We start from the raw sequence: 102,500 nt of genomic DNA, 5'->3' as shown, positions 1-102,500 counted from the left end.
ATCTTAAGATGAGTGGTAGGGGAGCGTTCTGTAAGCGGTTGAAGGTGTACCGGGAGGTATGCTGGACGTATCAGAAGTGCGAATGCTGACATGAGTAACGATAATGCGGGTGAAAAACCCGCACGCCGGAAGACCAAGGGTTCCTATCCCATGTTAATCAGGGTAGGGTAAGTCGACCCCTAAGGCGAGGCCGAAAGGCGTAGTCGATGGGAAACGGATTAATATTTCCGTACTTGGTATAATTGCGATGGGGGGACGGAGAAGGCTAAGCAAGCATGGCGATGGTTGTCCATGTGAAAGTGAGTAGGCTAGCGACTTAGGTAAATCCGGGTTGCTGTTAGGCTGAGACACGAGACGAGCACCCAAGGGTGTGAAGTTGCTGATGCCATACTTCCAGGAAAAGCCTCTAAGCTTCAGATTATACCGAATCGTACCCCAAACCGACACAGGTGGTCAGGTAGAGAATACTAAGGCGCTTGAGAGAACTCGGGTGAAGGAACTAGGCAAAATCGTACCGTAACTTCGGGAGAAGGTACGCTCCTATCTGTGATGAGACTTGCTCTCTAAGCGGACGGGAGCCGCAGTGACCAGGTGGCTGGGACTGTTTATTAAAAACACAGCACTGTGCAAAATCGCAAGATGACGTATACGGTGTGACACCTGCCCGGTGCCGGAAGGTTAATTGATGGGGTTAGTTTTCGGACGAAGCTCTTGATCGAAGCCCCGGTAAACGGCGGCCGTAACTATAACGGTCCTAAGGTAGCGAAATTCCTTGTCGGGTAAGTTCCGACCTGCACGAATGGTGTAACCATGGCCACGCTGTCTCCACCCGAGACTCAGTGAAATTGAAATCGCAGTGAAGATGCTGTGTACCCGCGGCTAGACGGAAAGACCCCGTGAACCTTTACTACAGCTTGGCACTGAACATTGAACCTACATGTGTAGGATAGGTGGGAGACTTTGAAGCAGCGACGCTAGTTGTTGTGGAGTCGTCCTTGAAATACCACCCTTGTAGTTTTGATGTTCTAACGTTGGCCCCTGAATCGGGGTTACGGACAGTGCCTGGTGGGTAGTTTGACTGGGGCGGTCTCCTCCCAAAGAGTAACGGAGGAGCACGAAGGTTGGCTAAGTACGGTCGGACATCGTACGGTTAGTGTAATGGTAGAAGCCAGCTTAACTGCGAGACAGACACGTCGAGCAGGTACGAAAGTAGGTCATAGTGATCCGGTGGTTCTGAATGGAAGGGCCATCGCTCAACGGATAAAAGGTACTCCGGGGATAACAGGCTGATACCGCCCAAGAGTTCATATCGACGGCGGTGTTTGGCACCTCGATGTCGGCTCATCACATCCTGGGGCTGAAGTCGGTCCCAAGGGTATGGCTGTTCGCCATTTAAAGTGGTACGCGAGCTGGGTTTAGAACGTCGTGAGACAGTTCGGTCCCTATCTGCCGTGGGCGTTTGAGAATTGAGAGGGGTTGCTCCTAGTACGAGAGGACCGGAGTGAACGAACCGCTGGTGTTCGGGTTGTCATGCCAATGGCATTGCCCGGTAGCTACGTTCGGAACTGATAAGCGCTGAAAGCATCTAAGCGCGAAGCAGGCCTCGAGATGATTTCTCACTAGACTTTTAAAGTCTCTGAAGGGCCGTTGAAGACTACAACGTTGATAGGCAAGATGTGGAAGTGGTGTGAGCCATTAAGCTAACTTGTACTAATTACCCGTGAGGCTTAACCATACAACGCCAAACGCGTTTTGTGACAGAAACAAGCGACAGAAGTTAATAGCTAAAGTAGATAGATACTTAGACTTAAAAAATATTATCAGAATTTTCCAAATTTAGTTGGTACGTGAAAACGGACTGACACCCTAATTTGCTTGGTAACCATAGCGTTTTGGACCCACCTGACCCCATGCCGAACTCAGTAGTGAAACGAAACAGCGCCGATGATAGTGTAGCATTTGCTATGTGAAAGTAGGACATTGCCAGGCTCCAAATACAAGAAAGCCCGACTCGAAAGAGCCGGGCTTTTTTACGTCTACAGAAAAGTGAAAAATACATTGCAGATATTATTCGCACAGTCTCCACCACCTCCGTAGCGTGGGTTGAGTATCACGAAACCCGCGGATAAAACACAACACAGAGCTCAAACTCTTTGTAGTAATACCAATACGCAATAATACTTAATCATTTAGCCTAGCTATCAACACGTTTTTCCACTCTCAAAATAGATCATTTAATTAAGCGAATTGGTATTACAGTACAAGTAAGTCTCTTTACTTAACTAATCTATTAAGATGTATAAAAATAATAGCTTTTAGTTCAGACTATTTTGATCCACACTCTTTAACTTTGACTATAGTTATACCTCATAATAATTATTCTGCAGAATTATAAAATGTCGTTACTTTTTAATATTCAGCGCTTTTTTATCTAAGTTGCTGAGTGTCTATGCGAAATAAAATATTTCAGATAATCGTTTTAATCGTGAGCCTACACCATTTACCGGCTAAATCGGATGAGTTTGATTTTTCAGGCTACGCACGTGTTATTGGTGGTTATTTAGATGAAAAAGATGTCGAATATAGAGGCTACGATGACAGTCTTAACTTTTCACCATCAAGTTTAATAGGTCTTCAAGCTGAGTATCAGTTTAATACAAACTGGTCAGTGACAGCACAAGGGTTATTTAGATCCGATAGCACAACGGTATCTGGTGAGAGTGGACTTGAATGGCTGTATTTAACTTATACGCCCACAACAAACCTACAGATAAAAATCGGTAAGCTGCGAACCCCATTTTTTACAATGAGCGACTTCTCTGATGTAGGGTTTGCATACCCATGGATCAATCCGCCACAACAAGTATACGACACGTACTTATTTAAAACATTTAATGGTATTGATGCTATTTACAAATTTGGCTCAGATGACTTTGATATCAGTATTGAAGGGTACTATGGAGAAGAGTCGGGAAGTATTGGCATAGGCCCTTTTAAAACAGGTTTTGAGGTGGATAATTTAGTGGGTGTGATAGGGAAGTTGAATATTGAAAATATAGAATTTAGGGCTTCAAGGTATAACGGTAACATAGCGTTAGATCTTAAATCGATTAACCAACTACAAGATGTTTTAGAGAATTTTAATTTTAGCCAAAGTGCGGCGTCGCTGACAACGCAGGGCAGTGCGCATGCAGATCAATTTGGTGTTATTTATGATAATTTAGATTATTTTTTTAGAGGTGAATGGGTAAAGATTAAAACACAGTTAGATATAATTCCGACTATACGAAGCTATTACTTAACCGTAGGCTATAACAATGCACCTTTTACTTATCATTTAACCTTTGCAGACAGCGATGTAGAAATTAATGCCAATCAGAATGAAATCCCTATTGGTGCTAATGTAGAGCTTGATCAGCTGGCACAGGCTTATAACAGCGTGTTTGCAGAGTCGGCACCCGACTCACTAAAAACATGGACACTTGGTATACGATGGGATGTGCTACCTAATCTGGCATTAAAGGCGGAAGTATCTGCTTTAGAGGGCGATGAGGTTAGTAATTCTTTTTTTGTGATCCCTGAGGATGTTAGCTTTAATAGAAAAACGAATCTTTACCTTATTGGCTTAGATTGGGTATTTTGATGATGTACTCTAAGTTAACTTACGTGATTAGACATATAATACTGCTGTGTATTTTTACTTGGTCATTATTGTTTATTAGCGTACAAGCCTACGCGGATAATAGCCACACAAGTAAAGTGATCATTGTTGTTAATACAGCCAATAAAAACTTAGCTTTGAGTAAGCAGCAAATTCGCCATATTTATATGGGCGGCGCGATGAGTCGTCAATTTAAAGCAGTAAATTTACCCGCCGGAAATCCGTTACGAATCGACTTTAATACGAAATTGGTTGGCTTAACCGAATCGAGAATTCAGGCTTATTGGGCTCAGATGAGATTTACAGGGCGTAGCAAGCCACCCGTAGAATTTAGCTCGACTAAAGAAATTATTGCGTATTTATTGAAAGAAGAAAATGCAGTTGCTTATTTACCTGCTGATACAAAAATTCCGGACGAGCTAACTGTTGTAACGCTAACGCCTTAATTTATGGTTAACTAGTAGCGCTGACTTATTTTAAAGTTAGCGCTTTAAATGCCTCTTTTGCTTGGTCTTTAGCTGCTGGAATGTGTGCTATGGCTACAGGCTTTGCAAAATAATACCCTTGCATTTCATCACTGCCATTTTTAATTAGGTAGTTAGCCTGGCTGGCTGTTTCTATACCCTCACTACATACTTTTAAACCTAGGCGCTTACTTAAATCGAGTATGGCCTTTAATACAGCCGCATCCTTTTCTGAGCTGTCAAATTGATTAACGAACATACGGTCAATTTTGATGGTATCGATATCTATTTTTGTAAGGTAGCTTAGCGATGAATAACCCGTTCCAAAATCATCAAGGGCTATAGACCCACCCATTTTTTTTATTTGGTTAAAGAATTCATTGGAGTTTTCAAAATTATCGAGATAGCTTGATTCGGTTATTTCAAACTGGATATTTGCAATGTCGACGTTGTATTTAACCAATTTATTTTTTACAACATCAATAAAGTGATTATCTTTAAGGTCATGGCTCGATAGGTTTAAAGAAACGAGTACATGGTTACCTATAGTTTGCTTTAGTGTGGGTAAATCTTGAAATACCCTGGAGACAACCCACTGCGTGATTGCTTTTATTTTACCTGCTTGCTCTGCAATGGGTATAAATTCGCCTGGTGAAATAAAGCCAAGCTCTTCACTTTGCCACCTAATAAGGGCTTCAAGGCCATTAGCCTCACCATTGGCAGCTATTTTTAACTGATACACAACTTCAAACTCATTTTGCGTAATCGCATGACTAATTAAATTAGCCACTTGAGCCATTCGCTTGCTGTTTTCTAACATTTTTCTATGGAAAACGGTGTACGACCCTTTACCTTTTTCTTTTGAGGCATACATTGCGATGTCTGCATTACTAATTAACGTATTAATATCAAACTCGGCCTCTTTAGCGTGGGCAATACCAATACTTACCCCGGTGGGTATATCCCACTGGTTAATAGTAAAAGGCGTTTGCATTGAGCTGATAATTTGCTCCGCAATATTAATAACGTCGGTGTAATTATTTATATTACGCAGCATTATTAAAAACTCATCACCCCCTAAGCGTGCAATAACATCGTTTTCGCGTAAGTGCTTTTTGATATTACTGGCTACCGCCTTTAAAAGTAGGTCGCCCGTTTCATGGCCAAGTGTATCGTTAACACCTTTAAAGCTATCTACGTCAAAAAACATAATTGCTATATCTTGATGATTATTTTTACAGCGCGTTAATTCTTCTTTTAGTAAGCCCATAATAAACATGCGATTAGGTAAGCCAGTTAATATATCGAAGTTAGCTAAGTGCTCCATTGATTGCTTTTGCTTTAATAGTTGTGCGGTGTTTTTTTGATTAGTGAGCACTTGGGCATTAATAGTGTTAAGTAAGTTATTAATATCTTTGCCAAGTTGCGATACTTCGTCGTTGCCTGAGCCCTGGTATTGGAGTTGATAGTTAGTTGTTTTTTCTACTTTTTGTGTGAATTTAGAAAGTTTTAATAGCGGGCTTAATAAATGTTGGTATATCCAAAAAGAGATGAGGATGGTGATCACGATGCTAAAAATAACGATAGGGGCTGCACTATAAAATAAGCTCGCTTTGCTTTCATTGAGGGGCTTATTAAAATCCTGAACAATTAATAGGTAGCCTATAGGGAACTGCTCCTCACCAATTGTTTTTAAGGCAACTAAGCCTTGGTTAGTAACACTGACGGTACGGGGCAAACTTTGTGGTTTGATCCCTTGTAACTGTGGAGAAAAATCCTCGAACTTTAAGTAATGAGGGTGCACGTAGGACTGTATTAGCTGCCAATTACTATCAAATACATTTACAAACTTTATGTGCTCGTACCTATCTAACCCCAAAAGCTCAGTTGTAATAGAAAATAAATCTATCTCTTGCGACATAACACGTAACAAATTATCTGAAATATTTGATGACATAGCATCGAGGTTTTCTTCAACTGATTGGCGGTATAAATCCTCGTGCTCATTAATAGCTAAATAAAAAACAAAACTAGCGCTTAGTACGATTAGACAAGTCGTAATAATAATAAATTTGTTACGAATACTATGAAACATTTAGCCAAATCCCTTCTTACTGTCATGCTCTTTCACTAAAAGAGTTATTACTTATTGTTGTTATTTATTAATAGAAGGCTTACGCGTAGCGCTGATGTTACTTACTAAATTTGTAAGTAAAAGAATGTGTTTAAATTCATAGAGTAACTATAGCTGGTTATTTTATTTTAGGCAGACTTACTTTGTTGCAATTTCATTCTTGGCTTAATAAGTGACCTGTGTAAGACTAATGCGGTTATTTATTAAATCAGGTGACATGAATGTCGAATATAAAAGCTTGGAAACTTATGAGCCTGTTTTGTTTGTTTGCAGTGCTTATGGGTTGTCAATCTAAAGAAGAGCAACTACAACAAACAATTCAAGAGTCTATTAAAAAGGCAGATGTTGAGCTTGCACAGCTTGGTACCGCGCTTGATAATGGAACTATACGTAATGCTGTATTGCTTAAAGAATATGGCAAACTCCTTAAACAGCAACAGCCAGAACTTAGTCAGGTTGTTGATGTAATTACCCTTGATGCTACAAGGCAGGGTGCCCTTTACAGTGGTTTAACACAACGACTTAAAGATATTAAAGGCACTTATTTAATCCCTCCTTACGAAGATACGCTACACAGTATTGATTTACTACGTGAGGCGGCTAAGCCTACGCTGTTTTCTGATGCGTTAACGGACCCGATTAATATGCTAGCGGATATGTCTAAGGGCAGCCTTGCGCGCGTTGGTGCTATTAGTAAAGAAGCGGAGGGCGCAGGCGAGGGTAATCAATTGGTTGGCAACCCTAATTACGGTAACTGGCAAACTAATAGTAATGGTATTAGCTTTTGGCAGTGGTATGGCATGTACCGTATTTTAGGCGATGTATTTGACCGTGTTGAATACGGACGTTGGAGCAGCCGCCGTAAATATAGCTATTACAACGATTACGGCCGCTATCGTTACTCAAGCCCTAAACAAATTAAAACGCAAAGTGCTTTAGAAACGCGTACGCGTCAATCGTACCAACGCCAAGGCAAACAGTTTACTAGCCCTTATGCGAGCAAAAAAACGGGTGCCTCGGGTTTAAGCCGCAGTAGTTATACACCGCCTAAAAGCCGCAGTAGTTACTCGCGTTCGAGTAGTTATAGCAACAGCTCTGGATCGGTACGCAATAGCGGTAGCAGAACCTCTCGTGGCGTGAGCCGTGGTAAGTAAAGAATAAGTTGGAGTTAGAAATATGTACGAATTTAATGGAATAACTACGTGGTCGCTACAAGCTTTGGCGATTGATTTTGCAATTATCGTGTTGTTATTTGTAAGCCTGAAATACATTAAGGGCTGGGTTTCAAACCTTCATGCAAATGACGAAATAACAGAACGCGATAACTTTGCTTTTGGTATTAGCTTTGCGGCAGGCTTAGTTGCACTTGCCATTGTATTAACGGGTGTGAGTAGTGGCGCCTTTGCTGCGTCGTTACAACAAGAAGCCCTGCAAATGCTAGGCTATGGTGTATTAGCCATTGTACTGATTAAATTAGGCCACTTTTTTCAAGACAAGGTCGCGCTTCGTAAAGTCAGCCTGCACGACGAAATTGTAAAAGGTAATGTAACAGCCTCTATTATCGACTTTGGTCATGTAGTGAGTGTGGCTATTGTGATTCGCTCTGCACTTTTATGGGTAGCAACAGAGGGTTGGCACGGGCTGCCTATCGTTATTGCTGCCTTTATTATTGGCAGTGTTGCACTACTGCTTGTAAGCCAATACCGCGTACAATTATTTAAGCGTACCAATAAAAGCGGTGATTGTTTACAACAAGCCATTATTGATGGCAATTTAGCTGTAGGTATACGCTACGCAGGCTTTTTAGTAGGAAGTGCCTTAGCTATTACTGCGGCATCAGGTATTGCACCGTATGCGGCCGACAACATTAATGCTAGCCTGCTTTATTGGGCTATTAGCGCGATTGTAAGTTTAGTGGCATTCATCATTTTGCATTTAATCACCATCAAAATAATTTTATCAGGTTGTGATATTTCAGATGAAGTTAACCGTCAGAAAAATGTAGGTGTAGGTGCTATTTCTGCTGCAGTGTCGTTTGCTGTCGGTATTACTATGGCAACCTTACTAGGCGCATAATCAGTGTCATCAACTACAACTAGCCCAAGTAAATCACGTTTACTTGGGCACGATATTTTACTAATAACTGTTATGGCCGTACTCGCTGGGTGCGGCCTTATTTATGAATACTTACTTTCGCATTACGCAGGGCGGGTACTGGGCTCTGTCGAGAGTGCTATCTATGCCATGATTGGCACAATGATAGTTGCCATGGGCTTAGGCGCATTTTTAGCCCGTTGGTTTAAAGATGCCTTTACCGCCTTTGCTTGGCTTGAAAGTATTATTGCCCTGGTTGGCATGGGCTGTATTTTGGCAATAGCCGGTGTAATTGCTGTAAGTTATTCACTTCCTCATTTGTTTTCTAGTATTTTTAATTTACCTCCAGATGTTGTGCTCAATGGCTATGTATTTCAAAAGCTGCAAGAGTGGTCACGCTTTTTACCTTATGTGTTTGGTTTAGTACTGGGTTTATTTATTGGTATGGAAATACCGCTTATTGCACGTATTCGCCAACATGTGTACGGGCGTTTTTTAGAAAACAATGCAGGCACTATTTATGGTGCCGATTATATTGGCGCGGGTATTGGTGCGGCTATTTGGGTAAGCATTATGCTGGCGATGCCTATAATGCAAGCTGCAGCGTGGACTGCTCTTTTTAATATACTGGCAGGGCTCGCCTTTTTATGGCGCTACCATGCTCATGTGCGCTTTGCTAAGGCACTTCTAGTTTGCCATATAGTGTTATTGGCACTGTTTGGGTTTATTTTAGTGATGGGAAGTAGCTGGATGAACAGCTTAAGTAATGTACTTTATAAAGATAAAGTTATTTACTCACAAGCAACTAAATACCAGCATGTAGTATTAACCGAGCGCTTAAGTAAAAACCAGCCAGCGCCTATTACCGACTTGTATTTAAATGGGCGTTTACAGTTCTCGAGTATTGATGAGCAAATATACCACTCAATGCTGGTGTATCCGGCAATGCTCGCATCAAACCGGCACGATAGCGTATTAATTATTGGTGGTGGCGACGGGCTTGCCCTTAGAGATGTTTTAAAGTGGCCAGTGAGCGACGTAACGTTAATTGACTTAGATGCACAGCTGCTTAATTTATTTGGCCATAAAGACGGTGATTTTACAGCGCCTGAGTCTATAAGTAAGCGGTTATTAGCGCTAAATAAACAATCGATGTTAGACCCACGCGCCAATATTATTGTGGGAGATGCGTTTTTAGAGGTTGAAAGGCTCCTTGATCAAGGTAAGCAATTTGACACTATTTTAATTGACTTGCCGGACCCTAATCATCCCGATTTAAACAAAATGTACAGCGACTATTTTTATAACCATGTACGTCAATTGTTAGCTTCCGATGGCGCAATGGCTGTGCAGTCTACCTCGCCTTATCATGCCAAAAAAGCATTTTTAAGTATTGCTAAAACGGTAAAAGCGGCGGGTTTTGATTATGTTGAGCAGTACCAGCAAAATATTCCTTCGTTTGGGCAATGGGGGTGGACAATAGCCACTAAAATGGGTCAACCAGCCAGTGGGCGAATTAAAAATATAAGCGCTATGCCGGTGCCATCAAGGTGGGTAAGTAAAGAATATTTATTAGCCAGCTTTGTATTTCCTAACCAGTATTTTGAACAAGTTAAAAGTATTGAGGTCAATAGGTTAGGTTCGGGCCAGCTATATGATTACTACCGTAATGCGTGGCAGATAGAAAGCGAATTGTATAAAAATTAATAAAACATAGTTGACATAATATGTCGGCCATGCGAATCTTAACTCAGACATAATATGTCAAACAGCAAAAAGGCAGAGACATGGAATTAAATGAACTTTCAATAAAATTAGCTTCTTTTGAAACAGAAGGCGCTAACTTTGAGTCTTTCTTGATTGCCAACCCTGGTGAGCAAGATGTTTTACAAGTCATAGTTGATGGAAACGATGAACTTCCAATTTTTGTTACGCAAACACAAGAGCAGTTGTTATGTATTAGCTACTTGTTTGGCGAAGATGAAGTAAAAAGTGAATTACGCAACGAGTTAAACGAGACACTACTACGTTTAAACGTGCCAATTCCACTGAGTGCATTTGCTAAAATCGATAACAAATACGCGATTTTTGGTGCACTGTCGGTAAATTCATCATTAGATGATATTACCCACGAACTAGTGACACTAGCTGACAACGCTATTGACGCACTAGAAGCCGTGACCTTGTATTTAAACGATTAGTAACTAGTTAGTGGAGTTAAGATTATGAGTATATTAAAAAAATTATTTACAGCAGTACGTGGCGGCGCGCGTGAAGCGGGCGAAGCAATTGTAGATGCAAACGGCATTCGTATTTTTGAACAAGAAATAGCAGATGCGCAAAATGCACTTAATCGTGCTAAAAAGAGCCTTACAGAAGTAATGGCTAAAGAAATGCAAACTAAGCGTAAAATTAGCGCAGTTGATGCATCAATTGCTGAGCACGAAGCATATGCAGGCCAAGCACTTGAAAAAGGCAACGAAGCCTTAGCATTAGAAATTGCCGAAAAAATTGGCGACTTTGAAGCTGAAAAAGCGGAAAACGAGCAAGTATTAGCAGGTTTTAGCAATCATATTGTAGCGCTTAAACAACAAGTTAAAGACGCTGAAAAGTCGATTAAAGAAAACCAGCGTCAGCTTACTATGGTTAAAACCACAGAAAGCGTACAGCAAGCAACAATGGCGGTTAACAGCACGCTTAATACCAATAGCTCGTCTATGACATCGGCCCGTCAGTCGCTTGAGCGTATTAAACAGCGCCAGCAAGATCGTAGCGACCAGTTAGGCGCTGCAAAAGAGCTTGAGTCAGATACAAATGGCGACGATTTAAAAGCAAAAATGGCTGAAGCCGGTATTGGCGATACAAGCCCAAAAAGTGCCGATATTTTAGCGCGCATTAAAGCCAAGCAAAACGGCTAACAGTTCGTACATTTATAATAAAAGGTAATTAAGCGTGGCTTAGTTACCTTTTTTGCTCAAGGGATGCCTCATTATGTTTAATTTTTTCAAATCAAAAAAAGAGCCAGAACGTCAGCTTAACCATGCAAGTGAGCTTAAAAAAGGTGACATGTTTAGCGTTATCGATTCATTTGCGTATCCGTCGTGGTTAAAAGGGCAAACGCTGCGTGTTATTGATATTCAAACCTATCAATATCAGCACAGTAGTGATACTGAGTTTGTGCTAGAGACGAACAGCGGACAGGTGGTATTTTTACAAATTGAGCAAGATGATGGCGAGCAGTGGGCTAATTTTTCAATCAAAATTCAGCGTGACGACGTAGAGCAAATATTTGGGCTAGACGAATTTGCACGTATTTTTGATGAAGAGTCGTTAACTCATATACAGGTACAAAATACGCCAGAGCAGTTTATGCAGTTTTTAGCTAAAAGCTATCAGCAAAGTGAATCGCCTTATGTGTGCTATTTCCATAACAAAGATTTTCGTGGCCAGTCATTACCGCGCTATGAGCAAGAGGGTGGCGAACCTTGTGAAATGATTTGCTTAGCATCGCCAGACGAAGGGCATGGCTTAAATATTGAAATATGGGATGGCGGTGAGACCGAAGTGTCACTAACGCTAACACGCCCAATTACCGATATAGTCGACTTGTTTCCAGGAGATGCGAAGTGAGTGATGCTAAAGATAAGTGGTTACGTCAAGAGCAAGCCGTGCGTGCCACACAAATGGCATTTGATTTAAGCAGCGAAGTACAAAAGTCGATAAAAAAGCAGGCCATTGACCAAGAGCTTACGCCCTCAGATATGATCCGTAAAATTTTAGGCTTAGATGTAAAGTCTAAAAAAACACGTCAGCGCCTATCGTTTAATTTAAACGATGATGAAATAGCCCAACTTGCAACGCGGTTTAATGTCCAAAGTGATGATAAGCGAGCCGTAAAGCAACAAGTAGCAGAGTTATTAATTGCTCATACTAAAAAAACACTAAGTAGTTAATTTAGATTTATATGAATATTATTTTAATTGCTTACTTAATTATTTTTGCTTTATTTGGCACAGCTGCAAGTTACTTTGTGCGATTTATTTATGCGTACTGGGTAAAAAAAGAAATGCCAATGAAATATATTGTTAAAGCAGGAATTTGTGTGGTGTTGGTGGTGGTTATTTCAGCGTTAATACCTTTTATAGGTTAACGCTGAAATTGGCGTTTGCGCTATTTTATATCAAATGCCTGGCATTGCTGATTAATACACAGGGTTTGTACCTCAAGTACCGGTGAGCAATCGGTTAAACCTTGCGCTTTGTTTTGCGCTTTTTGTTGTTGTGTAATTTTTTGGGCAACTTCTTCGGCGTGCTCTTGAGAGGTATTAAGCGTTGAATACACAACATACTTACTTGGCCCACCACATGCTCGTGCACCTACTTCGAGTACCTTACATTGAAAGCTTGCGGTGCAACTATTATCACTAACAATGTTATTAAGATCGTAGTTCAAGTCAGACAAATTCTGATTTTGCTCAGTACTTGATGATGTGCTTGCACAGCCGCTAAGTAATAGCATAGCGCTGGTGGCAACACTCACAATTGATAATTTAATTGCTGATGGTAAACAACTCATAACCTTGTCCTTAAAATACACTTACCGCTGAACCTTCAAGTTTAACACATTTATTTTCAACACACTGCGTGCTTGGCGAAGTTAAATGCTGGCACGTGCTCATCATTTCATTTTGTATGTTGTAGGCTTTTTCAAGCGTTGTTATTTGCTTTGCAAGCGAACTGACTTGCCCCTCTTTAGCTGATTTTGTTGAGTAAACAACATAATCACTTGGTCCGCCGCAAGCTTTGCTTCCTACAGGCATAACCTTACATTGTGCAGAGGTATCGCACTGTGTATTGGCAATTAACGTATTAAGCTCGCTTTTTGCGGTTTTAATGTCGTTAAGTGATACTGCTTTTAAAGCGGTTTTTATGGGTTGCGATGCATCAGTAGGGTTTTTGTGCTTGTTTTCACTGCTGGTTTGTTGAGGTACTTCTTTATGCGGTACTTCTTTAAGCTCGTTCACCGAGTTAGTTGGTGCATCTTGCGATGTTGTTTCGAGGCATGCAGTTAAACAAAGTGGTAAAAGTAGGGCTAACAGTGGAGTACGCATAACAAACCTTGATAGTGATGAATTATTCATCACTATCATACACGGTGCATTTTTAACGGCAATAAAAACTATATTATCAAGTAATTAAAGCCGTTTTAGATTTATCTTTATAAACCGCCTTGGGTAAGTTTAGTGGGGTTAAGCAGTTTTTCTAATTCACTGCGTGGAAGGTCGGTTTCTTGCTCTGCGACATCAATAATTGGGCGGGCTTCTTTGTAGGCTTGCTTAGCTATTTTGGCTGCTTTTTCGTAACCGATCACCGGATTAAGCGCTGTCACTAAAATTGGATTTTTGGCCAGTGCTTTATCAATATTGGGCTGGTTTACTTTAAAACTCGCAATGGCTTTATCTGCCAATGCTTGGGCGCTATTAGCAAGTAACTCAATGCTTTGTAAAATATTGTGCGCAATAACAGGTAGCATTACGTTTAGCTCAAAATTACCGGCTTGGCCTGCCACAGTGATGGTTGCATCGTTACCTATAACTTGAGCGCTTACCATGGCTGCCGCTTCTGGGATCACCGGGTTTACTTTACCCGGCATAATCGATGAGCCTGGTTGCAGTGCTTCAAGCTCTATTTCGCCAAGCCCGGCAAGTGGACCTGAGTTCATCCAGCGTAAGTCATTGGCTATTTTCATTTGCGCTACAGCGAGTACTTTTAGCTGACCTGAGAGCGCTACAATGGCATCTTGCGAGCCAATATTGTAAAAAAAGTTACTGCTTGGCTTAAAGCTTATACCCACATTTGCGCTTAAGTTTTTAGCAAACTTTGAGGCAAATTCGCCATCAGCATTAATGCCCGTGCCAACAGCTGTCCCGCCTTGGGCAAGCTCACATACTCGCTCTAAGCTATGGCGAATGCCTGAGGCTGCATTATTTACTTGTGATTGCCACGCGCTTAGCGTTTGCTCAAACGTAACGGGCATGGCATCCATTAAATGCGTACGGCCTGTTTTAACTATTTTGCCAACGTCTGCCTTTTTTTGCTCTAAACTCTGCGATAGTTTTTCAAGAGATGGCAGTAATTCATAAACCACGTTAATAGCACTACTTAGTGCAATGGCTGTAGGCACCACATCGTTAGAGCTTTGCCCCATATTTACATCATCGTTGGGGTGAATTGGCTCATTACCAATGCGGGTTGCAAGCGTTGCGATAACTTCATTAGCGTTCATGTTCGAGCTGGTGCCTGAGCCAGTTTGGAAAATATCAACCGGGAAGTGCTCGTAATGCTCGCCATCAATAATTTGTTGGCATGCTTGCTCAATAGCGTTGGCTTTACTTTTACTTAAGTGATTTAGCTCAAAGTTACTTTGTGCTGCAGCTTGCTTAATGTATGCAAGCGCTGTTACAAACTGTTTTGGCATAGTTAAGCCGCTAATAGCAAAGTTGTTAACTGCACGCTGGGTTTGCGCTTGGTATAGCGCATCACTAGGGACCTGTAATTCACCCATGCTGTCGGATTCGGTTCTAAAATTGCTCATAAGTCGCTCCTTAAAAAGGGTTAAATTCGTGACTGAGTACGCGAGCTTCGCGCTCAAGTTTTAAAAATTTTTCAGTATCGTTATGTGCATAGTAAAAGCGTTTTAATGCCAATAAGGGTTTATATAATTGCTCAAGGCACTGCTTACGAATGGCATTGTGTATTAGAGGGTCGCACATTTTATTGATAATTTCATGGTGAGTGCGTAATAAATATAATTCTTGTAGTAACGGGTTACGCTGTTTTTCAAAGCTTTTAGCAACGTTTAAAGCGGTTTCTATGTAGTGAGCTACCACCATAGGCGCATGTAAGCCTGGGCGTAAGCAGTTACAAGCAAGTTCATGATGATAAGGCTGTAATGCCTGAAAGGGAGACATAAAAAAACCGATTTAAGTTAACGATAATAGTTATCATTACATTTAATCGGTTTCAGTGTAAACAGTTATTATAAAAATTATTTGCAGCGTTTAATTGAGTATCAATTATAGCCAAGAATGAATATTTGGTCTGTTTCATGTTTTTTTAGCGCCTGTTGATTTTGGTTACAGTGAGAAAGTAAGTCGATTACAGTGGCTCTACTATCACAGGTGCTGCTTGGTTTTTCGGTGCTTTTTTCTGTCACTGAGACCACAGCGTCTACAGCGGTGTAAGGGGGAGTATGCATAATTTTATCCTCGTATTTAATATTGGTAATACACCCTACTTAGGGTTGATTTAATTAAAGCATAATACATACCATCGTCTTATTTTTATTTTAGTGCCATGAATTAACTCACTTTTATAAATTATCTATAAAACTTTAATTGTTCAGTGCCATTTTTTTGCGTTAATGTTGTGCAATAAGTTTCAATATTGGTGCAGGTCATGATCAAACCTTTCTCACAAGCGTGTGAAAACAATAAGGGTCCTATTTTAGAGGTGCTTAAAACGGCTTTTAATAAGACAAAATCGGTACTCGAAGTAGGCTCGGGTACGGGGCAGCATAGTGTGTTTTTTGCTGAGCAATTACCGCATTTACAGTGGTATACAAGTGATCGCCGTATAAACCATGAGGGCATAAGTTTATGGCATAAGGAGGCAAATTTAACTAATTTACACGGCCCTCTTGAGCTTGATTTGAATTATGCATGGCCGGTAAATAACGTAGATGCCATTTACACAGCAAATACGTTTCATATTGTAAGTTGGCAGTTGGTTGAGCAATTTTTTAAAGGGGTTACAACACACTTAGTAAGCCAAGGTGTAGTGTGTATTTATGGCCCTTTCAAATACCAAGGGCAGTTTACAAGTGCAAGTAATGAAGAGTTCGATCGCTTTTTAACACAGCGTGACCCATTTAGCGGTATTCGTGATTTTGAGGCCATAGAGCAATTAGCAAGGCATGCTGGCCTTACACTCATAAGTGATACAGCTATGCCAGCGAACAATCAGTTATTGGTTTTTAAACGGCAGTAAATCAGCGCACTGCGTTTTATAAATTGTCATATGCTGGCGTTCTCGCTTTAGGTAGTCGTTTATTGCTGCTCTAAAGTCGGGTTCAACAATATAGTGGCTAGAGTAGGTAAAAACAGGCTCAAACCCACGAGGTATTTTATGCTCACCTTGAGCGCCGGAGTGAAAGCAATGTAAGTTATGCTTAATCGCAAACTCAATCCCTTGGTAGTAACACAGCTCAAAATGAAGGGAGTCTATTTCTTCGCTGGCGCCCCAATAGCGGCCATACAAGGTGTTTTCACCTTGTAAGCTTAGCGTTGCTGCCACTATTTTGTTGTCTTTTTTGGCAAGCATAATAATTAGCTGATCGCCCATTAGTGCCTGTAATAAAGTAAAAAACTCAATATTTAAATACCCTAAATGCCCAGAACGTTTTAAATAAGTACGCTGATAAAACTCACAAAATAGCTGCATTGTTTCAGGGCTTAGGTGCGAGCCTTGCAGCCATTCAATGGAAATATTTTGCTGCGCTATTTTAGCTCGCTCTTTTTTTAGCGTTTTTCGTTTGCGTGCGGTGAGTGTATTTAAAAAATCGTCAAAGGTTTTAAAGCCTTTATTAAACCATTGAAACTGCACGCCTACGCGCTGCATTATATCCTCAGTACACAGGGCTTGAGCTTGAAACTTTGGGCAAAAGTTAACATGCCAGCCAGACCAACCTTGCTCCACACTGGTTAAATTTAATTGCTTTTTTATGTACTCGTATACGCTTTGTGTATTCGTATGTGCAATGGCAATACGCTGGCCTTCAATAGGGCTAAAAGGTACACCGCTTAGCCATTTAGGGTAATAGGCTAATCCGTGTTGCTCGTAGGCTTCTGCCCATGCCCAATCAAAAACATACTCTCCGTAAGAGTGGCTTTTTAAATACCCAGGTGCGAGTGCGACTAATTTGTCAGCTTCATAAACCGCTAAGTGCTGAGGCTGCCAGCCTGTCTCTTTGTTTACACAGTGGCTTTGCTCTAATGCATATAAAAATGCATGGCGGGTAAAAGGTTCATTACCGAATAATCGAGTCCATTCGTGTACGTCTATCTGTTTAATATCACTAAACCATTGGTGGGTAAAAGTTGCCATTACTGCTTACCTTGGGCTGCTTTATAGTGGGTGGTGGCGTTTTAAACTAAGTTAACACAAGCGCATTTATTTAGCGCATTATTGTATTAGTGCTCTTCAATTTCGGCGTATTGGGCTAAGCACGCGGTTAGCTTAACCAGTTCTAGCGGTTTTGCAAGATGCTGATTAAAACCAACGGCTTGAGCATGGGCTTTATCCTCAGGCATAACATCGGCGGTCAGCGCAATAATAGGCAGCTCTACCTCACTTTTAAATTGTCTAATTAGGGCGGTGGCTCTGTAACCATCCATTATTGGCATTTGGCAGTCCATTAAAATTAAGTCAAAGTGTTGCTCTTTTGCTATATCTACTGCCGCTTCACCATTTTCGACAATATGGGCAACAATACCTAATGAGCCTAGCATGGCTTTAATTACCATTTGGTTTACCGGGTTATCTTCTGCTACTAGCACTTTTAAAGCCGCCAATTTAGTACCCGAGTATACAAGCTCGGCTTGCTCTTGTACTGGGCTGGTGCGAAGCTCAACGTCAAATTTAAACGTAGAGCCAACGTTTGGTTCGCTCTGTAATGTGATGTTACCGCCCATTAATTTACTGAGTTCTTTTACGACAGTTAAGCCCAGACCTGTGCCACCGTATCGCCTTGATGTTGAGTCGTCGGCTTGGGTAAAGGCACTAAATAGCTTGGACTGCTGGGTGGGCTCTATGCCAATACCCGTATCTGTAACGGTTACGGTTATTTTAACTTTGTCAGTACTGATAAACTCTCCGCCAAAATCTACATTTACTTTGCCTTGCTCTGTAAATTTTATCGCGTTGCTGCAAAGGTTTAGCACTACTTGCTCAAAGCGTAAAGGGTCGCCTACATACCAAGTATCTACCGGAAGATGACTGCTAACCTGCCAGCCAATGCCTTTATTGGCTGCACTGGCTTCAAACATTGTGTTAATACGCTTTATAATTGCATGAAGGTCAAACGCTGTGCTTTCTAGCTTAAGCTTATGTGATTCAATTTTTGAAATATCAAGTATGTCGTTAATCAGGTTTAGTAAGCTTTTAGATGAAGAGTTTATTTTGTCTAAGTAACCAATAAGAGTGTGTGCGTTGTCTTCTTTGCGCGCTAATGATGAAAAGCCAATAACAGCATTTAATGGTGTGCGTATTTCATGGCTCATATTAGCTAAAAATCGGCTTTTAGCCTGATTAGCTAAGTCAGATTGCTTTTTAGCTTGCGCAAGCGAATGGGTGCGCTCTGCGACTTTTCGGGTAAGGGCAATTTGTTGCTGATTAAAAAGCAGTAAAACAATTAAAATTAAGGCACATACCACCAATTGTAAGGCCATTAAAAACAGTGTTAATTGGTTATTATGGGGGGCAAGGTATTTCTCTTTTAAGGCTAAATGTGCATTCCATGTTTGCCCACCAAAGCTGAGCTTTAGTTTCATAACACGGCTGCCCTGAGCGATATTTAAACTTTTGCCGTAGTTACTATAAAATGCGGGCTTATTTACATCTTCATAGAGCGCAATAGAAAACATCTCTGATTGTTGCTCGTTAATCGCTTGCTCAATAATATTACGCACTAAAAACACACCTGTTGCGTACCCCTTTATAATAGCTTTTTGCTGTTGTTGTTCGTACACGGGGGCAAATAGCAGATAGGCAGGCTCAGGCTCAGCTGTTTGCACTAACTGAATAATTTTAGTGCTGACTGGCTGATACCTAATTGCAGGGTTTACTAGCGATGCTTTTCTGTCTGGGTTTGAGTACACATTAAAACCAACCGCTTTTTGGTTGCCATTAAAAGGGGCAATGTATTTAACGATGACCATAGGATCGTCTGGCTCAAGGGGCTCCCCGACAATTTCAAAGTCTAGGTGGTATATATCGGCAACTTCTTGGGTAAACGAAGCTCGCTCACTTTGCGCTATTTTTTGATTCCACGAAAGCGCTTTAATAAACGAATGCTGCGTCAGTAACTCGCTGGCGTAGGCGTAAAAGTCTTGTTGGTTTAAATCTGGGTTAGATTGTACTTGGCTGGCTAAGCTTTGCACCGCTATTAAACTTTGGTTGATGTAGCGATATAAGCTATTTTCAATAATGTGAGCTTCTCGCTCGGCGACTTTAACGGTATTTTGTCTGTTTTCTTGGTTATAAAGCTGAGTAGTTACTGCAACAGATACAAATAAAATACTACATACCGCTAACGTAGGCAGCGGCGATATAGGCCTATTTTGCCCCTTAAACTGAGTAAGCACCAACAGCAGAGGAGTGGCAATAATTACGCCTAATGAGTCTCCTAGCCACCAAAATAACACATTTTGCCAATGATCTTTAATATCGTACGCAGAGTTAAATTGGCTTAGCGCAAAAACCCCAAAATTTGCTGAAATTAAACTAACCGCAATGCCCACAACAAAAATAAAATAAATGATACTTGCGCGTTTTTTAAAATACAGCGGGTGTCCAAGCCAATATTTAAGTAAACCAGCCCCCACCATTGCCTGCAATACAATGCCAATAGCAATATACATGGCTTGGCTGAAGGTATTGCCAACCAACACCATATCGTGAGCTGTGCTGTCAAAAATATTAAAGTTAAAAGCAAAGGCTGCTATAAAAAGCGCTGGAATGAAGCGCCACCACCACATATAGCATCCAACTAAGGCAATGCCTGCAGGTAACCATACCGGGATAATTTGAGTATTAAAGGCGAGTTTAGTGAGTGAAATACCAATTAAAAAGTACGCTAATGAAAAAATTATGTAAAAGATAACTGAATGATATTTTGAGTTAAAATTTTTCACATAGCTCCCTGACTTTTTAAAAGTACTTAATTTTAAATATCAGTATAGCGAACAGTATGTTATTTGCGGTATTTTTTAATATATGTTGTAAAAAGTGTACCTTGCGCAACGTGTAAACTGCTTTTTTAGCAGTTAAGGTTGTTTGCTCAGCTGCTGTTTTTGCTGCTGTAAAATAGAGATTTGTTGCTCTACTGCGCTAATTAAGGCGTTATAGCGGTTTTGAATCGCCGTAGTTTTAGTGGCTATCGCATCGGCTATTGATTCGGCGCCCATTCTATTAGCTTGATCTTGAGTAACATAGCTGGCTTGTTGTTTGGCGTCGGCTAAGTCTTCTTTATAGTTTTTGATAGTAAGCTGGTGGCGTTTAATTTCACGATCAATTTTTTTAATCTCAATGTAGTTATCTACAGAGGCACCAGGCATTGCGGGTGAGTTTGCATTATTGCTGTACTTATCGGCAACTAGTGGCTGTTTTAGCTTAATAACTTCTGCATTGTCAGCACAGGGTGTTTGGCTAAATGTAGCGACTCCTTTAATTGTGCATTTATAAACCGTAATGTCTTGGGCTGCGTGTGTACTTAAAGCCACAAGGCCTATTAAAGGTGCAATTAAACGAAACATAATTAAACTTACGTTAGTGGAGTTATTATTAATAATGCCGTAACTACCCAGTCTATTCAATGTGTTTCGATTCACCTCTTTTAATAAGAAATGGTGGAGAAGGAGGGATTAGCTTAATTACATCCATGTAATTAATTGGTTTGCAACGCCTGCGGCGGCTTAAAGTGTTCCAGACATTTTATCGAACCCTAGCGAGGATTTTCACCCTCTTTGGATACATGGGTTGTTAAATTTTAAGCACAAAAAAACCGCAACTAAGCGGTTTTTAATAAGAAATGGTGGAGAAGGAGGGATTAGCTTAATTACATCCATGTAATTAATTGCTTCGCAACGCCTGCGGCGGCTTAAAGTGTTCCAGACATTTTATCGAACCCTAGCGAGGGCTCTCACCCTCCTTGGATACATTGGTTGTTAAATTTTAGGCACAAAAAAACCGCAACTAAGCGGTTTTTAAAAAGAAATGGTGGAGAAGGAGGGATTCGAACCCTCGATAGAGCTACAAACTCTATACTCCCTTAGCAGGGGAGCTCCTTCGGCCACTCGGACACCTCTCCAACGCATAACAGATTGTATTAACGGTAGTTTATTCATACCATTAATTAAATAGTGGTGGAGAGATAGGGATTTGAACCCTAGATAGGCTACAAACCTATGCCGGTTTTCAAGACCGGTGCATTCGACCACTCTGCCATCTCTCCGTGACGCAGAATAATACTTAGGTGATACCGTCGTGTAAATAGCAAATAAACTGTTTGCTTAAAAAGTAGGCGTAATTGCGGTTTTTTTTGTAAATAGAGGGAAATTAGAAGGATTTAAACTAAAAATTAAAGGGTGGCAGCAAACTAAGGGAGCTAAAGAAGCGCTTTCAATAGTGGTTAGTTGTTTACTGCCCCTGCTTAATAAGCATAACAAGATTGATTATTTGTATTGCGCGGCGCTGTTTAATGCTAACTTTTTGCCCATACGGTTTAATTTAGCAAGCATTTTAGCTTTACGGTTAGTTGGTTTTACGCCAACGTGGGCTGCTGCATTTTGGTTTAGGGTGTTTATTGGGTTCATGTCTTTGCTCCAAGGTGTATGTGTTTAAATCGCGAGCATTTTGACTCTTTTTTGTTTAAAAATACAACAATATAAACTAAGGCTTGGCTATTAGTTATTTTTATCTGAATTTGCATTGTTTTGTTTTTGTTTAAAACTACTAAGTGCCCATTTTGCATAGTTATTTAACCAGGGGAACTAAGTTTTAATTTGTTTTATAAGTGTTTTTTGTATTTGTTGATTTTTTTAGTAAATTTTTACGCACTTTTGTGATTAATTATTCAGATAAATTAATTTTAACTTAATTCTTATTTATGCTGGCGTACTGGCTAATAGGAGGTAAATTACTTGCAGTTGTTAATAATAGTTAAACCGAGCGTAAAAAATGTGGTGTTAGATCACCTCGATTGGCTTAAAAAAACATGCCAGAAGAAAAATATTCTCTATATTACGGTTAAAACGACAGGCAATTTTGAGTACGACTTAGCAAATGTTAAATTGAATGCACAAAAAAGCCAAATAGCAGTGGCTATTGGAGGCGATGGCACGCTTAATTTGGCACTTAATGGCGTGATTAACAGTGCATGTAGTTTGGCAATATTACCTTGTGGTACGGGCAACGATTTTGCGCGTCGCTTTCATTGCACAGCTAAACAGTGGCAAAACGCTATTTTTAATGCCCCCACACACTTAATTGATGTAGGTAAAATTAATACTCGTTACTTTATTAATGTGGCAGGTGTTGGTTTTGATGCTCATGTAATTAAGCAGTTGGGTCATTTACAAAGCATGTCAGCTTGGCGCTATAAGTGGACGAGTTTTAAATCGCTCTTTACTTACAAAGCAAGCACACTAAATGGAGCATTTTTAAATAAGCAATGTAGCTATCAAAATTTAATAACTGTATTTGCGAACTCTCAGTATTTTGGTGGCGGCATTAAAATAGCACCTAGGGCTAAAATTGATGATGGACTGCTTGATTGCTACCAAATGCAAGCGGGTAGTCTTGTTGAACACTTATATAGCTTTATTAAATTAATTTTTAAGCGCCACCATACTTTAAAAAAGCTTACTTATAGCCAACTCAAACAGGCGCGTATTAATACTAAAAATTTATTAATTGAGGCCGATGGCGAGCTAGTAGGTGTTACGCCCGCGGTTATTGCTATTCATGAGCAGGCTATTAATTTTCATATACCAATAAAAAAGCGCCTACAGTAGGGTAGGCGCTTTTGTGTTAGTGCGTTAAAAACGCCTCTAACTGGGGACGGAGCCATTTTTAGCAACGCAGCGGCTTGCTAAAAAGGCGTTAATTCTTTTTGTGGGGGTAAGTACAATTGCATTACCCAGTAGTACTAAACTAAAGCCGGCAAAGGTGTTTGCATGCCACTCAAAGCCTTCAAAAAAGCTGCTTAATGCAACGGCCACTAGCGGAAACAGCACTATGGCGTAGCTTGCTTTTTCGGGGCCAATGTTTTTTAACAAGGCAAAATAGCAGCCAAACGCAATCACAGTGCCAAAAACCGATAAATACAATAGCGACAGCCAATAGCTGGTAGGGGCACTAAAACTGACCGTTATACCATTTATTAATACATAAACGGCTAAACCTACTGCGCTATATAACATGCCCCATGCGTTACCCTGCAGCACACCTATTTGACGATTAGAATTACGTACACTAATCATATTGCCCAATGAAGCCACAAAGGTACCCCCAAGGGCAAGTAGTAACCCGACCAACGCCCCATTACTCAAGTCGAATTGCTGTAAATGCGGCCAAAACAGACAAATAATACCCACCACGCCGATTAACGCGCCGCAGTAAATACGTTTGGCAATGGGCTTTGCAAAAAATAAACGGGTGTTGACTATGTTCATTATTAGCAACATTGAAAATGCAATAGAGGCCATTGCCGATGAGAGGTAGTTTTGTGCCCAATACAAAAGCAAATAATTTAAGCCAAAGTTAGAAATGGCCAATAAAGCAAAAAAGCCATGATCGACTAACGAAAATCGCATATTAGGCTTTTTGTAGGCCACAAATAGCCACATACATGCAGCTGCTATGGCAAAGCGATAAAACAAAGAAAGCTCCACAGCAATATCGCCTAGCTGAAACGAAATCGCGAGCCACGTAGAGCCCCAAATTAACACTGTTGTGAGATATAGCGCTGCGCTTTTCATGGCAAACCTCTAAAAAACCGATTGAGTGGTTATTTTAGAGTCTATCTGTATACTTACCATATACAGAAAAGTATAAATGTAACCTATACAGATTTGAGGCGAGATATGCAGCCAGCTGCCAATAAGCAAAAAGCCGAGTTTTTATACCAACAAGTTATTGAACTAATTAAAGACATGCAAGCGCAAAAGGTGTTACTACCTGGGGAAAAGCTTCCTTCGCTTCGTAAAATGGCCAGTAACTTAAATATTAGCATTCCGACGGTTAAGCAAGCGTATCAAGCGTTAGAAGATCAAGGGTTAGTAGAGGCACGTGAAAAATCGGGCTACTTTTTAACGGTGCTTAACACGGTTTACAGTTTGCCAAAGCGTGTAAAACTAAGCCGCGAGCCTGTCACTGTAAATAAACAAGCGTTAATAGAGCAGGTATACAGCGCTATTCATCAACCTAATGTAATTGCCTTTGGTATTGCCAATCCCGTTGCTGCCGCGCCTACCGATAAAGCTTTAGCCCGTACCATGCGTCGGGTTATGACAATTGCTGGGGCGAGTGTTATTAATTATGGCCCTATTGATGGTTTTGCTGCACTTAAAAAGCAATTAGTGCATAGATACTTAGGCTTTGGTATTGGTGTAAATATAGATGAACTGGTGATCACCAATGGCGCGCAAGAGGCGCTGGCTATCGCACTTAAGTGTGTTACTAAGCCCGGCGATGTGGTTGCAATTGAAACCCCGTGTTATCACGGCATTATTGAACTAATAGAGAGCTTAGGATTAAAGGCGCTTGAAATCCCGCTATGCCCCGACAATGGTATTTGGCTTAACGACCTAGCTCAAGCGCTTGAACAACATGATATAAAAGCATGCTTGTTTTCGACCGCCATAAATAACCCGGTTGGCAGCTTTATGAGCGATGAAAGCCGCATGCAAATGGTGGACTTAATAGAGTCACATAATGTTGTTCTTATAGAAGATGATGTGTACGGTGATCTGCACTTTACTGCCAAGCGTGGCACGCCCGCTTTAGCGTATTCCAAAAAAGGGCTTGTGATCAGCTGCGCCTCGTTTTCAAAAACGGCTGCACCAAGTTATCGAGTAGGTTGGTTAATAGCAGGCAAGTTTGCTGGACAAGCGCGCCGGCATAAGCGTGCATTAAGTTGCTCTGCCTCACTTATAAATCAGTGGACGCTTTCTGAGTTTATAGCCAGTGGTGAGTATGACCGTAATTTAAAAGTACTTAGGCAGCGCTTACGTAATAACAAAGAGCGCATGCGGTGGTGCTTATTAAACGCGATGCCTAAAAATACACGTATTAGTGACCCTAAAGGTGGGTGTGTTATTTGGCTTGATTTAGGCCAAGGGGTAGACAGTCAAAAGTTATTTTTACTGGCGCTAGAAGCTGGTATTAGCATAACCCCCGGACTTATTTTTTCAGCAAGTAATAAGTATAAAAGCTGTATTAGGCTAAGTTACGGGGTGCAGTGGAGCGAAAAAATAGAGCAGGCTATTACCACGTTAGGAGCGTTGGCTCACACGCTAAAAGAATAAAAAAGCAGCACCTAATATACAAGTGCTGCTAAAGGGATGTTAAATACGGTGCGGTGTATTAATTTTGTTTAATGGTAAATAACTCGTAGCCTTTTAGCTGGGGTAACTGCGCTACTAATTGCTCTTCTTGCTGTGCTATGTTGGCAAAGCTGTCGCATAAAGAGTTGGCACGCTTTTCAAGCGCACTGGCATGCAGCTCTACTTTTTCTTCTATTTGCGCGCCCATATTTTCCATGCGCTGCTCAAATGCATCCATATCTCCACCCGAACCAAGCAGCTCAGAGCCTAAAGCAACTAAAATACTGCCCATTGATTGCATAACGGCAGACTCAACCACGGTTTCTATTTGCTCCTCAAATTGGTGTTCAAAGTTTTCACCAAATTGATTAAAGCTTTGTTGGCCCATTACAAACGTACCTTGTTGATAAAAGGTGTTTTCTACTTCAAGTCTTATATCGTCCATCAGGCCAGATAAGTCATCAAGGCCATCAATATTAAATGCGTTAGCTACTTCCTCTAATGCTACACCGGCTATTTTTACTCCGTCTAAGGCAATATTAGCGACCTCAGGTAGCTGCGTACGTAAGTTGTCAGAATACTGAGTAAGCGCTTGGCGTTGCTCGCTGTTAATGGATACTTGTTCGCCATTTATAGTTAAGTTGCCATTGCTGTTAAAACGCATGAATTGATTAGATGCGGTAAAAATTTCTAATTCGCTAGGTTTAATGCGTACATCGTTTTTAAACTCTACATTGCACTGTTCATTGCTAAACGAAATGCCCGCATTGTTATCGTTATGTGCCATTGCAGCGGGTGTACAAATTAAAGCGCTTACTAATAGTAAATTTTTCATGTTTATTCTCTAATAATTGTTGATGACAGCTAAGTATTAACAAGTTTGGTGCCATTATTTATTTTTATTTTAAAACAGTAGGTTATGCAAATTTGTGTGTTTTTAAGGATTTTTAATTTTGATAAATAAACTACTTTTTAGTCAAAAACACTAAAAATAAATAAATGATAAATTTTATTTGTCGAAACGATAAAAAACTCTCACTTTCCACTTTCTTAATTTAGCGCTATTTATTCACAATATTGACATGAAGGCTATTTACGATAGTCACGTGGCTTTATTTTGGTGCTAATTTGTTCGTATTTTAGCGCTAAACATTTTTAATTTACCAAGTGCAGGAATAAACCTGAGTTGGTCTCAAACACTTTATGGAGTGGGTTGTGGGTAAGACATTTAGTTACGATGCGCTAGATGATGATTTTGTTGAAGACGAGTACGAAATGGTCGGGCGTAATCAGCATGACAAAAAAAAGCAAAAGGTGAAAAAGAAGTTGGAAGATTACCTTGAGCAAAAACGTTTGCGTAAAAACCTAGGTGAAGACGACTTAAACGATTACATAGACTAAATTGTGCTAGTTAAAATAATGCGCCTTTTTATTAGGGTTTGAATGTGCGTTTACGCATGTTTAAAGGCTAAACATTGGCAATAAAGAGGCTTTATGCCTCTTTATTACTTATTGTGTACTTAATTTACCGAGTGCTTGTTGAATAGTGGTTTCTAGCTTTTCTGGTTTTGTAAAAGGCGCATAGCGCTTGATAGGTGTGCCATCGGGCGCTATCAAAAACTTAGTGAAGTTCCACTTTATTTTTCGTGTTAAAAAGCCGGGTAAGGCCGATTTTAAATACCTAAATACAGGGTGGGCGTGACGACCGTTTACATCCACCTTAGCGGCCATTAAAAAGCTTACCCCGTAATTGATTAAACAACCTTGTTGTATTTGCGTCGCGTCGCCTGGCTCTTGCTGACCAAATTGATTACATGGAAAACCAATAATAACCAATCCGCTTTTAGCGTACTTACTATGAAGAGTTTGTAGCGACTCGTACTGCTTAGTAAAACCACACTCACTTGCGGTATTAACAATAAGCACAACCTTGCCTTCAAAGTCGCTAAAATTAATTGTTTTACCGTCTAACGCAGTAGCCGTTAATTGATGAAATTCATGCATGATGGGTGCTTTTTTATTGTTGTTAGCTACATTCTACCCGCTGAAGCGCGTTACTAAAAGTATAAAATTTAGGCTTGTTAATACCGCGCTTAACTATGCGCTAATGAGTTGGCTGTTATTTAGGGCGTGTTGAATTTTGCGGATTGAAATTTGTTCAACCTAGGGGCGATCAAATCGCGGCGCGAGGTTTGTAACCTAGTGGGCTAAGTAAAAACCGAGCAACAAAGAGTTTATCGCCCCTAGGCAGAACCCAAAGGGCAGCGCATGTTTGGCATTTATGCTACGTTATCGCCTATTTATGGGGAATAACCACACTTCACAGGCTCTGCCTTGCCTAAAAACCAAACATACTGCTGCAAATTCAAACGCCAAAGGTCAACACGCCCTAGTTTAAAATTAAAAATAACCCCATACTGGCAAGCGTTGTGTAATAAATATTATGTGTTTTATAGGCAACAATAATGGCAACGATAGCTGCACTTAAATAAGGGTTGTGCCAGTTAAGGTTGAGCCCGTCTTCATTTATAAAAATAATAGGTACCCAAATAGCGGTTAGTACAGCGGGTGCGCTAAAGCTTAAAAACTGCTGCATTTTAGGGCCCACTTTAAAACCAAGGCGTTGATGTAAAAATAAGTAACGAGTAAAAAAGGTAATACACGCCATTAATAATATAGTGAGCATCATAATGGGCTGTCCTTTTTTTGTGTAAGCCTTGCAGTAAAGTAGCCTGCGCTCATTGCAAGTAGAGCAGCACAAACCAACCACAACTCAAACCCCGTGCTTTTTAAAACTGTGGCGCTAATACCCGCAACAATCACTGTAACCAGCGAGGCTAAATTTTTTATGCCCGGTACCACAAGCGCAATAAATGTAGCTGCAATAGCAAAGTCGAGCCCTAAATTTGTTAAATCAGGGAGCACACTTCCTGCAACTATGCCTATGAGTGTCCAAAGGTTCCATGCAATATAAAAACTAAAACCCGCGCTTAAAGCATATATTAGGCGCGCTTTTGTTTTATAGGCTTTGCGGTGATGCGAAAAGGCAAACAGCTCGTCGGTTAGTACAAAACTTATTGGTAAGCGCCACCGAAATGGCTGTGAAATAACTTTATGGCGTACGGCTAAACCGTATAAAAAATGCCGAGAGCTAATAATAAATGTGGTAAATAAAATAGTCAGTAAAGGGGTGTTACCGGCCATTAGTTCAATTGCAACTAATTGTGCAGAACCCGCGAATACAAGTAATGACATTGCTTGTGTTTCAAAGGCACTAAAGCCATTTTGAATCGCTAAAGAGCCACATAATATTCCCCAAGGAACGACCGCCAGGCAAAGCGGGAGCATATCAAAAAAACCTTTTAATACTGCGCGTTTAGTTATATTCATTAATGCAAGTAAGTAATAAGTTGGTGCGTTTAGTGTGCCATAAATAGCGCTTTATGTAATATCATTAATGCAGCGGTAGTAAAACTTTGGAATAATGGCTTTAGTCTCAAAATAATGTGCCAGAGCCTGGCAACAAGTTAAGGATTTATATGCAAAGTATAAAAGTATGGGATGGCTTTATAAGAAGCTTTCATTGGTTATTAGTGATTAATATTGCTGTGCTTTACTTTAGCATTGACGAGGGCATGATTGAGCTTCATTTTGTGGCTGGCTTTTTCGCAATCGCATTAATAGTGACCCGTTTAGTTTGGGGGCTGGTGGGCAGTAAAACGGCAAAGTTAAGCGCGTTACTGCACTCGCCAATAGCAGTATTTAAAGAGTTTAAAAACCCCATTAAAGGGGTGGGTCATTCGGCGCCAGGTAGCTACATGGTTTTGTTGTTTTTTGTACTTATTATAGTGCAGTTAGTGACCGGGCTAATGAGCAGTGATGGTATTTTGTCTGATGGGCCTTTGGTTGAGTATGTGTCGAGCTCAACGGTTGATTTTGCAAATTGGCTGCACCGCCTTAATTTCGATATTTTATTTTATGCCATTTGCCTGCATGTTACTGCCATTGTTGTGTATAAAATAAAAGGAAAACCACTTGTCAAAGCAATGATCACCGGTAAACAGGCTAACAGCGAGCAAGCCACTCAAATTAATATAGAAAACACGAAAGCTCCTTGGTTGGCGTGGGCTATTTTTGTTGGGTTGTTAGTGCTACTGGCTGTTACGTGGGGTAAAGAACCACTTAGTTATTTGCTAAGTTAATAGCTAACAAAAAACAAAACGGCGCATAAAGCGCCGTTTTAGTGTGCAATATTTTAATTGTAATTAGTCTTTAAATTGCTTGTGGCAATCTTTACAGCCTTTGGCCCATGCGCCAAATGCTTTACCAATTACCGCCTTATCGCCAGATTGAGCTGCTAAAGCCAGCTTATCTGCATTGGCAGCAAAGGCATTGGCTTTTTTAACAAAGGTTGCATTATCAGACCATACATCAGCTAATGCTGCTGTATCACCTTTATCAGTGCCTTCGTAAAACGCTTCCCATGGCATTTTAGAAAGGGCTGCTGCGTTATTAGCGCGCATTTTAAATTGCTCTGCATCAAAAGGAATTTTACCTTTTAGCATCGCGCCCATATCGCTAATTTGCACTGAAATCATAGAAAACGCAGCTTGACGGTATTCAATAGCATCACTTGGCTCTTTAAATGCAGTATTTGCAGATACGCTAAGTGTACATGTTGCTAAAGCAACCCCTGCTAAAAATTGTTTTAATTTCATGTTTTGCCCCTGTAAGAAATTATATCTACTAATTAGACATCTTGAATCGATTGCTTATTTTATTCAAGTGAAACTTTAATGTCCCATAGCTTGGTTTCTGAATATATCATTACAGCTTGTCAGTTTATTGTTAACGACTGTAAACAGCGCGTTGTTATTAAGTGCCCTGTTGTGTACCTTGAGTCATCATAAAAATAATTAACGAAGGAAGTTTATGAAGCATAATATTTTTAAAATGTCGGCACTTTCTGCCGCAGTAGTTATGACCCTTGCAGGGTGTGGTGGCAGCGACAATGACAATAATAGCCAAGTTGCTGTAGTAACTGATGTTGCACCAAAAGCAAGCGATGTAGCCGTTGCCGGTTTAAAGCAATGGGTACCTGTAACTGCTGAGTTTAATGCAAGTGATAACGATGGCGATACACTTAGTTATACATTTACTGAAAATGGTGAAGCGGTTGAAGCGCAAGATGGCGTATATACTTTTAGCCATGGCTTGTTAACAGTTGAAGGCGATACCTTTACTTACGTTCCTGTTTCAGGCGAAGACGCGGTAATTGATTACACCGCTAATGCAAATGGTAAATCGGCGTCTGCGCAATTAACAATTAGTGATATTGCAACTGACCCGTTAGCTAATCAGCAATGGCACCTACGTAACACAGGTCAAAAGTCGTATGCTTTAAGCGATGATATGAAACAAGGCCTAATTGATTTATATGTCAACCAATTAGGTTACAGCGAAGAAGAAGCGCAAACTATTTTTGACGAGGATTTTGCTGAATCAGAAGCAGAAGAATTGGTTGCTGGCGAAGATATGAACGTAGCAGCTGCGTACGCTCAAGGTGTTACAGGTGCTGGCGTAACGGCGGTTGTTGTTGACTCTGGTATGGAAATTCGTCACGAAGACTTAGTTGATAACGTTTTACCAAACCGTTCTTTAAATTTAGATGTTGATGTGTTGGATCGCACCGACCCTACAAGTCTGTCAAACAGTGGCGACCACGGTACCAGTGTTGCAGGCTTAATTGCAGCGAAAGGTTGGAATGGTAAGGGTGGGCGCGGTGTTGCACCAGATGCTGGTCTAATTGGCATGAACTACCTAGGTGGCGATAAAATTGAGCAAACTGATTTACTCGCGCATGGTTTCCCAGGTAGCGGTATTAGCACGTCAGAAAATATTTCTGCTTTTAACCGCAGCTACGGTATTACCTTCCCAACGTTTATTGGCTACTCAGAGCTAGATGAAGCTATCGAGTCTTACCCTAACCTTAACCTTCGTGATGGTAAAGGTGCCCTAAACATGAAATCGAGCGGTAACTCGTTTGTAGATGGTAGCGGTGAAGGGTCATTATGTGCCGATAACGGCGCAAATGAGCTAGGCCTTACTTGTTATAACGGCGCGTTTGAGCCAAGCCAAGGTCATCCATATTACTTAAGCGTTGCAGCTGTAAATGCTGATGGTACGCATACAAGCTACTCAAGCGGTGGTGCTAACTTAATGGTTTCAGCCCCTGCGGGTGAATATGGGCGCTGGGCGCCTGCCATGGTAACAACTGATCAAATGACCTGTATTAATGGGTACTCAGGCTTTAATGGTAGCTCGATTACGGCATGGGCTGCAGCATATGGCGAAGACTTTGCTGCATCGCAATACCCATTCAACTACCCAGGACATGAAGATAACGCTAGCTGTAACTATACCTCTACGTTTAATGGTACTTCTTCGGCAGCACCTAATGCGTCAGGTGTAGTATCATTGATTTTATCAGCTAATTCAGAGCTAACATGGCGCGATGTTCGTCATATCTTAGCTACTACAAGCACAGTTAACGATGCAGAAGATGAAGTTGTAACGCTTAGCGTTGGTGAAGGTGAATTTGTAGCGCATGACGGCTGGGTTGAAAATGCAGCAGGTTATAACTTTAATAACTTATACGGTTTTGGACGTGTAGATGCTGGTGCTGCAGTTGCGATGGCGAAAGAGTACGACGTAGCATTAGGTGAGCAAGTTATTACAGATTGGAGTGGTGTTGGCTCTGTTGTTGAAGAAGAGGCCCTTACGCTAGAAATCCCAGATAACAGTGCCGCGGGTGTTACACAGCAAATCACTGTTGAAGAAGAGCTAAACATTGAAGCAATGCAGTTTAAGTTTGATGTGAGCAATACTGAAATGGGCTTTGGTTTAGCGGATGGTACGCAAACATCTGCTGGTACCGATTTAGCAATTGAAGTGACGTCTCCATCAGGCACACGCAGTGTATTACTAGCGTCTAAGCAAGCTCTATTTTACCCAGCTTATAGCTTTACTAACGGTTGGAACACAGGCTATGTTTTAAAAGATGCGGTACTACTGTCTAATGCTTTCTATGGCGAGACAACAAAAGGTACTTGGACTATTCGTGTTCTTGATGCTGCAGCAGATAGCTTTGCATTCAGCGATGGCGGGGATAACGGACTTGGTGCCGTAGGTATTTCAAATAACCGTGCCGCAAGCGTTTTAGAAGGCGTTTCGTTGAGAGCATTTGGTCACGCAGGTCAAGAGTAAGGAATATAGATATGAAAATGAATAAATTAGTTATTTTAGGTGCTGCTGCGTGTATTTCTCTAAGTGCAACAGCGAGTTCAGTAGCAGATAAAGAGCTGCAACTTCCAAAAAAGCCGGTAAATAGTGTGAAATACAGCAAAACCGACTTTGGCTCTTACGTTGTAGAAAAAAACTTACGTTTAGTACCAACAAGTGTTGCTGCTGATGAGTATGTTGTTTCTACTAAAGGTGAGATGGCGGTTGTTGAGTCTTCTGAGGCTTCATCGTTAGTAACAAAAGGTACACTGGTACGTAATGTCCTAACAAACAACTTAACGTCGCTTTCTGGCAATATTACTGTTTTGCTTAAAGATGGCATGAACGCAACAGAGGTAGCTCAGCTGTCTGGCTTAAAGGTAGTGTCTGTTTTCCCAGGTACTAAAATAGCGGTTTTAGCTGTTAATGATGGCCAAGATATTTTAGCTGCTGCAGAGCAGTTAAAGTCATCTGATTATACTAAAGAAGCGCGAATTGAAGTGCTAGAGACTATTTATACTGCACAATAAAATTAAAATGTTGTGATAAAAGCCCGAGAAAATCTCGGGCTTTTTTATTGCTAATCGTTAATATCAGCAAATATCATCCCTCGGCGCATACTACGTGTGGCCAAAAATACCTCGCCAAGTAGCGACATAAACCCACATATTAATAAGGCCATTGCAGCCACAAAACAGCTGGCAATTGTTACCCCTAAATTAATAGACTGAATGTGTGATAAAAACAACAGCATAACCACAGCACATACTAGCAAGGCGCTTAGCACGCTCATACTAAAAGCAATGTGAATACATCGAGAGCGCTTTAACAGGGCTCGCAGCTCTGTGGCTAGGGTTTTATTAAAGTCTTCATCGGTGCTTACCTTGAGTTTTCGCTCAAGTTGTCGCGCACGGTCAGTAATGCGGGCTAAGCGATTAGATAAAACCCCGAGCGTGGCAGCAATACCCGTAATTAAAAAGACAGGGGCGACGGCAGTCTGAATTACTTTAGCCATGGTTAAAATATTTATAACGTCGTTACTCATTCATTTTCCATAGAGAAGTTAGGTTTTGTTTACAGTGATTTACAAATCACAGAAATGGAAAAACTTATTTAAAATTAGTTTGTTGTGATGTTTTTGCGATGCTATTCCTGCAGTTTTGTAATCCACTTGTAATTGAGTTGTTGCTAGCCTGAGGGCTGTAGTTCTATATTAAAATCACAATTCTAATCACATTGAATTGAGTAAATACAATAATATAAAACTCACTCCAGGGGAAATAATGTCTAATATAACACTGAAAAGAACCGCTATTTCATCAGCTATAGGTTTAGCTATGATGCCATACGGTGCAGCCGCCGCACCTGATTTATCTAAAGGATATGTCCCAGAAACATCAAGTGTAAAAACATACTCTCAAGATAAAACCATTTCTACTAAAGCACGCTATATTATCCAGCTTGAAGACGAGCCGCTAGCAACCTACAAAGGCGGCATTGCAGGGCTTGAAGCAACCTCTGCAGCAGTAACTGGGGATAGTAAAGTTAATCTATCTTCAGCACCTGCGTTAAAGTACAGCAGCTACTTAAAAGCAAAACAAAAAAGTGTAGCGCAAGTAGCCGCATCTGTTAGCGGTGGCTCGGTTTCACATTCATTTAGTACGTTATTCAACGGTATCGTGGTAGAAGGTGAGCAAGGTCAACGTGAAAAGCTCGCTAAACTTGCGGGTGTAAAAAAAGTATTTTTAGATACTGAGTACCACACATTAATGGATGCTTCTATTGATGTGATTAGAGGCGTTGAGGCATGGCAGGCGCTTGGTGGTCAATCTGAAGCTGGTAAAGGCGTTAAAGTTGCTATTATTGACTCGGGTATTCGCCCAGAAAACCCTATGTTTTCAGATGTGGGCTTTGCAGCTGCAGAGTTTAGTGAAGAAGAAGCGGCTTACATCGCAGAAAACCCTGATTACTGTCGTATAGAGGGTGGTGAAGCCGATTTTTGTAATAATAAATTAATTGTGGCGCGTGCATTTGGTCCAACACCAAGTGATGTTCACCCTGACGAATATATAGGTTCTCCACTCGGTTACGACGGTCACGGAACGCATGTTGCTGGTACTGCTGTAGGTAACCCAATTGAAATTACTTACCAAGACAATAACGTGTCAATTTCAGGTGTTGCACCAGCGGCACAGTTAATGGCTTATAAAGCGCTTTGGCACACAGCCGATGGACGAGGCAGTGGTACTACCGTTGCACTAATGGGGGCATTAGAAGCGGCCATTAAAGATGGCGCAGACGTAATTAATAACTCGTGGGGCGGTGGTGCTGGTGGTAATCCATCAAGCAGTGCATACAGTGATTTATTCACAGCTGCAGAAGAAGCGGGTGTAGTGGTTGTAACCGCAGCTGGTAACGATGGTAACGGCGCACAAACTATTGGTTGTCCTAGCTGTATTGAGTCTGGTTTAACAGTTGCTAATACACAAACAGGGCGTTTCTTCTCTCAGCAAATTGAAGTGGCAGGCGAAACCTATTTAAGTATTGAAGGAAGCAATGGTTTATTAACAGACCCTATTTCACTTCCTATTATTTCGGCGCAAGTGATTGCTCCTGATAATTTTGAAGGGTGTGAAGAGTTTGCTGAAGATATCTCATTTGCAGACTCTGTAGCATTAATCTCTCGTGGTAGCTGTGCGTTTTCAGCTAAAGCTGAAAATGCGGCAAAAGCAGGTGCAACAGCGGTAATTATCCACAACAATGTTGCTGGCGGTGCTATGGGCATGTCTATGGATGACGCCACAATTCCAGCCTCAGCGATTAGTCAAGAAGATGGTTTAAGCTTGGTTGAGCTGTTAACTGCAGCTGAAGAGCCGGTTATTGCTTCACTCGACCCTAGTGTTAAAAGAACAATTCAAGAGAAATTTACTGATGCAGTAAACTCTTCAAGTTCGCGTGGTCCTAATGGTGAGCCTAGCTTCTTAAAACCTGATATTGCAGCGCCAGGTACAGATATTTTATCTGCGTACTCGCCAGATGAAGGTAATGGTATTACCTTTAATGCGATTACAGGCACAAGTATGGCAAGCCCTCATGTTGCTGGTGCAGCAGCATTGATGAAGCAAGCTCACCCAGAGTGGAATGCGGTACAAATCAAAACGGCACTTATGAGCTCATCTAAAATGGATGGCCTACATAAAGAAGACTTAGTTACCAAAGCTGATGCATTTGATGTAGGTGCCGGTCGATTAGATATGCCTAATGCGCTAGAGGCAGCACTTACATTTGATCATGGCTCTTACGCTGACCCTAGTTGTTTAAGTGTTTGTAGTTTCTCAAATACCGTGCAAAACATGACTGATACTGCCGGTGAGTGGACTGCAAAAGTAGTAACCGATATGCAAGGCGCTGAAATTACAGTTTCGCCTAGCACCGTTATGCTTGGCGCGCACGGTTCTACCTCAACAGACTCTGAAGGTGCAGAAACAAGCACTGACATGGCTGAATTTAACTTAGATATTGATTCAACATTTAACGATGTAAAAGGGTGGAACTTTGGCCACGTAGTATGGACTCATACTGAGACAGGTCAAATCGCTCACTTACCATTTGCTATTTACGATAACGAAGCAACAAATAGCAGTGTGTTTAGTGCAACAGTCGATGCAGATTCTTTAAATTCTTCTACTCCAGCAAAAGTAGGTGTGCAATTTAATAATACTCTGTTCACTGACGAGCTATCAGTAAATGTAAAACTTGATGAAAATGCAGAACTTCTTAAAGGTGCTGCCCCTGTTGTTGAAGTGACTAATGGTGCAGGTGAAGTAACATTAAGTGAAGACAATAAAGAGCTAACTTGGACAGGTACATTGGGACCAAAAGAATTTGCTATTAACAGCAGTGATTTCTTAGGTACCTTCTCATTGGCTGATGAAGGCATTGAGCCACAAGCGTGTCCTGACGGGTGTGATGAGATAACTATTACGGTTGAAGCTGACTTTATTTTTGATGGGAAAGAGTACTCAGCATTTACTATCTCAGATAACGGCTTTATTGCTGTTGGTGCAGATGTAAATACAACTAACTCTTGGAGCCCTCAAGCAATGCCTAATGCACGTACACCTAATGGTGTTATTGCGCCGCTTTGGGCTGACTTTGATTTAGCTGGTGGCACGAGCGGTGGCGGTGATCTTTATGTGGCTAAATTTGATAGCGGCTATGTAGTTGTAGAATGGCATGACGTTGAGCTTTGGGGTAGTTCTTTAGGTGATAAGTACACGTTCCAAGTGATCTTAAAAGAAGGGACTGATGAAGTTCGTATGAACTACATTGATGTGCCTGCTTTACCTGCACCTTACTCAGCGGGTGTAGAGTCTGCTGATGGCAACGTAGGTGCAATGCTGGACACAGTTCCAACGGGTAATGCTATTGGTAGTGGCTACTTAGTCGATCAAATCAAAGGCGGTGTTGTTGATATTCAATATCAAGCCTTTGCAAAAGATCGTAGCCATTACACAGCTGCAGATGCAGTAGAAGTTGATGAAGAGCAAACAGTGACTATTGATGTATTAGCCAATGACATGGCTGAGTCGCGTTTTGTATTTGACGCAGTAGCCTCTTCAGAAACAGAGAACGCAGAATTCTCTGCCCATAAAGGTGTAAGAATTAAAGGCAGCTTAGTGGCATCAACTGTTGAGGTGGTTTCTGCACCTGCAAATGGCTCTACAACCGTGAATGAAGATGGCACGATTGATTATACGCCAAATGCACAGTTCTCTGGTGAAGATAGCTTCACATACACAGTGCGTGAAGCATCAGGCACTAGCGCCGAAGAAACTATGGTATCAATCGTTGTTAACGATACCATTGCAGACCCTCAGCCAGTGACGCCAACACCAGAGCCTGAAAGCAATGGTTCATCGGGCTCACTAGCTTGGTTAACGTTACTTGCTGCGCCGTTTGCATTTATGCGTCGTCGTAAACAAAAGTAATTTTATAACTAACACGTTATTTTAAAGGGAGCCTCGGCTCCCTTTTTACATAGCTTCACAAACTAAATTACACCACGCTTTATTATTAGGTATATTTAATAGCACCAATAATAAAAACCATAGAGATTTCATAATGATTCGTTCTTCATTCACGCTAGCCGCGTTATCACTCGCTGTGCTAGCCGGGTGTGATAATGCGCCTAAAAGTACACCTTCAGATACAGCAACTACTATGCAAACACAACAAACAGAAAAACCAGTGAGCGCCATGGCGCCAGTTGCTAAAAAAGTACCTCATGAAATGACGATTCATGGCGATACGCGTATTGATGATTACTACTGGTTGCGTGATGACGAGCGTAAAGCGCCAGACGTTATAAGTTATTTAAATGCTGAAAACGTTTATACCGAGGCAATGCTTGCGCATACTCAAACATTGCAAGATAAGCTATTTGAAGAGTTAAAAGGGCGTATTAAAAAAGACGATGACTCGGTGCCTGTTAAAAAAGGCGACTATTTCTATTCATCACAAACGCGTGGCGAAAACGAATACCCTACCTATGTTCGCAGTAGCGATTTTAAAGGCACTGATCAGCAAGTTATTTTAGATGTAAATGCGTTGGCCAAAGATCACGACTACTTTGCTGTAAGTGGCTTATCTGTAAGTACTAACGGAAATTTAATGGCGTACGGGGAAGACACCGTTAGCCGTAGAATTTACACCATAAAGGTAAAAGATTTAACCACAGGTCAATTACTCGAAGACACGCTTGAGGGAACAAACGGCGGCGTTATTTGGGCAAACGATAATAAAACCTTTTACTACATTAAAAAAGATGCACAAACCTTACTTGGCTATCAAGTTTTTCGCCATACGTTAGGTACACCGCAAAGCGATGATGAACTTATTTACGAAGAAGCTGATACAAGTTATTACACGGGTATTAGTAAGAGCAAAGATGGCTCAGAAATATATATTTGGCACAGCAGCACCAATGCCTCTGGTATGTCGGTACTCAGCGCAGATAATAATAAAGCAAAACCTAAGCGCTTAATTGAGCGTGAGGACGACCTAGAATACAGTATTTCAAAGCTTGGCAATACGTATTACATCGTCACTAACTTAAATGCGGTTAACTTTCAGCTTATGAAGGTGGATGTAGATAAAGCGCATGATAAAGCAAATTGGCAAACGGTAATTGCGCCGCGCGATGATATTAAGCTAGAAGGCGTTGATTTATTTAAAGACTACCTTGTATATCAAGAGCGAGAACTCGGTCAGTCGCGCCTTATTGTACGCCATTTATCGACTGGAGATGAGCACACGCTAAGCTTTAACGACAGTGCCTATACCATTGCAAGCTATGGCAACAACGATATAAACAGCGACAAATTACGTGTTTATTATACCAGTATGACGACACCGGTTTCGTCGTACGATATTGACCTTAAATCGGGTGATAAAACCCTACTTAAACAGCAAGCCGTGTTAGGTGATTTTAACGCAGATAACTATGCCTCGGAGCGTATTTTTGTAGGTGCGCGCGATGGTATAAAAGTCCCCGTAAGCTTAGTGTACCGTAAAGATGCATTTAAAAAGGATGGCACAAACCCATTACTGCAATATGGTTATGGCTCGTACGGCGCCACCATGGACCCTACTTTTTCAAGCTCACGTTTAAGCTTATTAGACCGTGGCTTTGTGTTTGCTATAGCGCATGTGCGTGGTTCGCAAATGCTAGGACGCCCATGGTATGAAGACGGAAAGTTATTAACTAAAAAGAACACTTTTAACGACTTTGTTGATGTAACCAAATCATTAGTGGCACAAGGTTATGGCGCAAAAGACGAAATATTTGCCTACGGTGGTAGTGCTGGTGGTTTATTAATGGGCGCGGTGGTTAACCAAGCACCAGAGCTATATAAAGGGGTGGTTGCAGCAGTGCCTTTTGTTGATGTAGTTACCACCATGCTTGATGCAAGCATACCTCTTACCACCAATGAGTATGGTGAGTGGGGTAACCCAAATGAAAAAGAATATTACGATTACATGCTGTCGTACTCGCCGTATGATCAAGTCTCAAAGCAAGCGTATCCTAATATGTTAGTGACTACCGGTTTACATGACTCACAAGTTCAATATTTTGAGCCAGCTAAGTGGGTTGCAAAGCTGCGTGACTATAAAACAGATGATAATAAACTGCTGTTTAAAATAGATATGGAAGCCGGCCATGGCGGGGCGTCTGGTCGCTTTAAACGCCTAGAAGATACTGCGCTAAACTATGCATTTATGCTTGATTTAGCCGGTATTAAAAACTAACAAAATAAAAATTAAGTAATGTTCTAAAGGTATAGCCGTTGGCTATACCTTTATTTTTTGCGGCAAGTTAAAGCTAAACATAGTGCCTTTGCCCAGCTCACTTTGTACATTTATTTCACTGTCCATAAGTTTTAGTAACCCCTTACAAATAGCCAACCCTAAGCCACCTTGTTGGCGCCCTTCGTTATTTGAATTTGAAGCCTGATAATGCGGATTAAAAATTGCGTTTAGCTCATCATGCTTAATACCCACGCCGGTATCAGAAACCTGCACAAATAATTGCTTTTCATCAATACGCTTAACGTTTACAGCTATGCTGCCGCCTTTAGGTGTGTGCCTTATTGCGTTATCAATTAAATTACTTAAAACACGCTCAAGTTTTGCAATATCGGCTACAACAGGAAAATCGCAAATTGCAGGTTCTACCGTTAAGTTAAGGCCTTTTTTCTCAGCGGTTAGAGAAAACTTAGCAATGCAATCGTAAATAAGCTCACCTAAATTAAAGGTTTCTTTGTGAATGCTTATTTCGCCGTTTTCTAAATGGGCTAATTCAAAAATTTGTTCAATAAGCTGTTTAAGCTGCGCGCAGTTATTAAGGGATACATGTAAGTATTCTTGTTGTTCTTTAGCACTTAATTGCGACCCCGACTGATTAAGCACCTCTAAAAACCCCTGCAAAGAGGCAAGGGGGGTTCTTAAATCGTGAGATAAGTGGGTAAGCAACTCCTTGCGCTGTTTATCGCTTTGCTCAAGTGCTTTAAATTGCTCGTCAATCCGGGTAACCATAGCTTGAATGTTACGGCCTAAACTGTGCACTTCGTTACTTTTTTGGGTCGAATAGTTGCTGAGTTTGGTATCAGTAAGGCTGTAATTAGCTGCTTCAATATTGCTTACATCACGGGCTAATCGCTGAATAGGGTTGGTAAAAAAGCGTAGTAAAATAAGCATCGCAATCAGTAAAAATGCAAGTGCAGCTCCAAGCCATAATGCGGCAAGCCATAGTTTGTCATTATTTTTAATTGTGTTTAAAGAGGTATCGTAAGCTTCACCGCCAATAATTACGTACAAGTACCCTTGCAGCTTATCGTTATTAAAAACAGGCGCTACAGAGAATATTTTTTGCTGCGCTTTATTTCTTGGATCATCACCATAAATTGGCGCTGCAGCTGGGGTGTTAATCAGCTTTTTTAAGGGGGCTAAATTAATATGAGTGCGTTTAACTTTACCAGGCTCTGCTGAGTAAGTGAGGATTTTTCCGTTTTCATCTACAAAATAAAACTCAAATGCGGGGCCTAATAACATTAAGGTATGAAATAGGTTTTCTAGGGCTGCGTAGTCGTATACACCCTCTTTTATTAATGGGTTATCTTGTACTAAATGCTCAGCTAGGGCTAAGTGCAGGTTTTGCTCGCCATGATGTTTTGAGGTGAGCTCTAGTTGTTTACTCCAGCTGTAAACGAGTGCACAAATAAAGCAAAATATAACCACCAACGACACCGCTAATTTTTGATACAAAGATAGGTTCATAATAAGGCTCTTAAGTAAGTTGGCTTGGATTTAGTTTGTAGCCAACGCCCCAAACGGTTTCGATAATAGGCGCTTGATGATGTAGCTCAAGTTTGGCGCGTAACCTATTTATATGTGAGTTAACGGTATGCTCGTACCCGCTGTGCTGATACCCCCATACTTTGTCGAGCAATTGCTGACGGCTAAAAACATGGTTTGGGTGGCGAGCAAAATATACCAGTAAATCAAATTCAGTGGCGGTGAGGTTAAGTGCTTGTTCGTCTAAATAAACTTGATGTGAGCTAAATTCAATATTGAGTGAGCCTATATTTAGCGTTTGTTCGTTGCACGGGCTGTCGTTTTCGTTATTTTGAATCGCTAGAAGCTGTGAGCGGTGGCGAAGTTGTGTTTTAACGCGGGCTTGTAATTCGCGAGCAAAAAAGGGTTTACAAATATAGTCATCAGCACCCATTTCAAGGCCAATTACACGGTCCATATCGCTACTGAGCGCGGTAAGTAAAATAACGGAAATGGTAGGGTAGTGCTCTTTAATTTTACGGCATAAACTCAAGCCATCCATTTGTGGCAGGTTTATATCCAGTAAAATAAGCCCGTAAGGTTGTTTTGCTATTTTTTTTAGTGCGAGCTCAGCGCTTACAACATGGTCAACATGCAAATTTAACGCAGCAAGTTGAGTTGTTATTAATTGCCCTATTTCTCTGTCGTCTTCTACTACCAGTATTTTTTCGTGCCGCATGGTTAACCTCGTAAAAAAGGGACATCCGTGTCGCCTCACATCCCCATTACAAGCTGTTTTACTGTGTACGAGTGATCACGATTTTTGATACTGGGTTATCAAACTTATGTTCAGTACCTAGTGCAGAGTTTGATAAGCCATCTTGATTAGACACAACACCTGGGTGCATTGTGATTATATCGGCAATATCGTCGCGTATTTCGTTAAACCCTTCGCCGCCAGCAGCGGGACCAGGCACAGTGTCAGCTGTTTCTGTATTCGCTTCCGTACCTGCATCGTAAACGGACGTCGTTCGTGATATTGAACTGCCTACTTCCAATGTTGATACATCTACAGAACTAAGACCGGTAAAAGCGTCATTTGTATTCCCAAGCATGGCAGCAAAAGATAAATTAAGAACATCTTGTGCATCAACTAAAAGGGTTACAGAGGTTGTTTCGCCAGGGCCAATGCCGCCTTCAGCCGAGGCTGAAGCAAGTGCATTTTCATCGCTAAGGTACTCTTCATTAGCGCCGCTTTCAGCAATCATTTCTAAACCAGCAGAAGCCGTCTCACCAAATTTCCATGGTGGGGTTTCATCAAATGCAATGACCGAGAGTGGTGATAGTGGTTGTCCAGCCGTTAAGTTACTAAAAGTGATAGTAAACTCATAAACAACAGGTTCGGGCTCTACAATAACCACAGGTTCTTGCTCTTCAATAGAGTCGTTATTATCGTTATCGCCACATGCGGCTATTGAGCTGGCTAACAGTAAAATAAGCGCACTTTTTTTAAAATTAGAAAGAGATGACATAATTAACTCTCCTATTTAACCGTCACAGTTAATTTTGCAATGGGGTTTAACCATCTGTGTACAGTGTTATTCAAATCACTGTTTCCACCTTCTAGGTCATCATCGCCAAGGGCTCCCGGGTGAATGTGCACCATCGTATTTGTATCGCCAGTTGTAATACCTTTACCGTTAGTGCCTGCTTGGCCGCCCGGTGCAGCAGGGATACCTAATACACCAGGTGCACCCGAGCCTTCTACTACAAGTTCGTTATTTGCTTCTGTACCTGCATCATAACCATTGAGGTAAACAGTATAGGTGCCTGCTTCTGTTGGAACTTTCCAGCTATCAAGGCCTACAAAGCCATCATTGGTTGGCAGTAACATAGCCGCTACAGATAGGTATTCGTTGCCATCGGTAGTTGTGAGCTCTGCTGTTGCAGATGCCGCGGGTGCTAAAAGGCCTGCCGCTGGGTTTTCTGCAATATCGCTGCTCGATGCTGACGCTTGAGTAACAAGTGCTGATATATCGCCGCCTTCAGCCATTGCTTGCAGTGCAGCAGAGGCTTCGGTTGCAACTTCAAAAAGTTGATCTTCGCTATCGTGTGCTGTTATTAGTACCGGTGTAAAATAAAGGCCTTTAGTAAGGTTAGTAATTTCTACTTCTAGCTCTGCTGCCAATGTTGATTGGCTAGCTACTGCTAAAAGGGTTGCAACTGTAAATGCTGAAGCTTTCATTATTATTTCCTGTAAGTGATGATTCAGGCTAAGTATTGAATAACCACCTCAAGAAACTCTCACAAAGTTATCACTTTTTTATCACAGCAGGTTAGGGCGTGTTATTTAACAATATAGCTGCCTCTATATAGACACCTGCTCAATAAAAAGGCAGTATATATTAACTAATAAGGAGAGCGTAATGGAAGAAAATCAACAGCTTGAGCCGTTATCAAAAGACGAAAAAACATGGGCTATGCTTTGCCATTTAAGCGCTGTAGCCGGCTTTGTTATTCCGTTTGGCTCTATACTTGGGCCATTAGTGGTATGGCTTATTAAAAAAGATGAAATGCCAATTGTCGATTTACACGGTAAAAAATCGCTTAATTTTCAAATTACTATGGCTATAGCTTACTTTATATGTTTTTTACTGGTATTTGCCGTAATCGGCCTCGTTTTGCTGCCTTTAGTGGCTATTTTTTCTTTTATCATGGTGGTGTTAGCCAGTATTAAAGCCAACGAAGGGAAAGAGTTTAATTACCCACTGAGTCTAAATTTGATAAAATAAATGACGACCCTTTAATAAACCCAGCTGTATGCTGGGTTTTTACTTTAAGTACTTAATGATTTATATCACCTTATTTTTTAGTGCGTTTGTGTCCGCTACTTTATTACCAAGTTCTTCAGAAGTGGTACTTGTTACCATGATAAGCCAAGCAAAAGCTAATCTGTGGCTGCTGTGGTTAGCCGCTACTTCAGGTAATGTGCTAGGAAGTTGTGTTAATTATTGGTTGGGAACTCATGTGCTACGTTTTAAGCACAAAAAATGGTTTCCGGTATCGGCCAAGGGGCTTGAAAAAGCGCAATCTCAATTTAAAAAATATGGGGTATATAGCTTACTGTTTGCTTGGCTGCCGATTGTTGGCGACCCACTAACGGTAATTGGCGGCATATTTAAAGTGCGTTTTAGCCTGTTTTTATTATTAGTGAGCATTGGCAAAGGCGCGCGGTATTTAGCCGTTATTGCCCTTGCCAGTGGTGCACAAGCGGTTTTGTAAAGTTACTTTGACCAATCAAGCGTGAGCGAAACTGAGTCGGCAAAGCGCAGTGCATGCGGTTTATCTACTCTGGCTTTTGCGTAATGCACGCTTGGATGTGTATGGCATACTGCAAGTATTTCGGCAACCAGCTTTTCAAGCAACAAAAAGTGCCCTTGCTCTACTAGGTTTATCACCTCTTTGGTGATCACTTTATAGTTAAGCGCTTGGTCCACTTCGTCTGTTTTACAGGCGTCATCAGCAGGGTAGTGAATTTCTAAATTAATCACTACATCTTGCTTTTTTTCCCGTTCTTCTGGGTTAAAACCAATAAATGTACGTAAGCGTAAGTTGGTTACGTTAATAATTGCGTTGGCCATAATTAACCCTTAATAAGCTGTAAAAACTCGTTACGCGTTTTAGAGTCACTTCTAAAGTTACCTAGCATTACAGAGGTACGCATACTTGAGTTTTGCTTTTCTACACCGCGCATCATCATACACATGTGTTTAGCTTCAACAATAACACCTACGCCTTTAGCACCGGTTACTTCCTCAACGGCTTTAGCAATTTGATGAGTAAGCTGCTCTTGAATTTGAAAGCGGCGTGCAAACATATCAACAATACGCGCAAATTTAGATAAGCCTAGTACTTTGCCATCGGGAATATAAGCAATATGGCAACGACCAATAAAAGGTAATAGGTGGTGCTCACACATAGAGTAAAGCTCTATATCTTGGACAAGTACCATATCGTCAGCGTCTGAGCTAAATACCGCATTATTGGTAATTTCATCAAGCGTTTGACGATACCCTTTGGTTAAATACTCCATGGCTTTTGCTGCACGTTTTGGTGTATCGAGAAGACCTTCTCGGCCTGCATCTTCACCCACAGCGGTAATAATGTTTTGGTAGCTTTGCTTTAAATCGTCATGCATAAATTTCTCAGTTTAATGTGTGTTCTACTTTAAATGGCGGCCGCCATCCACAGGCAAAGCGCGGCCTGTGATGTAGTGGCTGCGCAGTAATAAATCAATACTATTAATAATTTCTTGGCAACCTGGTTCTATACCCATAAGAGATTTTTTAAGGGTTTTAGCACGGTAAGCCTCGTCATCGTGCTGATTAAAAATAATCAACGATGGCGCAACCGAATTCACCTTTATATTTGGTGCGTACTTAGCGCTAAACGACTTGGTTAAGTTATCAAGTGCAGCCTTACTTGCGGCATAGGCAATGTGCTTTGGGCTACCTGTTTCAACAACGTAATCGGTAAGATGAATAATGTCAGCCGGTGTGTAAGCATCAGCTTGATATGCCATTAATAGCTGAGCACAGGCATTATTAATTAAATACGGTGTTTTGGCATGAATGCGCATCATGTTATCAAACAAACTCGAAAAATCAGGGTTACTGGCTTCGCAGTCCCAGCTAGAGGCATTGTGCACAATGGCACGTAAAGAGTGAGTTTGCTGTTTTAGTGTTTCAATAAAGCTAGCTATACCGGCATCGCTGCTAAAGTCGGCGTGTATGCATACGGCGCCTTGTTGTTCTAAGTCGTCGACGGCATCGTGGCGCGTACGATAGGTAATAATAATAGCTTGGCCTTGCGATAAAAAGTGCTTAGCAAGCGCAAGGCCAATACGTTGACCAGCGCCTGTTATTAAAATAGGAGATGTCATGTAATGCAGTTTTCTCTTTGGCAGGCGTTAAAATTAACTATAAATCAGTTTTTTGTTTTACGTAACATTACGGCGAATAGATCAGCTAGTGCATACGCAGCACTAGCTGCTTAGCCATTATAAATCATCGTAAATAGTCGGAATGGGTTGGCGCTTATGCTGAGTGCGAACATAAATATCAGTTAGCTTTTGCTCAACCTCTGCAGCCACTGGCTTGCCTTCTAAAAAGTCGTCAATTTGATCATAGCTCAGTCCTAATGCTTCTTCATCGGTGAGGCCTGGGCGGTCACTTTCTAAATCAGCTGTTGGGGCTTTTGTTACTAATAGCTCTGGCGCACCTAAGGCAGTTGCAAGTGCGCGAACTTGACGCTTTGATAAGCCAAATAACGGGGCTAAATCGCATGCGCCATCACCAAATTTGGTGTAAAAACCAGTAATGTTTTCAGCGCTGTGATCGGTACCCACTACGAGGCCTTGGCAAAAACCAGCTATTTCGTATTGCGCTACCATGCGTTGGCGTGCTTTTACATTACCTTTTACAAAGTCAACTTTAGCTTGCTCTGGTAGCTCTTCACCACTGCCTACTACTGCCGCCATAGCTTGCTCGTGTAATGCATCGGCAGCGGGTTTTACGTTAACGGTCATGCGTTTACTTGGCTTGATAAAATCAACGGCCATTTGCGCTTCGTCTTCATCTGCTTGTACACCGTATGGCAAACGAACCGCAATAAATTGGTACTTATTAGTGTTTTGCTCTGCGTTTAGTTCATCTACGGCTAATTGGCACAAGCGCCCGCAGGTCGATGAGTCAACACCGCCGCTAATTCCAAGCACTAGCGATACACTATGGGCTGCCACTAAACGTGCTTTTATAAAGTTAACTCGACGGGTAATTTCGGCGTTTACATCAATAGTTGGCTGAACTTTCATTTCAGCCATAATTTCGGCGCGCATGGCCAGCTCCTCGTTATTTAATAAGTTGTTTTTAAATAGGCTTACATTATCTGGTTTAGTGGTTATTAATTAAAGTCCTAAATGTGCTTTTATACGGCTAAGCTCGGCTTTTAGTTCCTCAATTTCTGCAAGTAACTCGTTAATTTCATCGTTTTTAACTTCTGCGACTTCTGTAGCTGGCACTGGGCTTGGCGCTACTGCTGGGTCAGCAAAAAGGTGCATGTAGCGACTTTCTCGTTTGCCGGGCTCGCGCTCAAGCTTTGTTACGTAGTCATCTTTTGCTAACGCGTTCAGGGCGGTTTCTACTTCGCTAACGTTTGTAAATTCAGCTAGGCGAGCGCTGCGCGTTCTTAGCTCACCGGGTGTTTGTGCGCCGCGTAACAGCAGTAAACATATAATGGCCCGTTGCTGCGTGCTCAACTGTAAGCTACTAAATTCTGTATTACAAAAACGGTGATCGTATTTATTAACTCGTCCCGAAAGCCCTTCGTCTAGCGTTACAAGGCGCTGACTTATAAGCTCATCAAGTGTTTGTTGCACCTCACTTTCGCTCAAGTTTACAACCGGGTCTCGATTTGATTTTTGGTTACACGCATTCGTCAGTGCGTTCAACGACAGTGGATAATGCTCGGGTGTAGTGCTTTGTTTTTCTAAAAGGCAGCCAATAACGCGCTGCTGATTTGCTGATAAATGCATGGCTTTTCTTTATTAGTAAACAGTATTTTTAGCTTACACCTTTATTGTGTACCAAGCCATTGTTGTAATTTAGGCTCTAGTGCTGCGGAATCTAAAGGTTTGGTTAAATAATCGTTCATTCCTGCATCGAGGCACTTCTCTCTATCGCCCTGCATTGCGTTTGCCGTTAACGCAATGATTGTAATATGTTTATTATGCTTGCCCGCTTTTCCTTCGCGTATAGCTTGCGTGGCTTGGTAGCCATCCATCACGGGCATTTGGCAGTCCATTAAAACTAACTGGTATTTTTTGTCTTGGCTGCTGTTTAGCTTATCTAGTGCATCTTGGCCGTTTTGTGCAATATCAAAGGTAAGCCCAACTTGTTTTAACAACGCTGAGGCCACCACCTGATTTACTTTGTTATCTTCTACTAAAAGCACTTGCGCCTGCGCTGATATTTCTTTGGGCTTTTCGGTTAACTCATTTTGCAGTTGTGCTTGGCGCTGTTGTTGCTCAATGTATTTATCGTTAGTGAGTGAATCAAATAAATCTGACGGAGTAAGCGGTTTAAATATCAGGCAGTCTATATTTATGCCAATGTTGTTATGCTCTTGCGAATAACTCATCGGTGCCATAACAACTAGTTTGCTTTGCTTGGTGGTTACTCGGTTTTTTAATGTATTTATTTGTGGGTGCGCAGCTTGCTCAAAAAAATGATAATCGACTAGCAATGCGTCTGGCTGGGTATCGCAGTTATCAAAATAATTAATGATGCCGCTATAGTCATTTAAAATATTAACGTGTGCGCCCCAAACGCGTAATTGTTTGGCGGCAATATTGGCGTTAAGTGTGCAGGCATCAATAATTAAAATATGTTTGTTATTAATTAAGTGGCTGGGTAAATCTTGCGCTTTAGTTAAACGTGGCTGTATTTTTATAGAAAACGAAAAAGTACTGCCTTCATTTAGCATGCTGGTTACGCTTACTTCGCCTTCCATGAGTTCACAAAGCTGCTTAACAATAGCTAGGCCAAGGCCTGTGCCGCCAAACTGGCGGGTAGTTGAGGCATCGGCCTGAGTGAATGAGTCGAATAAAGTTTTTTGTTTTTCTGCGTCTATTCCTATGCCGGTATCAATAATAGAGCAATGTAAAAAACTGCCATCGGTGGTTTCATCTATCTGCGCGGTCACCAGAATTTGCCCATCAATAGTAAACTTAACGGCATTGCCAATCAGGTTATTTAAAATTTGACGCAACCTATTCGGATCGCTAATTATTTCGCTGATAGTAATTTGGGTGGCATCTAAAATGAGATTGGTATTATTTTGCTCCACTTTAAGCGCAAACGACTCAACAACTTCACCAAGTAATTTAGGTAAGTTAAATTGCACATTTTCTATATCAAGTTTACCTGCTTCAATTTTAGAAAAGTCTAAAATGTCGTTAATTATATTTAACAGCGACTGAGCTGAAGATTGTGCAAGCTCAATATGGTGCTCCTGCTGTTGGTTGAGCTGAGTGCGCTTGATAATATTTAGCATGCCCAGTACGCCGTTCATGGGGGTTCTTATTTCGTGGCTCATACTGGCTAAAAATTCACTTTTAGCCATTACAGCTTGCTCTGCAGCCTCTTTGGCGGTGACTAGCTGTTGCTCTGTTTCAATACGTTGCTGACTTGAATGTAAGCTGCCCACGAGGGCGGCTACAGCAATTAAAAAGCTTTCTTCGTTACGTGACCACGGGCGCATTGAAGCACATTGCTCAGCGCATACTATGCCAATGGAGCCACTTCCCGCCGGTATGATTGCGCACAGCATGGCATTAATATTGAGCGGCGCAAAGTAATGCGCTTTAAGGGGTTTTAGTAGAGGGTGATTTTGGGCATCACTGGTGCTAAACACAGCGTGTTTTTCTATGGCTTCAAAAAAATCAGGCGCCTCTTTTTTAAGCCATACCGCATTATTATTACCCATTCTGTTTTCAATATTATGAGATGCTATAGGACTCAATGAGGTTTTTGAGCTATTAAAAAACCAAATACTGGCTTGCTCAATGTTTAATGCATGGCAAATAGATTCAGTAATAACTTGTTTAGATTGGCTTAATTGGCCACTTAAAATAAGGTCGTTGGCTGTAAGCGACGCTAAAATTTCGTTATGTAGGGCAATTTTGCTGTTTTCAAGTTCAATGCGCTTACGGGTATCAATATTTTGCAATGAGCCAAATATTCTTACACAGCGCTCGTTTTTGCGCTCAGCTTCACCATGAATAAGCACCCACATTTCGCGCCCTTCAGAGTCAATTACTTCAAGTTCGGCCTCGTAACTTTTGCCTTCTTTAATTGCAGATTCAACCAGTTGAGTGATACGTTCTCTGCTTTCACCGGCTTTAAAGTAATTTAAGTTTGTAGGCCAAGTAGGCTCTTTGTTTAGTGGGTACTTAAAGATTTTTTTGGTCATATCTGACCAATACACTTGTTTGGTTTCTAAATTAAATGACCACGCCCCAATTTGGGCAAGATCACTCATTGCCTCCAGCATTTTTTCGTTTTGTTGCTGGCGGTTTAGCATTTTTAAAAAGAATAAGAACGCCCATATTAGTAATCCGCAAATAATTATAATGGCGATTCTAAGCGGCCATATAGTTGAAGGTGCAGGGCTCCAACCTTCTTTAGGGGCTACGTATAATTGCCAGCTTCCCCCTTGAAAATTGAGCGTAAAATCAAGCGGCTCTTGTGAGGTTATATTGTTATTGCCATAAAAAAACTCGCCTTTTTTTCCTAAACCATGACGCCCTTGAATAGCAATGTTGTAGTTTTTTTCAAGCTCTTTTATGCCTGAGTTTTTGTATACTTTTTCAATGTCGAGCACTACCGATAATAACCCCCAAAAGCGGTTTTCGGGCGGAATATAAACAGGCACTCTGGCAATAAGGGCAATGTCGCCTTGCACCAGTTTAAGTGGCCCTGCCATAACAATAGTATTGGTATCACGGGCTCTAATGGCATCTAGGCGTTGGTTTTTGTTTTCTAAAAAGTTTAAGCCAATGGCTTTTTCGTTACCTTTTAGTGGGTAAGACATACGAATTATCATGTCGGGTGCACCACCAATATGGCGCAGCTCACTGGAGGTTTTAAACAAAGGCGCGGCAATTTGTTCAAACCGTGCTTGTTGTAACTCAGGTTCAGCTGATACAGCAACCGCTAATCCACGAACAAGCTGAATGTTTGATACCAAGGTGGCCTCTAGTTGTGCACGGTATGTACTTACCTGAGATAAAATTTGTAGGCGGTGGGCGTCTTTTGCGCGATTGTAGTTAATTCTATCTAATACAATGCTCACTAGTATTATTAGCGTAAGCGATAACCAAAAGGTCAGCTTATAGTTGCTGGTAGTGTTTTTTTTGTTGTTATTTTTTGGCGGCATTGGCTAAGTCATGCTGTTATTTTAGGCAATTTAACTATAGCTAATTTATTGTATAAATAAAAACGGCGCTGATAAATTAGCGCCGTTTTATTTTTATAATTAGTAGTTTAACTATTAAGCATCGGTTACTTCACGTGCCCAATGGTTTTGCTTTGCGACATGTAACTTACGGTAACCATCAAGTAGTGCTGCATGCTTTTTAAAGCCTTCAAGCGATAAACCTGGGAAGGTTAAACCATTAAATAATTTACGGCCTTCTGCTATTTCAATAGCCAGCGCTACGTTATCGCTGCCAAACATTAAACCCAGTGCATCTTGGTAGTCGGCGTAGTCGCGCTCGTCATCGTATTTAATTTCAAGAATGGCTTTTAAACAGCGGAAGTGACGCATTGCATCTTCGTTTACTTGGCCTGTGTGTAGTATCCAGTCTACCCAATCAATGGCTTCTTCGTTGCCTGCGGCTAAACATAAGTGCGCTTTAAGCTCACCAATACGCAATGTATGCCAAGGTGTGTCGGCATCGGTGGCAAGGCCAATAAATTCAGCAGCACGAATAATATCGCTGTGGCCTGCTTCTTCTAGGCTGTCGTAAATGTCCATCCACTGCTGCGCATCGTACTGATCAAGTGATAGGAATGCTTCACGGAATTTAGCGCCTTCGTTGTTGTTACGCCAAATTAGTTCATCTACTGGGTAAATGTCTGACATACCTGGTACTAAAATACGACATGCATACACGTTTAAGTGTGTGTAATCCATAATGTAAATGTCGTGGCCCATGCTGTGAATTAAGTCAGTACAGAAGTTGTATTCTTGCTCTGTTGTACCGCTAAAGTCCCAATGAACAAAGTCAAAGTCAGCGTCAGCACGGAAAAAGTCATGCGAGATTAAACCGCTTGAGTCGATAAAGTGCAGCTCAATGTTTTCAGGCGTTGCAACTTCATCGTTATCAAAAGTAGCTGGTTGGAACACATCAAGTTGATCAAGGCGACGACCTTGTAGTAGCTCGGTAACCGTACGCTCAAGGGCAACTTCAAATGATGGGTGAGCACCAAATGAGGCAAACACAGAGCCATCAACAGGGTTAATAAGCGTTACGCTCATTACAGGGTATTTACCGCCAAGTGATGCATCGGCAATACGTAAATGAAAACCATGGCTGCGTAGCTCTTCACACGCCTCGTGAATTTTAGGGTATTGCTTTACAACCTCTTCAGGGACGATAGGTAAACAAATACCTTCTGCGATAATACGGTTTTTAATGGCGCGCTCAAATACTTCTGATAGCCCTTGTACACGTGCTTCAAACTTAGTGTTACCTGCGCTCATGCCGTTAGAAACAAAAATATTACCAATTACGTTTACCGGAATGTATACGTCTTGGTTATCGCGTTGGCGTGTGTATGGCAATGTACAAATGCCGCGCTCGTTATTACCTGAGTTAAAGTCAAAAAGGTGTGAGGCATTAAGCTCACGCTCTGGGTCAAAGTAATCCCAAAGGCTTTCGTCCATTATGCCTTCTGGCACTTCATTGCCTTCAACTTTAAACCATTTCTCATTTGGATAATGAGTAAAGTCGCTGTTTGCAAATTCTTCACCTAAGTAAAAGTCGGCAAAAAAGTAATTACAGCTTAATCGTTCAAAGTATTCACCTAACGCAGAGGCGATAGATGCTTTATCGGTTGCGCCTTTACCATTGGTAAACATTACACCGCAGTCGCTGTCTTTTATATGAACTGAATAACAGTTAGCTACAGGGTTAAGCCAAAGTGCTTCTTCAACATTGATGTTTAGCGCTTTTAACTTGTTTTGCATGGTAGAGATAGACGATTCTAGGTCGCGGTCTTTACCTTTGATAAATGTTTTTTCAGTCATATGAGTCTCAACTAGATCTGCACAAAATGTGGAATGGCTATTATCGTGGATTTTGATGTTTATTTCACCCTTTGCGAGTAAGAACATTATTATTTAATAAAACTATGGTTATTATATGTGCAACAAATGGTGCAAAGGACAAATTAATGTTTAAAGTAATCAAATGGCTAGTGTTACTCGTTGTGGTTTTAGGGTTAGCTGGTACAGCGCTTGTGTATGGCGTATTAAGTTTAAGTATGCCCACACTTGATGGTAAAGGCCAAAGTACAGCAATTAATAAGCCGGTTACTATTTCGCGTGATGCACTAGGGCAGGCGGTTATAAAGGCCGAAAACCGCAATAGCGCCGCATACGGGTTAGGCTATGCGCATGGGCAAGACCGTTTTTTTCAAATGGACTTATTAAGACGTAACGCCGCAGGTGAGCTTAGTGAGTTATTTGGTAAAGCGGCCCTTGGGCTTGATAAAAAAATGCGCTTTCATCAATTGCGAAAACGCAGCCGCGCTATATTAAACACCTTACCCGAAAGCGATAAACAGCTATTAAACAGCTACGCCCAAGGTGTAAACGAAGGGCTGGCACAAGTTGGCTTTGCAAGCTTTGAGTATTTACTTACAGGCGGAGCGCAAAAACCATGGCAAAGTGAAGATAGCCTATTAGTTATATTTAGCATGTACCTTGATTTGCAAAGTGCCACCTTTGAGCGAGATGAAGCTCTCATACATATTGAGCAAGCATACGGGCAACACATGGTTGATTTTTTAACACAACCTAGCCAATACCAAGCGGCGCTTGATGGCAGTAAACTTGCCCCGTTTACAGGCACCATTCCTCAACTTCCAGAGCAAGCACAGCACACGGTTAAAAATATTCAGGCAAACCAAGAGCGCGGCAGCAATAACTGGGCAGTAACCGGTGCGCATACCCAAACGGGAGCAGCCATGCTCTCTGATGATATGCATTTATCTATGGCGGTGCCGGTTATTTGGTACAGGGCGCAGCTTAATTACACACAAAATGGCGAGCAAGCTCAGGTAACTGGCGTATCGCTACCCGGCGCCCCTGCTATTGTGGTGGGTACCAATAATAAAATTGCCTGGGGCTTTACTAACGGCTACATAGATACCGCTGATTGGATAGCGCTAAATGATGACAGTAAAACATGGCAAGTAAATGAGCCAATAGCGCTGCCAAATGATGAGGTAGAAAACTACCCATTAACGTTAAGCGAATATGGCCCAGTAAAATATATAAATAAACAGCCTTATGCACTTAGCTGGGCTGCACACCAACTTTATGCTGTAAACATGGACCTGCTCAAACTAGAGCAAGCCACTAGCGTAGATGATGCGCTAGATGTGGCAAGCGATGTGGGTATTCCGGTACAAAATTTAATGGTGGTAGATAGCCAAGGCAGTGCTGCATGGCAACATATTGGGGCTATACCGGCGCGTAAAACACCGAGTGAGCTAAGTGTTAATGCAAACGAATACTCACCCGACTGGCAGCAAAATGAGCATCAGCGCCCTTATGTTAAAAACCCGCAAAATGGGCGATTATGGACAGGTAATTCGCGCGTTGTGTCGGCCACTGATAATGCACGCTTTGGCAATGGCGGGTACGCGCTAGGCGCTCGCTCGAGCCAAATTCGTGATAGGTTATTTGAAAAACAAAGCTTTGCTGAGAGCGACTTTTACGCGCTACAGCTTGATAACCAAGCCCGCTTTTTAACGCCATGGCACACATTGCTACTTAATCAGCTTAAAAAAGACAAAGCCAAAAACGCACAGTACATAAGTGCACTTGAAAACTGGCAGCAATGCGCATGTGCAAGCTCGGTAGGTTATACCTTAGTTAAACACTACCGCAGCACATTAATTAATACTGTATTTGCAAGCATGGAGAACAAACTTAATGAGCAAGACGCCACGCTTAAATATGTAAAACGCGATCTAGAACCAGCTATATGGCAGCTTATTAAGGATAGACCGGGCTCATGGGTAAACCCTGAGTATAAAAATTGGGACGAGCAGTTATTAGGTGCATTTAGCCAAACAGTGACAGCACTTGGGGCTGAGTATGGGGATAACTTGCAAAATTGGCAGTGGGGTAAAGTAAATGCGCTTAATATTGAGCACCCGTTTGCTAAACAAATGCCCATACTGGCTAAGCTTTTAAATATGCCTGTAGCGCCAGCTTTTGGCGATAGCTACATGCCGGCTGTACAGGGCAAAAGCTTTGGTGCATCACAGCGCTTTATTGCCCAACCAGGGCATTTAGAAAACGCCATTATGGCAGTGCCCGGTGGGCAGTCGGGGCATCCGCTATCCGCGTTTTATCGTGCAGGCTTTAGTGACTACATTGAAGGTAAGCACACGCCTTTACTACCACAAACGCTAATACATCAAATAGTGATAGAGCCAGCACGATGAACTAAATTACAGTTAATCACGTTCTATATAATCATTAATAAATCAACAGAGAACTAAAATGAAAAAAATACTACCCGCATTAATAACAGGCTTATTACTTAGCAGTGCAACACATGCAGATGAAAATCCGGTAACGGCAGAAAAACTAAGCGACAGTGTGTATGTACTGTTTGGCCAAGGCGGTAACATTGCCGCAAGTGTAGGGGAAGATGGCATTTACATTATTGATGACCAATTTGCTAAGCTTTCAAACGACATTAAAAAAACCATTAGCGATTTAAAACCCGGTAGTGCAGAGTTTGTAATTAATACGCATCATCATGGCGACCACACTGGCGGCAACGAAAACTTTGCCAAAGCCGGTGCGCATGTCATTGCGCACGACAACGTACATAAGCGATTAGAAGAAAAACACGGTGCAAACTCAGATTACCTGCCACGCATTAGCTTTGGCCACGATTTAAAACTGCATTTTAATAACGAACACGCCCATGTAGTGCACTACGCCTATGCACATACCGACGGTGATTCGGTGATATTTTTTAATAACGATAACATAGTGCACATGGGCGATATTTACTTTAACTTTGGCAGCTTGCCGTTTGTTGATGTAGATAGCGGCGGCAGTGTTGACGGAATATTAGCAGCCGTAAATGACGTTATTAAGCAAATAGACGAGCGCACCATAGTGATACCCGGGCATGGGCCGGTAAGTGACCGTTCAGGGCTGGAAACGTATGCTAAACTTGTTAAAAAAGCCAAAGATTTAATGCTAAAAGCAATGCAAAATGACGCAAGCTTAGAGCAAGTACTAAAAGCCGATCCATTGGCAGAGCTTGGCCTTGAATACGCAGGCTGGTTGCCAAAAGAGAAAGTGACTACACTTTTTTATCGCAGCTTAAAGTAGTACGCGTAACGTAAAAAACATGATACAAAGCTGAGTGTACTTTAGCGTACATTCGGCTTTTATTTTATTATGCCCAAAGGAGTTGTGTATGTCGGCAGAAAAAACCCACCTAGAAATTTGTAACTTAACAAAAGAGCAGTATCCGCAAATTAAAACCTTGATGGATCAGGCTTATCCTGATTTAGGTGGCGCGTGGCCAAGCCATACTATTTTTAGATTGATAGATCAGTTCCCTGAAGGGCAAATAGGCATTGTAGATGATGGCGTGCTGGTGGGCTTAGCACTAAGCGTGCAAGTAGACTACGCGCGTTTTTCAAATCCTCACACATACGAAGACATAGCCGATGGGCACGACCGGGTATTTAGTGACTCCGATGGCGATGCACTATACGGTTTAGATGTAGCAATTAGCGAAACCCACCGAGGCATGCGCTTAGGGCGCAGATTATACGATGCCCGTAAAGAGCTGTGCCGCCAATATAACTTACGTGCTATTTTAGCCGGTGGCCGTATTCCGCGTTATTACAATCACAGTAGTGAAATGACGCCAATGGAATACATTGAAAAGGTTGACCAAAAAGAGCTTTACGACCCAATTTTAAGTTTTCAGCTCTCTAACGACTTTCAGGTAAAACGGTTACTTAAAAAGTACCTGCCGGAGGATCAAGAGTCTGTAGGTTACGCCACCTTGCTTGAGTGGAATAACATAATGTACGAGCCAACCGACACCGTGCTCGAATCAACTAAATCGATAGTGCGTATTGGTGCGGTGCAATGGCAAATGCGCTGTGTAGAGTCGGTTGACGAAATGCTCAAGCAGGTAGAATACTTTGTAGATACGGTATCTGACTACAAAAGCGATTTTATATTATTTCCGGAATTTTTTAACGCGCCACTTATGGGCTTAGGCGATCAGAATAATCAAACCGAAGCTATCCGCTATTTAGCCGAATATACCGAAACATTTAAAAACGCGATGTCGCGTATGGCAATAGAATATAACGCCAATATTATTACCGGCTCTATGCCGCTTGCCGAAGACGATAAAATTTATAACGTAAGTTACTTATGCCACCGTAGCGGTAAAATAGACGAGCAGCGAAAAATACATATAACCCCGCATGAGCAAAATGATTGGGTGATTCAAGGCGGTGACAAAATTGCCGTGTTTGACACCGATGCTGGGCGTGTAGGTATTCAAATTTGTTACGATGTAGAGTTTCCAGAGCTTTCGCGCATATTAGCCAAGCAGGGGCTTGATATACTCTTTGTGCCGTTTTGGACCGATACTAAAAATAGTTATTTACGGGTTCGTCACTGTGCGCAAGCGCGCGCAATCGAAAACGAATGTTATGTGGTTATTGCAGGCTCAGTGGGTAACTTACCTGAGGTAGAAAGCCTAGACGTACAGTACTCGCAATCGGCAGTTTTGACCCCGTCTGACTTTTCTTTTCCGCACGATGCAACATTAAATGAAGCCACACCTAATACTGAAATGTTACTATTCAGCGACCTTGATATGGATAAGCTAAAAATTCTTCATAGCGAAGGTACGGTGCGCAATTTAAAAGATCGCCGCGAAGATTTATACGACGTAATTTTGAAAAAGAGAGATGTTTAATGGCATGGGTTTATTTAGTCATTGCCGGCTTGCTTGAAATAGGCTGGCCAATTGGTTTAAAAATTTCACAAAATCCCGACACACGCTGGCAGGGTATAGTAATGGCCATTGCATTTTTAACAGCCAGTGGTTTTATGTTGTGGCTTGCACAAAAGCAAATATCAATGGGGACTTCCTACGCCGTATGGACCGGAATAGGTGCTGCGGGTACGTTTTTAGTGGGTATATTACTTTACGGTGATGCAGCCACGTTTGGCCGTATTGCTGGTGTACTCATGATTATTTGCGGTGTGATAACGCTAAAAATTAGCTCTTAAAAAGAGCGCTTAATACTCGCTTTAAACGTTATTAGCAGCCTATAGTAGCGCAGGTTTAAAAGCCTGCGCTTTTTTATGTTCTCAATTTGGCAGCATTACTAAAATAGCGGCAATGGCTATAAGTATTAAGCCCGCAGTATCTTGCTTTTTAAGTGGCTGTTTGAGCCAAAGTACAGCAATTAGTATGGTAAAAAATACCTCCACCTGACCAAGCGTTTTAACATACGCTACGTGCTGTAAACTCATCGCGCTAAACCAGCCAATAGAGCCTATACAGCTAAAAGTACTAATTGCGGCAGTGGTGCCTTTATATTGCCAAAGTTTGCCAACAGTGTGTGGCTCTTTTAGTAATAAATAGCCAAGTAATATAAGCGTTTGTAGGCTTATTACAAACAGTAAAACCCATGCAGCTGAGTGTGGAAACAATAACCCTGAATTTAAGCTCGCTTCACGCACCCACAGCGATGTAAGGGCAAAGCTGGTACCACAGGCAAGGCCAAGTAACGCTGTTTTAGCATCAAAGTGTTTTACGCTGGTTATGCCGCTAAGTAAAAGCACCGCAATAGCGCCTAAAAATACACCCAGCCAACCAAGAAGGCTGAGCGCAGAACCAAAAAACAATACCCCTAAAATAGCCGCTACTAATGCCTCACTTTTAGCAAGCCCTGCACCTATGGCGTAATTATTCATTTTAAACAGTTTTACCATTAAGCCGGTGGCGAGTATTTGCATAACACTTGCGCCAATAACAAACCCCCAAAAGGCATTATTAAACGTAGGCATGGCTGTGTCTTTATATTGATAAAGACCATACAAATACACTGCAGCAATAGGGCCGGCTAAAATAAAGCGCGAAAGGGTTACGCCAGCCACACTTGCATGTGCGCTTAATTTACTTTGTAGGGCATTTCGCCATGCTTGCATAAAGGCGGCTAAAAAAGTGAAAAAGATCCAGGTCATAGGGGTCGTCGGTAAAAAATAAGGTCTATAAGTTAACAATCTTTAGTTATTAATGCGATGCATTAAGGGTGATAGTGAATATTCATCACCTGCGACATTATGCCGCACTGCTTTATAGGTAAACTTAGCTATAGTAAGTATGATGTTATTGTTTAGCCGCCTGCGTATGTCATAAAACGTGTTGGCGGCTTTTTTGTGTATGTGTGTTATATGTATTGGTTAAATAACTAGGTTTTAAAATAAGAGAATAAATTATGACAACATTAGTAGTATGCGCATTACTTGCTGTATTAATGCCTTATTTTGCAAAAATACCAGTGGCCATTGCAATGGCAAAGCTTGGTCGATACGATAATAAACACCCGCGCTCTCAACAAGCAAAATTAACGGGCTTTGGTGCGCGAACGCTCGCTGCTCATCAAAATTGTTTTGAATCACTCGCTGTTTTTGCTGTTGCTATTGCGGTGGTACTGGGAACTAACTCGGTAAATGCAGTAACCGAAACCTTGGCGGTTACTCATATAGTTTCGCGTACTTTGTATTGCATTTTTTATTGGTTGAACTTAGATATTATACGTACGCTTGTATGGTTTATTGGCTTAGGCACTGCCATTGCCATGATTGTAGTGAGTATTTAATTTTATTGTTAAAACCACAAAGTAAGCGGCCTAAAAGGGTGCTTGCTTTGTGCTCTTGCATCACTCATTAGCCTTAATGCGATACTTTAATTCGCTCTATTAAATCGGTATTAGCAACCTCGCTGTTTATAGCAAAATCGAGCTGTACAAGTACATCATTAAAGCCTGACTCAGAGATTTTATACTCCCACTTTGCCAGCGCTTCTTTAGCTGATTTATCAAAAACGTCTGACGGCTTAGATTGAATGACACTAATGTTTTTTGTTCTGCCATTGGCGGCTATATCGTACTTTAATACAACCGAGCCGCTAATGCCTTGCTTAGCGGCTTGGGCTGGGTAGGCAGGTTCAATGCGTATTGTTGGTGAAATATGATCCTTTTTCGTTATTTCAGTTTGGGGCTGTTTTGCAATGGCTAAACCGCTAAGCATGCTTGTTGCTATTAGCAGTAAGCCACCTTTGGCTAGGCGAGAGTGATTGCCACTGTGCTTTATATTGGTAAGTCGTTGTAACATGGTTTTTTTATCTCCGTAGTGTGAATAAGCCATTAGGCCTGCGGGCGTTGCTGCCGCGCAGTTAACTAAGGCTTTGCTGTATAAAATGTGTTGGTGTGTGGTTTTATTGGCAAGTACCCGCTGATCACAAGTTAGCTCCTGCAAGCGTCTAAAGCTTGCGTAAGCCATCCAGGCGAGCGGGTTAAACCACATTAAAATAGTAGTCAGTAACAGCAGGGCATTTATTAGGTTATCTTTGCGTTTTATGTGCACAGCCTCATGCTCTAAAATAAGTGCCAAAATGGCTTTATCAAACTGGGTTTTGTAATTACTAGGCAGTATGAGCTTACTTTGCAAAATACCTACCACCATTGGCGATGCAATATGGTTACTGGTATAGGTTTTAATGTGTGAGGTTAGAGTGTGTTCGCTATTAATTAAATAATTGAGCTGCAGGTTTTTTATAAAGCGAATATGCACAACAAACGCTATGCTAAACAGCACTAGGCTAACCACTACATAAAGCACGGCCCAATTTAGGCCTAAGTTATTAATAAGGGGCTGGTTAGGCGTTATTAAATAATGGCTAATGGCGCTATTTTGTAGTGGCTTAATGTTACTTGGTAAGTTTGCAACCAGTAACGATACCGGGATTAGGCATACTAATTTATACACAAAGCCTGGGCCAAGCAGCCTTAAACTAAAACGCTCACATATAATAAACCCGCCAAGCATTATGCTGAGTAATAATTGCTGCTCTAGTAACCAGTTAAACAGGGTTTGAATATCCATAGCCACTCCTTACTTTTGGTTTTTTTCCCAGTCATCAATGACCTTTTTTAGCTCGTTTATATCTTGCTGCGAAAGCTGCTCTGATTTAGCAAACCCGCTTACCAGCGGCGCTATGCGGCCACTAAAAAAGCGCTCAATAAAGTTTTTGCTTTCTTTTAATGTGTAGTCGGCGCGCTCCATACAAGGAGTATAAATATATTGGCGGCCGTCTTTTTCAAAGGTCAGTGCGCCTTTTTTAACTAATCGACCCAGTAGGGTTTTAATGGTTTTTTCGTGCCATTGTTTGTCATCGCTTAAGCGCTCAATAATTTGGCTGGCGGTTGCTGGGTAATTAATCCAAAGCGCATCAAGCACGTCGAATTCTGCTTTTGATAACTCAATCATTTTATTGCCTACAAATGTAATCTTTAAGTTAAGACTACACCTGTAATCTATTTTTGCAAGGTTATTTTTTAACTTTTTATGATGTAATTAAGCGACTTGGTATTAGATTTTTGAAATATCTGTTTTATTAATTTGTATATAGTGGTTTTCAGGTAGGTTTAGGTTTGAGAGAGCGAGTTCGCTAAATTGCACTCTAAATAAATCAATTACTTTAAAGCCGCAGTAATGCGCCATTTTACGTATTTGTCTGTTAAGCCCTTGCTTTAAAATAATACTAAACTGGTTGTCAGCTATTTTTGTTACTTCACACGGTAAGGTTACTTGTTTATCGACGGGGATTCCTGCGGCCATTTTTTCGCAAAACGCGTTATTAATAGGTTTATCTACCGTGACTAAATAACGTTTGGGCTGGTGGAAGTCAGGGTGAATAAGTTGATTACAAAAATCTCCGTCGTTGGTCAAAATAAGCAAGCCACGAGAGTCTTTATCTAATCGGCCAATGGGGTAAACCCGAGTGAGGGTAGGTAAATGGTGAATAAGGCTGGCAGGGTCATTTTCATTTAATTTGCAGTCAATACCTACAGGCTTGTGGTACGCAAAATAAACCAAATCGGCAGCCCCTTTTACTGCTTGGCCATTAACTATTACGTCGTCTTGCTCATTAACGTGATCAATATGATTCGCTGGGCGATTATTTACCGTTACTCTCCCATCATCTATTAAGCGCGATGCTTGTTTTCGTGAGCACACACCAGCGTGAGCAATGTATTTAGCGAGTCGAATTTTATTGCTCATAAGCTTAAAAGGCAGTGATGTAATAATTTGATCGCGATTATAGCAAAGGTGCGTATCTGTAAAGTTACTTTTTATTAAAAGGCGATTGTTATGGGTATGAAATTTTCTGAGTTAAAAAGGCACGAACCATTACAAAAAGTGGTCGCGCACTCCCTTGAAATGGCGCTCTATCAGGTGTCTGTCATTATAAATAACGTAGAGTATTACGTTACTGAAGAAAATGGCGAGTTTGTTAAAGCGCTCAGCCCGCTGCATATTCAAAAACGTTTTGAAAAAATAGCCTATGCCGAAATGGTACTGCGACACACTAGCGCTTACGATGAAATGTGCGGCCAACCCGAAAAAACAAGCAGCAATTTGCTAGAAGTACCTTATGGAAAAAATAACCTTTTTTAATTAAGTTTGTTTGCTAGTATTTGCTTCTTTAAGGGCGGTACATGTATCAATTAAAAGCAGATAATACCGATGCGTTAAACTCAGCGCTTCGCACTAAAATAGTTGAATTTAACGCACAGCACTTTGATGCGCAAAGAGTGCCATTAGGCTATAAATTTGTTGATGAGCAAGGTGAGCTTGTTGCAGGTATTAGTGGGTGTGTGTTTGGAAATTGGCTGATGATTAGTTGGCTTTGGTGTAGCGATGTAGCGCGAGGTCAAGGGCTTGCAGATAAGTTACTAACGGCACTTGAACAATCAGCTGCTGAACTAGGTGCAACGACCGCTCAGCTCGATACGCTTGATTTTCAGGCCAAGCCTTTTTATGAAAAGCGCGGATACGTGGTTAAGTATCAGCTTAACAACTATCCGCGATCTGGTACGCGTTACTTTATGGAAAAAACGCTTTAATTTAGCAGCTTAGTGTTATTTCTCTTTTAGTGGCTCACCATCAAAGCTCAGGCCTAAAAATGGAGTCGCTTCTGGCGCTAACATAAACGTGCGAATGTTCATGTGATCATCGCCTTTAGGGTTTTGTAGTACGTCTTCGCGGTAAAACTTACCAAAGCAATCCAATGTATTTTGCTTGCTTAAATCGTTTAATTTAGCAAATGCAAAAATTTTACATGAGCCGTTGTTCTCGCTTGCAGAGCTAAGTAAGCCGTGGTTATTAAATCCACACGCGGTAAAATCGTAATTAGCTTCTATTACCGCCATGGTATCGCTAAATTGTATGCTTTTAGGGTTGTCTGCAAGTTGCTGTAAAAAATCGTTTAATAACATGTTTGTCCTTTTCTAACAGAAGATTCAAAGAGAAAAATTAATAGTCGTTGCTTGTAAGCTCTGCACTTAAAAGCTTTCCGTCATAAATATAAAAATAACCATCCCAGTGTTGAGAAGTAAATTCTGCTGAGTCAAAGAACTCGTCGTAATCGCCTAACTTAGCAAGGCTTGCAACAGGGTCGTTGTATTTTACGCCTGATAAGTTCCACTGTGTACTTTGGTTAATATAGCCAGCTAATGCAGCGAGCTTAATTTTAGCGGTTGAAAAGGGCTCCACAAGCTTTAATTTAGAAATGTAGCCGTTGCCTTCATATATAAACTCATAACAAGGAGTAATGATTATATTGTCATGATTTTCATTAACTACTTTAAGCGTTTTACTATTTTTGTGTTTTTTTAAGTATTCATCGGCCAATATTGTGCCGTTATAGCATTGAGTGTTGCTCTTTATATGTTCAACTAATTCACCGTGCGATATACCAACAACTCTTTGCTCTGACTTGTTAATAGATACTTTATAAGATGCGGTTTCCACTTCATCAAAACTGTTTTTTAATTTATTAATTGCTGGTTGGGTTAAATCTGTATCTAAGAAAATAGCCTGATCTGTACCGGTGCTTATTTGTAATTTTTCATTTGCCAAAGAAAGCTCATTATTTATCACCATAGGTAGTAGCGTTTCATGGAACTGATAACCTATAAATACATTGTTTTTAAAGTGAAAAGCATGATTTCTTCCATATACAAGTATTGCGTTATTGTTATCGCTTAGCGATAAACTAGCAAGTCCGAGAGACGCTAATACCTGCTCATAGCTACTGCCAAATTGGAGTCCAAAAAAGTTAGTGGGGGTGATGAGGGGGTTGTTAAATTGAGTAAACTTAGGGGAACTGTTTATGTCTAAAGTGACATCAATTGCATTCCCCTCAATGGTATTTGAGAGGCTGTGCTTGTGCACTCCAGAAATAAATAGCTCGCTAGTCATAGCGACTTGTTGATTGCAGTTTTTTGAGGGGGTGAGCTTAATAAGGTAATGTAATTTTTTTTGGGCTCTGCTTATTGTAGGAGTTTCAGCAGAGTGGCTGCTATTTGTAGTAAAGCGTTCCTCTACATATAGTTGCTCATGCTGTTGATTGTACTGTTCGCTATACTTATTCAGCGCTTTTTGTCTAAGGTTTTGTCTTTTTCTTTGATGGTTATCTAAATCTCTCAGTGTAGCGCTAAGGCTTATTTCTATTTCGGGTGAAATAGCCTCACAACTTTTGTCTTTTACAAAATAATTTGTTGCCTGAGCAGTACATTGCCAAAAACAAAGTAGTGTAAATAGTAGAGTACGCATAAACTTCCTTTTATTATTTTTTGTTTATTTAGCACTCAACTCTAACTCATCTGTTTGTTGATTTATATTAAATTTATATCTAGATAAAAAGTTCATTCCTAACAAACCTTGGCCGCGGGTGTTTTCAATACTGAGCACTTCAAAACCGTAAATAGTTTGCACCCCTACTTTAAACGACTCAATTTGGTAGCGTTTTACTCTAATTTGCCCATTCGCCGTGTTTACGGTTACATCGCCTAAATACAGTGGTCGGGGTGAAAGTTGGTTAAGCACGTCACTCGAAAGAGAAGTAATACTTGCGCCGGTATCTATCATTAGCTCTGTTTTAATTGAGCTATTTAGCTCGGTGCTAATTAAGTAATGTGCGCCGTAGGGGGTAAGTGCAATAAAGTCATCTTGCGATTGAGCTTTCTCTATCATTGCGTGTAAGGCTGTTACTTCGGCTTGTAGTGGGTGATTTGGTGGCATGCGCTCAATAGTTGTTAAGGCGCTAATAAAGTCCTCTAGTTGATAATAAGCATGAGCGAGTGCGTATAAAAAATGGCTATTGTCGTTTTGATAGTCCAGCCAAATTTGAGTTTGTTCACTAATTGTTTGCCAATTTTGCTGCTCACTCAAACTATGCAGTTCGTTAGTCGTTAAATGCACAAGGCGCCTATCTACAGGACCTTGTTGGTGCTTATTTAATAATGGGTAGAGCTCAAATAGCGCAATAATTGCGTTTTGCCGCTGCCCGCTTTTTACTAGGTAATCTACGTGTAAAGTGAGTAACTCGGTATTGTAAGGGTCTTTATTTAAAAGTGCATTTAACAATGACTGGCTAAGCGGTAGGTTTGTGTTTAGCCATTGCTTTAGTTGTGCTACCCACGAAGCGTATAAAGTATGTGCTTTTTTTGGAGCGCTTAGATTTAGTTGCTGATACGTATTTACAGCATCATCAAATTTGTGTTGTGTAAATTGCTGTTGAGCTTGGCTGAGCAGGTTACTTTTTGGCGCTTTGATGCTCTTGCCGCTGTGGATTTTGTGTGTGCCAACTACAGGCTGTTTTTGTGGCCACAATAAGTAAGCGTTTAGGCCAAGTGAGCCTATTAATAGCAAGGTAATTAGCTTGGTATAATGGCTCATTGCAACCTCTTCGTTCTATTTAGGCTATTTGATAAAGTGCGCTAAGGCATGAATATTCGCAATTTCAACATCGGCAAGGCCTTTGTAGTGATAAGCCGCGCCTTGGTCGTTTAACCAAACCGATTGGCAGCCTGCATTATTAGCGCCTTGTACGTCGGTATCTAGGCTATCGCCAATATGTAAAATTTCACTTTTAGCCACGTTTAAGTGCGCGGCGGCTTTATCAAACAGTGTACCGTGGGGTTTGGCTTTACCGTGCATACCAGCTTGCAATACTAGCGCAAATTTATCGCGTAAGTTAAAGCGCTCAATTTCAACATTGCCATTGGTTATTGCAACCAGCGTAAAGTGCTGGGCTAAGTTATCTAGCAGCTTTAGTACGTCGTCAGTTACCACTATTTTACTGCGCGCATCGGCAAAAGCGTTATAGGCAGCATCGGCATGATGCTCTACCTCTTGCTCATTTAAATCTAGCTTTGAAAGAGCTAAGCGAAGCGTATGTTGGCGCCATTTAGTTACATTATCAGCAAGCTCTGGTAACTGTAATACAGCCTCGTTGCGGCATTGTTGCCAGTATTTTGGGCCTTGTTGTAAGTAGCTGGGTAGCGCGTTTAAATAATCTTGCTGGGCTTTAACCGCGGCTTTTATTATGGGGTGGTTGTTATACAGGGTGTCGTCTAAGTCAAAGCTCATAACTGAAAAAGGGCGAGGAGCACGATTAAATCGGATCATAATTACATTCCTAATCGGTTTGTTTTTTAGCGCGCGGATGCGTGTTGTCGTACACTTTTGCTAAATGCTGAAAATCTAAATGCGTATATACTTGCGTAGCCGATAAACTACTGTGCCCTAATAATTCTTGCACAGCGCGTAAATCGCCAGATGATTCTAAAATATGAGAGGCAAACGAGTGGCGAAGTTTATGCGGGTGCACTTGTGAGCTAATGCCTTGTTTTATTCCCCACTCTTGCATGCGTAAGCGAACTTGGCGAACCGAAATACGATTTTTTTTACTGCTTAAAAACACCGCCATTTCGTCAGGCTTTGCAAATTGCCCTCGTATGTTGAGCCAATTTTTTAACGCTGTGAGCGCTTTGCGACCCACGGGAATGAGGCGCTCTTTGTTACCTTTACCTTTGACTAATATTTCGCCGCTTGCGGCGTTTATATCGCGTAAGTTGGTGCCAACTAACTCGCTAATGCGCAGTCCTGATGAGTACATAAGCTCCATCATAGCTTTGTCTCGTATGGCTAATGGGTCGTCATCGTTAATCTCTAGTAGGCTTGCCATCTGATCTACATCGAGATTTTTAGGTAAAGGCTTAGAAAATTTAGGCCCTTTAATGCCTTGTGCCGGGTTATGATAATGCGCGTGCTGAGCGATGTTTTTGGCTTTTAAAAATTTATACAAACTACGAATGCAGCTTAATTTTAAACTAATAGTGCGCCCACTTAATTGCTTTGAACGAAGCGCCATGCTGTAGCGGCGAATATGCTCGCCTTGTACGCCAAACCAGTCATCACATAATTTACTAAAATACAGGGCAGCAAAGTTTAGTTGGCTAACATACTGATTTACAGTGTGCTCTGAGTACTGTCTTTCGTACTTTAAATAGTCACTAAATAAATGAATGGGTGTACGCCAATGCTCACTTAATTGCTCAGTGTTAGGCGTCTCGTCGCTCATGCCAATTCCAACAGCCTAAGTTGCAATGCATGAACAAAATCAAGCACGAATAGGTTATCTTGTGCGGGTTCAAAATGGTTTTCATCATGGCTGCCAAAGGCCAATATAGCGACGGGTTTTTCAGCGCAACCAATAAGATAAATAGCAGATGATTGCGTGTTTTCGCAAAATAATAGCTCACGCTCTTGCTGATTAACGCGTCCTAAGTAGTGCCCAAATTGGCTAAGGCGGTGCTCAATAAGCCCATCTAAAGTGTTGTTGTATTTAACCAACCTACACTCGCTAATGTGTGGGCTGGTACAAATAATATTGCGCAAATTTGCGGCAAGCGTATTAAAGTCGTAGTTTGTCCACAGTTGGCGGTGGCATTGGCTAAACAAGCGATACACTAGCTCATTTTGCGTAGCGTGTTCGCTCATACTGTGTATTTGATTTTTTAACTGAGTATTGTGCTCGCGCAATTGGCGCTGTTGTATGTGCACAAGCGAGGTGGCGCCTTGCGTTTTGTGATGTAACTCAAGTTGTGCAAGCAGCTCTGGCTGCTCTATTAAAAAATCAGGGTGGCGCGCTAAATACTCAGCGACTTGCTCTTTTGTTAGCTCGCTCATAAGGCAACTTGCCCATCAAATACATGCTCGGCTGGGCCGGTCATGCGGACAGGGTGGCCTTCGCCGCTCCAACGTACTTGTAATGTGCCGCCGGGTAAATCAACTTGTACCGTGGTGTTAAGTTTGCTTTGAATGTGGCCAATTACCATTGCTGCGCAGGCACCCGTGCCACACGCTAGGGTTTCACTAACGCCGCGTTCCCACACTCTAAGTTTAATATGATCTTGCGATACCACTTGCATAAAGCCAATATTGGCACGATTTGGAAAACGTTCGTGGTTTTCAAGCAGCGGACCAAGCACCTCAACTTGTGCGGTAGCTATATCGTCAACTTCTAACACGCAATGCGGGTTACCCATAGACACAGCGCCACTAAATACAGTGTGCTCTTGAGCTCTTATTATATAAGTTAGTTCTCGCTTGCTGGCTTTAAGCGGGATTTTAGCAGGCTCAAAATTAGGATGGCCCATGTTTACCGTCACTTGCCCGTCTTTTTCTATGTATAGCGTGAGGTTGCCCGACTTAGTCGAGACACTAATTTTGTGCTTGTTAGTTAAGCCTTTCATGCGGACAAAGCGGGCAAAACAGCGTGCGCCATTTCCGCATTGTTCTACTTCATTGCCATCGGCATTAAATATACGGTAATGGAAGTCGAGATCAGGGGAGTAAGGGGCTTCAACCATAAGTAATTGGTCAAAGCCAATACCAAAGTGGCGATCAGCCAGTTTTTTGATTTGATCGCGAGACAAAAATACATTTTGTGTAATGTTATCAATTACAACAAAGTCGTTGCCTAAGCCGTGCATTTTGGAAAAATTAACTAACATAGCGCTCTAATTCGGGTTTGCTCTGCGCTAATCATGCCACAGAGCAGCGCCTTAACAAAAACGTTTATGGTAAAATTTTCTCACCTTGATAAAGGCTCTCGATGGTTTCGCGTTGGCGAATAAGGTGGTGTTGCTCACCATCTACCATTATTTCGGCCACGCGTGGGCGAGAGTTGTAGTTTGAACTCATTGTAAAACCATAGGCACCAGCACTTCGCTGCGCCAATAAGTCGCCTTGTTTAAGGGCTAGTTCGCGGTCTTTTCCTAAAAAGTCGCCGGTTTCGCACACTGGGCCCACAATATCAAAGTTATGTGTTGGGGTGTCGTCATCGCGCACCGATACAGGAATGATTTTTTGCCATGCCTGATAAAGCGAAGGGCGAAGCATGTCGTTCATACCCGCATCGACAATGGCAAAAAATTTATCTTGGTTTTGCTTAATAAATTCAACCTGTGTAACTAAAATTCCAGCATTAGCGGCTATAGCGCGCCCTGGCTCAAAAATAAGTTCAAGGTGTTTGTAATTGGCTAAGCGTTCGGTAACTTGCGCAGCATATTCACTTGGGTGGGGTGGCTGTTCATCATTGTAAGGAACGCCTAATCCGCCGCCAATATCTAAATGAGTAAGCTCAATACCATTTGCTTTAAGCTCATCTATTAATGCCATTAGCTTATCAAGCGCTTCTAAAAAAGGTTTAACCTCTGTTAATTGCGAGCCTATGTGGCAATCTACGCCGGTTACTTTTAGACCTGGTAAAGATGCCGCATGCTGATAAACGCTCACAGCCGTTTGAATATCGATACCAAACTTGTTTTCTTTTAAACCGGTAGAAATATACGGGTGTGTTTTAGCATCTATATCAGGGTTTACACGAATAGAAATAGGGGCTTCTAAATTTAACTCGCACGCTACCTCAGAAATACGCTCAAGCTCTGAGGCCGATTCAACGTTAAAACATTTAATGCCTAACTTTAGTGCATAAGCAATTTCGTCGGCGGTTTTAGCCACTCCTGAAAACACCACTTTACTGGCATCACCGCCAGCTTTTATCACACGCGCCAGCTCACCTTTAGACACTATGTCAAACCCTGAGCCTAAACGCGCTAATATATTTAATACTGCAATATTAGAATTGGCTTTAACTGCGTAGCACACCAAGCTTTTATGATTGTTAGTGGCATTTGCAAAGGCTAAATAATGGCGCTCAAAAGTAGCACGCGAGTACACATAACACGGCGTACCATAGTGCTGAGCAATTGTGGCAATGCTGACATCTTCGGCAAATAATTGATTGTTTTGATAGTTAAAATAATCCATTTATTGCTCCTGCACTTGCTCTGTGTTGGTTTTTTTTACGGGCGTTGGCTGTGCTGTATTAGGGGGTGTGTTTTGCTCAGCCTGTTGCTCTGGTAAATACAAAGGCCCGCTTTGGCCGCAGCCAGCTAATGCACTTAGCAGTAAAGTACTTATATATAGTCGTTTTAATTGTAAGGTATGTGTCGCTTTCATTAGATTAATACGGTTGCTGGCTTTATAATCGCAGAGTAACAGAATATCTAAAAAATGCAGCTATTCGCGGATGATTTTATTCCTGTTACACTAGCTGTATATAAACCGTACCCAATATTAGGCAGCTCGCCTGCAAAGGAAAATTACAATGACTGAACACGAATATCACCAATTAGCCGAAGCTCTTATGTTCACAATTGAAGAGCAAGTTGATGATTGCGAAGCAGATTTAGATTACGAATCGGCAGAGGGTATTTTAGAAATAATTTTCCCTGATAAAAGTAAAATTGTAATTAACAAACAAGCGCCTTTGCATCAAGTGTGGGTTGCGACTAAATTTAATGGCCACCATTTTGAAATGCGTGACGGCCAGTGGATTGATAACCGCTCTGGCGCAGAGTTTTGGGAGTTTATGAACCAAGCGTCTACTCGCCAAGCTGGCCAAGAAATTAAGTGGCAATCAAGCTTATGAGTTTAGAGTTTGCACAATATCCAGCGCAAGGTGAGCACAAAGCCACTGTTATTTGGTTACATGGTTTAGGCGACTCGGGCGATGGCTTTGCACCGGTTGCACCGCAACTTAACTTACCCAGTGAGCTTGGTATACGATTTATTTTTCCGCATGCGCCTATTCAACCGGTCACCATAAATGGTGGCATGGAAATGCGCTCGTGGTACGACATTAAATCTATAGAATTAGACAAACGTGCCGATGAACAAGGCGTGAGAGATTCAGCCGAAAAAGTGCAAGCCCTGATCAATCAAGAAATTGAAAATGGTATACCTGCCGATAAAATTATTTTGGCGGGCTTTTCGCAAGGGGGCGTGGTGTCTTTACATTTAGCGCCGCGATTTGAGCACAAACTTGCAGGTGTTATGGCGCTGTCTACTTATATGTGCGTGCCTGAAAAGCTAGCGCAAGAAGCAAAGCATACTGATTTAAATGTATTTATGGCTCATGGTAGCCAAGATAATGTAGTGCCGCATAGCGCGGGTAGAAGTGCGTTTGAAGTATTAACAGCACAGAACATGGATGTAAGCTGGCAAGAATACCCTATGGCTCATCAGGTTTGCGCAGAAGAACTGCAAGCTATTCGCCAATGGTTAATTGCCCGTTTAAGCTAATTTGGAGCCGCTGAGGTCAATATGAGTCAAAAAATAGTTATTAAAGCAAATGTAAAACGCGAACCACAAAATAGTGTACCTAATGTAAGCTACGAGTGGCATTGGCGTCGTATTGCGAGTGTTTCTATGTTGGTAGCAATGACCTCGGCAGCGGTTGTGTATGGCTTAACTAGCTCAGTAAATGCCGAGCAGGGCGAGCAACCTAATGAGCAATCGCCGTATTCACCTTTAAGCGACAACACAGCAGATAATGTTGAGCCCACGGTGAGTGTAAATGACGAGCAAGCGCGCCCAAATGAGCTTACAAATGATATAGCAGATGTTGCGCCAGCTGTGCTTGAAGGTGAAAGCGTTAATAATACTTCGTTAGCGCAAAGCAATAATGAGCAAACGAATAGAGAGCCAATTGCTAACGTTCAAAGCAATCAAGTTTCTGTTATTGAGCAATCAGATACTGAACTCGCTGAGCCTATCGCTAATCAGCCGCTTAATAGTACGCAGTTAAGCGCATCACCCAGTGAACTGCTTCCAGATATTGAAAACGACGACGGCTCGCTAACTAGCAGTGAAGGTTTTTCATCTAATGCGCACATTGCCAGTGTTGCGTTAGGCGCACAAATTGATACAGGTAAAATTAGCCGTGCAGTGCTTACTCGCAAAGTAAGTAAGCGCGAGCCCACTAATGTATTTGCTGCAGATATTCGCTTAAATCAGTTTGAAGAGGCGCTTTCGTTTTTTAGTGAGCTTAAAAACCTACAAGGCCAACAAGTAAAGCATGTATGGTCTTATGAGGGTGAAACCATGGCTGAGATTTCACTTAATGTTACCTCGCCGCGCTACAGAACGTACTCAACCAAAAATATTATGAATACACAAACAGGCCATTGGCGTGTAGATGTTGTTGATGAGCAAGGTAATTTAATTGCTCAAAAAGAATTTAGAATTTTAGCTAATTAAGCTTGGCTATTAGCTGTAACTATTTGGATACCCCTATGACAGAAAAAACAAAGTTAGTACGCATTGCAACCCGTAAAAGTGCTTTAGCGCTTTGGCAGGCTGAATTTGTAAAAGCACAGCTTGAGCATTTTCATACTGATGTGCGCGTAGAATTAGTCCCTATGTCTACTCAAGGGGATATTATTTTAGATACACCGCTTGCTAAAATTGGTGGTAAAGGCTTGTTTGTTAAAGAGCTTGAGCAAGCAATGTTAGATGGCCGCGCGGATATAGCAGTGCATTCAATGAAAGATGTACCCGTAGAATTTCCAGAAGGCTTAGCACTGCACACAATTTGTGAGCGTGAAGACCCGCGCGACGCGTTTGTATCAAATAATTTTGCCAATTTAAGCGAATTACCACAAGGCGCTGTAGTCGGTACTTCTAGCCTTCGTCGTCAGTGCCAAATTAGAGCTTTGCGCCCTGATTTAGTCATTAAAGACTTACGTGGTAATGTTAATACTCGTTTAGCTAAGCTAGATGATGGCCAGTACGATGCGATTATTTTAGCTGCAGCCGGACTGCTACGTTTAAAAATGGACGAGCGTATTGCTGATTATATTGAGCCTGAGGTATCTCTACCTGCTAACGGCCAAGGTGCTGTCGGCATTGAATGTCGTATTGACGATGAAGTAACAAAAGCCTTACTGGCCCCACTTGAGCATACCCAAACACGTATTCGTGTAAATGCAGAGCGTGCTATGAATCGTCATTTAGAAGGTGGCTGCCAAGTACCAATTGGTGCCTACGCATTAGTTGATGGCGAGCAAGTGCATTTACGCGGCCTCGTGGGCGCAGTAGATGGTAGTGAAATTTTACATGACGAAGTAACCGGTCATATAAATGATGCAGAAGCTATCGGTGTGCAGCTTGCTAAAAAGTTATTAGCGCAAGGCGCCGACAAAATATTAGCAGAAGTATATAGAGACGCATAAATGACACATATCCTGATAACTCGGCCCGAAGGAAAAGGCGCAGCCCTTGCTCAGCAACTTGAGCAAGCGGGTTATCAGGCGTCATTATTTCCTGTTTTAAAAATATCCTACCTTACGCCTTCTACTACCGAGCTAAGCCCGTTAATTAATGCCGATAAAATTATTTTTATCTCTCAAGATGCCGTTACTGCCCTTGCGCAATTAAAGCCAACAATAAATACCAAAGCACAATTTTACGCAGTAGGGCAGCAAACTGCAGATACTATTTACGCGTTATTTGGCGTGCGAGCAGCAGTGCCTAAACTACATGATTCTGAAGGGTTATTGGCGCTAAACTCGTTAGCTGAGGTTGATGGTAGCAATATTGTATTAGTAAAAGGCCAAGCGGGGCGCCCAGATATTGCCAAAACCTTAAAGGCGCGTGGGGCATTTTTAAATAACTGTGTGGTATACAAGCGCGAGCCAATAAGCGCTGTAAAAACCAACTGGACAGACCACTGGCAAAGCCTGAAAGTACAAGGTATAGTCATAACCAGTAATGCAGCAGTTGATGCAATATTTAATAACCTGACTGAACAACAGTTACAGTGGTTACAACAGTGCCGATTTTATGTTGCTAGCGAGCGTATAGCCGCTTATTTACAACAGCAACAGGTAAGCTCGGCTAATATACACATTGCCGCAGGGGCAAGCGATACCGCTATGTTTTCCTGCATAAAACAGCAAGGTAGCAAGATGAGCGAACAGTCAAAGCCAGTAACGGCAGATAACACACCAACCACTAAGGCAGCGGCCTCTGCACAAAAAAAAGAGGCAGCTAAAGCACACAGTAAACCACATAACGATAAGCAAAAAATAAGTAAATTAGCGGTATTAGCGCTGATCATTTCGCTTATTGTTGCCTGTGGTGTGGGGTATGAGTTTTACCAAAAACTCAATGCAGGTAAAGCCCAAAATGTAGCTGTTAATGAACTAAAAGAAGAAAACGCGTTATTGTCACAAGAGTTACAGGCGCTCAAGTCTGCGCAATCTAATCTTCAGCAAGCATTGTTCAATAGTGAGCAAAAAGTGGCAGCTGCGCTTAATGAAAGTGCAGAGAGTAACCAGCAACAATTAAAAGCAGCATTGCAACAAGCTCAGCAGCAAGGCGCTTCACTAAACCCGCAAGAAGTAACCAGCTTACAACGTATGGCTGAGTTTAAACTGTGGGCTGAAAAAGATTACCAAGGTGCCAGCGCTGTACTTAAACGCTTAGATGCCTTATTGAGTGAACACCCAGGTACTGTTGCAGTTCGCCAAGCAATAACACAAGACATTCAAACACTAGATAGCTTAAAACCTATCCCAACAGAAGCCATTTACTTAAAGCTTAATAGCGTGTTATCAAACATAGATAACCTTGCATTTAATGCCGTTAACATACCGCAAGAAGCAACAGAAATTGAAAAAAATGCCTTGAGTGAAGATGTAAGCGATTGGCAGCAAAACCTAAGTAATAGCTGGAATAAGCTAGTTGATAGCTTTATTACTATTCGCCAGCACGAAGGGGTTGCTATAGAGCCACTGCTAACCGATCAGGAGCGCCACTTAATTAATCAACGTATTAAATTAAATGTGACGCAAGCTCAAGATGCATTAATGAGCAAACAAGCGAGCATTTATTTTAGTGCCATAAGTGAGGCAAAGCGTCTTGTTAATGAGTACTTTAAACAAGATGACGAGACGACAAAAGTGGTTATAAATGCACTAACTAGCCTAGAAAAAGAGCCATTAAACTTTAACCCTGAAGTAAACCTACAAAGTACGCAGCAGGTTAAGGAGTGGGCGCAATGATAGGGCTTATAGTATTAATTGTTGCGATTGTTTTAGTTTTAGCGATTACGCCATTTGTACTGGATGAAAAAGGCTATGTGCTGATCTCGTTTAACAACACCACGATTGAAGGCACGATTGTATCGTTTTGTATTATGGCGGTAATTAGTGCAACAATTTTGTTTTTAACTTACAAATTAGTGCGCTATTTATTGTCGATTTATCATAATACTAAACATGGATTTTTTGCGCGTAGCGAAGAGCGAAAGCAAGCAGCTATAGAGCAAGCCTTATGGAGTGCGATAAACGATGATTACGAGCTTGTTGAGCAAACGTTATCAGGTAATAGTGTACCCAGTAAGTTTGAAGATATACGCTTAGCGCTATTAGCAAAAGCAGCGCTTGCTAATAACCAAACCGACAAAGCTCTAGAGCGTTTATTTGAAATTAGCCCAGAGCAGCAACTTAACGTTGCTAAACTTTGGATAGCCAGTGGCGATAGCAGCGCAATAGAATCACAAATGCGTGCTAACAGCGATTCAAAAAAAGCGACACCACTTGAGCTTAAGCTATACGCCGAAATACTTGTACAGCAACAGCACTTTAGTGCACTTGAAGACTTTTTACCGCGTTTACTTCGTAAAAAAGTCCTTAACGATGCGCAGTGGACACAGCTGTTTAATGCCTATTTTAATGCACAAGCTAGCGATAAAATCACTGAAAAATATAAACAACTTCCTAAAAAGCTACAAGCTCATGCTAATACAGCTTACTTAATGCAAATGGCTAAAGTGGGTCAGTTAAGTGCGATTGAAAGTGACTTAATTAAAATGGTGAAGCACGACGAGCAACATGCTCAGCTGGCTAATATATTAAGTAACGCCACCTCGGCAGAGGCTGTAAAGCTTCAAAGTAGTATTCAAGAGCGCCTGAAAAAAGATGATGCAAACAACGCATTATTACTCTCGCTTGCGTGTTTAGCTAATGCCCAAGGCGATTATGAGTTAGCCGCAAAGGTTTTTGATAAAGCCTTGAATATCGAAAACAAAAAGCAATTTGCTCAGCAAGCAGCGCTTAGCTATAAAAATACCGCACAAGCCGATAAAGCACTCGTTTTGTATCAATAAAGGCTACACTTATACTTTTGCAGCTTTGATATTCGGGAGCATTGGGTTGAAACACTTTTTCATTGTCACTGTAAGTTTAGCGTGCGCTTACTTTTTTACCGGATATTTCAGTAATTTACTATTAGCGATAGATGGCTACGCAGTGGCTGTGTGGCCGCCTTCGGGGATTGCGCTTGCTGGCTTTTTAATTTGGGGCAGAAAGAGCTTACTAGGTATTGTTTTAGGGGCTTTTTTTACTAACCTCATTCATTTAGAAAGCGCCTCAGCGATATTTCAGTTAAGTGTATTTATGCATGCTGCGGCTGTTACCTTTGCTGCTACTTTACAAGCATGGGTAGGTAGCCAATTGGTCACGAAAGTGATTAAAGCACCACTCGACTTATCTTCTTTAAAACACTGTATTCAAAGCCTCGTTGTTGCCGGCCCATTGTGCTGTGTTATAGCTGCAGGTGTAGGCACCAGCTTATTAATTTTTAATGGCGTTATTGTGTCTCAAGCCGGTTGGGATACGTTTATAGCGTGGTGGATAGGCGACAGTATTGGGGTGCTTGTTTTTACTCCGCTTATGCTGGCGGCATTTAATTATTCACAGGTAAATTATCGCCTACAAGTTATACTGCCCTCACTGTTAATTTATATGGTTATAAGTATTAGCTTTTATGGCGCGGCCAGTGTAAAAAAAGAAAAAAACATTCAAAAAGAAGAGCTGAAAATATTAGCCACTCAAGATGCTATCAACAATAAAATTAACGAAATAACCGCACACCTCGCCTTACTGGCGACCTTTTTTTCTAGTAGTGACGATGTGAGCTTTACTGAATTTAAGCAATTTACTTCTAAGCAGCTTAGTTACAGCGAAGAAATTTTAGCATTTGAGTGGGTGCCCTACTTACCAAGTGAAAACCTAGCTCAGTATATAGAGGCTAATAACAACACAGAGCTGGCTAAATATAGCTTAAAAGAAAGAGCAAAAGATGGCAGTTGGCAGGCCGTACCCCCACGAGATTTTTACTACCCCGTACAATACGCACATCCTTTGTCGGGAAATGAAGACGTAATTGGCTTTGATCTTGCCTCAAATGAGGTAAGGCGATCTGCATTAATAAAAGCAAAAGTGTTAAATGAGTTGGTGATCAGTGAGCCAATAAATTTAGTGCAAAACGAAGCTGAGCGCGGCGTGTTGTTTTTTCATCCGGTGTTTGGCAACAATATTACCGAAGACGATTTTAAAGGTTTTGTGGTAGCCGTTGTTAGTTTAGAAAGACTATCTAACGCGGTGTTATTTGATCAAAACAACGGCGTTGCAGTGAGCTTTACAGACACCACGACAGAGAATAATGCACAGCCTATTTTTATTGCCGATCATCAACAGCTATTGCCGTTAAAAGACTATAAGTTATTGGTAGGTAAGCGGGTGTGGCAGGTGGAGCTGCATCAGCCAATGCAGCGAGAGTCGTGGTTAGTTTACTGGCTTGCGCAAATAGCCGGCATGTTATTTGTTTGGCTGCTTATTACCTTTTTAATATCGGTAACGGGTACCAATATTCGTATACGTGAGCAGGTAGCAAAACAAACTAAAATTTTACGCTTAGAAAAGCAAAAGGCCGATGAAGCCAATGAAATAAAAAGCCAGTTTTTAGCAAATATGAGCCACGAAGTTCGCACGCCTATTAATGGTATTAAAGGGCTGCATTATTTAGCCCTACAGCAAAACGATTGGCAGCAAGCTCGCAGTTATATTGAACAAGCGGATGGGGCACTGGGCGTATTGCTAAGAGTATTAAATGATGTGCTCGATTTTTCTAAAATGGAAGCAGGCAAACTTGATTTAATTCAAGAGCCAATTGATGTAGGCACACTCAGTGAAGAAGTGGCCAATTTACTGCAGTTTGATATAGAAGCAAAGTCGCTAGAATTTATGCTTGATTACGATAAATCAAGTAACTTGGTTATTAACACCGACCCAATACGCTTAAAACAAGTTTTGCTAAACCTAATCAATAATGCCATTAAGTTTACAGCCAAAGGCAGCATCACGCTTAAAGTGTGGCAATCTAAAAAAATGACTTACTTTAGCGTTAACGATACCGGTATTGGTATTAGTAAAGAGGCACAAAAACAGCTCTTTAAACCGTTTGCACAAGCAGATAGCTCTACCTCGCGTCAATATGGCGGCACGGGCTTGGGTTTAAGTATATGCAAAAAGCTTGTAGAGTTGATGGGTGGAGAAATTGATTTAATAAGCCACGAAGGGCACGGTTCTACGTTTACCTTTAGCTTACCAATTTATTCGCCGCTACCAAAGGCTGAGCAAATAAAGCAACAATATGATGAGATAGATGTTAGTACGCTTTCTTTTGCAGATTATAAATTATTACTTGTTGAAGATAACCCATTAAATCAGCACGTCGCGAGCGCTATTTTAAAAACCAAAGGGTGCGTTGCTGATATTGCTAATGATGGTTTTGAGGCGATTGAAAAGCTGACAGAGCATACCTACGACATTGTGCTTATGGATATACAAATGCCAAAAATGGATGGCCTTGAAGCCACGCGAGTTATTCGTAATGAACTTGGTTTGTTTGACCTACCTATTATTGGCTTATCTGCTAATGCCCACGATGACGATGTTAAAAAAGCAGTTGCCAGCGGTATGGATAATTATATTACTAAACCCATTGAAGCAAATACCTTATTTAAAACACTCTGGCATCACTTAGCTCATCAAAATAAGTGAATAAAAACCTAATTTTGTTCACTTTTTGAGTAAAAAGCAGACATATGACCGCTAATATTTACTTTAACTGCTCTACACTTGAAAAATAACTGTACCTGCGTATCATGCGCGCAATTTTAACCTAACCGAGTCGCTATTATGATAAATAAAAAATTACCTCTGCTAGATATTCATCGTCATTTAGATGGCAATGTACGTGCGCAAACCATACTAGAGCTTGGTCGACAGTTTAATATTACGCTACCTGCTGATAACGTAGAGGCGCTTATCCCTCACGTGCAAGTTATTGATCCTGAGCCTGATTTAATGGCATTTTTGCAAAAGCTCGACTGGGGGGTAACGGTACTGGGCGACTACGACGCCTGTAGACGCATTGCAGTTGAAAACATAGAAGATGCTCAAGCGCAGGGACTTGATTATGTAGAGCTTCGCTTTAGCCCGTATTATATGGCACAAAGCCAAGGTTTACACCCGCAAGGGGTGGTTGAGGCCGTGGTTGATGGTATTAAATCGGCTACTCAAGGCGCAAATATTAAAGCAAACTTAATTGGTATTATGTCGCGTACTTACGGTGTTAAAACTTGCCAGCAGGAGCTTGACGCATTACTTGCCTTTAAAAATGATTTAGTGGCGATTGATTTAGCCGGAGATGAAATTGGTTTTCCGGGAGAGCTTTTTGTCGAACAATTTAAGCAAGTAAGAGACGCTTACCTAGCCGCTACCATTCATGCCGGTGAAGCGCTGGGCGCAGCGAGTATTTGGCAAGCCATTAATGAATTAGGTGCAAGCCGTATAGGCCATGGGGTAAAAGCAATTGAAGACCCTAAACTAATGGACTACCTGCGCGATAACCGCATTGGTATTGAGTCGTGCTTAACCAGTAATATTCAAACCAGTACCGTAAACGATTTAGCTAAACACCCCCTTAAACAGTTTTTAGATCACGGTATTTTAGCGTGTATAAATACCGACGATCCGGCTGTAGAGGGCATTGAAATTGAGCATGAATATTTAGTGGCTGCGCCAAAGGCGGGTTTAACACAAGCCGATATGCATAAGGCACAAGCTAATGCCTTAGAGATTGCATTTTTAAGCGACAGCGATAAAAACGCATTAACTGCGCTTGCTGCAGCACGTTAAATACGCTTAATACAAAAAATGCCGCTTATTAGCGGCATTTTTATGTTAGCTTACTTTTGTTTGGCAGCTCACGTAATTATCAAACAGTGCTTTTAATACATCGCTTCGGCCAATTAGCCCTATCACGGTATCACCCTCAACAACGGGGTAGTTTTTTGGCTTTCCTGTTTTCATTTGCTCTGCAAGCTCGATAATGTTGGTATCGGCATTAACGGTTACAACCTCGGTTTGCATAAGCTGCGAAACTTTTACAACGCCATCGCAAAAATAGCTGCTTCGCATTAATGGTTTTAACAGCTCTTGCTCAGATATAAAGCCAACCAGCGATTTATTGTCATCAAATACTGGTGCACCTAATAAGTTAAACTTTTGCAGCTCACTAATGGCGGTGGTCATTTCGGTATTTGGGGTAATGTGTGGCAACTTACGTTGCATAAAATCTTTTACTTTTGTATTTAACATTTGGGTCTCTCCCGCTGATGTTCTATACAAAGTATGGTTTATAGATAGGAATTTAGGAAATTGTTTATACTGATTAAAGTAATAGGTTATACCAATTAATAGCTTAAATTTGATAGAAATAACAAAGGCGCCATGGGGCGCCTTTGTATTATAAATAAAAATTTATTTTATAAACGCGAATGCATCGGCGTACATGTTTTCGCGAACAGCGCCGTGAGCAATAAAGTCATCCCGGACAATGCCAATCATGTCAAAGCGACCAGCCATATAAATGTCGTAAGGTTCTAACGACACAATATCTTGCATGACTGCTTTGTGTACAAACCCGGTGTGGCCTTGCCAATTAGCAGATGGGTTTTCTACAACAGGAATAAATTCAAAGTGCTCGTTACTCTCTGCCCATGCTTGCATTTCGCTGTGAGCATACAATGCAGACTCTTCTTTAACACCCCAGTAAAATAATACCGGGCGGTCGCAGTTAATTTCAGCTAAGTGATCAGCCATTGATTTTGCATAAGAAAAACCAGTGCCGCCAGCCAATAAAATAATAGGGCGCTCGCATTGAAGGCGTAGTTGCGATACACCAAGGCCGGCTTCTATATCTACCGGTGTATTATTTTGATGCGCATTACGCAAATGCTCAAGCGATTGCATTGCGTATGAATCGGCTTTAGATGCGCCAATATGAAGCTCTATTTCATCACATTGCGATGGACGACTTGCAATCGAAAATGCGCGCTTGTCTTTTTCGCCAAGTACAAGTTGCATGTATTGGCCAGCTTCAAACGTAACAGGTTGTTGAGGCTTTAAAATTACTTTATGAACAAATTCTGTAAGTGGGCTGATGGCAACAACTTCAGCTTTTAATGTTTGCATTTTTTACCTTTTAGCAGCGTTTACGCAGATATGCAGTTAAGTGGAGCAATATTAACATATCTGCGGGGTTATTTTATAGCCTGTTTATATTCACTAAGCGTGCTTAAAGTATATCGAGGCTTTGCCAAATTTCGTCAACACGATCTTTTGTCGCTTTATCCATGACAATTGGCTCGCCCCATTCGCGGTCGGTTTCACCTGGCCACTTATTTGTTGCATCCATGCCCATTTTTGAGCCAAGCCCAGATACTGGCGATGCAAAATCGAGGTAATCTATTGGCGTGTTTTCAATTAATGTGGTGTCGCGCGCAGGGTCCATACGGGTAGTGATGGCCCAAATAACATCGTTCCAGTCACGGGCATTTACATCATCATCGCAAACAATAACAAACTTAGTGTACATAAACTGACGTAAAAACGACCATACGCCCATCATGACGCGCTTAGCATGGCCTGGGTATTGTTTTTTCATGGTTACCACGGCCATACGGTAAGAGCAGCCTTCGGGTGGCAAATAAAAGTCGACGATTTCTGGAAATTGCTTTTGCAATATAGGCACAAACACTTCGTTTAATGCCACACCTAAAATAGCTGGCTCATCAGGTGGACGGCCGGTAAATGTACTGTGGTAAATTGGGTTTTTACGGTGTGTTAAATGGGTCACTGTCATCACAGGAAAGTCATCAACTTCATTGTAATAACCAGTGTGATCGCCATATGGCCCCTCGGGAGCCATTTCGCCAGGCATAATGTAGCCTTCAAGTACTATTTCGGCACTGGCAGGGACCTGTAAGTCATTTGAAATTGACTTAACCACTTCTGTTTTACTACCACGCAGTAACCCAGCAAAGGCATATTCGCTTAACGTGTCTGGCACAGGTGTCACCGCACCTAAAATAGTGGCAGGATCAGCCCCTAATGCAACCGAAACCGGGTAAGGCTCGCCAGGGTTTTCTTTACACCATTCTTGAAAATCGAGTGCGCCACCGCGATGCGATAACCAACGCATAATTATTTTATTTTTACCTAATAGCTGCTGGCGGTAAATACCCAAATTTTGGCGCTTTTTATAAGGCCCTTTGGTAACGGTTAAACCCCAAGTAATAAGGGGAGCGGCATCTCCAGGCCAACAATGCTGTATTGGTAACTTAGTTAAATCTACCTCGTCACCTTCTAGAACAACTTGTTGGCACGGTGCTTTTTTAACTTCTTTAGCCGGCATATTGAGTACTTGTTTAAATACCGGAATTTGCCCTAGTGCTTCTTTAATCCCTTTTGGTGGCTCGGGCTCTTTTAAAAAAGCGAGTAGCGTGCCAACTTCACGCAGCTCGCTTACATCTTCTTGGCCCATGCCCATAGCAACGCGTTTAGGTGTACCAAATAAGTTTGCAAGCACAGGCATACTGTGACCTTTTGGGTTTTCGAACAATAATGCGGGGCCTTTAGCACGTAATGTACGGTCGGCTATTTCGGTCATTTCAAGATACGGGTCGATTTCTTGAGTAATTCGTTTAAGTTCGCCTTTTTTTTCAAGCAAATCGATAAAATCACGTAAATCTTTATATTTCATGGTAGGCCGCTACTAAGCAAAAAGTGAAAGTATTATACCCAACTAAACAACAAATGCATGTGCAGTTGTTTAGCGTAAAAACAGGCTATTTATTACGATGAGAAAAAAGAAAAAGTTTAAATCGCGAACGACAAAATTATAAGGCGTCGGCTTGTTGAAGTTGGCAATGGTATTTATTACCTGAAACAATCAGCATGGCTTCATCGGCTTTAGACCAAAATAGCACTCGCTCATTAATATACTTTACCCCTGATGCGCTCGGCTCTTTATTAAGCGTATATGTTTGCTCATTTAAAGTAAGTGTTGCCCCCGCTCCTTGGTGGGCTAATTCTACTACGCGCTCGTTGCATAAGTAGTGGGTACTTTTAGACTCATTACTACAGGCTGATAAAACCAGCATGCTTGTAAAAATAACCACCAATGCTTTCATTAATATCCCCTAAGTAAGTTTGCCATTGATAAAAATCAGTGCGTTTAATCAGCATAACAAAGCAAAATTAACCGTTGGTGAAAATTACGGATTACGCTATGTTGATAGCATTATTTTTTAGCTAGGAAGCAACATGGCAGGCATTAACCTTTTAACATTACTTGATGATATAACCACCTTACTTGATGACATTGCCACAATGAGTAAAGTCGCCACTAAAAAAACAGCCGGTGTACTTGGTGACGACTTAGCACTTAATGCTCAGCAAGTTACAGGGGTTACAGCCGACCGCGAATTACCTGTAGTTTGGGCTGTGGCAAAGGGCTCATTTTTAAATAAAGCCATTTTGGTGCCTGGTGCATTGCTCATAAGTGTATGGCTGCCTTGGTTAATAACCCCGCTGCTAATAATCGGTGGCTTATTTTTATGTTTTGAAGGCGCTGAGAAAGTATTTACTCGGTTTTTACCTCACCCCGAAAAAGAGGCTGATGAGTCGCAACAATTAGACCCAGCTGAGTATGAAAAGCAAAAAGTAAAAGGAGCCATACGCACCGACTTTATTCTCTCTGCCGAAATTATAGTGATCACCTTAGGAACGGTTGCAGGTGCCACACTTGTAAATCAGGCGCTTGTATTATGTGTTATAGCCGTATTAATGACCATAGGTGTATACGGCCTTGTAGCCGGTATTGTAAAGCTTGATGACGCGGGGTTGTACTTGCTTAATCAATCAAAGGTGTCGGCTAATAAATTTAAAGAGATGCTTGGTAAGGGGTTATTAGCTGCAGCACCAAGGCTTATGCAATTTTTAGCCTTTGCCGGCACGGTGGCCATGTTTTTAGTCGGTGGCGGCATTTTATCCCACGGTATTGAGCTACTACATCATTGGCAATTAGAAGTAATAGCCATAGGCAAGTCGTTATTAAATGGCACCGGCGAAACATTAGCCCCCCTTATATTTGACGGATTACTAGGAGTAGTAGCAGGGCTATGCATTGTTATTCTGCATTTAGTTTGGAGTAAGCTTACTAACCCTAAGCATTAGATTTATAACCCTATTAATTTACGCCTGTTTACATAAAGGGAAGAAGTATGGTGTATATTTTTGTTAAAAGTATGTAACATAAAAGCTCAATCAAAAATAAATAAAAGGAACTTTAATGAATAAGTTTTTGGCTTGTCTGTCTTTATTGCTGGCTAGTATTTTTAGCTCTCATACTACAGCAAGTAACGACTTGGTACCGATAGAAAGCTTTAGTAAAGATATAGAGTTTGCAGGTGTGAAAATTTCACCTGATGGAAAATACTTAGCTGTAATAACTCGCCCTGAAGGAAAAAATGTATTAATGGTGCTAAGCACTGATACATTTAAAGTAAGTCATGCAATTAGGTTTCCTAATGATGCCCAGGTTGGTAATTATTATTGGGTTAACAATGAAAGAATTGTACTGGCTAAAGAGTACATTAAAGGCTGGAAAGATCATCCCGAATTTCATGGTGAGCTTTTTGGTGTAAATGCTGATGGTAGCCAAGGCAAATACCTAGTGGGTTACCAAGGTGAAATGCAAACAGGAACCCGTATAAAAAAAGCGACACCCATACTAGGTACTTCTTATGTACTAGACCCGCTTATTCATGATAGGCGTAAAATGCTGATCCTGACCTACCCATGGAGCGCTTCAAATGAGCCGCATACAATAGTTTATGAAGTTGATATTTACAGTGGAAAGCGAAAAAGAGTCGCTCGCTCACCATCAAGAATGGCAGGCTTTTTAACAGATCATGATGGTAATGTGCGTGTTGCTGTTTCAAACGATGATTACATTAACCAAAAAATTTATACCCGTGAGAAGTCAGGTAGTGAATGGCAACAGCTTGATTTAGGAGAGTTAAAATACACTGATATTAGCCTCCATGCGTTTGATAGTACGGGGGCTTCTGTTTATGTTACAGCGTCAGAAAATGGCGAAGCAAAGGGGCTTTATAAACTAAATTTAGAGAGCAAAAAGTTTGAGCTTTTACATAAAGAACCACAGGTCTCTCCAAAAAAAGTGTGGGTAGATGAAGTTTCTAAAGAATTATTCGCAATTGAAAATGAGCTTGGCTATCCTGCCTATTCCTTTATAAATAATTCACATAAAAGTGAGCGCTTAAAGGCATTAATACAATCGCTTCAAGGGCAGCAAGTTCAGCTTGTTAGTAGTACTAAAGATGGTGAGAAGAGTATTATCTTTGCGTCAAGCGATACTAATCCTGGCAGTTACTACTTGTTCGATGCCAAAAAGAATAGCTTACGCTTTTTGTTTGCGACTAAAAGCTGGATCAAGCCAAGTGAAATGGCTATAACCAAACCTGTAAATTATAAAGCGCGAGATGGCTTAACAATATACGGATATTTAACCATCCCTAATAATACTGATGAGAAAAACTTACCTTTAGTTGTTATGCCTCACGGTGGGCCTCATGGACCGAGAGATTGGTGGGGCTATGAGAGCGAAGCTCAGCTATTAGCCAGTAGAGGCATTGCAGTACTCAAAGTTAACTTTAGAGGTTCTGGTGGCTTTGGCCGCAACTTTGAACATGCCGGACATAAAAAATGGGGTGCTGAAATACAATACGACATTATTGACGGTGTAAAATACTTAATAGAGCAAGGCACTGTAAATGAAGATAATATTTGTATAATGGGCGCAAGTTTTGGTGGCTATTCGGCACTACAAAGTGCAATTTTAGAACCTGATATGTTTCAGTGTGCTATTGGTGTCGTTGGGGTGTACGATTTACCGCTAATGTTTGAAGAAGGCGATATCTCTGAACGTGACAGTGGACAGCGCTATCTTAAAAGCGCGCTTGGTACTGATGAGGCACTGTTAAAGCGTTTTTCACCTAGCTACAACATAGACAAGCTTAAAGCGCCAGTTTTAATTGTACATGGTGGGCAGGATGAAAGAGCACCAATTGAGCAAGCTGAGTCTTTAGTTGCAGCGCTAAAAAAAGAAAACCATCCTTACATATACGAGTTACTTGAAGATGAAGGGCATGGCTTTTATAAAGCAGAGCACAGAACGCGCTACTACAAGCAGGTACTTAACTTTTTAGATGAGCATATGACTTTCTAATTATAAGTATGAACGAAGATTGAAAATGGCCAGTTAAACTGGCCATTTTTTATTTGCAGTTTGCTTTATCGCACATTTCCTCTAATTCTATTTTAGCTTTGCTATTACCTTGCGCTATTGCCTGCTCATACCAATGTTTTGCTGTTTGTACATTTTGAGTCACGCCTTGTCCATCTCGGTACATTTGCGCAAGATTGAGCTGCCCCCATTGCGAGCCGGCATTTGCGGCTAGAGTAAAACTCTCAAGCGCATCGCTATACTGTTCGTTTTTAAAATACGTAATGCCCTGTTGGTTATTTTTGTCGAGCTTTAAGCCTTTATATAGCGGTTTTGGTTTTGGCGGAAACATTACAAAACCACCATATAAACTGTTTGCTGAGGGGCGCAGTACATCGTAAATCACCCCGTCGCTGTAAAGTCTTTTTACTTCGCTACGAGGCAAAGTAATTTTGTCATCTGAGAAGTAACCTCTTTGTACTAATAAGCTGGTACGCATTGCAGTAGTAATGCCTTTGTTGCGCTTATAGCTGTAGTTACTTACTTGAAACGTAATAAACTGCTCGTCAAAACTTAAAACTTGCGCAACTTTTAAGTTGGTGAGTGTCCATGGCTCATGAGTAAATTTATCAGCGTGTACTAAATACGTATCGTAGGCTTTAGGGTTAGTTAAGTAGCTTTGCTTTTGCGCTTGCGCTGCAGCGTGTTGTTGGTAAAAAAATAGCCCCACCCATAACGCTAAAAATACCCCTATAAAGTATTTAGGTAGAGTGAAAATTTCAAACATCGGTAACTGCTTTAACTTTACAGGCGCATTATGGCCGCATTGATAGCATTCGTATTTATAGTTTAGTGCTAAAGGTAGAACCGGAATAACCGTAAAGCGTAAAAAACGACTTTGGTTTATTAGATGATAGGCGCGGCTATGGCAGTTAGGGCAGCACTGTGTTTGTGCAAAATGAGGAAACGACTGACTCGTATTGAAAAGCAACATGCCCGCACACTCCTTGTTTTATCTAATTTATATAAAGGTAAAACAAGGAGTGCGTTTATCAAAGCGACAAACTGTAAGTAAGTATGTCAGTTATTAGTTAGCCTGCGCTTTCGGTTGAATTGTTGTTTTGGCATCTGCTGCCATTAACGCAAATACAGCATAGGCAGCGGTATTTTGGCGCAGTTTAGCAGGCGTTACTTTATCGAGAGTGTCATCAGCTGTGTGATGGTAATCAAAGTAATCAGTGCCATCTTGGGCCAACTCAAATATAGGTGCCGACACCGCTTTTTTAAATGGGATTAAATCCGGCCCGCCGTTAGCCTGGTTTTTACCAATGTACTCAATGTTTAACGCAGCCAGCTCTTTTGCTATGGCACGCACTACTGGCAGAGAAGCCGCATTAACATTTGACTCAAAACCATATACTACATCGGCGCCAAAGTCCGACTCAGCAGCTGCAACTATATTGTGTAAGTCACTTTTGTGTTGTGCAAAGTAAGCTTTTGCACCCCAAAGTCCAAGCTCTTCTGCTGCAAACAGTACAACACGAATACTGCGCTTAGGGCGTTTAACATCGCTAATGTGTTTAGCCGCAGCCATTGTTAGCGCAACACCTGCACCATCATCTAATGCGCCAGTGCCTAAATCCCACGAGTCTAGGTGGCCGCCAATTAACACATATTGTTCTGGGTTTTCGGTGCCATTAAATTGGCCTATAACGTTATAGCTTGTGCCTTCTCCTAGGCTTTGTGTTTGTACATTTATATTAACCGTTACCTTTTTGTTTAAGGCCACTAAGCGCGCTATTTGATCCGCATCCGGGTTGGCAATAGTTACGTTAGGTATTTTTTTAACCCCTTCTTTATAGTAACTACCACCAGTGTGAGCAAAGCGATGGTGAGCTGTGCTCACTGAGCGCATCATGTAAGCAACCGCGCCTTTTTTTGCAGCTTCAATTGCGCCTGTGGCACGTGCTTTTACTGCGGGGCCGTATCCGTTGCCGTCTATGTCGCGGTTCATGCGGTAATTAATATAGGCAATTTTACCTTCTAAGCTATTTGCTGGTGCTGCAATTAGCTCATCCAATGTTTCAAACAACACAACCGGTGCACTAATGCCATCATCAGGTGTGCTTACACTGTTACCCAGCGCAGTTAAATGCAGAGGTTGCTCACTTGGGGTGAGTATTTTTCCGCTTTCGCTATAACGGCGCCATTTTGGAAATGTTGCTTCTTCAAGCCATACTTTATCAAAACCAAGTTCGTTAAATTTTGCTTTAGCCCATGCTACTGCTTTTTTATCGTTTTCAGTGCCGGGTAAGCGAGGGCCAACTTCTGTTGTGAGTGACTCGAGTAGCTCGTAGCTTAAATGGCTTTTAAGTGCAGCAGTGCGCACCTCATCAACCTGTTGTAATTGCGTTGTGGTGAATTCTGCATTGTTTGCGCTAACGCTGAGGCTGCTAGTCATTAGTAGCGCTGTAATAATTTTTTTCATATAGAGTAAGCCTTTTTATAATTAAGTGTATTAGAGCACTTTTTAAAGGCTTTAAAAAATAGATGAGATGAATGCAGTGGTGTTTTTAATAGGCAGTAAAAAGCCCGCACAATTATTATTGTGCGGGCTTTATAAGTATAAGTTTTATAACTTAAAAGCTAAATTGAGCTGCTAGGCGTACATTGGTGCCTTCGCCAATAGTTACATTACCATTACCGCCGCCACCTAAGTAATCAGTATCAAATAGATTTTCAACGTTAAGGCGAAGATTTATATCGGTGTTACTCATGTTAAACTTATAAGTTGCACCAACATCTATACGTGTATAGGCATCTTTGGTAATAGAATTATCGCTATCTGCAAAGCGTTCACCTTCATAAAAAGCACCGGCATTAAACGCAATGGTGTCGTTTAACTCATAGCGTGTCCAAAGTGATGCAGACCATTTAGGGGCATCGGTAGGTCGTTTACCTTGTAGATTTTCGTTCGCTCTTTCATAGTTAGCATCTAAATACATTGCAGATGCCATAACAAATAAACGGTCAGTTGCTGCACCTTGTGCTGCCATTTCAAAACCTTTATGACGCTGTTCACCAACTTGGTTTGTTTCAGTGGTAATTGAGCCGATAGGTGTTTCAAGTTGTTCTGTAACTAAGGTTCCATTTTTACTTATATCGAAAATAGCACCGCTAAGCATTAAACGCTCATCAAATAGCTGCCATTTAATACCAAGCTCTCTTTGTTCAGAGGTGACAGCATCTATTTTCATACCAAAGTTGATATCTTCTTCGTTAGTAATGGTTTCGTTTTGTGGCTCAAAACCTTCTGTATAACTGGCATAAATAGTTGCAGATGCATTCGGGTGATAAAGTACGCCGAATTTAGGCAAAAACGACTCGTTATTTTGTCCTTCACGTGTTTGCTTATCAAAGCGACCGCCAACAGACACTTGCCATTGTGGTGAAAAAGTAATTAAATCTTGGGCGTATACACCGTAGTAGTCATATTCAGTTTCGCTTTTAGTGAGATCAGTTTTATAGCTGACATCTGGGCGGGCAGGTTCATTTTGGCCTGCTGTAAAACTAAATGAATCAGCAGATGTGCGTAGTTGACCATAATAGTAGTCAAGCGAGTTCGCACCGATTAGAAATTGGTGTTGTATGCCAGCCGTTTCAAATTCACCAATAAAATCAATAAATGCAGTGGTGAATTGCCAATCATCAAAACGATCGTATGGGTTCGAAGTGTATGTATTCGTTTGTGAGATGTAAGAATTTCGACTAGGAGATGACTCAAAACGCTGGCGCTCAAATGTTTGCTCGTTGTAACCAAGCTTAACTTGCCAGTGATCGTTTAAGTACACTTCAAAATCTACGCCTAAGTTTTCTACCGTTATGTCGGTAAATGCCCAAGACATATCGCGAATGGTTTTGTCATCGCCAATCACATTAGCGTTGTCATCTATCCATGCACCTGTATCAAGGCCTGCTTCATCGTCTGTGCGGTCGTAATGCACGCGTACTAATGCGTTATCGCTTAAATCGTAATCAACAATTACAGCGCCTAAAAAGCGGTCGCGTTCACGGTTTTCGCCGTTTTGGTATTCGCGCCAGTAATCAACATCTTGTTTTACTAAAATACCGCGTGCACGTAAATCTTCAGCGTCGGTAAGTGCACCAGCCGCGTCTAGCATGAAGCGGGTAGAGCCATGTTGGTCTACATCTGCACTGGCGTTAAATAATGTGGTTGCTGTAGGCTTTTTTGTCACCATGTTTATCAAGCCACCTGGACCTGATTGTCCGTATAAAATACTTGATGGGCCTTTAATAACTTCTACTTGTTGTAGAATTTCAATCGGTTGCTGGTAGTGAGACCAATGTTGGTGCCCATCACGTAAGTAGCCTGTTGAAGAGCTAAGCTCAAAGCCACGTAAGTTAAATACTTCACGGTTACGTTGTTGAGAGCCGGCAGTTAAACTTGCATCGTTAGTAAGCACTTCGCCAAGAGTGGTTGCTAATTGCTCGCTAATTATTGTATCGCTAATAACAGTGACTGATTGCGCTGTTTCTAACAATGACGCTGATGTTCTCATTGCTCCGTTGGCGTTGTCGACTTTGTAGTCGTTGAAATAGCTGCCTTTAACTTCAATTCGCTCTAGGTCAGTAGGGGCGGCAAAGGCGCTTGTGCTAATGGCACCAACAAGTGCTACGTACAGTGAGTTTAGTTTCATCAATTACATCCAGTGTTAGGGTGTTAAAATTTTTGGAGATCTTAATGAAAACTAGTATCATTTGCAACTTTTTTATTAACAAGGATTAACGCATCGTAAAATAATGGTCATCGGGTATTAATGGTTGCCTTATCTGAATTCTGCTATTATACAGCTCATATTTTGGGGCTAAGCCCTGTGTTGTTTTTATTATTTTGGAATTAATTGTGACTTCTACTGCATTTTCATCTTTGGCTTTACCTGCTGGTTTAGTTGATAATTTATCAACACTTGGCTACTCGCAAATGACGCCTGTACAAGCGCAAAGCTTACCGCCAGTTTTGGCAGGTAAAGATATAATTGCGCAAGCAAAAACCGGTTCAGGTAAAACAGCTGCTTTTAGTTTAGGTGTGTTAGCTAAATTAAATGTAAAACGTTTTCGTATTCAATCGCTTGTACTTTGTCCAACGCGCGAACTGGCCGAGCAAGTGGCGGTAGAAATGCGCAAACTTGCCCGCGGTATTCACAATATTAAAATTTTAACCTTGTGTGGCGGGGTTTCTATTGGCCCACAAATAGGCTCGCTTGAGCATGGCGCGCACATTATTGTGGGTACTCCTGGGCGAGTGGACGATCATATTCGTAAAGGCACACTACGTTTAGACGATGTTGAAACGCTGGTACTTGATGAGGCAGATCAAATGCTCGATATGGGTTTTCAAGATACCCTTGATGCCATTATTGAGCGCATACCGCAAAATCGTCAAACGTTGTTATTTAGTGCAACCTTTCCGCGTGCAATTGAAGCTATTGCAAAGCGCGTATTAAAAAATCCAGAGATGATAAAAGTAGAAGAAGAGCAAGAAAAAAGCACAATAAAGCAATACTTTTACAAAATGGATAACAACAAACAGCGTTACTCAACGCTTAAATTATTACTGCTTAAATTTACACCACAAAGCTGTGTTGTTTTTTGTAATACCAAGGTAGAAACACAACAAGTTTGTGATGATTTAGCAAGTGAAGGCTTTAGCGCAGTGGCGTTGCACGGTGATTTAGAGCAGCGTGATCGCGAGCGTACGTTAATTCATTTTGCTAATAAGAGCGCCTCAATATTAGTTGCTACCGATGTTGCCGCGCGTGGCTTAGATATTGACGACATGGATATGGTAATAAATTACCACTTAGCACACGACCCACAAACCCATGTACACCGTGTAGGGCGCACAGGCCGAGCGGGTAAAAAAGGCATTGCATGCTCTATTTACGGTGAGGCTGAGCAGTTTAAAGTGGCGCAAATAGGCGACCATTACGAACGAGACTTTTTGCCAGAGCCAATGCCTGCTTTTAGTTTATTAGAAAAGCCGCCTTACAAGCCTGAAATGGTTACCCTAATGATCGACTCGGGCAAAAAGCAAAAAGTGCGCGCTGGTGATATTTTAGGTGCACTTACTGGCAAAGATGGTGTTGCAGGACGCCAAGTAGGTAAAATAAATGTACTCGATAACGTTGCCTTTGTAGCCGTTGAGCGCAATGCATCAAAACCTGCGCTACGTAAATTAACCGAGGGCAATATTAAAGGACGTAAAATTCGTGCCCGTCGCCTTACCCGTTAATTACCTGTTTTGAGCAGCTAGCTTTAGCTGCTCATACTCGGCTCTTATTTGTCTAAATTTACATGCACTCCCAGTTTGCTTATCGGGATGATGTTTTAATGCCAATTGCCGCCAGCGCTTTTGTAGCATAGCCAGGCTAAAGTTTGGCGGTAGTTGCCAAGCCTTAAGTAATGGCTCAATTTGCCCAACTGGTTGCTTTATTAGTGGGTTAAATTGCTGCCAAAAACTATCTAATAATGCCTCTATGTCTTTGGCACTGGTGTCGTAGTTTTCCCAGTTTAAATAGTAACCTTTTAAATGGGATTGTGTTGCTACATTGCTACTTGGCTCTGTAAGTTCAATATGTAATGACGATATAATTAAGTGCTTGGGTAATAGCTGTGTTTGCAGCTCAAATAAAGCATTCATAATTAAAAAATTCTTTTTAAATAAATTTTGCTCAGGGTTTGCATCTAAAGGTGGTAACACCCCTTGTTGAGCGAGCGTTGCAGCTAAGGTATGAACTTTCCAAACACGCTGAGTTAAAAGTAGCTCAAAAATCTCATCAATCAGGGGGTTAAGCATTGTTTGCACTCGTTTTGTTGTGTATCTTCAATAAAGATTACACTGACTAAAGCTAAAGTTTGAAGGAATAATATTATGCAAGGCAAATTGAAGTGCCTTTTATTTGTTTTATGTTGTGTGTTCATACTGCCAAGCTTTGCTCAAAATAGTGTATCTTTATTTGATGAATTTAAAAAAGAGCAGCAGTGGGACGTAAAACTCACGCTCGGTAATGCACTGCTTGAAGCAAAAAATATTACAGAATCCCAAAAGGTCAGTGTGTATTCTGAACTTGCCGATTTAGCCTTCTCCTCAGATGATTTTGAAAATGCCCTGCTGTATTTTAAAAAATTAGAACAGCACACTTCCTTAAACTACCTACCAGATATGCACTTTAGAGCCATTAAAATGCAAGGCGTTGTGTTTTATTTTCAGGGATATTTTCAGCAAGCTATTGTTGAATATAGCCGCGCCATGGTGATTGTTGAAAAAAACAATAAGCAAGTAGAGCTTGCAAACCTGCTAAGTAATATTGGTTTAGCGTACTTTGAAATGAATAATATGGAGCTAACGCTCGAATATTATTTAAAAGCAAAAGAGATTTATGAGAAAAAGGGCAGTGCTCAAGACCAAGCTGATATTTTGCTAAATATCGCAGGGGTGTACATAAGGTTATCGCGTTACGAAAGCGCCATTTTATTTTATAAAGAAGTACTTAAAGTTTATCAAAAATTAGCTGATACCAGCGGCATAGCGCAAGTTAACAATAATTTAGGGGTTGCTTACTACGAAAGTTCGCAATTTGATTTAGCGCTGCATTATTACCAAATGGCACTGCGCTATTATATTTCTACCAATGATTATAATAAGTTATCTACCCAATATACTAATTTAGCAAACATCAATTTAATTCTTAATAACGTGGATGTTGCCTACGAGCAAGCTAAATTGGGGGTGCAAAATGCCCTTAAAATTGCCAATCACAGTTTAGAGCTTAACGCCTTACATGCACTGGCTAAAATACAATTTGTGAGAGGCGAGCTTGCTGATTCGCAAAAAAGCTTAGATAAAGCAACCGATTTGGCCACACAATATAATAGTGTGCGTATAAAGCGCGATGCTTTTGGTACACGCTCGCTCCTAGAGGCAAGCAAAGGCAACTACGCTGAGGCATTAACTCTGCACGAAAAGTTTGTAGCAGAGCAGCGCGGTATAAATAGCGAAACAATTACCAGCGCCTTAGCTGTATTACAAAATCAATTTAAAGCTACTCAGTTAAATCAAGAAATTCAAAAGCTGAAGCAAGAACGAAAAGTACAAAAGTTAAAAATGAGCCAACGTTCGCAGCTTACGGTTTTTATTTTTGTTTTATTATTTTTAGTAATTGTAACGGGCACCGCGCTTTATCGTCGGGGCGCCGAAAAGCGTGCTAAGCAGTTATTAAAAGAACAAGTCGCGCAGCGTACAGCAGAGCTACAAGCTATTGCCCAAGAGCTACGAGAAGCAAATGATGTTAAAAGCCAGTTTTTGGCAAATATTAGCCATGAAATTAGAACCCCGCTCACCGCTATTTTAGGCCAAACAGATGATTTAATTAATGGTTTGTACGAGCCTGAAAACCTACAAGACGAATTAAAAATAATTCAACGACATAGCGATCACTTAAAAAGTTTAATTAATGACGTACTTGATTTAAGTAAAATAGAAGCAAACAGATTAGAGCTTAATATTTCGTGCTTTGACATAGTGCAGCTAGTTAGCGATGTGCATGCCATGTTTATTACGCAGGCTAAGGCGAAGCATTTACAAATTCGTTTTGATAACCATGTAGGCAATGCGTTTTATACCAAGCTTGATTTAATGCGGGTGAAGCAAATACTCATTAATTTATGTGCTAATGCTGTTAAGTTTACTCAGGCGGGGCAGGTTGTTGTGTCTTTAAACAAAACCGAGCAAGGGCTTGTTTTTATAGTTAAAGACACCGGTATTGGCATGAATTCATCACAGCTAAAACAAATATTTGAATGCTTTAGCCAAGCCGATAACAGTATTAGCCGCCGCTTTGGTGGCACCGGATTAGGGCTTAGTTTGTCTCAACAGCTAGCCTCTATGATGGGCGGCTATATTAGCGTACAAAGTGAGTTTAAGCGCGGAAGTCAGTTTTCGCTGTTTTTACCCTGTGTAGAGGTCGAAAAAGAGCTAGATGAGTACGAACATGTAAGCGCCGCTGAACAGGTTAAGCAGTTAACCGGGCGCGTAGTACTGGCTGAGGATCATCCCGACAATCGCAGACTCATAAGTCGTTATTTACGTTCTATGGGGCTTGAAGTTATTGCGGTAGAAAATGGCGAGCAAGCGGTTGAGAAGTGCCTACAAATATACCCAGACCTCGTGCTGCTTGATATACAAATGCCTATTATGGACGGGCGCGCTGCGTTTTCGTTGTTGCAACAGTGCGGCTTTCAAGCGCCTATTTTTGCTTTAACGGCCAATGCAATGAGCCATGAAGTTGATGATTATCTTGCCCTAGGGTTTACAGGGTATTTAGGTAAGCCATTAGATAAAAACGCGTTTTATAACACCCTTTCCCAGCATTTAGGTGAAGCAAAACAAGAGGCAGCCTATACAGCTAAGATAGACATGAGCGACTTAGTAACAAGTTTTAAGCAAAGCTTCACGTTTGAAAGCGAAACCATAAGTCAGCACCATAATAGTAATGACCTAGAGGCACTACAAAAAGACAGCCATCGTATTTTAGGTGCTGCGCAAATGTTTGCGTTAGACGATATTGCCAAAGCCGCTAAAAATCTCGATATGGCTTTACTCAATAAACAAAGCCAAAGTAAAGAACACATTCAAAAGCTTGTAGATGAATTACAGCGTGTACTTAAAAAATATAACGAGAGTTAATGATACCAATCGTGTTAGGTTATTAGGCATTTATAGCGACAGATAAATAAAGTGGTAATAAGGCATGAATTTTGACACGTAGTTGCTCTACATAATAAATTTATAACGCCATTAACGCTTTATTTAGTATGCTAGAAAGGCTAAATATCTAAGCCGATTGGTATTTCGTTTAAACATAAAAAAAGCGCCCTAGGCGCTTTTTTTATGTAACGAAAACGCGCTTATTGGCGTTTCATCGAATCGAAGAATTCATCGTTCGTTTTGCTCATAGAAAGCTTATCAATTAAGAATTCCATTGCATCAATCTCTGACATTTCATGAACAATCTTACGTAAAATCCACAGCTTTTGTAGCTCATCTGGCTTAGTAAGTAGTTCTTCACGACGCGTACCAGAGCGGTTAAAGTCGATGGCAGGGAATACACGCTTTTCAGCAATCTTACGATTTAAGTGTAGTTCCATGTTACCGGTACCTTTAAACTCTTCGTAGATAACTTCATCCATTTTAGAGCCAGTGTCGATAAGAGCTGTAGCTATAATCGTTAAGCTACCGCCTTCTTCAACATTACGTGCAGCACCAAAGAAGCGCTTAGGCTTGTGCAGTGCGTTAGCATCAACACCACCGGTAAGTACTTTACCTGATGAAGGAATAACGGTGTTGTAAGCACGCGCTAAACGGGTGATTGAATCAAGCAAGATAACCACATCTTTTTTGTGCTCAACTAAACGTTTTGCTTTTTCAATAACCATTTCTGCAACTTGTACGTGGCGAGAAGCTGGCTCATCAAACGTTGATGCAATAACTTCACCTTTAACGAGGCGTTGCATCTCGGTTACTTCCTCCGGACGCTCATCAATAAGTAAAACCATTAATGTAACATCTGGGTGATTGTGAGTAATTGATTGTGCAATGTTTTGCAGTAGCATTGTTTTACCCGCTTTAGGCGGTGCTACTAACAAACCACGTTGGCCACGGCCAATTGGAGATGCTAAATCAAGTACACGAGCGGTAATGTCTTCTTTACTGCCGTTACCGCGTTCCATACGAAAACGTTCGTTTGCATGTAGTGGGGTAAGGTTTTCAAAAAGAATTTTAGTGCGAGAGTTTTCAGGTTTATCGAAGTTAACTTCATTTACTTTTAATAAAGCAAAGTAGCGTTCGCCATCTTTAGGTGGACGAATAAGCCCTGAAATAGAATCGCCAGTACGCATGCTGAAACGGCGAATTTGGCTTGGAGATACATAAATATCATCTGGGCCAGCTAAGTAAGATGCTTCTGATGATCTTAAAAAACCAAAACCATCTTGTAAAATCTCTAGTACACCGCCACCGAAGATGTTCTCTCCGCCTTTGGCGTGTGCTTTAAGAATGGCAAAAATGATATCTTGCTTTCTTAAGCGGGCTACGTTTTCGAGCCCCATGGACTCAGCTAAGTTTACAAGTTCTTTTATAGACTTGTCTTTTAATTCGCGTAAATGCATATTGGTGGGTTCTTTATTACAATTGTCATACTCAAAATCGCTTTGATAGTTGAGTGAGGTTTGTTGAATATAACTAAGGATTAGTTGGCTTTATAAACTAGCAGTTCACTGGCATAGCGTCCAGTCTTTATACAAAATAAACACAAAAAAAGGGCAAAAACGCCCTTTTTTTTAATTTTTACTTAGATATTGTTTTCTAAGAACTCAATAAGTTGAGTTTTAGAAAGCGCACCAACTTTCGTTGCAGCTACTTGGCCGTCTTTAAAAAGAAGCAGAGTAGGAATACCACGAATACCAAATTTAGGCGGTGTACCCGCGTTTTGGTCAATGTTTAATTTAGCAACTGTTACACGGCTTTCGTATTCATCAGCTACTTCATTAAGGATAGGGGCGATCATTTTACAAGGTCCGCACCACTCAGCCCAAAAATCTACTAGTACAGGCTTGTCTGATTGTAATACGTCAGCTTCAAAGCTATCGTCAGTAATTTGGATTATTTTCTCGCTCATTGCGCTCTCCGATTTAGTTAGGCGAAATATTTAGTGCGTATTTAAACACTCTTGTTTCTTATTGCAAGTTTAAACGTTATGCTTAAACGCTATGACTAAGACACATTTGACCGATAAAAAGTTTTCAGACTTTGCTATCGCACCGGAAGTGGTTGCCGGTTTAACCGAAAGTGGGTTTGAATATTGCACACCCATTCAAGCAAAATGCCTACCTTTTATTTGTGACGGACGCGATATCGCGGGCCAAGCACAAACAGGTACGGGCAAAACGTTGGCGTTTTTAACAGCCACGTGCCATCGGTTATTACAATCTAGCAAAGCACCTAGTAAACATCCAAGAGCCCTGATCATGGCCCCGACTCGGGAGCTTGCGATTCAGATACACAAAGATGCTAAAATTTTAGCGCCGCACTGTAATCTTAACTTAGGTTTAGTATATGGTGGCGAAGATTACGAAAAACAACGTGCGCAATTAGAAAAAGGCGTTGATATTTTAATTGGTACTACAGGTCGCCTAATCGATTTGTACAAGCAAGGCTGTTACACCCTTAATGAAATTGAGGTAGTTGTGCTTGATGAAGCCGATCGTATGTTCGATTTAGGCTTTATAAAAGACATTCGTTACATGTTCCGCCGTATGCCAGATACAGCAGATAGATTAAACCTATTATTTTCTGCCACGCTTTCTTATCGCGTGCAAGAACTTGCCTTTGAACATATGACCAACCCTGAGCACGTTCAAATCGAGCCAGACGTTAAAACAGGTAAGCGAATTAAAGAAGAGCTATTTCATCCTTCTCAAGAAGATAAAATTAAGCTGCTATTAACTTTAATTGAGGAAGAATGGCCAGAGAAAGCCATTGTGTTTGCCAATACAAAGCACAGCTGTGAAACAGTGTATGCCTGGTTAAAAGCCGATGGCCACCGAGTAGGTATGCTCACTGGCGATGTAAACCAGAAAAAACGCCAATCTATATTAGCGCAATTCACCAAAGGCGAATTAGACTTTTTAGTGGCAACCGATGTGGCAGCACGTGGGCTACATATCCCTGAGGTAAGTCATGTATTTAACTTTGACCTCCCAGATGATTGTGAAGATTACGTTCACCGTATAGGCCGTACAGGTCGTGCGGGCGCATCAGGTCATGCAATTAGCTTTGCATGTGAGCAGTACGCTTATAACCTGCATGAAATAGAAGAGTATATAGAGCACAGCATTCCTTTATCACATTATGATAAAACCGCATTGCTAGATGATTTAACAAAGCCTACTATTCAAAGAAAGCGCAACTATTCTACAGGCCCACGTAATCGTAGTAATAATAACGGACGTCGCCCAAATAATAGTTACCAAAAAGGACGGTCGTAACTCGGCCGTTACTGTACGTAGTAGTAACTAGAGGTTTTTGAACGGTGGGGCAATTTAAACCGCAAAAAAATGTGTATGCAGTCATTGATTTAGGCTCAAATAGCTTTCATATGCTAATTGCTAAATCAATTGCTGGCGGCCTACAAACTATAGGCCGCGTTAAACGCAAAGTAAGATTAGCCGCAGGGCTTGATAAAGATAACGTATTAAGCACTGAGGCAATGCAGCGAGGCTGGGAGTGCCTTGCACTTTTTGCTGAGCGCCTACAAGACATTCCAAAACAAAATATAACCATAGTAGCAACGGCCACATTACGTCTTGCGACGAATGCCGATGTTTTCAAAGCACAAGCCGAAAAAATCTTAGGCCATACTATTAATGTAATAAGTGGTGAGCTAGAAGCACGCACTATTTATAAAGGCGTAGCACACACTTCATCATGCACTGGCAAGCAGCTAGTTATTGATATTGGTGGTGCAAGTACCGAAGTCGTTATAGGTAAGGGCTTTGAGGCACTGCACTATAAAAGCTTAAATATGGGGTGCGTTACTTATTTAGAGCGCTATTTTAAAGATTGCCAATTAAGTGAAGCAAACTTTAACGCTGCCATCAAAGCTGCCCACGAAGTCATTGATGAAATTGCCCCTGAGTATAAACAAGCAGGTTGGCAAATTGCATCGGGTGCTTCTGGCACGGTGCAAGCCATTCAAGAAATAATGGTTGCGCAACACTTAGATGAACTACTCACCCTAGAAAAGCTAAATAAAATAAAAGAGCAATCAATAACGTTTAGCACTATCGCTGCACTAGACTTACCTGGTCTAAGCGAAGAGCGCAGATTAGTTTTTGTATCTGGTCTAGCTATCTTAATTGCGCTATTTGAATCGCTTGAAATTGAAAAAATGGGATTAGCTGGCGGTGCACTACGCGAAGGTGTGCTTTACAGTATGGTGCCCGAGCTTCATAACAACGACATTCGTAAACGCACTGTTGATGGGTTTATGGACCGTTACCATGTTGATCAAAAGCAAGCTAATCGGGTATCGAGCTTAGTTATTCAACTGGCAGAACAAGTAGGTGAAAGCTGGCCGCTTGTTAGTGAAAATGCGTTGCCGCTTTTAAAAGCGGCAGCACAACTACACGAAATTGGTTTATTAATAGAGTACAAGCAATATCACAAGCACACAGCCTACATTATAGAAAACACCGATATGCCAGGTTTTTCACAATCTGAACATAAAGTGATTGCAGCTGTTGCCAATGCACATCGCTCCGATATTCAAAAAGGCAGCTTCGACGTTCTAGGTGCACATAGTACACTTACCCAATACTTAGTTAGGTTATTAAGAATTGCCGTAATATTATCGATGCGCCGACAAGACGACGTACTTCCTAAAATTGAGTTATCTGTAGAAAAAGACACCTTAGACTTAAAGTTTGCCAATAACTGGTTAAAAGAACACCCTCTTATGGCTAGTGAGCTACAACAAGAGTCTAAATTGCAAAGTAAACTCGGTTGGAAACTCATCGTAAACTAATATAAAAGGCCCGTAAGGGCCTTTTTAGTGTTTAAAGTAACCACTTTGCTTCAATTTCACGCGAACAGTCATTTATTTCAAGTTTTCTTCAAAAAAGGGTTGATCTGTTTTCGGATCTCCCTATAATGCGACCCCA

At 41.3% G+C, this 102,500-nt stretch carries 93 protein-coding genes, 2 tRNA genes and 2 rRNA genes (1 of these 97 cut by a window edge); 44 read left to right on the top strand and 53 right to left on the bottom strand.

Annotated features, from left to right (window positions below):
• From SJY38_RS14645 to SJY38_RS14630, 4 genes are all read left to right on the top strand, one after another.
• A 23S ribosomal RNA gene (locus tag SJY38_RS14645) occupies nucleotides 1-1,735 on the top strand; it begins 1,152 nt to the left of the window's first position.
• Between the two features lie 139 nt (nucleotides 1,736-1,874).
• Nucleotides 1,875-1,989, top strand: a 5S ribosomal RNA gene (rrf, locus tag SJY38_RS14640).
• Nucleotides 1,990-2,449: 460 nt separating this feature from the next.
• A complete protein-coding gene (locus SJY38_RS14635; protein WP_286741054.1) occupies nucleotides 2,450-3,643 on the top strand; it encodes a hypothetical protein in 1,194 nt (397 codons plus the stop codon).
• 23 nt (nucleotides 3,644-3,666) lie between these two features.
• Nucleotides 3,667-4,107, top strand: coding sequence for a hypothetical protein (locus SJY38_RS14630; protein WP_338128464.1), 441 nt, complete (start codon nucleotides 3,667-3,669; stop codon nucleotides 4,105-4,107).
• A 25-nt stretch (nucleotides 4,108-4,132) separates the two neighbouring features.
• Here the strand turns inward: SJY38_RS14630 and SJY38_RS14625 are convergent, their stop codons facing one another.
• Nucleotides 4,133-6,220 (bottom strand): bifunctional diguanylate cyclase/phosphodiesterase, encoded by a 2,088-nt coding sequence (locus SJY38_RS14625; protein WP_286741058.1) that lies wholly within the window; start codon nucleotides 6,218-6,220, stop codon nucleotides 4,133-4,135.
• Between the two features lie 260 nt (nucleotides 6,221-6,480).
• Between SJY38_RS14625 and SJY38_RS14620 the strand changes: the two genes are divergently transcribed.
• The 8 genes from SJY38_RS14620 (at nucleotide 6,481) to SJY38_RS14585 (ending at nucleotide 12,503) form a co-directional block, all read left to right on the top strand.
• Complete coding sequence (locus tag SJY38_RS14620; RefSeq protein WP_004589136.1) at nucleotides 6,481-7,413, top strand: hypothetical protein; 933 nt, start codon at nucleotides 6,481-6,483, stop codon at nucleotides 7,411-7,413.
• A 22-nt stretch (nucleotides 7,414-7,435) separates the two neighbouring features.
• Complete coding sequence (locus tag SJY38_RS14615) at nucleotides 7,436-8,335, top strand: DUF350 domain-containing protein (RefSeq protein ID WP_004589137.1); 900 nt, start codon at nucleotides 7,436-7,438, stop codon at nucleotides 8,333-8,335.
• 3 nt (nucleotides 8,336-8,338) lie between these two features.
• Nucleotides 8,339-10,060, top strand: coding sequence for a polyamine aminopropyltransferase (locus SJY38_RS14610; protein WP_286741062.1), 1,722 nt, complete (start codon nucleotides 8,339-8,341; stop codon nucleotides 10,058-10,060).
• Between the two features lie 80 nt (nucleotides 10,061-10,140).
• The gene (locus SJY38_RS14605; RefSeq protein ID WP_004589139.1) at nucleotides 10,141-10,554 is read left to right on the top strand and encodes a YjfI family protein; all 414 of its coding nucleotides are present in this window, start codon (nucleotides 10,141-10,143) and stop codon (nucleotides 10,552-10,554) included.
• 24 nt (nucleotides 10,555-10,578) lie between these two features.
• Nucleotides 10,579-11,271 (top strand): PspA/IM30 family protein, encoded by a 693-nt coding sequence (locus SJY38_RS14600; RefSeq protein WP_004589140.1) that lies wholly within the window; start codon nucleotides 10,579-10,581, stop codon nucleotides 11,269-11,271.
• Between the two features lie 73 nt (nucleotides 11,272-11,344).
• Nucleotides 11,345-11,983, top strand: coding sequence for a DUF4178 domain-containing protein (locus SJY38_RS14595; protein WP_024032119.1), 639 nt, complete (start codon nucleotides 11,345-11,347; stop codon nucleotides 11,981-11,983).
• Nucleotides 11,980-12,306, top strand: a complete 327-nt coding sequence (locus SJY38_RS14590) for a hypothetical protein (protein WP_286741066.1) — start codon at nucleotides 11,980-11,982, stop codon at nucleotides 12,304-12,306. Before SJY38_RS14595 ends, SJY38_RS14590 begins: the two co-directional genes overlap by 4 nt.
• An 11-nt stretch (nucleotides 12,307-12,317) precedes the next feature.
• Complete coding sequence (locus tag SJY38_RS14585) at nucleotides 12,318-12,503, top strand: hypothetical protein (protein ID WP_004589143.1); 186 nt, start codon at nucleotides 12,318-12,320, stop codon at nucleotides 12,501-12,503.
• Nucleotides 12,504-12,523: 20 nt separating this feature from the next.
• On the opposite strand, the gene SJY38_RS14580 is transcribed toward SJY38_RS14585, so the two are convergent.
• The 5 genes from SJY38_RS14580 to SJY38_RS14560 form a co-directional block, all read right to left on the bottom strand.
• Nucleotides 12,524-12,928, bottom strand: a complete 405-nt coding sequence (locus SJY38_RS14580) for a hypothetical protein (RefSeq protein WP_029772226.1) — start codon at nucleotides 12,926-12,928, stop codon at nucleotides 12,524-12,526.
• A 10-nt stretch (nucleotides 12,929-12,938) separates the two neighbouring features.
• Nucleotides 12,939-13,502 (bottom strand): hypothetical protein, encoded by a 564-nt coding sequence (locus tag SJY38_RS14575; RefSeq protein WP_377110043.1) that lies wholly within the window; start codon nucleotides 13,500-13,502, stop codon nucleotides 12,939-12,941.
• A 68-nt stretch (nucleotides 13,503-13,570) separates the two neighbouring features.
• Nucleotides 13,571-14,947: a lyase family protein gene (locus tag SJY38_RS14570; protein WP_248533383.1), complete on the bottom strand. Its 1,377-nt coding sequence runs from the start codon at nucleotides 14,945-14,947 to the stop codon at nucleotides 13,571-13,573.
• 10 nt (nucleotides 14,948-14,957) lie between these two features.
• Entirely contained in the window at nucleotides 14,958-15,323 is a 366-nt protein-coding gene (locus SJY38_RS14565; protein WP_004589147.1) for a hypothetical protein, read from the bottom strand.
• A 101-nt stretch (nucleotides 15,324-15,424) separates the two neighbouring features.
• Nucleotides 15,425-15,610 carry a hypothetical protein gene (locus SJY38_RS14560; protein ID WP_004589148.1) on the bottom strand — a complete coding sequence of 62 codons (186 nt, stop codon included), beginning with the start codon at nucleotides 15,608-15,610 and terminating at the stop codon, nucleotides 15,425-15,427.
• 200 nt (nucleotides 15,611-15,810) lie between these two features.
• Here SJY38_RS14560 and SJY38_RS14555 point away from each other — a divergent pair, with 200 nt between their 5' ends.
• On the top strand, nucleotides 15,811-16,401 hold the full coding sequence (locus SJY38_RS14555; RefSeq protein ID WP_286741069.1) for a DUF938 domain-containing protein: 591 nt from the start codon (nucleotides 15,811-15,813) through the stop codon (nucleotides 16,399-16,401).
• Here SJY38_RS14555 and SJY38_RS14550 read toward each other — a convergent pair.
• The 6 genes from SJY38_RS14550 to SJY38_RS14525 form a co-directional block, all read right to left on the bottom strand.
• The gene (locus SJY38_RS14550; protein ID WP_286741071.1) at nucleotides 16,378-17,517 is read right to left on the bottom strand and encodes a GNAT family N-acetyltransferase; all 1,140 of its coding nucleotides are present in this window, start codon (nucleotides 17,515-17,517) and stop codon (nucleotides 16,378-16,380) included. The genes SJY38_RS14555 and SJY38_RS14550 overlap by 24 nt on opposite strands.
• An 86-nt stretch (nucleotides 17,518-17,603) precedes the next feature.
• Nucleotides 17,604-20,324 (bottom strand): ATP-binding protein, encoded by a 2,721-nt coding sequence (locus SJY38_RS14545; protein WP_377110039.1) that lies wholly within the window; start codon nucleotides 20,322-20,324, stop codon nucleotides 17,604-17,606.
• 132 nt (nucleotides 20,325-20,456) lie between these two features.
• Nucleotides 20,457-20,945, bottom strand: coding sequence for an RNA-binding protein (locus SJY38_RS14540; protein ID WP_377110037.1), 489 nt, complete (start codon nucleotides 20,943-20,945; stop codon nucleotides 20,457-20,459).
• Between the two features lie 461 nt (nucleotides 20,946-21,406).
• Nucleotides 21,407-21,499 (bottom strand) — tRNA-Ser (locus SJY38_RS14535).
• A 53-nt stretch (nucleotides 21,500-21,552) separates the two neighbouring features.
• Nucleotides 21,553-21,643: transfer RNA gene (locus tag SJY38_RS14530), tRNA-Ser, on the bottom strand.
• Nucleotides 21,644-21,863: 220 nt separating this feature from the next.
• Entirely contained in the window at nucleotides 21,864-22,004 is a 141-nt protein-coding gene (locus tag SJY38_RS14525; RefSeq protein ID WP_004589025.1) for a hypothetical protein, read from the bottom strand.
• Nucleotides 22,005-22,331: 327 nt separating this feature from the next.
• Between SJY38_RS14525 and SJY38_RS14520 the strand changes: the two genes are divergently transcribed.
• Nucleotides 22,332-23,204 carry a diacylglycerol/lipid kinase family protein gene (locus SJY38_RS14520; protein ID WP_377110035.1) on the top strand — a complete coding sequence of 291 codons (873 nt, stop codon included), beginning with the start codon at nucleotides 22,332-22,334 and terminating at the stop codon, nucleotides 23,202-23,204.
• Between the two features lie 36 nt (nucleotides 23,205-23,240).
• Here SJY38_RS14520 and SJY38_RS14515 read toward each other — a convergent pair whose 3' ends face one another.
• Complete coding sequence (locus tag SJY38_RS14515; protein WP_055255371.1) at nucleotides 23,241-24,170, bottom strand: DMT family transporter; 930 nt, start codon at nucleotides 24,168-24,170, stop codon at nucleotides 23,241-23,243.
• A gap of 105 nt (nucleotides 24,171-24,275) precedes the next feature.
• Between SJY38_RS14515 and SJY38_RS14510 the strand changes: the two genes are divergently transcribed.
• Nucleotides 24,276-25,718 carry a PLP-dependent aminotransferase family protein gene (locus SJY38_RS14510; RefSeq protein ID WP_054983689.1) on the top strand — a complete coding sequence of 481 codons (1,443 nt, stop codon included), beginning with the start codon at nucleotides 24,276-24,278 and terminating at the stop codon, nucleotides 25,716-25,718.
• A gap of 58 nt (nucleotides 25,719-25,776) precedes the next feature.
• Here the strand turns inward: SJY38_RS14510 and SJY38_RS14505 are convergent, their stop codons facing one another.
• On the bottom strand, nucleotides 25,777-26,571 hold the full coding sequence (locus tag SJY38_RS14505) for a YggN family protein (protein ID WP_004589021.1): 795 nt from the start codon (nucleotides 26,569-26,571) through the stop codon (nucleotides 25,777-25,779).
• Between the two features lie 380 nt (nucleotides 26,572-26,951).
• On the opposite strand from SJY38_RS14505, the gene SJY38_RS14500 reads away from it, so the two are divergent.
• Nucleotides 26,952-27,137: a PA3496 family putative envelope integrity protein gene (locus SJY38_RS14500; RefSeq protein ID WP_004589020.1), complete on the top strand. Its 186-nt coding sequence runs from the start codon at nucleotides 26,952-26,954 to the stop codon at nucleotides 27,135-27,137.
• A 108-nt stretch (nucleotides 27,138-27,245) separates the two neighbouring features.
• Here SJY38_RS14500 and SJY38_RS14495 read toward each other — a convergent pair whose 3' ends face one another.
• The 3 genes from SJY38_RS14495 to SJY38_RS14485 form a co-directional block, all read right to left on the bottom strand.
• Nucleotides 27,246-27,740 (bottom strand): glutathione peroxidase, encoded by a 495-nt coding sequence (locus SJY38_RS14495; RefSeq protein WP_377110032.1) that lies wholly within the window; start codon nucleotides 27,738-27,740, stop codon nucleotides 27,246-27,248.
• 385 nt (nucleotides 27,741-28,125) lie between these two features.
• Complete coding sequence (locus SJY38_RS14490; protein WP_004589018.1) at nucleotides 28,126-28,425, bottom strand: AzlD domain-containing protein; 300 nt, start codon at nucleotides 28,423-28,425, stop codon at nucleotides 28,126-28,128.
• Nucleotides 28,422-29,126: an AzlC family ABC transporter permease gene (locus SJY38_RS14485; protein ID WP_029772236.1), complete on the bottom strand. Its 705-nt coding sequence runs from the start codon at nucleotides 29,124-29,126 to the stop codon at nucleotides 28,422-28,424. The genes SJY38_RS14490 and SJY38_RS14485 overlap by 4 nt, the downstream gene beginning before the upstream one ends.
• A 149-nt stretch (nucleotides 29,127-29,275) precedes the next feature.
• Here SJY38_RS14485 and SJY38_RS14480 point away from each other — a divergent pair, with 149 nt between their 5' ends.
• Nucleotides 29,276-29,938 (top strand): cytochrome b/b6 domain-containing protein, encoded by a 663-nt coding sequence (locus SJY38_RS14480; RefSeq protein ID WP_377110029.1) that lies wholly within the window; start codon nucleotides 29,276-29,278, stop codon nucleotides 29,936-29,938.
• A gap of 63 nt (nucleotides 29,939-30,001) precedes the next feature.
• Here the strand turns inward: SJY38_RS14480 and SJY38_RS14475 are convergent, their stop codons facing one another.
• Entirely contained in the window at nucleotides 30,002-30,454 is a 453-nt protein-coding gene (locus SJY38_RS14475) for a cytochrome c (protein ID WP_024032101.1), read from the bottom strand.
• 214 nt (nucleotides 30,455-30,668) lie between these two features.
• Here SJY38_RS14475 and SJY38_RS14470 point away from each other — a divergent pair, with 214 nt between their 5' ends.
• Both SJY38_RS14470 and SJY38_RS14465 read left to right on the top strand, forming a co-directional pair.
• Nucleotides 30,669-33,002 (top strand): S8 family serine peptidase, encoded by a 2,334-nt coding sequence (locus tag SJY38_RS14470; RefSeq protein ID WP_377110027.1) that lies wholly within the window; start codon nucleotides 30,669-30,671, stop codon nucleotides 33,000-33,002.
• 11 nt (nucleotides 33,003-33,013) lie between these two features.
• Complete coding sequence (locus SJY38_RS14465; RefSeq protein ID WP_024032099.1) at nucleotides 33,014-33,547, top strand: hypothetical protein; 534 nt, start codon at nucleotides 33,014-33,016, stop codon at nucleotides 33,545-33,547.
• A gap of 50 nt (nucleotides 33,548-33,597) precedes the next feature.
• On the opposite strand, the gene SJY38_RS14460 is transcribed toward SJY38_RS14465, so the two are convergent.
• On the bottom strand, nucleotides 33,598-34,062 hold the full coding sequence (locus SJY38_RS14460) for a DUF2721 domain-containing protein (RefSeq protein ID WP_004589012.1): 465 nt from the start codon (nucleotides 34,060-34,062) through the stop codon (nucleotides 33,598-33,600).
• Nucleotides 34,063-34,300: 238 nt separating this feature from the next.
• On the opposite strand from SJY38_RS14460, the gene SJY38_RS14455 reads away from it, so the two are divergent.
• Nucleotides 34,301-38,008, top strand: coding sequence for a S8 family serine peptidase (locus SJY38_RS14455; protein ID WP_377110024.1), 3,708 nt, complete (start codon nucleotides 34,301-34,303; stop codon nucleotides 38,006-38,008).
• A 133-nt stretch (nucleotides 38,009-38,141) separates the two neighbouring features.
• Entirely contained in the window at nucleotides 38,142-40,328 is a 2,187-nt protein-coding gene (locus SJY38_RS14450) for a S9 family peptidase (RefSeq protein ID WP_377110022.1), read from the top strand.
• Nucleotides 40,329-40,370: 42 nt separating this feature from the next.
• Here the strand turns inward: SJY38_RS14450 and SJY38_RS14445 are convergent, their stop codons facing one another.
• From SJY38_RS14445 to SJY38_RS14430, 4 genes are read right to left on the bottom strand one after another with little or no spacing between them, the layout of a single operon-like run.
• Nucleotides 40,371-41,855, bottom strand: coding sequence for a sensor histidine kinase (locus SJY38_RS14445; RefSeq protein ID WP_377110020.1), 1,485 nt, complete (start codon nucleotides 41,853-41,855; stop codon nucleotides 40,371-40,373).
• 10 nt (nucleotides 41,856-41,865) lie between these two features.
• Nucleotides 41,866-42,591, bottom strand: a complete 726-nt coding sequence (locus SJY38_RS14440) for a response regulator transcription factor (RefSeq protein ID WP_004589008.1) — start codon at nucleotides 42,589-42,591, stop codon at nucleotides 41,866-41,868.
• Nucleotides 42,592-42,649: 58 nt separating this feature from the next.
• Nucleotides 42,650-43,384, bottom strand: a complete 735-nt coding sequence (locus SJY38_RS14435; RefSeq protein ID WP_377110018.1) for a spondin domain-containing protein — start codon at nucleotides 43,382-43,384, stop codon at nucleotides 42,650-42,652.
• An 11-nt stretch (nucleotides 43,385-43,395) separates the two neighbouring features.
• On the bottom strand, nucleotides 43,396-44,097 hold the full coding sequence (locus SJY38_RS14430; RefSeq protein ID WP_377110016.1) for a spondin domain-containing protein: 702 nt from the start codon (nucleotides 44,095-44,097) through the stop codon (nucleotides 43,396-43,398).
• Between the two features lie 181 nt (nucleotides 44,098-44,278).
• Here SJY38_RS14430 and SJY38_RS14425 point away from each other — a divergent pair, with 181 nt between their 5' ends.
• Both SJY38_RS14425 and SJY38_RS14420 read left to right on the top strand, forming a co-directional pair.
• On the top strand, nucleotides 44,279-44,644 hold the full coding sequence (locus tag SJY38_RS14425) for a DUF4870 domain-containing protein (protein ID WP_377110014.1): 366 nt from the start codon (nucleotides 44,279-44,281) through the stop codon (nucleotides 44,642-44,644).
• Nucleotides 44,645-44,699: 55 nt separating this feature from the next.
• Nucleotides 44,700-45,134, top strand: a complete 435-nt coding sequence (locus SJY38_RS14420) for a YqaA family protein (protein WP_377110012.1) — start codon at nucleotides 44,700-44,702, stop codon at nucleotides 45,132-45,134.
• Nucleotides 45,135-45,136: 2 nt separating this feature from the next.
• Here the strand turns inward: SJY38_RS14420 and folX are convergent, their stop codons facing one another.
• From folX to ycaO, 7 genes are all read right to left on the bottom strand, one after another.
• Nucleotides 45,137-45,493 (bottom strand): dihydroneopterin triphosphate 2'-epimerase, encoded by a 357-nt coding sequence (gene folX, locus SJY38_RS14415; protein WP_024032091.1) that lies wholly within the window; start codon nucleotides 45,491-45,493, stop codon nucleotides 45,137-45,139.
• A gap of 2 nt (nucleotides 45,494-45,495) precedes the next feature.
• Entirely contained in the window at nucleotides 45,496-46,050 is a 555-nt protein-coding gene (folE, locus tag SJY38_RS14410; RefSeq protein WP_004589001.1) for a GTP cyclohydrolase I FolE, read from the bottom strand.
• 24 nt (nucleotides 46,051-46,074) lie between these two features.
• Complete coding sequence (gene folM / locus SJY38_RS14405) at nucleotides 46,075-46,794, bottom strand: dihydromonapterin reductase (RefSeq protein ID WP_126005445.1); 720 nt, start codon at nucleotides 46,792-46,794, stop codon at nucleotides 46,075-46,077.
• A gap of 117 nt (nucleotides 46,795-46,911) precedes the next feature.
• Nucleotides 46,912-47,748: an ammonia-dependent NAD(+) synthetase gene (gene nadE, locus SJY38_RS14400; RefSeq protein ID WP_024032089.1), complete on the bottom strand. Its 837-nt coding sequence runs from the start codon at nucleotides 47,746-47,748 to the stop codon at nucleotides 46,912-46,914.
• A 69-nt stretch (nucleotides 47,749-47,817) separates the two neighbouring features.
• A complete protein-coding gene (locus SJY38_RS14395) occupies nucleotides 47,818-48,444 on the bottom strand; it encodes a YceH family protein (RefSeq protein WP_377110010.1) in 627 nt (208 codons plus the stop codon).
• 41 nt (nucleotides 48,445-48,485) lie between these two features.
• Nucleotides 48,486-51,848, bottom strand: coding sequence for an ATP-binding protein (locus SJY38_RS14390; RefSeq protein WP_377110008.1), 3,363 nt, complete (start codon nucleotides 51,846-51,848; stop codon nucleotides 48,486-48,488).
• Nucleotides 51,849-51,962: 114 nt separating this feature from the next.
• Entirely contained in the window at nucleotides 51,963-53,723 is a 1,761-nt protein-coding gene (ycaO, locus tag SJY38_RS14385) for a 30S ribosomal protein S12 methylthiotransferase accessory factor YcaO (RefSeq protein WP_377110006.1), read from the bottom strand.
• A gap of 146 nt (nucleotides 53,724-53,869) precedes the next feature.
• Between ycaO and SJY38_RS14380 the strand changes: the two genes are divergently transcribed.
• From SJY38_RS14380 to SJY38_RS14365, 4 genes are all read left to right on the top strand, one after another.
• Nucleotides 53,870-56,155 carry a penicillin acylase family protein gene (locus SJY38_RS14380; RefSeq protein WP_286745028.1) on the top strand — a complete coding sequence of 762 codons (2,286 nt, stop codon included), beginning with the start codon at nucleotides 53,870-53,872 and terminating at the stop codon, nucleotides 56,153-56,155.
• Between the two features lie 58 nt (nucleotides 56,156-56,213).
• Nucleotides 56,214-57,062, top strand: coding sequence for an MBL fold metallo-hydrolase (locus tag SJY38_RS14375; protein WP_286745026.1), 849 nt, complete (start codon nucleotides 56,214-56,216; stop codon nucleotides 57,060-57,062).
• Between the two features lie 88 nt (nucleotides 57,063-57,150).
• Entirely contained in the window at nucleotides 57,151-58,683 is a 1,533-nt protein-coding gene (locus tag SJY38_RS14370) for a bifunctional GNAT family N-acetyltransferase/carbon-nitrogen hydrolase family protein (RefSeq protein WP_029773759.1), read from the top strand.
• Complete coding sequence (locus SJY38_RS14365) at nucleotides 58,683-59,000, top strand: multidrug efflux SMR transporter (RefSeq protein ID WP_004588993.1); 318 nt, start codon at nucleotides 58,683-58,685, stop codon at nucleotides 58,998-59,000. Before SJY38_RS14370 ends, SJY38_RS14365 begins: the two co-directional genes overlap by 1 nt.
• Nucleotides 59,001-59,081: 81 nt before the next feature.
• On the opposite strand, the gene SJY38_RS14360 is transcribed toward SJY38_RS14365, so the two are convergent.
• Nucleotides 59,082-59,960 carry a DMT family transporter gene (locus SJY38_RS14360; protein ID WP_286745022.1) on the bottom strand — a complete coding sequence of 293 codons (879 nt, stop codon included), beginning with the start codon at nucleotides 59,958-59,960 and terminating at the stop codon, nucleotides 59,082-59,084.
• Between the two features lie 254 nt (nucleotides 59,961-60,214).
• On the opposite strand from SJY38_RS14360, the gene SJY38_RS14355 reads away from it, so the two are divergent.
• The gene (locus SJY38_RS14355) at nucleotides 60,215-60,598 is read left to right on the top strand and encodes an MAPEG family protein (RefSeq protein WP_286745020.1); all 384 of its coding nucleotides are present in this window, start codon (nucleotides 60,215-60,217) and stop codon (nucleotides 60,596-60,598) included.
• A gap of 73 nt (nucleotides 60,599-60,671) precedes the next feature.
• On the opposite strand, the gene SJY38_RS14350 is transcribed toward SJY38_RS14355, so the two are convergent.
• The 3 genes from SJY38_RS14350 to SJY38_RS14340 all read right to left on the bottom strand — a co-directional run bounded on the left by SJY38_RS14350 (nucleotide 60,672) and on the right by SJY38_RS14340 (nucleotide 63,062).
• Nucleotides 60,672-61,883, bottom strand: coding sequence for a M56 family metallopeptidase (locus tag SJY38_RS14350; protein ID WP_286745018.1), 1,212 nt, complete (start codon nucleotides 61,881-61,883; stop codon nucleotides 60,672-60,674).
• A gap of 9 nt (nucleotides 61,884-61,892) precedes the next feature.
• On the bottom strand, nucleotides 61,893-62,267 hold the full coding sequence (locus SJY38_RS14345) for a BlaI/MecI/CopY family transcriptional regulator (protein WP_004588989.1): 375 nt from the start codon (nucleotides 62,265-62,267) through the stop codon (nucleotides 61,893-61,895).
• Nucleotides 62,268-62,369: 102 nt separating this feature from the next.
• Entirely contained in the window at nucleotides 62,370-63,062 is a 693-nt protein-coding gene (locus SJY38_RS14340) for a pseudouridine synthase (protein WP_286745014.1), read from the bottom strand.
• Nucleotides 63,063-63,152: 90 nt separating this feature from the next.
• Here SJY38_RS14340 and SJY38_RS14335 point away from each other — a divergent pair, with 90 nt between their 5' ends.
• Both SJY38_RS14335 and SJY38_RS14330 read left to right on the top strand, forming a co-directional pair.
• Nucleotides 63,153-63,458: a DUF6482 family protein gene (locus SJY38_RS14335; RefSeq protein ID WP_024032078.1), complete on the top strand. Its 306-nt coding sequence runs from the start codon at nucleotides 63,153-63,155 to the stop codon at nucleotides 63,456-63,458.
• A 41-nt stretch (nucleotides 63,459-63,499) separates the two neighbouring features.
• Nucleotides 63,500-63,907 carry a GNAT family N-acetyltransferase gene (locus SJY38_RS14330; RefSeq protein ID WP_024032077.1) on the top strand — a complete coding sequence of 136 codons (408 nt, stop codon included), beginning with the start codon at nucleotides 63,500-63,502 and terminating at the stop codon, nucleotides 63,905-63,907.
• Between the two features lie 15 nt (nucleotides 63,908-63,922).
• Here the strand turns inward: SJY38_RS14330 and SJY38_RS14325 are convergent, their stop codons facing one another.
• The 9 genes from SJY38_RS14325 to SJY38_RS14285 form a co-directional block, all read right to left on the bottom strand.
• Nucleotides 63,923-64,279 carry a HopJ type III effector protein gene (locus SJY38_RS14325; RefSeq protein WP_029773753.1) on the bottom strand — a complete coding sequence of 119 codons (357 nt, stop codon included), beginning with the start codon at nucleotides 64,277-64,279 and terminating at the stop codon, nucleotides 63,923-63,925.
• 37 nt (nucleotides 64,280-64,316) lie between these two features.
• Complete coding sequence (locus tag SJY38_RS14320; RefSeq protein ID WP_286745009.1) at nucleotides 64,317-65,618, bottom strand: hypothetical protein; 1,302 nt, start codon at nucleotides 65,616-65,618, stop codon at nucleotides 64,317-64,319.
• A gap of 24 nt (nucleotides 65,619-65,642) precedes the next feature.
• On the bottom strand, nucleotides 65,643-66,743 hold the full coding sequence (locus SJY38_RS14315) for a retroviral-like aspartic protease family protein (RefSeq protein ID WP_286745007.1): 1,101 nt from the start codon (nucleotides 66,741-66,743) through the stop codon (nucleotides 65,643-65,645).
• Nucleotides 66,744-66,767: 24 nt separating this feature from the next.
• Nucleotides 66,768-67,475: an HAD-IA family hydrolase gene (locus SJY38_RS14310; protein WP_004588983.1), complete on the bottom strand. Its 708-nt coding sequence runs from the start codon at nucleotides 67,473-67,475 to the stop codon at nucleotides 66,768-66,770.
• A gap of 10 nt (nucleotides 67,476-67,485) precedes the next feature.
• Nucleotides 67,486-68,430, bottom strand: coding sequence for a tyrosine recombinase XerC (locus SJY38_RS14305; RefSeq protein ID WP_004588982.1), 945 nt, complete (start codon nucleotides 68,428-68,430; stop codon nucleotides 67,486-67,488).
• Nucleotides 68,427-69,038 (bottom strand): DUF484 family protein, encoded by a 612-nt coding sequence (locus SJY38_RS14300; protein WP_024032071.1) that lies wholly within the window; start codon nucleotides 69,036-69,038, stop codon nucleotides 68,427-68,429. The genes SJY38_RS14305 and SJY38_RS14300 overlap by 4 nt, the downstream gene beginning before the upstream one ends.
• On the bottom strand, nucleotides 69,035-69,865 hold the full coding sequence (gene dapF / locus SJY38_RS14295; protein ID WP_004588980.1) for a diaminopimelate epimerase: 831 nt from the start codon (nucleotides 69,863-69,865) through the stop codon (nucleotides 69,035-69,037). The genes SJY38_RS14300 and dapF overlap by 4 nt, the downstream gene beginning before the upstream one ends.
• A gap of 64 nt (nucleotides 69,866-69,929) precedes the next feature.
• Nucleotides 69,930-71,183: a diaminopimelate decarboxylase gene (gene lysA, locus SJY38_RS14290; RefSeq protein ID WP_138611371.1), complete on the bottom strand. Its 1,254-nt coding sequence runs from the start codon at nucleotides 71,181-71,183 to the stop codon at nucleotides 69,930-69,932.
• The gene (locus tag SJY38_RS14285; RefSeq protein WP_004588978.1) at nucleotides 71,184-71,375 is read right to left on the bottom strand and encodes a lipoprotein; all 192 of its coding nucleotides are present in this window, start codon (nucleotides 71,373-71,375) and stop codon (nucleotides 71,184-71,186) included.
• A gap of 148 nt (nucleotides 71,376-71,523) precedes the next feature.
• Between SJY38_RS14285 and cyaY the strand changes: the two genes are divergently transcribed.
• From cyaY to add, 8 genes are all read left to right on the top strand, one after another.
• On the top strand, nucleotides 71,524-71,847 hold the full coding sequence (gene cyaY / locus SJY38_RS14280) for an iron donor protein CyaY (RefSeq protein ID WP_004588977.1): 324 nt from the start codon (nucleotides 71,524-71,526) through the stop codon (nucleotides 71,845-71,847).
• Nucleotides 71,844-72,500 (top strand): alpha/beta hydrolase, encoded by a 657-nt coding sequence (locus tag SJY38_RS14275; protein WP_138611372.1) that lies wholly within the window; start codon nucleotides 71,844-71,846, stop codon nucleotides 72,498-72,500. Before cyaY ends, SJY38_RS14275 begins: the two co-directional genes overlap by 4 nt.
• Nucleotides 72,501-72,521: 21 nt before the next feature.
• A complete protein-coding gene (locus tag SJY38_RS14270; protein WP_138611373.1) occupies nucleotides 72,522-73,457 on the top strand; it encodes a DUF2914 domain-containing protein in 936 nt (311 codons plus the stop codon).
• A 35-nt stretch (nucleotides 73,458-73,492) separates the two neighbouring features.
• On the top strand, nucleotides 73,493-74,431 hold the full coding sequence (gene hemC, locus SJY38_RS14265; RefSeq protein WP_138611374.1) for a hydroxymethylbilane synthase: 939 nt from the start codon (nucleotides 73,493-73,495) through the stop codon (nucleotides 74,429-74,431).
• Entirely contained in the window at nucleotides 74,432-76,264 is a 1,833-nt protein-coding gene (locus SJY38_RS14260) for a uroporphyrinogen-III synthase (RefSeq protein ID WP_286744997.1), read from the top strand.
• The gene (locus SJY38_RS14255; RefSeq protein ID WP_024032065.1) at nucleotides 76,261-77,370 is read left to right on the top strand and encodes a heme biosynthesis HemY N-terminal domain-containing protein; all 1,110 of its coding nucleotides are present in this window, start codon (nucleotides 76,261-76,263) and stop codon (nucleotides 77,368-77,370) included. Before SJY38_RS14260 ends, SJY38_RS14255 begins: the two co-directional genes overlap by 4 nt.
• A gap of 46 nt (nucleotides 77,371-77,416) precedes the next feature.
• Complete coding sequence (locus tag SJY38_RS14250; protein ID WP_273587984.1) at nucleotides 77,417-80,107, top strand: CHASE domain-containing protein; 2,691 nt, start codon at nucleotides 77,417-77,419, stop codon at nucleotides 80,105-80,107.
• A 138-nt stretch (nucleotides 80,108-80,245) separates the two neighbouring features.
• Nucleotides 80,246-81,247, top strand: coding sequence for an adenosine deaminase (gene add / locus SJY38_RS14245; RefSeq protein WP_055019972.1), 1,002 nt, complete (start codon nucleotides 80,246-80,248; stop codon nucleotides 81,245-81,247).
• 45 nt (nucleotides 81,248-81,292) lie between these two features.
• Here add and SJY38_RS14240 read toward each other — a convergent pair whose 3' ends face one another.
• The 4 genes from SJY38_RS14240 to SJY38_RS14225 form a co-directional block, all read right to left on the bottom strand.
• The gene (locus SJY38_RS14240; RefSeq protein ID WP_004588969.1) at nucleotides 81,293-81,709 is read right to left on the bottom strand and encodes a CBS domain-containing protein; all 417 of its coding nucleotides are present in this window, start codon (nucleotides 81,707-81,709) and stop codon (nucleotides 81,293-81,295) included.
• Nucleotides 81,710-81,871: 162 nt separating this feature from the next.
• A complete protein-coding gene (gene fre, locus SJY38_RS14235) occupies nucleotides 81,872-82,585 on the bottom strand; it encodes an NAD(P)H-flavin reductase (protein WP_273607460.1) in 714 nt (237 codons plus the stop codon).
• Nucleotides 82,586-82,688: 103 nt separating this feature from the next.
• Nucleotides 82,689-84,155 (bottom strand): 4-hydroxy-3-polyprenylbenzoate decarboxylase, encoded by a 1,467-nt coding sequence (gene ubiD / locus SJY38_RS14230; RefSeq protein ID WP_286744992.1) that lies wholly within the window; start codon nucleotides 84,153-84,155, stop codon nucleotides 82,689-82,691.
• Between the two features lie 136 nt (nucleotides 84,156-84,291).
• Nucleotides 84,292-84,585, bottom strand: a complete 294-nt coding sequence (locus SJY38_RS14225; protein WP_024032060.1) for an MliC family protein — start codon at nucleotides 84,583-84,585, stop codon at nucleotides 84,292-84,294.
• A 133-nt stretch (nucleotides 84,586-84,718) separates the two neighbouring features.
• Here SJY38_RS14225 and SJY38_RS14220 point away from each other — a divergent pair, with 133 nt between their 5' ends.
• Together SJY38_RS14220 and SJY38_RS14215 are read left to right on the top strand one after the other, a co-directional pair.
• Nucleotides 84,719-85,630, top strand: a complete 912-nt coding sequence (locus SJY38_RS14220; protein ID WP_273604174.1) for a DUF808 domain-containing protein — start codon at nucleotides 84,719-84,721, stop codon at nucleotides 85,628-85,630.
• A gap of 115 nt (nucleotides 85,631-85,745) precedes the next feature.
• On the top strand, nucleotides 85,746-87,704 hold the full coding sequence (locus tag SJY38_RS14215; protein WP_286744987.1) for a S9 family peptidase: 1,959 nt from the start codon (nucleotides 85,746-85,748) through the stop codon (nucleotides 87,702-87,704).
• Nucleotides 87,705-87,753: 49 nt separating this feature from the next.
• On the opposite strand, the gene SJY38_RS14210 is transcribed toward SJY38_RS14215, so the two are convergent.
• The 3 genes from SJY38_RS14210 to SJY38_RS14200 all read right to left on the bottom strand — a co-directional run bounded on the left by SJY38_RS14210 (nucleotide 87,754) and on the right by SJY38_RS14200 (nucleotide 92,419).
• A complete protein-coding gene (locus SJY38_RS14210; protein ID WP_273587989.1) occupies nucleotides 87,754-88,695 on the bottom strand; it encodes a tetratricopeptide repeat protein in 942 nt (313 codons plus the stop codon).
• Nucleotides 88,696-88,788: 93 nt separating this feature from the next.
• A complete protein-coding gene (locus tag SJY38_RS14205; RefSeq protein ID WP_286744982.1) occupies nucleotides 88,789-90,189 on the bottom strand; it encodes a M20/M25/M40 family metallo-hydrolase in 1,401 nt (466 codons plus the stop codon).
• Nucleotides 90,190-90,340: 151 nt separating this feature from the next.
• Nucleotides 90,341-92,419, bottom strand: a complete 2,079-nt coding sequence (locus SJY38_RS14200; protein WP_054983728.1) for a TonB-dependent siderophore receptor — start codon at nucleotides 92,417-92,419, stop codon at nucleotides 90,341-90,343.
• Between the two features lie 206 nt (nucleotides 92,420-92,625).
• On the opposite strand from SJY38_RS14200, the gene dbpA reads away from it, so the two are divergent.
• On the top strand, nucleotides 92,626-94,014 hold the full coding sequence (dbpA, locus tag SJY38_RS14195; protein WP_055019977.1) for an ATP-dependent RNA helicase DbpA: 1,389 nt from the start codon (nucleotides 92,626-92,628) through the stop codon (nucleotides 94,012-94,014).
• Here the strand turns inward: dbpA and SJY38_RS14190 are convergent, their stop codons facing one another.
• A complete protein-coding gene (locus SJY38_RS14190) occupies nucleotides 94,015-94,578 on the bottom strand; it encodes a DNA-J related domain-containing protein (RefSeq protein WP_273589732.1) in 564 nt (187 codons plus the stop codon).
• Nucleotides 94,579-94,653: 75 nt separating this feature from the next.
• On the opposite strand from SJY38_RS14190, the gene SJY38_RS14185 reads away from it, so the two are divergent.
• On the top strand, nucleotides 94,654-97,467 hold the full coding sequence (locus SJY38_RS14185; protein ID WP_273587995.1) for a tetratricopeptide repeat protein: 2,814 nt from the start codon (nucleotides 94,654-94,656) through the stop codon (nucleotides 97,465-97,467).
• Between the two features lie 221 nt (nucleotides 97,468-97,688).
• Here SJY38_RS14185 and rho read toward each other — a convergent pair whose 3' ends face one another.
• Together rho and trxA are read right to left on the bottom strand one after the other, a co-directional pair.
• Nucleotides 97,689-98,948 (bottom strand): transcription termination factor Rho, encoded by a 1,260-nt coding sequence (rho, locus tag SJY38_RS14180; RefSeq protein ID WP_004588958.1) that lies wholly within the window; start codon nucleotides 98,946-98,948, stop codon nucleotides 97,689-97,691.
• Between the two features lie 182 nt (nucleotides 98,949-99,130).
• Nucleotides 99,131-99,457, bottom strand: a complete 327-nt coding sequence (trxA, locus tag SJY38_RS14175; protein WP_004588957.1) for a thioredoxin TrxA — start codon at nucleotides 99,455-99,457, stop codon at nucleotides 99,131-99,133.
• 91 nt (nucleotides 99,458-99,548) lie between these two features.
• Here trxA and rhlB point away from each other — a divergent pair, with 91 nt between their 5' ends.
• Both rhlB and gppA read left to right on the top strand, forming a co-directional pair.
• Entirely contained in the window at nucleotides 99,549-100,826 is a 1,278-nt protein-coding gene (gene rhlB, locus SJY38_RS14170) for an ATP-dependent RNA helicase RhlB (RefSeq protein WP_024032051.1), read from the top strand.
• A gap of 44 nt (nucleotides 100,827-100,870) precedes the next feature.
• Nucleotides 100,871-102,364 (top strand): guanosine-5'-triphosphate,3'-diphosphate diphosphatase, encoded by a 1,494-nt coding sequence (gene gppA / locus SJY38_RS14165; protein WP_096040975.1) that lies wholly within the window; start codon nucleotides 100,871-100,873, stop codon nucleotides 102,362-102,364.
• The last annotated feature ends 136 nt before the right edge of the window (nucleotides 102,365-102,500 follow it).

Source organism: Pseudoalteromonas sp. R86517 (assembly GCF_042466295.1).
GTDB lineage: Bacteria > Pseudomonadota > Gammaproteobacteria > Enterobacterales > Alteromonadaceae > Pseudoalteromonas > Pseudoalteromonas atlantica.
Note: the sequence above shows the minus strand (reverse complement) of the source record. Positions and strands in the feature narration are given on the sequence as shown.

Coding starts and splice junctions, on each gene's coding strand:
- cyaY (WP_004588977.1), top strand. CDS start 71,524: ATGACTGAACACGAATATCACCAATTAGCCGAAGCTCTTATGTTCACA.
- SJY38_RS14585 (WP_004589143.1), top strand. CDS start 12,318: ATGAATATTATTTTAATTGCTTACTTAATTATTTTTGCTTTATTTGGC.
- SJY38_RS14305 (WP_004588982.1), bottom strand. CDS start 68,430: ATGAGCGACGAGACGCCTAACACTGAGCAATTAAGTGAGCATTGGCGT.
- SJY38_RS14470 (WP_377110027.1), top strand. CDS start 30,669: ATGAAGCATAATATTTTTAAAATGTCGGCACTTTCTGCCGCAGTAGTT.
- SJY38_RS14325 (WP_029773753.1), bottom strand. CDS start 64,279: ATGTTATTAAACGATTTTTTACAGCAACTTGCAGACAACCCTAAAAGC.
- SJY38_RS14575 (WP_377110043.1), bottom strand. CDS start 13,502: ATGATAGTGATGAATAATTCATCACTATCAAGGTTTGTTATGCGTACT.
- rhlB (WP_024032051.1), top strand. CDS start 99,549: ATGACTAAGACACATTTGACCGATAAAAAGTTTTCAGACTTTGCTATC.
- SJY38_RS14240 (WP_004588969.1), bottom strand. CDS start 81,709: ATGTTAAATACAAAAGTAAAAGATTTTATGCAACGTAAGTTGCCACAC.
- SJY38_RS14555 (WP_286741069.1), top strand. CDS start 15,811: ATGATCAAACCTTTCTCACAAGCGTGTGAAAACAATAAGGGTCCTATT.
- SJY38_RS14615 (WP_004589137.1), top strand. CDS start 7,436: ATGTACGAATTTAATGGAATAACTACGTGGTCGCTACAAGCTTTGGCG.
- SJY38_RS14580 (WP_029772226.1), bottom strand. CDS start 12,928: ATGAGTTGTTTACCATCAGCAATTAAATTATCAATTGTGAGTGTTGCC.
- SJY38_RS14485 (WP_029772236.1), bottom strand. CDS start 29,126: ATGAATATAACTAAACGCGCAGTATTAAAAGGTTTTTTTGATATGCTC.
- SJY38_RS14525 (WP_004589025.1), bottom strand. CDS start 22,004: ATGAACCCAATAAACACCCTAAACCAAAATGCAGCAGCCCACGTTGGC.
- SJY38_RS14355 (WP_286745020.1), top strand. CDS start 60,215: ATGACAACATTAGTAGTATGCGCATTACTTGCTGTATTAATGCCTTAT.
- SJY38_RS14370 (WP_029773759.1), top strand. CDS start 57,151: ATGTCGGCAGAAAAAACCCACCTAGAAATTTGTAACTTAACAAAAGAG.
- SJY38_RS14420 (WP_377110012.1), top strand. CDS start 44,700: ATGATTTATATCACCTTATTTTTTAGTGCGTTTGTGTCCGCTACTTTA.
- SJY38_RS14475 (WP_024032101.1), bottom strand. CDS start 30,454: ATGAAATTAAAACAATTTTTAGCAGGGGTTGCTTTAGCAACATGTACA.
- folM (WP_126005445.1), bottom strand. CDS start 46,794: ATGACATCTCCTATTTTAATAACAGGCGCTGGTCAACGTATTGGCCTT.
- fre (WP_273607460.1), bottom strand. CDS start 82,585: ATGCAAACATTAAAAGCTGAAGTTGTTGCCATCAGCCCACTTACAGAA.
- SJY38_RS14300 (WP_024032071.1), bottom strand. CDS start 69,038: ATGAGCGAGCTAACAAAAGAGCAAGTCGCTGAGTATTTAGCGCGCCAC.
- SJY38_RS14390 (WP_377110008.1), bottom strand. CDS start 51,848: ATGCCGCCAAAAAATAACAACAAAAAAAACACTACCAGCAACTATAAG.
- SJY38_RS14205 (WP_286744982.1), bottom strand. CDS start 90,189: ATGAAAAAAATTATTACAGCGCTACTAATGACTAGCAGCCTCAGCGTT.
- SJY38_RS14465 (WP_024032099.1), top strand. CDS start 33,014: ATGAAAATGAATAAATTAGTTATTTTAGGTGCTGCTGCGTGTATTTCT.
- SJY38_RS14225 (WP_024032060.1), bottom strand. CDS start 84,585: ATGAAAGCATTGGTGGTTATTTTTACAAGCATGCTGGTTTTATCAGCC.
- SJY38_RS14315 (WP_286745007.1), bottom strand. CDS start 66,743: ATGAGCCATTATACCAAGCTAATTACCTTGCTATTAATAGGCTCACTT.
- SJY38_RS14455 (WP_377110024.1), top strand. CDS start 34,301: ATGTCTAATATAACACTGAAAAGAACCGCTATTTCATCAGCTATAGGT.
- SJY38_RS14440 (WP_004589008.1), bottom strand. CDS start 42,591: ATGCGGCACGAAAAAATACTGGTAGTAGAAGACGACAGAGAAATAGGG.
- SJY38_RS14460 (WP_004589012.1), bottom strand. CDS start 34,062: ATGAGTAACGACGTTATAAATATTTTAACCATGGCTAAAGTAATTCAG.
- dapF (WP_004588980.1), bottom strand. CDS start 69,865: ATGTTAGTTAATTTTTCCAAAATGCACGGCTTAGGCAACGACTTTGTT.
- SJY38_RS14275 (WP_138611372.1), top strand. CDS start 71,844: ATGAGTTTAGAGTTTGCACAATATCCAGCGCAAGGTGAGCACAAAGCC.
- add (WP_055019972.1), top strand. CDS start 80,246: ATGATAAATAAAAAATTACCTCTGCTAGATATTCATCGTCATTTAGAT.
- SJY38_RS14430 (WP_377110016.1), bottom strand. CDS start 44,097: ATGAAAGCTTCAGCATTTACAGTTGCAACCCTTTTAGCAGTAGCTAGC.
- SJY38_RS14270 (WP_138611373.1), top strand. CDS start 72,522: ATGAGTCAAAAAATAGTTATTAAAGCAAATGTAAAACGCGAACCACAA.
- SJY38_RS14375 (WP_286745026.1), top strand. CDS start 56,214: ATGAAAAAAATACTACCCGCATTAATAACAGGCTTATTACTTAGCAGT.
- SJY38_RS14330 (WP_024032077.1), top strand. CDS start 63,500: ATGTATCAATTAAAAGCAGATAATACCGATGCGTTAAACTCAGCGCTT.
- folX (WP_024032091.1), bottom strand. CDS start 45,493: ATGGCCAACGCAATTATTAACGTAACCAACTTACGCTTACGTACATTT.
- SJY38_RS14215 (WP_286744987.1), top strand. CDS start 85,746: ATGAATAAGTTTTTGGCTTGTCTGTCTTTATTGCTGGCTAGTATTTTT.
- lysA (WP_138611371.1), bottom strand. CDS start 71,183: ATGGATTATTTTAACTATCAAAACAATCAATTATTTGCCGAAGATGTC.
- SJY38_RS14540 (WP_377110037.1), bottom strand. CDS start 20,945: ATGTTTCGTTTAATTGCACCTTTAATAGGCCTTGTGGCTTTAAGTACA.
- SJY38_RS14445 (WP_377110020.1), bottom strand. CDS start 41,855: ATGAACCTATCTTTGTATCAAAAATTAGCGGTGTCGTTGGTGGTTATA.
- SJY38_RS14595 (WP_024032119.1), top strand. CDS start 11,345: ATGTTTAATTTTTTCAAATCAAAAAAAGAGCCAGAACGTCAGCTTAAC.
- SJY38_RS14200 (WP_054983728.1), bottom strand. CDS start 92,419: ATGAAACTAAACTCACTGTACGTAGCACTTGTTGGTGCCATTAGCACA.
- SJY38_RS14515 (WP_055255371.1), bottom strand. CDS start 24,170: ATGAAAAGCGCAGCGCTATATCTCACAACAGTGTTAATTTGGGGCTCT.
- SJY38_RS14480 (WP_377110029.1), top strand. CDS start 29,276: ATGCAAAGTATAAAAGTATGGGATGGCTTTATAAGAAGCTTTCATTGG.
- SJY38_RS14605 (WP_004589139.1), top strand. CDS start 10,141: ATGGAATTAAATGAACTTTCAATAAAATTAGCTTCTTTTGAAACAGAA.
- SJY38_RS14635 (WP_286741054.1), top strand. CDS start 2,450: ATGCGAAATAAAATATTTCAGATAATCGTTTTAATCGTGAGCCTACAC.
- SJY38_RS14560 (WP_004589148.1), bottom strand. CDS start 15,610: ATGCATACTCCCCCTTACACCGCTGTAGACGCTGTGGTCTCAGTGACA.
- SJY38_RS14600 (WP_004589140.1), top strand. CDS start 10,579: ATGAGTATATTAAAAAAATTATTTACAGCAGTACGTGGCGGCGCGCGT.
- SJY38_RS14185 (WP_273587995.1), top strand. CDS start 94,654: ATGCAAGGCAAATTGAAGTGCCTTTTATTTGTTTTATGTTGTGTGTTC.
- SJY38_RS14450 (WP_377110022.1), top strand. CDS start 38,142: ATGATTCGTTCTTCATTCACGCTAGCCGCGTTATCACTCGCTGTGCTA.
- SJY38_RS14260 (WP_286744997.1), top strand. CDS start 74,432: ATGACACATATCCTGATAACTCGGCCCGAAGGAAAAGGCGCAGCCCTT.
- SJY38_RS14210 (WP_273587989.1), bottom strand. CDS start 88,695: ATGTTGCTTTTCAATACGAGTCAGTCGTTTCCTCATTTTGCACAAACA.
- SJY38_RS14510 (WP_054983689.1), top strand. CDS start 24,276: ATGCAGCCAGCTGCCAATAAGCAAAAAGCCGAGTTTTTATACCAACAA.
- SJY38_RS14190 (WP_273589732.1), bottom strand. CDS start 94,578: ATGCTTAACCCCCTGATTGATGAGATTTTTGAGCTACTTTTAACTCAG.
- SJY38_RS14395 (WP_377110010.1), bottom strand. CDS start 48,444: ATGCATTTATCAGCAAATCAGCAGCGCGTTATTGGCTGCCTTTTAGAA.
- SJY38_RS14345 (WP_004588989.1), bottom strand. CDS start 62,267: ATGATTGAGTTATCAAAAGCAGAATTCGACGTGCTTGATGCGCTTTGG.
- hemC (WP_138611374.1), top strand. CDS start 73,493: ATGACAGAAAAAACAAAGTTAGTACGCATTGCAACCCGTAAAAGTGCT.
- SJY38_RS14435 (WP_377110018.1), bottom strand. CDS start 43,384: ATGTCATCTCTTTCTAATTTTAAAAAAAGTGCGCTTATTTTACTGTTA.
- SJY38_RS14565 (WP_004589147.1), bottom strand. CDS start 15,323: ATGTCTCCCTTTCAGGCATTACAGCCTTATCATCATGAACTTGCTTGT.
- SJY38_RS14320 (WP_286745009.1), bottom strand. CDS start 65,618: ATGCGTACTCTACTATTTACACTACTTTGTTTTTGGCAATGTACTGCT.
- ubiD (WP_286744992.1), bottom strand. CDS start 84,155: ATGAAATATAAAGATTTACGTGATTTTATCGATTTGCTTGAAAAAAAA.
- ycaO (WP_377110006.1), bottom strand. CDS start 53,723: ATGACTGAAAAAACATTTATCAAAGGTAAAGACCGCGACCTAGAATCG.
- nadE (WP_024032089.1), bottom strand. CDS start 47,748: ATGCGCGCCGAAATTATGGCTGAAATGAAAGTTCAGCCAACTATTGAT.
- SJY38_RS14380 (WP_286745028.1), top strand. CDS start 53,870: ATGTTTAAAGTAATCAAATGGCTAGTGTTACTCGTTGTGGTTTTAGGG.
- SJY38_RS14340 (WP_286745014.1), bottom strand. CDS start 63,062: ATGAGCAATAAAATTCGACTCGCTAAATACATTGCTCACGCTGGTGTG.
- SJY38_RS14505 (WP_004589021.1), bottom strand. CDS start 26,571: ATGAAAAATTTACTATTAGTAAGCGCTTTAATTTGTACACCCGCTGCA.
- trxA (WP_004588957.1), bottom strand. CDS start 99,457: ATGAGCGAGAAAATAATCCAAATTACTGACGATAGCTTTGAAGCTGAC.
- rho (WP_004588958.1), bottom strand. CDS start 98,948: ATGCATTTACGCGAATTAAAAGACAAGTCTATAAAAGAACTTGTAAAC.
- SJY38_RS14220 (WP_273604174.1), top strand. CDS start 84,719: ATGGCAGGCATTAACCTTTTAACATTACTTGATGATATAACCACCTTA.
- SJY38_RS14495 (WP_377110032.1), bottom strand. CDS start 27,740: ATGCATGAATTTCATCAATTAACGGCTACTGCGTTAGACGGTAAAACA.
- SJY38_RS14490 (WP_004589018.1), bottom strand. CDS start 28,425: ATGATGCTCACTATATTATTAATGGCGTGTATTACCTTTTTTACTCGT.
- SJY38_RS14360 (WP_286745022.1), bottom strand. CDS start 59,960: ATGACCTGGATCTTTTTCACTTTTTTAGCCGCCTTTATGCAAGCATGG.
- folE (WP_004589001.1), bottom strand. CDS start 46,050: ATGCATGACGATTTAAAGCAAAGCTACCAAAACATTATTACCGCTGTG.
- SJY38_RS14335 (WP_024032078.1), top strand. CDS start 63,153: ATGGGTATGAAATTTTCTGAGTTAAAAAGGCACGAACCATTACAAAAA.
- SJY38_RS14570 (WP_248533383.1), bottom strand. CDS start 14,947: ATGAGCAATTTTAGAACCGAATCCGACAGCATGGGTGAATTACAGGTC.
- SJY38_RS14550 (WP_286741071.1), bottom strand. CDS start 17,517: ATGGCAACTTTTACCCACCAATGGTTTAGTGATATTAAACAGATAGAC.
- SJY38_RS14625 (WP_286741058.1), bottom strand. CDS start 6,220: ATGTTTCATAGTATTCGTAACAAATTTATTATTATTACGACTTGTCTA.
- SJY38_RS14285 (WP_004588978.1), bottom strand. CDS start 71,375: ATGAAAGCGACACATACCTTACAATTAAAACGACTATATATAAGTACT.
- SJY38_RS14350 (WP_286745018.1), bottom strand. CDS start 61,883: ATGGATATTCAAACCCTGTTTAACTGGTTACTAGAGCAGCAATTATTA.
- SJY38_RS14310 (WP_004588983.1), bottom strand. CDS start 67,475: ATGATCCGATTTAATCGTGCTCCTCGCCCTTTTTCAGTTATGAGCTTT.
- SJY38_RS14365 (WP_004588993.1), top strand. CDS start 58,683: ATGGCATGGGTTTATTTAGTCATTGCCGGCTTGCTTGAAATAGGCTGG.
- SJY38_RS14425 (WP_377110014.1), top strand. CDS start 44,279: ATGGAAGAAAATCAACAGCTTGAGCCGTTATCAAAAGACGAAAAAACA.
- SJY38_RS14255 (WP_024032065.1), top strand. CDS start 76,261: ATGATAGGGCTTATAGTATTAATTGTTGCGATTGTTTTAGTTTTAGCG.
- SJY38_RS14620 (WP_004589136.1), top strand. CDS start 6,481: ATGTCGAATATAAAAGCTTGGAAACTTATGAGCCTGTTTTGTTTGTTT.